Annotated in this window: 107 protein-coding genes and 1 pseudogene (2 of these 108 running past the window's edge); 56 read left to right on the top strand and 52 right to left on the bottom strand. The window is 65.4% G+C overall.

Annotation, left to right across the window (positions count from 1 at the left end):
* The 6 genes in view from QX126_RS12405 to QX126_RS12380 are tightly spaced (at most 39 nt apart) and all read left to right on the top strand, a layout consistent with a single transcriptional unit that may run on beyond the window.
* A protein-coding gene (locus tag QX126_RS12405) for a MoxR family ATPase (protein WP_315739539.1) crosses the window boundary here: on the top strand, positions 1–529 show its 3' portion. It extends 353 nt beyond the left edge of the window; 529 of the gene's 882 nt are visible here — the last part of the coding sequence; its start codon lies off the left edge, out of view; it ends in the stop codon at positions 527–529.
* On the top strand, positions 526–1,644 hold the full coding sequence (locus QX126_RS12400; RefSeq protein ID WP_315781182.1) for a VWA domain-containing protein: 1,119 nt from the start codon (positions 526–528) through the stop codon (positions 1,642–1,644). Before QX126_RS12405 ends, QX126_RS12400 begins: the two co-directional genes overlap by 4 nt.
* Complete coding sequence (locus tag QX126_RS12395; RefSeq protein ID WP_315781180.1) at positions 1,641–2,528, top strand: amidohydrolase family protein; 888 nt, start codon at positions 1,641–1,643, stop codon at positions 2,526–2,528. Before QX126_RS12400 ends, QX126_RS12395 begins: the two co-directional genes overlap by 4 nt.
* A gap of 39 nt (positions 2,529–2,567) precedes the next feature.
* Positions 2,568–3,416 (top strand): MBL fold metallo-hydrolase, encoded by an 849-nt coding sequence (locus tag QX126_RS12390; RefSeq protein ID WP_315781179.1) that lies wholly within the window; start codon positions 2,568–2,570, stop codon positions 3,414–3,416.
* An 18-nt stretch (positions 3,417–3,434) separates the two neighbouring features.
* On the top strand, positions 3,435–5,033 hold the full coding sequence (locus QX126_RS12385) for an isochorismatase family protein (protein ID WP_315781177.1): 1,599 nt from the start codon (positions 3,435–3,437) through the stop codon (positions 5,031–5,033).
* A 3-nt stretch (positions 5,034–5,036) separates the two neighbouring features.
* Positions 5,037–5,663 (top strand): NAD(P)H-dependent oxidoreductase, encoded by a 627-nt coding sequence (locus QX126_RS12380; protein ID WP_315776966.1) that lies wholly within the window; start codon positions 5,037–5,039, stop codon positions 5,661–5,663.
* A gap of 114 nt (positions 5,664–5,777) precedes the next feature.
* On the opposite strand, the gene QX126_RS12375 is transcribed toward QX126_RS12380, so the two are convergent.
* Genes QX126_RS12375 through QX126_RS12345 form a run of 7 tightly spaced genes read right to left on the bottom strand, consistent with a single transcriptional unit; the run spans position 5,778 to position 14,693 of the window.
* Positions 5,778–6,776 (bottom strand): FAD:protein FMN transferase, encoded by a 999-nt coding sequence (locus QX126_RS12375; protein WP_315781175.1) that lies wholly within the window; start codon positions 6,774–6,776, stop codon positions 5,778–5,780.
* On the bottom strand, positions 6,773–7,330 hold the full coding sequence (locus QX126_RS12370; RefSeq protein ID WP_315781173.1) for a nitrous oxide reductase accessory protein NosL: 558 nt from the start codon (positions 7,328–7,330) through the stop codon (positions 6,773–6,775). Before QX126_RS12370 ends, QX126_RS12375 begins: the two co-directional genes overlap by 4 nt.
* Positions 7,327–8,157, bottom strand: a complete 831-nt coding sequence (locus tag QX126_RS12365; protein WP_315781171.1) for an ABC transporter permease — start codon at positions 8,155–8,157, stop codon at positions 7,327–7,329. The genes QX126_RS12370 and QX126_RS12365 overlap by 4 nt, the downstream gene beginning before the upstream one ends.
* Positions 8,154–9,074 (bottom strand): ABC transporter ATP-binding protein, encoded by a 921-nt coding sequence (locus QX126_RS12360; RefSeq protein ID WP_315739549.1) that lies wholly within the window; start codon positions 9,072–9,074, stop codon positions 8,154–8,156. Before QX126_RS12360 ends, QX126_RS12365 begins: the two co-directional genes overlap by 4 nt.
* On the bottom strand, positions 9,071–10,459 hold the full coding sequence (locus QX126_RS12355) for a nitrous oxide reductase family maturation protein NosD (protein WP_315739551.1): 1,389 nt from the start codon (positions 10,457–10,459) through the stop codon (positions 9,071–9,073). The genes QX126_RS12360 and QX126_RS12355 overlap by 4 nt, the downstream gene beginning before the upstream one ends.
* A gap of 3 nt (positions 10,460–10,462) precedes the next feature.
* Positions 10,463–12,388: a TAT-dependent nitrous-oxide reductase gene (gene nosZ, locus QX126_RS12350; protein WP_315781169.1), complete on the bottom strand. Its 1,926-nt coding sequence runs from the start codon at positions 12,386–12,388 to the stop codon at positions 10,463–10,465.
* Between the two features lie 10 nt (positions 12,389–12,398).
* The gene (locus tag QX126_RS12345) at positions 12,399–14,693 is read right to left on the bottom strand and encodes a 4Fe-4S binding protein (RefSeq protein ID WP_409999096.1); all 2,295 of its coding nucleotides are present in this window, start codon (positions 14,691–14,693) and stop codon (positions 12,399–12,401) included.
* 209 nt (positions 14,694–14,902) lie between these two features.
* Between QX126_RS12345 and QX126_RS12340 the strand changes: the two genes are divergently transcribed.
* Positions 14,903–15,772 carry a ferritin family protein gene (locus QX126_RS12340; RefSeq protein WP_315781166.1) on the top strand — a complete coding sequence of 290 codons (870 nt, stop codon included), beginning with the start codon at positions 14,903–14,905 and terminating at the stop codon, positions 15,770–15,772.
* 73 nt (positions 15,773–15,845) lie between these two features.
* On the opposite strand, the gene QX126_RS12335 is transcribed toward QX126_RS12340, so the two are convergent.
* The 4 genes from QX126_RS12335 to gspD form a co-directional block, all read right to left on the bottom strand.
* On the bottom strand, positions 15,846–16,964 hold the full coding sequence (locus QX126_RS12335) for a hypothetical protein (RefSeq protein WP_315781165.1): 1,119 nt from the start codon (positions 16,962–16,964) through the stop codon (positions 15,846–15,848).
* Positions 16,965–17,194: 230 nt separating this feature from the next.
* Positions 17,195–19,072, bottom strand: a complete 1,878-nt coding sequence (locus QX126_RS12330) for an alkaline phosphatase family protein (RefSeq protein WP_315781164.1) — start codon at positions 19,070–19,072, stop codon at positions 17,195–17,197.
* 268 nt (positions 19,073–19,340) lie between these two features.
* Positions 19,341–19,889, bottom strand: coding sequence for a tetratricopeptide repeat protein (locus QX126_RS12325; RefSeq protein ID WP_315781162.1), 549 nt, complete (start codon positions 19,887–19,889; stop codon positions 19,341–19,343).
* Entirely contained in the window at positions 19,861–22,164 is a 2,304-nt protein-coding gene (gspD, locus tag QX126_RS12320; protein ID WP_315739559.1) for a type II secretion system secretin GspD, read from the bottom strand. Before gspD ends, QX126_RS12325 begins: the two co-directional genes overlap by 29 nt.
* Positions 22,165–22,417: 253 nt before the next feature.
* On the opposite strand from gspD, the gene QX126_RS12315 reads away from it, so the two are divergent.
* From QX126_RS12315 to QX126_RS12270, 10 genes are read left to right on the top strand one after another with little or no spacing between them, the layout of a single operon-like run.
* A complete protein-coding gene (locus QX126_RS12315) occupies positions 22,418–24,073 on the top strand; it encodes a GspE/PulE family protein (protein ID WP_315776955.1) in 1,656 nt (551 codons plus the stop codon).
* A gap of 8 nt (positions 24,074–24,081) precedes the next feature.
* Positions 24,082–25,293 carry a type II secretion system F family protein gene (locus QX126_RS12310; RefSeq protein WP_315781160.1) on the top strand — a complete coding sequence of 404 codons (1,212 nt, stop codon included), beginning with the start codon at positions 24,082–24,084 and terminating at the stop codon, positions 25,291–25,293.
* A gap of 20 nt (positions 25,294–25,313) precedes the next feature.
* Positions 25,314–25,790: a type II secretion system major pseudopilin GspG gene (gene gspG, locus QX126_RS12305; protein ID WP_315781158.1), complete on the top strand. Its 477-nt coding sequence runs from the start codon at positions 25,314–25,316 to the stop codon at positions 25,788–25,790.
* The gene (locus QX126_RS12300; RefSeq protein ID WP_315717469.1) at positions 25,783–26,247 is read left to right on the top strand and encodes a prepilin-type N-terminal cleavage/methylation domain-containing protein; all 465 of its coding nucleotides are present in this window, start codon (positions 25,783–25,785) and stop codon (positions 26,245–26,247) included. Before gspG ends, QX126_RS12300 begins: the two co-directional genes overlap by 8 nt.
* Positions 26,240–26,638, top strand: a complete 399-nt coding sequence (locus QX126_RS12295; RefSeq protein ID WP_315776952.1) for a type II secretion system protein — start codon at positions 26,240–26,242, stop codon at positions 26,636–26,638. Before QX126_RS12300 ends, QX126_RS12295 begins: the two co-directional genes overlap by 8 nt.
* A complete protein-coding gene (locus QX126_RS12290; protein ID WP_315781156.1) occupies positions 26,638–27,357 on the top strand; it encodes a type II secretion system protein in 720 nt (239 codons plus the stop codon). Before QX126_RS12295 ends, QX126_RS12290 begins: the two co-directional genes overlap by 1 nt.
* Complete coding sequence (locus QX126_RS12285) at positions 27,357–28,301, top strand: type II secretion system protein GspK (RefSeq protein ID WP_315781154.1); 945 nt, start codon at positions 27,357–27,359, stop codon at positions 28,299–28,301. The genes QX126_RS12290 and QX126_RS12285 overlap by 1 nt, the downstream gene beginning before the upstream one ends.
* Positions 28,298–29,374 carry a PilN domain-containing protein gene (locus tag QX126_RS12280; protein ID WP_315781152.1) on the top strand — a complete coding sequence of 359 codons (1,077 nt, stop codon included), beginning with the start codon at positions 28,298–28,300 and terminating at the stop codon, positions 29,372–29,374. Before QX126_RS12285 ends, QX126_RS12280 begins: the two co-directional genes overlap by 4 nt.
* A complete protein-coding gene (gspM, locus tag QX126_RS12275; RefSeq protein WP_315781150.1) occupies positions 29,371–29,934 on the top strand; it encodes a type II secretion system protein GspM in 564 nt (187 codons plus the stop codon). Before QX126_RS12280 ends, gspM begins: the two co-directional genes overlap by 4 nt.
* Entirely contained in the window at positions 29,934–30,557 is a 624-nt protein-coding gene (locus QX126_RS12270; RefSeq protein ID WP_315781148.1) for a hypothetical protein, read from the top strand. Before gspM ends, QX126_RS12270 begins: the two co-directional genes overlap by 1 nt.
* Positions 30,558–30,576: 19 nt before the next feature.
* Here QX126_RS12270 and QX126_RS12265 read toward each other — a convergent pair whose 3' ends face one another.
* From QX126_RS12265 to QX126_RS12245, 5 genes are read right to left on the bottom strand one after another with little or no spacing between them, the layout of a single operon-like run.
* Positions 30,577–31,068 (bottom strand): prepilin peptidase, encoded by a 492-nt coding sequence (locus tag QX126_RS12265; RefSeq protein ID WP_315781146.1) that lies wholly within the window; start codon positions 31,066–31,068, stop codon positions 30,577–30,579.
* A 46-nt stretch (positions 31,069–31,114) separates the two neighbouring features.
* Positions 31,115–31,735, bottom strand: coding sequence for a HupE/UreJ family protein (locus QX126_RS12260; protein ID WP_315781144.1), 621 nt, complete (start codon positions 31,733–31,735; stop codon positions 31,115–31,117).
* The gene (locus QX126_RS12255; RefSeq protein ID WP_315781142.1) at positions 31,732–32,343 is read right to left on the bottom strand and encodes a HupE/UreJ family protein; all 612 of its coding nucleotides are present in this window, start codon (positions 32,341–32,343) and stop codon (positions 31,732–31,734) included. Before QX126_RS12255 ends, QX126_RS12260 begins: the two co-directional genes overlap by 4 nt.
* A 17-nt stretch (positions 32,344–32,360) precedes the next feature.
* Positions 32,361–33,341: a HupE/UreJ family protein gene (locus QX126_RS12250; RefSeq protein ID WP_315781140.1), complete on the bottom strand. Its 981-nt coding sequence runs from the start codon at positions 33,339–33,341 to the stop codon at positions 32,361–32,363.
* Positions 33,338–34,222 carry a peptidylprolyl isomerase gene (locus QX126_RS12245; RefSeq protein ID WP_315781267.1) on the bottom strand — a complete coding sequence of 295 codons (885 nt, stop codon included), beginning with the start codon at positions 34,220–34,222 and terminating at the stop codon, positions 33,338–33,340. The genes QX126_RS12250 and QX126_RS12245 overlap by 4 nt, the downstream gene beginning before the upstream one ends.
* 281 nt (positions 34,223–34,503) lie before the next feature.
* Here QX126_RS12245 and QX126_RS12240 point away from each other — a divergent pair, with 281 nt between their 5' ends.
* The 3 genes from QX126_RS12240 to QX126_RS12230 all read left to right on the top strand — a co-directional run bounded on the left by QX126_RS12240 (position 34,504) and on the right by QX126_RS12230 (position 37,693).
* The gene (locus QX126_RS12240; RefSeq protein WP_315781139.1) at positions 34,504–36,528 is read left to right on the top strand and encodes a hypothetical protein; all 2,025 of its coding nucleotides are present in this window, start codon (positions 34,504–34,506) and stop codon (positions 36,526–36,528) included.
* A gap of 118 nt (positions 36,529–36,646) precedes the next feature.
* A complete protein-coding gene (locus QX126_RS12235) occupies positions 36,647–36,976 on the top strand; it encodes a hypothetical protein (RefSeq protein ID WP_315739579.1) in 330 nt (109 codons plus the stop codon).
* 93 nt (positions 36,977–37,069) lie between these two features.
* The gene (locus tag QX126_RS12230; RefSeq protein WP_315739580.1) at positions 37,070–37,693 is read left to right on the top strand and encodes a 2OG-Fe(II) oxygenase family protein; all 624 of its coding nucleotides are present in this window, start codon (positions 37,070–37,072) and stop codon (positions 37,691–37,693) included.
* Between the two features lie 4 nt (positions 37,694–37,697).
* Here QX126_RS12230 and QX126_RS12225 read toward each other — a convergent pair whose 3' ends face one another.
* On the bottom strand, positions 37,698–40,115 hold the full coding sequence (locus QX126_RS12225) for a spermidine synthase (RefSeq protein WP_315781138.1): 2,418 nt from the start codon (positions 40,113–40,115) through the stop codon (positions 37,698–37,700).
* Between the two features lie 559 nt (positions 40,116–40,674).
* Here QX126_RS12225 and QX126_RS12220 point away from each other — a divergent pair.
* Positions 40,675–41,055: pseudogene (locus QX126_RS12220) on the top strand (Ku protein); the annotation flags it as partial.
* A 129-nt stretch (positions 41,056–41,184) separates the two neighbouring features.
* Here QX126_RS12220 and QX126_RS12215 read toward each other — a convergent pair.
* On the bottom strand, positions 41,185–41,883 hold the full coding sequence (locus tag QX126_RS12215) for a helix-turn-helix domain-containing protein (protein WP_315739582.1): 699 nt from the start codon (positions 41,881–41,883) through the stop codon (positions 41,185–41,187).
* Positions 41,884–42,080: 197 nt separating this feature from the next.
* Here QX126_RS12215 and QX126_RS12210 point away from each other — a divergent pair, with 197 nt between their 5' ends.
* The 11 genes from QX126_RS12210 (at position 42,081) to QX126_RS12160 (ending at position 55,836) form a co-directional block, all read left to right on the top strand.
* Positions 42,081–44,825, top strand: coding sequence for an MFS transporter (locus tag QX126_RS12210; RefSeq protein WP_315781137.1), 2,745 nt, complete (start codon positions 42,081–42,083; stop codon positions 44,823–44,825).
* Between the two features lie 11 nt (positions 44,826–44,836).
* Entirely contained in the window at positions 44,837–48,589 is a 3,753-nt protein-coding gene (locus tag QX126_RS12205) for a nitrate reductase subunit alpha (protein WP_315776937.1), read from the top strand.
* A complete protein-coding gene (gene narH, locus QX126_RS12200) occupies positions 48,586–50,106 on the top strand; it encodes a nitrate reductase subunit beta (RefSeq protein WP_315781135.1) in 1,521 nt (506 codons plus the stop codon). Before QX126_RS12205 ends, narH begins: the two co-directional genes overlap by 4 nt.
* Positions 50,106–50,816: a nitrate reductase molybdenum cofactor assembly chaperone gene (gene narJ / locus QX126_RS12195; protein ID WP_315781134.1), complete on the top strand. Its 711-nt coding sequence runs from the start codon at positions 50,106–50,108 to the stop codon at positions 50,814–50,816. Before narH ends, narJ begins: the two co-directional genes overlap by 1 nt.
* A gap of 11 nt (positions 50,817–50,827) precedes the next feature.
* Positions 50,828–51,550 carry a respiratory nitrate reductase subunit gamma gene (gene narI / locus QX126_RS12190; RefSeq protein ID WP_315714236.1) on the top strand — a complete coding sequence of 241 codons (723 nt, stop codon included), beginning with the start codon at positions 50,828–50,830 and terminating at the stop codon, positions 51,548–51,550.
* A 15-nt stretch (positions 51,551–51,565) separates the two neighbouring features.
* On the top strand, positions 51,566–52,378 hold the full coding sequence (locus QX126_RS12185) for a peptidylprolyl isomerase (RefSeq protein WP_315781133.1): 813 nt from the start codon (positions 51,566–51,568) through the stop codon (positions 52,376–52,378).
* A gap of 10 nt (positions 52,379–52,388) precedes the next feature.
* The gene (locus QX126_RS12180; RefSeq protein WP_315739592.1) at positions 52,389–52,682 is read left to right on the top strand and encodes a hypothetical protein; all 294 of its coding nucleotides are present in this window, start codon (positions 52,389–52,391) and stop codon (positions 52,680–52,682) included.
* Positions 52,683–52,727: 45 nt separating this feature from the next.
* Positions 52,728–53,333, top strand: a complete 606-nt coding sequence (locus QX126_RS12175) for a DUF2478 domain-containing protein (RefSeq protein ID WP_315781131.1) — start codon at positions 52,728–52,730, stop codon at positions 53,331–53,333.
* Positions 53,334–53,667: 334 nt separating this feature from the next.
* Positions 53,668–55,005, top strand: coding sequence for a hypothetical protein (locus QX126_RS12170; RefSeq protein WP_315781129.1), 1,338 nt, complete (start codon positions 53,668–53,670; stop codon positions 55,003–55,005).
* A 10-nt stretch (positions 55,006–55,015) separates the two neighbouring features.
* Positions 55,016–55,525, top strand: a complete 510-nt coding sequence (locus QX126_RS12165; protein WP_315781127.1) for a DUF2249 domain-containing protein — start codon at positions 55,016–55,018, stop codon at positions 55,523–55,525.
* Positions 55,522–55,836 carry a metal-sulfur cluster assembly factor gene (locus QX126_RS12160; RefSeq protein ID WP_315739596.1) on the top strand — a complete coding sequence of 105 codons (315 nt, stop codon included), beginning with the start codon at positions 55,522–55,524 and terminating at the stop codon, positions 55,834–55,836. Before QX126_RS12165 ends, QX126_RS12160 begins: the two co-directional genes overlap by 4 nt.
* Before the next feature lie 139 nt (positions 55,837–55,975).
* Here QX126_RS12160 and QX126_RS12155 read toward each other — a convergent pair whose 3' ends face one another.
* On the bottom strand, positions 55,976–56,608 hold the full coding sequence (locus QX126_RS12155) for a UbiX family flavin prenyltransferase (protein ID WP_315781126.1): 633 nt from the start codon (positions 56,606–56,608) through the stop codon (positions 55,976–55,978).
* Entirely contained in the window at positions 56,605–58,131 is a 1,527-nt protein-coding gene (locus QX126_RS12150) for a UbiD family decarboxylase (protein ID WP_315739598.1), read from the bottom strand. Before QX126_RS12150 ends, QX126_RS12155 begins: the two co-directional genes overlap by 4 nt.
* A gap of 101 nt (positions 58,132–58,232) precedes the next feature.
* On the opposite strand from QX126_RS12150, the gene QX126_RS12145 reads away from it, so the two are divergent.
* From QX126_RS12145 to QX126_RS12135, 3 genes are read left to right on the top strand one after another with little or no spacing between them, the layout of a single operon-like run.
* Positions 58,233–58,793, top strand: coding sequence for an SCP2 domain-containing protein (locus QX126_RS12145; protein ID WP_315781124.1), 561 nt, complete (start codon positions 58,233–58,235; stop codon positions 58,791–58,793).
* Positions 58,784–59,761, top strand: coding sequence for a peptidase U32 family protein (locus QX126_RS12140; RefSeq protein WP_315750151.1), 978 nt, complete (start codon positions 58,784–58,786; stop codon positions 59,759–59,761). Before QX126_RS12145 ends, QX126_RS12140 begins: the two co-directional genes overlap by 10 nt.
* A gap of 36 nt (positions 59,762–59,797) precedes the next feature.
* Positions 59,798–60,688, top strand: coding sequence for a U32 family peptidase (locus QX126_RS12135; protein ID WP_315781122.1), 891 nt, complete (start codon positions 59,798–59,800; stop codon positions 60,686–60,688).
* Between the two features lie 256 nt (positions 60,689–60,944).
* Here the strand turns inward: QX126_RS12135 and QX126_RS12130 are convergent, their stop codons facing one another.
* Positions 60,945–61,880: a LysR family transcriptional regulator gene (locus QX126_RS12130; protein ID WP_315772872.1), complete on the bottom strand. Its 936-nt coding sequence runs from the start codon at positions 61,878–61,880 to the stop codon at positions 60,945–60,947.
* 108 nt (positions 61,881–61,988) lie between these two features.
* On the opposite strand from QX126_RS12130, the gene QX126_RS12125 reads away from it, so the two are divergent.
* Positions 61,989–62,402 (top strand): hypothetical protein, encoded by a 414-nt coding sequence (locus QX126_RS12125; RefSeq protein WP_315781120.1) that lies wholly within the window; start codon positions 61,989–61,991, stop codon positions 62,400–62,402.
* 497 nt (positions 62,403–62,899) lie between these two features.
* Here QX126_RS12125 and QX126_RS12120 read toward each other — a convergent pair whose 3' ends face one another.
* The 3 genes from QX126_RS12120 to QX126_RS12110 all read right to left on the bottom strand — a co-directional run bounded on the left by QX126_RS12120 (position 62,900) and on the right by QX126_RS12110 (position 63,873).
* Positions 62,900–63,085, bottom strand: coding sequence for a tyrosine-type recombinase/integrase (locus QX126_RS12120; protein WP_315776922.1), 186 nt, complete (start codon positions 63,083–63,085; stop codon positions 62,900–62,902).
* Positions 63,082–63,222 carry a hypothetical protein gene (locus tag QX126_RS12115; protein WP_315781118.1) on the bottom strand — a complete coding sequence of 47 codons (141 nt, stop codon included), beginning with the start codon at positions 63,220–63,222 and terminating at the stop codon, positions 63,082–63,084. The genes QX126_RS12120 and QX126_RS12115 overlap by 4 nt, the downstream gene beginning before the upstream one ends.
* A gap of 144 nt (positions 63,223–63,366) precedes the next feature.
* Positions 63,367–63,873 carry a hypothetical protein gene (locus QX126_RS12110; protein ID WP_315781116.1) on the bottom strand — a complete coding sequence of 169 codons (507 nt, stop codon included), beginning with the start codon at positions 63,871–63,873 and terminating at the stop codon, positions 63,367–63,369.
* Positions 63,874–63,984: 111 nt separating this feature from the next.
* Here QX126_RS12110 and dusA point away from each other — a divergent pair, with 111 nt between their 5' ends.
* Positions 63,985–64,983: a tRNA dihydrouridine(20/20a) synthase DusA gene (dusA, locus tag QX126_RS12105; protein ID WP_315781115.1), complete on the top strand. Its 999-nt coding sequence runs from the start codon at positions 63,985–63,987 to the stop codon at positions 64,981–64,983.
* Positions 64,984–65,070: 87 nt separating this feature from the next.
* On the opposite strand, the gene QX126_RS12100 is transcribed toward dusA, so the two are convergent.
* The 6 genes from QX126_RS12100 to QX126_RS12075 form a co-directional block, all read right to left on the bottom strand.
* Positions 65,071–65,607: a TIGR02281 family clan AA aspartic protease gene (locus QX126_RS12100; RefSeq protein WP_315739607.1), complete on the bottom strand. Its 537-nt coding sequence runs from the start codon at positions 65,605–65,607 to the stop codon at positions 65,071–65,073.
* Positions 65,608–65,635: 28 nt separating this feature from the next.
* Entirely contained in the window at positions 65,636–65,833 is a 198-nt protein-coding gene (locus QX126_RS12095; protein ID WP_315776917.1) for a DUF1289 domain-containing protein, read from the bottom strand.
* Between the two features lie 47 nt (positions 65,834–65,880).
* Positions 65,881–67,476: a HAMP domain-containing sensor histidine kinase gene (locus tag QX126_RS12090; protein WP_315739609.1), complete on the bottom strand. Its 1,596-nt coding sequence runs from the start codon at positions 67,474–67,476 to the stop codon at positions 65,881–65,883.
* 136 nt (positions 67,477–67,612) lie between these two features.
* The gene (locus tag QX126_RS12085) at positions 67,613–69,043 is read right to left on the bottom strand and encodes a PepSY domain-containing protein (RefSeq protein WP_315781113.1); all 1,431 of its coding nucleotides are present in this window, start codon (positions 69,041–69,043) and stop codon (positions 67,613–67,615) included.
* Positions 69,044–69,050: 7 nt separating this feature from the next.
* Positions 69,051–71,450: a TonB-dependent receptor gene (locus tag QX126_RS12080; protein WP_315781111.1), complete on the bottom strand. Its 2,400-nt coding sequence runs from the start codon at positions 71,448–71,450 to the stop codon at positions 69,051–69,053.
* 349 nt (positions 71,451–71,799) lie between these two features.
* Positions 71,800–72,669 (bottom strand): NAD(P)-dependent oxidoreductase, encoded by an 870-nt coding sequence (locus tag QX126_RS12075; RefSeq protein ID WP_315739612.1) that lies wholly within the window; start codon positions 72,667–72,669, stop codon positions 71,800–71,802.
* A gap of 261 nt (positions 72,670–72,930) precedes the next feature.
* On the opposite strand from QX126_RS12075, the gene QX126_RS12070 reads away from it, so the two are divergent.
* The 4 genes from QX126_RS12070 (at position 72,931) to QX126_RS12055 (ending at position 77,182) form a co-directional block, all read left to right on the top strand.
* Positions 72,931–73,377, top strand: coding sequence for a VOC family protein (locus QX126_RS12070; RefSeq protein WP_315739613.1), 447 nt, complete (start codon positions 72,931–72,933; stop codon positions 73,375–73,377).
* Positions 73,378–73,509: 132 nt separating this feature from the next.
* Positions 73,510–74,640 (top strand): Mrp/NBP35 family ATP-binding protein, encoded by a 1,131-nt coding sequence (locus QX126_RS12065; protein ID WP_315781109.1) that lies wholly within the window; start codon positions 73,510–73,512, stop codon positions 74,638–74,640.
* 134 nt (positions 74,641–74,774) lie between these two features.
* On the top strand, positions 74,775–75,911 hold the full coding sequence (locus tag QX126_RS12060) for a TRAP transporter substrate-binding protein (RefSeq protein WP_409997703.1): 1,137 nt from the start codon (positions 74,775–74,777) through the stop codon (positions 75,909–75,911).
* A 182-nt stretch (positions 75,912–76,093) separates the two neighbouring features.
* Positions 76,094–77,182, top strand: coding sequence for an ABC transporter substrate-binding protein (locus QX126_RS12055; protein WP_315781107.1), 1,089 nt, complete (start codon positions 76,094–76,096; stop codon positions 77,180–77,182).
* A gap of 200 nt (positions 77,183–77,382) precedes the next feature.
* Here QX126_RS12055 and QX126_RS12050 read toward each other — a convergent pair whose 3' ends face one another.
* Positions 77,383–78,984, bottom strand: coding sequence for a TRAP transporter large permease subunit (locus QX126_RS12050; RefSeq protein ID WP_315717636.1), 1,602 nt, complete (start codon positions 78,982–78,984; stop codon positions 77,383–77,385).
* A complete protein-coding gene (locus QX126_RS12045) occupies positions 78,981–79,520 on the bottom strand; it encodes a TRAP transporter small permease subunit (RefSeq protein WP_315739620.1) in 540 nt (179 codons plus the stop codon). The genes QX126_RS12050 and QX126_RS12045 overlap by 4 nt, the downstream gene beginning before the upstream one ends.
* A 534-nt stretch (positions 79,521–80,054) precedes the next feature.
* Between QX126_RS12045 and QX126_RS12040 the strand changes: the two genes are divergently transcribed.
* Positions 80,055–80,294 (top strand): hypothetical protein, encoded by a 240-nt coding sequence (locus QX126_RS12040; RefSeq protein WP_315739621.1) that lies wholly within the window; start codon positions 80,055–80,057, stop codon positions 80,292–80,294.
* Positions 80,295–80,432: 138 nt separating this feature from the next.
* Here QX126_RS12040 and QX126_RS12035 read toward each other — a convergent pair whose 3' ends face one another.
* The 10 genes from QX126_RS12035 to QX126_RS11990 form a co-directional block, all read right to left on the bottom strand.
* On the bottom strand, positions 80,433–81,323 hold the full coding sequence (locus QX126_RS12035) for a cation diffusion facilitator family transporter (RefSeq protein WP_315739622.1): 891 nt from the start codon (positions 81,321–81,323) through the stop codon (positions 80,433–80,435).
* A 233-nt stretch (positions 81,324–81,556) separates the two neighbouring features.
* Positions 81,557–81,829 (bottom strand): hypothetical protein, encoded by a 273-nt coding sequence (locus QX126_RS12030; protein ID WP_315717640.1) that lies wholly within the window; start codon positions 81,827–81,829, stop codon positions 81,557–81,559.
* Between the two features lie 335 nt (positions 81,830–82,164).
* Positions 82,165–84,426 (bottom strand): DUF2235 domain-containing protein, encoded by a 2,262-nt coding sequence (locus QX126_RS12025; RefSeq protein WP_315781105.1) that lies wholly within the window; start codon positions 84,424–84,426, stop codon positions 82,165–82,167.
* 155 nt (positions 84,427–84,581) lie between these two features.
* Positions 84,582–84,971 carry a nuclear transport factor 2 family protein gene (locus QX126_RS12020; protein ID WP_315781103.1) on the bottom strand — a complete coding sequence of 130 codons (390 nt, stop codon included), beginning with the start codon at positions 84,969–84,971 and terminating at the stop codon, positions 84,582–84,584.
* Positions 84,972–85,224: 253 nt separating this feature from the next.
* The gene (locus QX126_RS12015) at positions 85,225–85,905 is read right to left on the bottom strand and encodes a spermidine synthase (protein WP_315781100.1); all 681 of its coding nucleotides are present in this window, start codon (positions 85,903–85,905) and stop codon (positions 85,225–85,227) included.
* Positions 85,906–86,042: 137 nt separating this feature from the next.
* Positions 86,043–86,864, bottom strand: a complete 822-nt coding sequence (locus tag QX126_RS12010; RefSeq protein ID WP_315781098.1) for a DUF2182 domain-containing protein — start codon at positions 86,862–86,864, stop codon at positions 86,043–86,045.
* Positions 86,865–86,900: 36 nt separating this feature from the next.
* Entirely contained in the window at positions 86,901–87,533 is a 633-nt protein-coding gene (locus QX126_RS12005) for a DUF1326 domain-containing protein (protein ID WP_315781096.1), read from the bottom strand.
* A gap of 150 nt (positions 87,534–87,683) precedes the next feature.
* The gene (gene moaA, locus QX126_RS12000) at positions 87,684–88,715 is read right to left on the bottom strand and encodes a GTP 3',8-cyclase MoaA (protein ID WP_315758957.1); all 1,032 of its coding nucleotides are present in this window, start codon (positions 88,713–88,715) and stop codon (positions 87,684–87,686) included.
* A gap of 184 nt (positions 88,716–88,899) precedes the next feature.
* A complete protein-coding gene (locus tag QX126_RS11995) occupies positions 88,900–89,292 on the bottom strand; it encodes a hypothetical protein (RefSeq protein ID WP_315776906.1) in 393 nt (130 codons plus the stop codon).
* Positions 89,293–89,558: 266 nt separating this feature from the next.
* Complete coding sequence (locus QX126_RS11990; RefSeq protein ID WP_315781092.1) at positions 89,559–90,245, bottom strand: HAD family hydrolase; 687 nt, start codon at positions 90,243–90,245, stop codon at positions 89,559–89,561.
* A gap of 174 nt (positions 90,246–90,419) precedes the next feature.
* Between QX126_RS11990 and rpiA the strand changes: the two genes are divergently transcribed.
* The 4 genes from rpiA to QX126_RS11970 all read left to right on the top strand — a co-directional run bounded on the left by rpiA (position 90,420) and on the right by QX126_RS11970 (position 94,005).
* Positions 90,420–91,112: a ribose-5-phosphate isomerase RpiA gene (gene rpiA, locus QX126_RS11985; protein WP_315739723.1), complete on the top strand. Its 693-nt coding sequence runs from the start codon at positions 90,420–90,422 to the stop codon at positions 91,110–91,112.
* A gap of 48 nt (positions 91,113–91,160) precedes the next feature.
* A complete protein-coding gene (locus QX126_RS11980; RefSeq protein ID WP_315739635.1) occupies positions 91,161–91,682 on the top strand; it encodes a DUF2059 domain-containing protein in 522 nt (173 codons plus the stop codon).
* Positions 91,683–91,715: 33 nt separating this feature from the next.
* On the top strand, positions 91,716–93,101 hold the full coding sequence (gene gor / locus QX126_RS11975) for a glutathione-disulfide reductase (RefSeq protein WP_315776905.1): 1,386 nt from the start codon (positions 91,716–91,718) through the stop codon (positions 93,099–93,101).
* 145 nt (positions 93,102–93,246) lie between these two features.
* Complete coding sequence (locus QX126_RS11970) at positions 93,247–94,005, top strand: DUF4336 domain-containing protein (protein ID WP_315781090.1); 759 nt, start codon at positions 93,247–93,249, stop codon at positions 94,003–94,005.
* 198 nt (positions 94,006–94,203) lie between these two features.
* Here the strand turns inward: QX126_RS11970 and QX126_RS11965 are convergent, their stop codons facing one another.
* The 5 genes from QX126_RS11965 to QX126_RS11945 form a co-directional block, all read right to left on the bottom strand.
* On the bottom strand, positions 94,204–94,839 hold the full coding sequence (locus QX126_RS11965; protein WP_315739638.1) for a LysE family translocator: 636 nt from the start codon (positions 94,837–94,839) through the stop codon (positions 94,204–94,206).
* A gap of 173 nt (positions 94,840–95,012) precedes the next feature.
* Entirely contained in the window at positions 95,013–95,234 is a 222-nt protein-coding gene (locus tag QX126_RS11960) for a hypothetical protein (protein ID WP_315739639.1), read from the bottom strand.
* A 36-nt stretch (positions 95,235–95,270) separates the two neighbouring features.
* Complete coding sequence (locus QX126_RS11955) at positions 95,271–95,681, bottom strand: SRPBCC domain-containing protein (RefSeq protein WP_315781088.1); 411 nt, start codon at positions 95,679–95,681, stop codon at positions 95,271–95,273.
* Positions 95,678–96,001, bottom strand: a complete 324-nt coding sequence (locus QX126_RS11950; RefSeq protein ID WP_315739643.1) for a metalloregulator ArsR/SmtB family transcription factor — start codon at positions 95,999–96,001, stop codon at positions 95,678–95,680. The genes QX126_RS11955 and QX126_RS11950 overlap by 4 nt, the downstream gene beginning before the upstream one ends.
* A 140-nt stretch (positions 96,002–96,141) precedes the next feature.
* The gene (locus QX126_RS11945; protein WP_315776902.1) at positions 96,142–97,854 is read right to left on the bottom strand and encodes a jacalin-like lectin; all 1,713 of its coding nucleotides are present in this window, start codon (positions 97,852–97,854) and stop codon (positions 96,142–96,144) included.
* Between the two features lie 194 nt (positions 97,855–98,048).
* On the opposite strand from QX126_RS11945, the gene QX126_RS11940 reads away from it, so the two are divergent.
* Positions 98,049–98,189 carry a hypothetical protein gene (locus QX126_RS11940; protein ID WP_315739645.1) on the top strand — a complete coding sequence of 47 codons (141 nt, stop codon included), beginning with the start codon at positions 98,049–98,051 and terminating at the stop codon, positions 98,187–98,189.
* 45 nt (positions 98,190–98,234) lie between these two features.
* On the opposite strand, the gene QX126_RS11935 is transcribed toward QX126_RS11940, so the two are convergent.
* Together QX126_RS11935 and QX126_RS11930 are read right to left on the bottom strand one after the other, a co-directional pair.
* On the bottom strand, positions 98,235–98,969 hold the full coding sequence (locus QX126_RS11935; protein WP_315776901.1) for a metallophosphoesterase family protein: 735 nt from the start codon (positions 98,967–98,969) through the stop codon (positions 98,235–98,237).
* A gap of 702 nt (positions 98,970–99,671) precedes the next feature.
* Complete coding sequence (locus tag QX126_RS11930; RefSeq protein ID WP_316227494.1) at positions 99,672–100,544, bottom strand: alpha/beta fold hydrolase; 873 nt, start codon at positions 100,542–100,544, stop codon at positions 99,672–99,674.
* 170 nt (positions 100,545–100,714) lie between these two features.
* Here QX126_RS11930 and QX126_RS11925 point away from each other — a divergent pair, with 170 nt between their 5' ends.
* From QX126_RS11925 to QX126_RS11915, 3 genes are read left to right on the top strand one after another with little or no spacing between them, the layout of a single operon-like run.
* Entirely contained in the window at positions 100,715–102,103 is a 1,389-nt protein-coding gene (locus QX126_RS11925; protein ID WP_315776899.1) for a class II 3-deoxy-7-phosphoheptulonate synthase, read from the top strand.
* Entirely contained in the window at positions 102,103–102,456 is a 354-nt protein-coding gene (locus QX126_RS11920) for a diacylglycerol kinase (RefSeq protein WP_315714514.1), read from the top strand. The genes QX126_RS11925 and QX126_RS11920 overlap by 1 nt, the downstream gene beginning before the upstream one ends.
* Positions 102,457–102,468: 12 nt before the next feature.
* Positions 102,469–103,857 carry a nitrilase-related carbon-nitrogen hydrolase gene (locus QX126_RS11915; protein ID WP_315781086.1) on the top strand — a complete coding sequence of 463 codons (1,389 nt, stop codon included), beginning with the start codon at positions 102,469–102,471 and terminating at the stop codon, positions 103,855–103,857.
* A 22-nt stretch (positions 103,858–103,879) separates the two neighbouring features.
* Here QX126_RS11915 and QX126_RS11910 read toward each other — a convergent pair whose 3' ends face one another.
* Positions 103,880–105,031: a DUF2865 domain-containing protein gene (locus QX126_RS11910; RefSeq protein ID WP_315776896.1), complete on the bottom strand. Its 1,152-nt coding sequence runs from the start codon at positions 105,029–105,031 to the stop codon at positions 103,880–103,882.
* Between the two features lie 153 nt (positions 105,032–105,184).
* Positions 105,185–105,493, bottom strand: coding sequence for a hypothetical protein (locus tag QX126_RS11905; RefSeq protein ID WP_315739652.1), 309 nt, complete (start codon positions 105,491–105,493; stop codon positions 105,185–105,187).
* Positions 105,494–105,522: 29 nt separating this feature from the next.
* Between QX126_RS11905 and QX126_RS11900 the strand changes: the two genes are divergently transcribed.
* From QX126_RS11900 to QX126_RS11880, 5 genes are all read left to right on the top strand, one after another.
* A complete protein-coding gene (locus tag QX126_RS11900) occupies positions 105,523–105,810 on the top strand; it encodes a hypothetical protein (protein WP_315758940.1) in 288 nt (95 codons plus the stop codon).
* A 72-nt stretch (positions 105,811–105,882) separates the two neighbouring features.
* On the top strand, positions 105,883–107,292 hold the full coding sequence (gene cysS, locus QX126_RS11895) for a cysteine--tRNA ligase (protein WP_315781084.1): 1,410 nt from the start codon (positions 105,883–105,885) through the stop codon (positions 107,290–107,292).
* Positions 107,293–107,405: 113 nt separating this feature from the next.
* The gene (locus QX126_RS11890) at positions 107,406–107,909 is read left to right on the top strand and encodes a GNAT family N-acetyltransferase (RefSeq protein ID WP_315781082.1); all 504 of its coding nucleotides are present in this window, start codon (positions 107,406–107,408) and stop codon (positions 107,907–107,909) included.
* Positions 107,906–109,519 (top strand): citramalate synthase, encoded by a 1,614-nt coding sequence (gene cimA, locus QX126_RS11885; RefSeq protein WP_315781080.1) that lies wholly within the window; start codon positions 107,906–107,908, stop codon positions 109,517–109,519. Before QX126_RS11890 ends, cimA begins: the two co-directional genes overlap by 4 nt.
* Before the next feature lie 120 nt (positions 109,520–109,639).
* Positions 109,640–110,017 carry a VOC family protein gene (locus tag QX126_RS11880; RefSeq protein ID WP_315739658.1) on the top strand — a complete coding sequence of 126 codons (378 nt, stop codon included), beginning with the start codon at positions 109,640–109,642 and terminating at the stop codon, positions 110,015–110,017.
* A 3-nt stretch (positions 110,018–110,020) separates the two neighbouring features.
* Here the strand turns inward: QX126_RS11880 and QX126_RS11875 are convergent, their stop codons facing one another.
* Complete coding sequence (locus QX126_RS11875; RefSeq protein WP_315739659.1) at positions 110,021–110,623, bottom strand: TIGR00730 family Rossman fold protein; 603 nt, start codon at positions 110,621–110,623, stop codon at positions 110,021–110,023.
* Positions 110,624–110,865: 242 nt separating this feature from the next.
* On the opposite strand from QX126_RS11875, the gene QX126_RS11870 reads away from it, so the two are divergent.
* A protein-coding gene (locus QX126_RS11870) for an ABC transporter ATP-binding protein/permease (protein ID WP_315781078.1) crosses the window boundary here: on the top strand, positions 110,866–112,560 show its 5' portion. The gene runs 276 nt beyond the window's last position; 1,695 of the gene's 1,971 nt are visible here — the first part of the coding sequence; the start codon lies at positions 110,866–110,868; its stop codon lies off the right edge, out of view.

Genomic DNA, 112,560 nt, shown 5'->3' with positions numbered 1-112,560 from the left:
GCTGGCCTGCCTGCGCGCGCCCGACTCGACGGTGCTGCTGATCGACGAGATCGATCGCGCCGACCAGGAGTTCGAGGCCTTCCTGCTCGAATTCCTCTCCGACTTCCAGATCTCGATTCCAGAGCGTGGCACGATCCGTGCCGCCGAGCGGCCGATCGTGGTGCTGACCTCGAACCGCACCCGTGAGTTGCATGAAGCGCTGCGCCGCCGCTGCGTCTATCATTGGATCGACTATCCCGATGCGGAGCGCGAGGCACGGATCGTGATGATGCGCGCGTCCAGCGTGGCCGAGGCGACCGCGCGCGCCGTCGTGGCGGCGGTGGCGAAGCTCAGGCGTGAGCCCTTGAGCAAGGCGCCCGGCATTGCCGAGGCGGTCGACTGGGCCGAGGCCGCGACGCTTCTGAACCAGACCGGCGCGCGCTGGCCCGACGCCTTCCGGCGCTCGATCGGCGTAGCGCTGAAGGACGAGGAGGATCTGTCCTTCATCGCGCCTCGGCTCGATGCCCTGCTCGCGGAGGCGATGACATGAGCGAGGCGCGCCTGCCGCAGGCTGCCGAGATCTTCGTCACTTTCGCTGCGCTGTTGCGGCGGAACGGCTTTGCGGTCGCGCCGGAGCAGACCACGGCATTCCTCGCTGCAATCGAACTGCTGGGGCCGAGGAGCCTCGACGACATCCGCCGTGCCGGCGCGGCGACCCTGGCGCCACCGCCCGAGCGGCTCGCGACCTACAATTTGCTGTTCGACATCCATTTCGGTGTGACCGAACGGACGGCTCTCAGCGAGACCGATCAGCCGGACGATGTCGTCCGGTTGCAGGAGGAGGGCGACGGCGGCGTCGATCCCGACAGCGCCCAGGAGCAGAACGAATCCGGGCTCGCCGCCACGCGCGCCGAGGCCGTGGTGGCCCGTCGTCTGGCGGCGACAACCGACGGCAATGCCTTGCAGCGCCTGGCGCGTCAGGCGCGTGCGAAGCTACCGAAGCGGCGAGGCCATCGGCGCATGCGCGCGCGGCGCGGCAGCTTCGTCGACCTGCGCCGAACCTTGCGTGAAAGCGTGCGGCGCGATGGCGAGGTGCTGTCGCTGCGGCGCTTGAGGCGCCGGCCGCGGCTGCGCCGGCTGCTGCTGTTGATCGACGTCTCCGGCTCGATGAAGGCGCGGACCGAGGACAACATGCGGCTCGCTCATGTGTTGGTCCAGGCGGTGCCGCAGGCCGAGGTGTTCACCTTGGGCACGCGGCTGACGCGGGTCACGCGGCCGTTGCGGCTGAAGCGGCGCGAGCAGGCGCTGCTGGCGGCTTCGCATCTCGTCAGCGACTGGGACGGCGGCACGCGCATCGGCGAGGCGCTGCAGGCCTTCCTCGGCGTGCCGCGATTCTCGATCTATGCGCGGGGCGCGGCGGTTCTGGTGATCTCGGACGGGCTGGAGCGGGGTGACCATCAAGTGCTCCGCGAAGCCGTGTGGAAACTGTCGCTGCGCGCCTGGCGCCTGAGCTGGCTGACGCCGCTGGCGACTGGGCCGGGCTTCAGGCCGCAGACGGAAGCGCTGCAGGCCATTGCGCCACTTGTCGATGACATGGTGCCGGGCGACTCGGACGAAGCCATCGTCGCGCATGTGTTGTCGCTGGCGCAGAGGAGGGCGGCATGACCGGCTATGTCGATGCGCATCATCACATCTGGCGCCAGGCCGACCTGCCCTGGCTGGTCGGCCCGATGCAGCCGCGGATCTTCGGGCCCTATGAGCCGATCCGGCGCGACTACCCGATCGAGGAATATCTCGGGGACATCGCCGGCAGCGGCGTGACGCAATCGGTCTACGTCCAGACGAACTGGACCAAGGACGGCTTCGAGGAGGAGGCCGCGTGGGTGCAGCGCACCGCCGATCAGCACGGCTATCCGCATGCCATCGTCGCCTATGCCGATCTCGCCGTTGATGACGCGCGACCGCAATTCGATCGGCTCGCGCGCTATCCGCTGGTGCGCGGCGTTCGCATGCAGCTGCACTGGCATGAGAATCCGTTGTACCGGTTCGCGGAGTCGCCCGATCTCTGCAGTCAACGGAATGTCCGCGCCAACATGGCGCGGCTGGCCGACTACGGCTGGTCGTTCGACCTGCAGGTGTTTGCCGGGCAAATGGCCGGCGCCGCGGCGCTGGCCGAGAGCTGTCCGGCCGTCACCTTCGTCCTCCAGCACGCCGGCATGCTGGAGGACCGGTCGCCGGCGGGACGCGAGCAATGGCGCGCCGGCATGCATAAGCTTGCGGCCTGCCGCAATGTCGTCAGCAAGCTCTCGGGCCTCGGCACCTTCATCCGCCGCAACGATCCCGCTGATGTCGCCGATGTCGTACGCGAGACCTTCGCTATCTTCGGCCCCGAGCGCTGCCTGTTCGGCTCGAACTTTCCGATCGAGAAGCTCTGGACCGACTATCGCACACTGGTGGCAGCCTATGAGGCTGCCATCCACGGCCTCGACAAGGGTGCACGTGCGCAGGTCATGGGAGAGACGGCGCGCCGCGTCTATCGGCTGGGATGATACCGCCTGCAACGACAACAAAAGCAACAGGGAACGCTCATGGCGCTGGAAATCAAGATTCTCGACTATGGTGATATCGAGCTCGAATCGAGCTTCCTCGTGCTGGGCCGCGACTGCGGCCGCACCCGCCGGGTGCTGACGCTCGGCTTCCTGATCCTGGGCGGACCGTATCCGGTCGTGGTCGATACCGGCTACCGCTCCAACCAGATCATGGAGACGCTGGGCATGCGCGGGCTGCAGTACCATGAGAACATGATCGAGAACCAGCTGGCGCGGCACGGCGTGCGCATGGGCGACGTCCGTTATGTCTGCCACACCCATCTGCACATCGATCATGCGGGAAAGGACGATCTGTTCCCGATGAACACGACGGTCGTGCTCAACCGCCGCGAGCTTGAATATTCGGTGTCCGGGCTGATGCACCCGCAATATCCGGCGCCGGACATCAAGCACCTGATCGACCGGCTGCACACCAAGAGCGCGCTGCGCTTCCTCGATCTCGAGCTGACCGGACCTGTCGAGCTGATGCCGGGGGTCTATTGCGATGCCGCCAATGCCCACACCGAAGGCTCGATGAACATCCACGTCCACACCGCCGACGGCATCGCCACCATCTGCGGCGACGTGATCTACGACTTCAACGACCAGATCGTGACCCCGTTCAACGAGATCCAGGACGCGGAGCCGCGCACGACCGGCAATCACGGCACCTCGAAGCGCGCCGAGAAGGCGGCGATCAAGAAGCTGCTGTCGAGCTCCCGCTATCTGTTGCCGGTGCATGATCGCCCGGCCAAGATCGAGGGCGGCGTGGTGACAGGGCGGTTGCACGATCAGGTGCCGGGTCCCATCGTGCAGTCGCTGCCGCAGCGGCACTGGTTTCCGGCGTAGTCGGCGCGAGGATCGGCCATGACCCATGTGACCTTGCGCCCTGAATTCGAGAGCCTGATCGACCCCTACGCACCGGTGTCCCAGGTCGCGACCGGCTTCGACTTCACGGAAGGGCCGATCTGGCACCCGATCGAGCATTTCCTGCTGTTCTCCGATATGCCGGCCGACGTCCGCCGCCGCTGGGACGCGAAGCGCGGCGTGGTCGAGATGCGTCGGCCGTCGAACAAGTGCAACGGCATGACCTATGATGCCGACCTCAATTTGATCGTCTGCGAGCACGCGACGTCGTCGCTGGTGCGCGAGCGGCCCGATGGCCGCCGCGAGATCCTGGCCTCGCATGTCGACAACCAGGAGCTCAACAGTCCGAACGACGTGTGCGTCCATTCCAGCGGCGCAATCTACTTCTCCGATCCCTGGTATGGCCGCATGCCGGTCTACGGCGTCGAGCGGCCGCGCCAGCTCGGCTTCCAGGGCGTGTACCGTGTGCCGCCGGGCGGCGGTCCGCCGCGGCTGCTGGTCGATCGTTATCTGTTCGATCAGCCGAACGGGCTGTGCTTCTCGCCGGACGAGGCGCTGCTCTATGTCAACGACACCGTGCAGGCGTTGATCCGCGTGTTCGACGTGGGTAGCGACGGGGCGCTGTCGAACGGGCGCGTGTTTGCTAGCGGCATCCGCTCCGAGCTGGAGCCCGGCGTGCCCGACGGCATGAAATGCGATCAGCGCGGCAATGTCTGGGTGACCGCGCCGGGCGGCGTCTGGGTCTATGCGCGCACCGGCGAGTTGCTCGGCAAGGTGCGCGTCCCGGAACTGGTCGCCAATCTCGCCTGGGGCGGCGCCGATTTTCGCACGCTCTATCTCACCGCGACGCATTCGGTCTACGCGATCGCGACCAAGGTCGGCCCGCGCCACGAGCCCTATATGAGGGCCCAGACGCGGGGGGCTGCGGCGGGCTCGTCCCCATCCAGCGCGACGTCCGCAGGCGCGCCATCGGCGCCGCTGCTGGCGTCGGGCGACATGCAGCTCGATCCGCGCCGCTGCGCCATGATCATCCAGGATCTGCAGAACGACGTCATCACGGACGGCGGCGCGTTTGCCGATTCCGGGGCTCCCGGTCACGCCAGGCAGCAGCGCGTCGTCGACAACGTCCGCCGGCTTGCCGAGGTCGCCCGCGCACGCGGCGTCGTCATCGTCCACGTCTGGTTCGTCGTCGAGCCCGGTGCCCCCGGCGTGACCTTGAACGCGCCGCTGTTCGAGGGGCTGGTCGACAGCAAGGCGATGGTGCGCGGCAGCTGGGGGGCTGCGCCGGTCGCTGGGCTGGAGCCGCGGAGCGGGGACTTCGTCGTCGAGAAGATGCGGATGAGCGCCTGGGAGGGCACGCGGCTCGAGACCATTCTCAAGGCCACCGGGCGTGACGTGATCATCAATACGGGGGCCTGGACCAACATGTCGGTCGAGCACACCGCGCGCACAGGGGCCGACAAAGGCTACTTCATGGTGGTGCCGGAGGATTGCTGCTCGACGATGAACGCGGACTGGCACAATGCGTCGATCAACTTCGCCATGCAGAACGTTGCTGTCGTGACCACGGCCGACGCAGTGATCAGGGCGCTGGGGTGAGACATGCCCAAGCTGCTGCATCTCGTCGCCTCGCCGCGGGCAGACTCCGAATCCAGCGCCGGCGCGCACGCCTTCCTCGACCGTTTCAGGCAGGCGCGGCCGGGCTGGGACGTCGACGAGATGAATCTGTGGCGCGAGAAGCTGCCGGAGTTCGAGGGCGAGATTTTGCAGGCGAAGTATGCCCGCATGGGCGGACGCGCCTTCACCGATGGCCAGCGGGAGGCGTTCGCGGTGGCCGAGCGCATGGCGGTGCGGCTCGATCTGGCCGAGCGCGTCGTGATCTCGACGCCGATGTGGAATTTCGGCATTCCCTACAAGCTCAAGCACTGGCTGGATATCATCAATCAGCCGGGCCTCACCTTTCGCTTCGATCCGTCGCGCGGCTACCTGCCACTTCTGAAGGATCGTCCAACGCTGGTGATCCTCGCCAGCGGCGGCGACTTCACCAGCGGCGTCAGCCGGGGGCGCACCGATCTCGCGACGCCCTATTTGCGCGAGGCGCTGCGCTTCATGGGGCTTCGCGATCTGCACTTCGTGGCGATCGGGCCGACCAGCGGGCCGGCCGCGCACACCGGCGTGGCGCGTGAGCGGGCGCACAGGCGGCTCGTGGAGATGGCTGCACGGTTTTGATACGACATGAAGAGGCGGGCCCGCTGCGCGCATCGCGTCCGAGCTGCCGGTGGTTTCGTCCCTCGACTGGCGTCCTGTGATCGTGCTCTCGACTGATCCAGCCGCAGAAAGAATTCAACCGATAAGGTCGACTGCGGCTCCCGCCGCGTCGATCAGGTGGACACGGTCGACCTCGGTGCGCGGCAGCAGCGCACGGATCTCAGGCTCCGACATCAGACTAAACGCGGTCGAAAGCGCGTCGGCCGCCGTGGCATTGCCGGCGACCGTGGTCACGCTGCGATAGCGCTGCGCGCAGCCGCCGCTGTGCGGATCGAACAGATGATTGAAGCGGCCGTGCGGATCGAAGCGGAGGCCATAGGCGCCTGACGTCGATACGGCCCGATCGATGATCGGTAGCATCGCGGCGATCCGATCGGGAACGTCGGGGTCGGCGATCGCGATCTCCCAGGGCCGGGCGTCCGGCCGCGCGCCGATGGCGCGGGCTTCGCCCATGTCGACCAGGCTCTGCTGCACGCCTTCGCTGCGCAGCAGGTCGACGATCCGATCCGTGACATAGCCCTGCGCGATGCCATTCAGGGTGAGCGCCGTGCCGCGCGGCATGACGATGCGATCGCGGCTGACGCTGAGCCGCTGATGGCCGACCCGCGCCAGCACCTCTTGTACGGCCGCCTGCGGTGGGCCGTCGGGATTCGCATCGGGGCGCGAAAAATGATCGGCATAGAGCGTCCACAGCGGCTGCACGGTCGGGTCGAAGCGGCCGTCGGTCAACGCGGCGTAGCGCTGCGAGAGCGTGAGGATGTCGACCAGCTCCGGCGCCGGTGCGACCAACACGCCGGTGCGGTTCAATGTGACCAGCGCCGAGTCCTCAAGATAAAGGCTGAACAGGCGCTCGAGTCGCCGTGCTTCGCTGATCGAGACCGTGATCACCCGCTCGGCCTCGCGCCGGTCATGGTGATGAAGCTTGATCGTGGCAACGGCGCCGAGCAACGTGCCGCGCCATTCGACGAGGCCAGCGGTGCTGCCGGCCGCCTGCCTGCCGCAGGGTGCGATCGCAAGGCCCGCCAGTGCGGCGCTGATGCGGATGAAGCGCCGACGCGAGAGCTGATTTGTCATCGTCGCACCTCAGTCGTGTCCTTGTGGCCCGGCTCGTTCGTGCCGGCGTTGTCGTCGGGGGAGCTCAGCACATAGTCGCGCGGCACCTCGGTGAAGCCGACGATGCGACCGCCGTGCTCGGCCGCGAAGCGCTCGGCGGCGCTCCGATCCGAGAACGGTACAGCCTCGTCGCTGCCCATGCCGCTTCTGAGTCGGCTGCCGATCACGAACACCGCCTTGCGGGCTTCGACCCAATTGTCGGCACCCGGATTGTCCCAGCTCGCGGCCTTGCCCATGTCGGAGACGTAGATCGCCTGGATGTCCTTGGGCTCGTCGGGCAGCATCGTGAAGGCGATGGCGTCGCGGGCCGAGGAGAACCACACCGGCTCGATCAGGCTGGCGGCGAAGATCTGTCCCTTGGGACCGGAATGCTCGAGCAGGTTCATGCCGCAATAATGCCCGATCGCCTCCGCCGTCAGCTTGATCGGCGGCGGCGGCGCGGCGGCCTGCTTGTCGTTGCAGGCGCCGAGAGCAAAGGCGGCGATGAGCGCGCAGGCGAAAGCGAGGCGTTTCATAGCTCCCTCCGTGAGAAGGCCAGCGCGGCGCCGGCGAGCGGTACCAACGTCCACAGCACCAGCGCCGCGAGCAGCGCCTGCACCGACAGCGTGCTGCTGCCGGCGAGCCCGGCCATGCCGGAGAACAGGCTGACATTGGCGAAGCCGGTCAGGTTGAAAAGCCGGTAGGCATCGGTCGGATTGAGCAGCAGCAGCGCGCTGAGCACGCCGCCGGAGACGTTGTGGCCCTGGTCGATCACCAGAAGGCCGAGCAACGCCATGTCGTAGATCAGGACGAGCACGAGCCACAGGCCGATGCTGACACCCGCTGCGGTGCCGCGGTCGCGCACGACGGCGCTGACGAGATAGCCGATTGCGACGAACACCGCGCCAAGCAGAACGGAGGAGCCGATCATCGCCGCGAAGGCCGCGAGCCCGTCGCTGTCGAAGTGGCTGCCGGCGATCAGCAGCGCTACGGCAGCGGCGCCATAGCCGAGGCAGGTCGCGAAGGCGAGCACCGCGAGATGACCGAGGAACTTGCCGAGCAGCACCTGCCAGCGCGCTACGGGATAGCTGAGCAGCAGCAGCATGGTGCCGCGCTCCATGTCGCCGACGATGGCATCGTGCGAGATCAGAAGCGCGATCAGCGGGATCAGGAAGATGGTCAGGCTCGACAGGCTGACGATGACCACATCGAGCGCTCGCGCGCCGACGGTACCGGTTGGTGCGCTGCCGAGGAAGGTCAGCGACAGCGCGAGTCCGGCCAGCAGCAGGGTCGAGGCCAGCACCCAGCGATTGCGGATCGCCTGCTGGATCTCCTTGGCGGCGATGGTGATCACGCTGGTCATTGCGGGTGCTCCGCGTGGCGCAGGAAATGCGCGTAGAGCTCGTCGAGACTGGGTGGAATGAGCTCGAGATCCTGGACGGCGGTGGCGTCGGCCGTCGCCAGACGCAGCAGCTCGATCTTCTCGTCCGGCGCTGCGTCGATCTCGACGATGTGGCCGTTCACCCGGCGATAGGACGCGGCCGGCGGGAGCCAGGCCGGCGGGCCCGACGGCGGCAGGGAGGCGACCTTGACTCGAATCCGGGTCGGCAATCGCGCGAGGCGGCGCAGCTCGTCGAGTGTGCCGTCGGCGACCTTCAGGCCGCGGTTCATAATGATGACGCGGCCGGCGCGTTCCTCCAACTCGGTCAGCGCATGCGACGACAGCAGCACCGTCGTGCCCTCGGCGGCGAGCCGCTCGATCACCTCGTAGAAGGTCTGGCGGAGCTCCGGATCGAGACCGCTGGTCGGTTCGTCGAGCAGCAGCACGCGCGGGCGGCCGATCAGCGCCTGTGCCAGCCCAAGGCGCTGGCGCATGCCCTTGGAGTAGGTGTTGACGCGGCGCTTTGCGGCATCGCCTAGTCCGACGACGTCGAGCAGCTCGAGGGCCTGTCCGACCGGCTCGCGCTTGAGCCGTGCGTAGAAGGTCTGGGTCTCGCGGCCGGTAAGGGCGGCATCGAAGGCGACGTTCTCCGGCAGGTAGCCGAGGCGGCGCCGCGAGGAGAACTCGCCGGCGGCTGGATTTTCACCGAGTACGGCGATGGTGCCGCGGGTGGGGCGGATCAGCCCGAGCATCATCTTCATCAGCGTCGTCTTGCCGGCGCCGTTGTGGCCGATCAGCGCCACCATCTCGCCGGCGGCGAGATCGAACGAGACGCCCCTCACGGCTTCGACCTTGCCGTAGTGCTTGATCACGTCGGCGACATGGATCGTCGCGGTCATCGAGGCCCGCTTTCTGCAGCGGCGCGGCGCGCCGGCGGCGATATCAGGGGATGGCTGTCGACGACTCCGCCGGGCAGGATCGCGGGAAACTGCGCCTGCGCCCAGCGGATCACCTGCACGGCTGGGCTGTTGATCAGGACCTTGGCGGCCGGCGCGGTCCACAATACGCGGTCGATCAGATCATTCGGCCGATAGGCGGTGTCGGCGATGCCGTCGCCGTTGAGGTCGAAGCCCGGGTTGTCGCTCCAATAATTGCCGCGGCCGTTTTTCGACCAGTCGAGATGGCGGGTGCCGACATACTTGATCTGGCTGGCATTGTTGACGAAGGCATTGCCCCTGATGTCGTTGCCCTCGGAGCCGGCGGTGAAGTGAACGCCGATCTCGCACCCTTCGAACCAGTTGTCGGTGATATGGTTGTTGTTGGTGTTGTAGATGAACACGCATTTCTCGGGACCGGGACGGGCGCCGGCGGTCGGCGTGGCCGTGCTCGCATCGGCCTGCGGCACGCCTTCGTCGGTGCCCCGGTTCTCCGCGGTGGCCCAGCGGTCTGCCGGCTGGAGCCCGCCGATCACGCTGTTGCCGGAGATCTGCGAGCCATTGGCCGCGTTGAACAGCAAGCCGCGGTCGCGGTCGTGATCCGAGACGTTATCCCTCACGACGAGCGCCTTGGAGAACATCATCGCATAGCCGATGATGTTGCGGGTCGAGACGTTGCCGGAGATTTCGCTGTCGTTGGTGTACATGAAGTGCACCGCGAAGCGCAGGTCGCTGAAGCGATTGCGGCTGAAGACGTTGTTGCGGCTGGTGATGGCGAACACGCCATCGCGGCCGTACCGGAATTGGTTGTCGATCACCTTGGCGCCCGGCGCGTTCCAGACGGAGACGCCGTTGCCGGTCACGCCGCCACGCGTCGCGCGTAGGCCGATGATGCTGTTGTGACGGACCATGGCGTTGGCCGATCCGTGCAGATAGACGCCGAACAGATTGCCTTCGATGCGGTTGTTCTCGATCAGTGCGTCGTGCGCGGCCTGCTCGACGAAGATGCCGGAATCCATCTGCTCCAGCGCACGGCCGGATCCGTCGATGGCGAGGCCGCGAATGACGGTGCCCGGCGCCGCCACGGTGATAACGCTGCCCTCGCCGCCACCGCTGATCACGGCGCCTGGAGCCCCAGCCAGCGTCAAGCGGTGGCTGATCCGTAGCGGTCCGCGATAGGTGCCGGTGGCGAGCGCGATCTCGTCGCCGTCGGCGGCGCGGTCGAGCAGGGCCTGCAGGTCGGTGGTTTCAGCTCCGACCTGCAGAGTCGCCGCCTGGGCGCGGAAGGGCAGGCCGGCGACGACGAGCGTCGCCAGCCCCAGAGTCTTGATATGGCGCATGCGCCGCATCGCTCACGCGTTCCGCGGCGAGACCAGCATGCGTCCGCGCATTTCCATGTGCATGGCGTGGCAGAACCATGTGCAGAAATACCAGTACACGCCGGGCTTGTCCGCGATGAACGTCACGGACGAGGTCTGCTGCGGATCGATCTCCATGTTGACGCCGTAGTTGACGATGCAGAAGCCGTGCACCAGGTCCTCGACGTCGTCGATGTTGGTGACATAGACGGTCACCTCGTCGCCCTGCTTGACCTCGAACTTCTCGAGCGCGTAGGCAGGCGCGCTGGACCACATGTAGACGCGCACCTTGTTGCCGTCGCGGATCACCTTGGCGTCGCTCTCCAGTGTGACGCCGTCGGCCGCGGCCTGCTTGCGGGCGTCGGCGAAGAACGGGTCGTCGCGCTTCCAGATCGAGGTCACGCGCCCCTCGAGCTTGGAGCGATGCACGATCACGGCGTCGTGCGGCTCGGCGAAGCTCGGGCCGTCGTGCACCAGCTCCATCTTGTCGCCGGAGATGTCGATCAGCTGGTCGTTCTCCGGCTTGAGCGGGCCGACATTCAGGAAACGGTCCTTGGAGAACTTGTTCAGCGACAGCAGCCATTTGCCGTCGGCTTCCTTGGTCTCGCCCATCGAGGCGTGGTTGTGGCCCGGCTGATAGTGGACGTCGAGCTTCTGGATGATCGGGTTGACCTTCTCGCCCTTGAAGGCGCGCTTGGCGAGATCGAGGCTCCATTTACAGACCTGGCTGTCGAGGAACAGCGTGGTGTAGGCATTGCCCCGGCCGTCGAAGGCGGTGTGCAGCGGCCCGAGGCCGAGCTCCGGCTCGGCCACGACGACATCGCGCGGCTTGATCTTGTCGTCGAACAGGTTGTCGATCAGGCGGACGTCGATCACCGTGACCGTCGGCGCCAGCTTGCCGTTGGCGATGACATGGATGCCGTCGGGGGCCGTGTTGAGGCCGTGCGGGCTGTTCGAGACCGGAACGTAGCGGGTGTAGGGTGATCCCTTGCGGCCATCGATGACGGGAACGCCGTTCATCTCCTTGAAGTCTCCCTTCTTGACGGCCTCCTCGATGCGCTTGATGTTGAAGATCGTCACCCAGTCCTGCTCGCTCGCGGTCATCTCGGCGAGCGTCACGCCCTTCTCGGAATTGTAGCAGGTCGCGAAGGCATATTTGCCCTGGTAGTCGCAATCGGTGTTGTCGAGATTGCCGTCGACGATCACCTGCCAGGCAACCGTCATGGTGTCGCCGTCGACGGCCGAGAACATCGACCAGTATTTCGACTTGTCGTCGAGCACCTTGCCGTCGTTCGGCAGTGGCACCTCATATTCGCCGTTGCAGAACAGGTAGCCGGTGCGCGGGAATTTCTGCGGACGCATGCCGTGGATCGTGTACTGGTTCGGCAGCTCGATGATCTTGTCGCACTTCATGACGTCGGTGCGAATGCGGGCTAGGCGGGTATTGGCCTTGTCGTTGATGAAGACGTAGCGTCCGTCATAGGTGCCGTTGGTGAACGACATGTGTGGATGGTGGCAGTCGCCGTTCATCCAGATGCCGAGCCGATCCTTGAGCCGCTCGCGCGTCTCGGGCAGCAGCCCCTCGGTCATGATCTTGCGGCTCTCGTTGGTCTGGCCCCAGCCGGTGGCGCTGCACCGGTTGAAGACGGGGATACGCATCAGCTCGCGCATCGACGGCATGCCGACGATGCGAAGCTCGCCGGTCTGACCGCTGGAGAAGAAGACGTAGTATTCGTCGAGCTGACCCGGCGCGACCTCGGCCTTGCCCCCGCTCTGTCCAGCTCGCGCCTGCGCCGCGGCCGGTGTCGTCTCGATGCTCTTGCCGAGGCCGATGCTGCCGGCCACGCCGGCCGCGCCCAGTGCGGCGGTGCCGACGATCTGCCGGCGGCTGAGTTTCGTCTGGTCGTCGTCGTGCGCCATCGTCGTCTCCTTATGATGGATGGGTGAGATCGTTGGATTGGGCCGGCGCCGTCGTCGGCCGGCCGGCGTGGGTGATCACGGTCTTCGGACCGGATTTGGCGGCGCGCATCGACGGCGATGACATCGCCTCGAACTTCTCGCGCTTGAGCCGGACTTGGATCATGTGCGGACAGCGCTGGTCGTCGTAGTAGAGCTCCTGGCAATGCATGCAGTAGATGCACTCATTGACGTTGATGTGTCCCTCGGGATGGATCGACTGCACCGGGCATTCCTTGGCGCAGCGCTGGCAGGGCGAGCCGCACTCCTTCCAGCGGCGCAGCCATTCGAAGGTGCGGATGCGACCGGGAATCGCGAGCGCGGCGCCCAGCGGGCAGAGATAGCGGCAGAAGAAGCGTTCGATGAACAGGCCGATGCCGAGCAGGGCCGCGGCATACAGCACGAACGGCCAGCTGCGCGAGAATTTCAGGATGATCGCAGTCTTGAACGGCTCGACCTCCGCGACCTGCTCGGCGAGCGCGACCGAATACAGCGACAGCCCAAACAGACCGAGGAAGATGATGTATTTGATCGGCCACAGCCGCTCGTGCAGCCCCCAGGGCACCGTGATCTGCGGCACCTTGAGCCATTTTGCCACTGTGTTGGTCAGCTCCTGCAGCGCGCCGAACGGACAGAGCCAGCCGCAGAACGGCCCGCGGCCCCAGAACAGCAGTCCAGCCGCCGTTGCCGCCCACAGGATGAAGATCAAGGGCGCTGCGAGGAAGAACTCCCAATGGAAGCCGGTCAGCAGCGCGTTGATGAAGGTGACGACGTTGACGACAGAGAGCTGGGCGTTGGCGTACCAGCCGAGCCAGACCAGCACGAACAGGAGATAGGCGCGGCGGACCCACGTGTAGAGCCGGGGACGGCGCACCAGAACGTTCTGGAAGAAGAAGATCCCGGTGAGCACGGCCAGCGCGAGCGCGGTGATGCCGATGGAGACCGTCTGCGAGCGCCAGATGCGCATCCATAACGGCTCTTCGGTGTCGTCGGTGACTGGTTGCGCGGTGGACGGGGCGGGCTGTGCGGCCGTCGCCGGCGTCGCAGCGGCGCGCGTCTCGTGCTTCAGATAAACGTCTGGAACGGCGTAGTCGACATCGAAAGTCAGGAACGCCTTGTCGTGGCTGCCGGTGCTTCGTTGCACCAGGAGCTGGAGCTGCCATGGCTCGGTCGGGTCGAGCGTGAATTCGGGCGGCGTGACGAACAGTCCGATCTCGCGCAGGGCGGGCGCGCCGGCGGCGGCCAGCGCACCGAGTCGCATGTGGTTCTTGTCGCGGAACCGTGTGCTTCCGCCCTCCTGCAGCACCTCGATACGGTCGAAGATGCCGCCTCGGACATAAGCGGAGCCCTTGAACGAGTAGACGCCGTCGCCGGCGACGACGATTGCCTGCTGTCCGGGCTGCAATCGCTGCTTGAGTCGCTGATAGCCCTCGTCGCCGAGCAGGCTGCGGCCGATGGTGGGCACGCTGGCCATGGCCACATAGAGATCGATGAAGGTGTCGCCGGCATCGCCGGGCTCGGGATTTTGCGCGGCCGCCGCATTGCCCGACTTGGCGAATGCGTCGTTGACGTCGCCGATGCTGAGATGCAGGCGCCGCACCGAGCCGTCGCCGAGCAGGCTGCCCCAGTCACGGATCTCGCTCTTGTCGGGATCGACCGTCCTGGTCACGCCCGGCTGTGCTGCGGCGGCGCTCGCCGCAGCGCCGGCACCAATGCGGCCGCTGCGGATCAGGCGCGTGGCGGCGCGCACGATGCTGTCGTGCATCACCAGCACGGTGACCGTGGCACCCGAGACGATGTCGGCCTGCGGCGCATGTTCTGCGCCGTGCGAGATCGGCGTCATGTCCTTGCCGAGCAGGCCATTGAGTGCGGCAACGATGCGTGGCTCGGGAATGCCGATCAGCACGATCGGCTCCTTGTGATCGACCAGCTTCAGCCCGGTGATGACGCCCTTGGGATCGATGCCGACGAGGATGTGGATCGGCTTGCCCGAATAGCCGACGGAATTGGCGAAATCGGAGTTGAGATAGACGTAACCCTTGAGCTGATCGCCGCGATACACCGGCATGATCGGCGGCTCGCCTTGCGGCACGCCGAAACGATCCGCATCGGGGAAGAGCTCACCCGGCGTGATCTTCGAGAGGTAGGTTGCGAGATCGCCGGCAGCATGTGCTGCGCGCGGGGCCGCGATCGTGCAGAGCCCGATGAGGATTGCTACCAAGATAGCAGGCATGCGCCACCGTTTGGTGGCGACATCACTCGCAACCATGATCACCTCAAGCGGAACGGCCGGCCCACGAAGGGCCGTATTCCAGTCAGGACTGTTTCGGGGAAGGAAAGGATCGTCGCCATTGACAATCCCGGAGCAAATAGAGTCGGGCTAAATTGACTCCTTATCGTGCCGGTTGTCTAGTGGGTCGCAATCCGACGGACGTTGCGCTGGATCAAACAGGCCAGGACAATCAGGCAGACTATCATATGTTGTTGTCACGCACGCTTTCGCTCAAGTCGGAACCGGCCGGGAACCTGCATTCGATTGACGAGCTGTTCGCGCTCGCCAATGCGATGGAGCAGGAGGCGGCCGATCGCTACGACGAGCTGTCCGGAGAGATGCAGCGTCAAGGCCGGCTCGATCTGGCCGACGTCTTCGCGAGGTTGGCCGCGGCCGAGCGCGAGCATGTCGACAGTGTCGCGCAATGGTCGCAAGCGCGAACGGGGCGTGCCCCCGATGCGTCGCTGGTGCGCTGGCAGCCGCCGGAGACCTTTGAGCCCGGCGCGGCGCGCGAAATCCAGGACTCACGGCTGATGACGCCGTACCGCGCGCTGTCGATGGCGGTGCGCAACGAGGAGCGGGGCTTCGCGTTCTGGTCCTATGTCGCGGCATTTGCCGATGATCCCGAGGTCAAGAAGGCGTCCGAGGCCATGGCGCGAGAGGAACTCGGTCACGTCGCGACGCTGCGCAAGGAGCGGCGCCGTGCCTATCATCTTGAGGCCGACGCCAGGCGCGCGGCGACGGTGGCGTCGGACACGGGCACGATCGACGCCGGCCGGCTGGAACGCCGCCTCGCGGAACTGCTCGGCGCGATGGCTGCGCGCGCCGCTGGTCGCCCGGCGGATCGCGTGCGCGAGCTTGCGTATGAAGCCGCGGCAATGGCATCGGAGGTTGCGGACCTGCTGCGCCTGCCGGCGGCGCTCGCGCAAGCCGATGCAGCCTTGCTGGCGGAGGCGCTCGCGGACGCGTATCTGGAGCATGCGGAGCGAGCGACCGAACCGGACCGGCTCGATCTGATGCAGCGGCTGGCGTCGCAGGCGATCGCGCGGCTGGCCTGGCTGCGGTCGCTCGGTTGAGTCCAACTTCAGAGCTGCTTGGCGAAGGACGAGGGTCGCCCAGCCAGGCTGGACGACCCGATCATGATGAGGCTCAGTTGCGGGCCGGCGCCGGCACGGCGGTGCGGTTCGCCGGCACCGTGACGGGCTGGAAGGAAAACACGTCGCGGCTGCGCGGATCGACGGTCACCTTGACCCAGCGCACGTCGTTGTTGCCGTTGCCCTGATTGTCGCCGAACGTTTCGACACGAACGAAGTTCTCCAGCCGCTGGCCGGCACTGTTGAGGAACGGCTGGTCGATCCGGAAGTAATGGGAATCGCCGTGGACGTAGGCGACCGGCTTGCGGAACGCCTCGACTTCGGTGCGCAACGCGGTCAGAAAGCTGATGAAGCCGTCCGGCTGCCCGTCCGTCTCGGCGAGCGTCTTGGGATCGCGGAGCGGCGCGCGCGTGGGATCGGCCTGGTCCCAGCCCGGGTTGCCCTGGGTGATGAACATCACCGCAGCGGAATGGCGCTTCCTGGCCTCTGCGAAGGTCTGCTGCATCCAGAGAATCACGGCTGCATTGCGCGCGTTGTATTCGTCCGGATCTGGATTGGTGTCGCAGAGATTGTTGCAGGAGCCCTGGATGTTCAGCGTCGCATAGGTCACGCGGCCAACGGTCCAGCGGCGATTCTCGACGCAGCCGACCTTGGTGCCGTTGGCGCTGAGACACAGCGGATCGGTCTGCACCTCCTGGCGCAGCTTGCGTTGGCCGAGCGAGAACGGCGTCGAGAAGAACACCTTGCGCTCGTAGTCGAGCCGGTCGCGCGAGTTGAAGCCGCCATTCGAGGGGCGATCGCAATCGACCCAGTCGTTGTCCCCGGGCGTGAACATGGCCGGCGCCTCGAGGCTGTTGAAGAAGGCGAGCGCCTGGGCATAGAGGCCGGCGTCGCAGGCGGAATTGGAGCCCTGCTTCAGGTCGCCGTCATGCGCGGTGAATTTCAACCGGTGGGCGTTCATGTCCGCGATCAGGTTCGGGACGCCGACGGTGGCCTGCAGCGTGGAATAGGGTAGGTCGCCCCACAGACCGATGGCGTAGCTGTCGTCATCGTCGTCGAAGCCGTGATCGTGCGCGAGGCTTGGCGCGGCAGCGGCGAACGCGAGCAACAACATCGTGACAGACAATGTGAGCAGTTCGTGAAAGGCAGATTTGAATGATGATCGAAGTGACATTCTACAAGATCCCCCAAGACCTCGGTTGCATCGCGCCGCTTCATTCAAGCGGCGGCGGGACGATGCGGAGGGTCGATAACGGGGGCGTGACGATCGGCTGACAATCCGCTGACGGCGTCACGATGTTGCAATTCGGTGCACCATCAATGTCGTCCGCCGCGGACAATGCACAGAAGGCCCGCCGCAACGTGTGCGGCGGGCTGTTCTTGACAGCGGCAGACTCCCGTCGATCAGCGGTCGTCGCCGTGTCCGTGCTCACCGTGGTCGTGATGATGCCAGCCGCCGTCGTGATCGTGATCGCCATCGTTATCGCCGAAGGCGAACAGGTTCATCAGGTCGCCGATCGCCGGACGGTTCTTCGGCACGTAGCGGTTGTCGTCCCGATCATGAATCGGGTTGGGCAGCCGGTCGCGGCTGACGGCGGAGATCGTGGGCAGCCGCCAGTTGCGCTCGATGAATTTCAGCAGCGAGACGTGATCGTAATAGGTGTGGTCGACATGACCCTTCTTGGCCAGCGGCGAGACCAGGATGAAGGGAATGCGGGTGCCGTCGCCGAGGAAGTCCACCGGCTGGACATAGCCGGAGTCATAGTAGCCGCCGCCCTCGTCCGTCGTGATGAAGATCGCGGTCTTGGCCCAGAGCTGCGGGTTGGCCTTGACGCGATTGATCAGGGCCTCGAGGAATTTTTCGTAGAGGTCGGTGGTCGAATCGGCGGGATGCCCTGCGAGCGCCTCGAACGGACGCACGAACGACACGGCGGGCAGCGTGTTGTTCTGCACGTCCTTCACGAAGGCGCCGTAGTTCTGCAGCTTGGCTTCCTCCGTCGGAGTCTTCATGATCTTGTTGAAGCCGGTGAGCGGGTCGCAGATGCCGCAATAGGAGTGGAACAGCAGCGGCACGCCGTCGACGCTCTTGGCGAAGGTGGTGGCGTCGTCGCCGCGATCGGCGCTGTAGTACTTCCAGGACACGCCCTTTGCCGTCATCACGTCAGCGATGGTCGGCGCACTCTGCGGCGGCAGCACGAACTTGTCGGAGCCGAGCGCATTCGGCTTCGCGCTGGTCTGGTTCCAGAACATGCTGTAATTGTTGACGAGATAATAATGGTTCGACGCGCAATTGTTGCTGGTGACGCCGTTCTTGAACAGCTGCTCGTTGATGGCGGCGACGCCGGGCGCTGACGGATCGGAGCAGTTGACGTAGGAGCCGCCGCTGTAGCCGTCCTGCTTGTAGTAGTTGTTGGTGCTGGCAACCGGATCCGGATTTTCGATCTGGTTGGCATAGGGCACGGCCGGGGCGCCGTTCAGCGTCTCGGGGTTGGTGAAAAACGCGGCGTGGCCGGTCACGAGGGCCTGGAAGTTGGCGCCGGTGCCGCCCATGATGGCCTGATGATAATTGTCGCTGATCGCATATTCGTCGGCGAGCTGCTTGAAGAACGGCGCGTCACCGGGCTGGGCCTTGCCGGCGGCATCGGTGAACGGGTTCATGTTGTAGAAGCCCATCGAGATGGCGCCTTCCATCGGGTTGAACCCGCCGGCCGGATAGGGCTGTCCGTTCGAGCCGGTGCCGATGGTCTGCTCGACCCACACGAACTTGTCGTGCTTGCCGCCGTCGATGTCCTGCCACATCTGGAAGAAGCGGTGCACCGGATCGCCGGTATAGGCGGCGTAGGAGACGTATTTCGAAATCTGATACGGGCCATTGGGAAGATTGGCCGGGAAGCGGGTGTCGAGGACGTTCTGCGGCAGGCCGATTCCATATGTGGTGTAGGGCTGCGGCAGCGTTGCGTAGGCGCCAGTGGACGCGGTCTCGGCACTGTAGCGAGCCTCGTCGCGACCGATCCGCTGTTCCGCCTTCTTGAAATGCCGCCCCGGCGTGCCGTCCTCGTTGACGATGCCCTTGCTGAGCAGATTGTCGATGGCCTGACCAGCCTTCGGCTTGTAGGTGCCGAACAGATTGTCGAAGGTGTGGTTCTCACCGACGATGATGATGACGTGCTCGATCGGGGTGCTGGTCGCCGCGCCGGCGAAGGCTGGTGCGACGCTGGTCGCGGTGAAGACGGCGGTGGTCGCAAGGGCGAGCGCCTTGGACCGCGTGACTGTTCTGGTCATGACATCTCCGGACGGAGTGGGGTGGTGGCGCGCGCTTACGAATGGCTGCTCGCCTGCGGCAATTTATCGCGGCAACAAATTGCAACGTGGTGTCGGTCTTGCTTCGGTTTTGTGAAATGCGCGCGAGACGCGCATTTGCGCAGATGCAGGAGACGCACGGCGCAGCATCGTGCAGGCCCGGCATCACATGCCGGCGGGCCTTCGCTCATCGCCGCAGGAAGCCGGCTCGCTCTGAACTCTGAAGAAGATCGCCGATCGGCGATGCCGGTCAGAGCTGGCCCGGGATCCAGTCCAGCGCGAGGGCCTGGCCTTGGGCGATCTGGCTGGCCGACATCTTCGAGGCCACGGCGTTGCGAAGCCGCAGGAAGTAGCTGCGCTGGGTCGACTTGGCATGTCCGGCAGCAAGGTTCAGCCATTTGTAGGCGAGCACGACGTCCTGTGGAACGCCATGACCCTTGTCGTACATCAGGCCGAGCATCGCTTGGCCGAACGGATTGCCGGCTGCGGCGGCCTGGCAATAGAGATCGCTGGCGACCTCGTAGGCCTGCGGGGTTCCAAAGCCGTTTTCATACATGAAGCCGAGCATCGCCTGAGCGCGTGGATCGCCGCGCAGGGCAGGCGGGGTCAGCACGCGCACGGCGCGGACGAAGTCGCCGCGCGCATAGGCGATGCGTGCGGTGCCGACCGAATCGGCGCGAACGGGCGAGGCCAGTGCTCCCAGCAGCAGGATGGCTGCGGAGCAGGCGATGGCGAGGCGCCCCATCGTCGGCCGGATCACTTGGCTGGGGTCAACGGGTGGTGCGGACACGCAAATCATCCGTGATGCTCGCTCCGACTGATCCGCGGAGCTTGGAACGGAGTTCTTCTGCGACCTGATGCGCATCGCTGCCGTCGCGAATGATCTGCGGCCGGATGAAGATGATGAGCTCGGTGCGCGTGCCCTTCTTGCCCTGATGCGAGAACGCGTCGCCAAGAACTGGAATCTCGTCGAAGCCCGGAATGCCGTTGCGATTGCCGGTCTGCTGCTCGCTGATCAGGCCCGCCAGCAGCACGGTCTGGCCGTTGGCGACGGAGATGGCGCTCTTGACCTTGCGTTGCGACACCGTCGGCGTGAGACTCGCGGCGGTCTGGGCCGCGACGTTGCTGATCTCCTGCTCGACCTCGAGCCGCACATTGCCGTTGGCGGCGATCCGCGGCACGACGCGCAGGATGATGCCGGTGTTGCGATAGTCGATGGTGTTGACCACCGTGTTGCTCGACGACAGTACGGTCGCGCTGCCGGTCGATACCGGCACGACGTCGCCGACCTGCAGGGTGGCGGTCTGGTTGTTGATCACGACCAGCGAGGGATTGGAGAGCACCTTGACGCTGGTGACAGTATGGAGTGCGTCGAGGATCATGTTGGGCGAGGCTTCGTGTCCGATCAGGAAGTTGAAGCCGGGCAGAGCGCGGTTGATCAAGGCCGTCGTCGCCGCGGATGTCGTGGCCGTGGCCACCGACGTGGTTTGCGTATTGGTGATCGATCCTTTGTCGGTCCCGAGGCCGAGCACCTTGCTCGAAAGATAGGCCTGCACGCCGTAGGACAGCTCGTTGGTGAGCGTCACTTCGGCAATCGTGGCGTCGATCCCGACCTGCAGCACCGGCTGGTCGAGCTGCTGCAGCGTGCTGGAGATGATGCGGTAGTTCTCGCGGTCGGCATAGATGAGCAGCGAGTTGTTCACCGTGTCCGGGGTGATCCGGACATTCGGCATGATGGCCTGGCCTCCGCCGGCACCACTGCTGCGTGGCTCCAGCCCGGTCGAGGACGGCGTACTGCTGGAGGACGACGTGCTCGAAGATGACATGCTCGAGAGACCACCGCCTTGGGACCGGCTCGCCGGATTGGCGCTCGAACTCGATGATCCCGCTGCATTGGTGTTGAAGGAGAGCCGATCGGCGACCGACGTCGTCGTGCCGTCGGACCCCGGCGCGGTCTGGCCGTCGGCGCCGTCGGTGGAGGACGAGCCGGCGCCGCCGAACATGTCGGTGAGCACCTTGGCGAGCTGGCGCGCGTCGCCGTAGCGGACGCGGTAGACGTGGACGCTGGTGCGCCCGGAGTCGGCCTGGTCGAGCCGGCGGATCCAGGTCGCCGCGCTCTGCAGCAGCGCCGGCTTGCGCGTTACGACCATGATCGCGTTCAGGCGATTGACGACCTGTAGCTTGACCAGGCTCTGGCTCAGCCCGTTCTCGCCGGAATCCATGATCTTCTCCAGCTCCGCCATCAACGGCTCCGGCGCCGAATTGCTGACCGGGAAGATGCCGACCGACTGGCCGCGCATCCAGTCGACGTCGAAGCTCATCACTGTTTCGATCGCGGAGCGTCGCTCGGCTCCTGTGCCCTGGATCAGCAGCAGGTTTCGGGTGGTGTCGGCGCGCACGCTGCCGGCCCGGGTCGCGAAGCTGTCCATCAGCTTGAGGATCGTCTGCGCGCCGACATATTGCAGCGGCACGACGGAGACGCCGTAGCCGGGCTCGGCGCGGCCGGCCTCGCCGTCGACGCGTCCGGCGCCGATGGCGTCGCCGAGCGGAGTCAGCTTGTAGCCGCCGCCTTCGCGGACCAGCACGACGCCCGACAGGCGCAGCGCGCTCTCCAGCACGAACAGGATGTCGGATTTCGGCACCGGCCGCGCCGACACCAGGCTGACGCTGCCCTGCACGCGGGGATCGATCGAGTAGCCCGCGCCGAGGATGTCGCCGATCACGACCTTCGCGACCACTGCGATCGGCGTGTTCTCGAAATTGAGGTCATAGCCCTTGCCATCGGCCGCCGGAAGCGGCCTGACCTCGGCGACCTCCTGAACCGTGGTCCCCTGATAGGTCCGCGCGCTCGCCCGCTCGACCTCGGGGCGTCCCTGGATCGATGCGACCGGTGCATTGTCGCGCGGCAGGATATCGAGCGAGCGCACCTTGTCGATGACGTCGACATCGGCCGGCGCGCTGGCCTGGGAATTGAGCGTTGCCATGTTGCAGGACGCGAGCAGCACCGCGATGGTCAGCAACCAGGCATGTCTGACAACCGCAGCGGACTGGCTTCGATTGCCGATACGAAACATGGACTTACCGATCTACTCGTGTTGACCGGCCGAACCAGGATCGCGCCTCGTTCGACCGCGCAGCCTGCATAGCGGTCCAATGTGACACTTATGTATCTTTGCCTGATGCCGCCCGCCTTTGCGCGACATGTGTGTCGGAAATGTCCGCGCCGTCCACATTCGTACAGCCGTCATGTTCGCGATCGATAACGTCGGTCGCCAGTTGCGCCGTGCCGAGACGTAGAGCCGGCACGGGCGCCACCCGGATCACGCCATGAGCGGTACACTGTCGACCCAATTCCATGCCTATCTTCGCGAGCGCCATCCCCTGGCGGCGGGCGAAGGCGGAGCCGCGGGCGAAACGCAGATCGCGCTCTGGGACAGGTTCGGCTTGACCGCCGACGTTTTCGCGGAGGAGGTTGCCGGCTTCACCGGACTGGAGCGCGTCGCGCTGCGCGAGCTGATGGCGGCACTGCCCGCGGTGAGTGAGTTCTCCGATCGCTTCCTGCGCGAAGTGCTCGGCTATCCATACAAAGACTCTGACGGCGCCGCCGTGTTCGCGATGGCCGACCCGACCGATCAGGCCGTGCGCCGGGCCGCCGAGCTGGTGCTCGGCCCGCAGACTCTTTTCAAGGTCGCCTCGCATGACGATATCGCCGTCGTCCTCGACCAACGACTTGGCGATTCCGACGAGGCCGAGATCTCGCCGGCGCAGGAGCTCCGCGACGACGACATCGAAAGCCTGCGCGATCTCGCGAGCGGCGCGCCGGTCGTCCGCGCGGTCAACGACCTGATCGAGAAGGCCGTCGAGATGCGCGCCAGCGACATCCACATCGAGCCGTTCTCGACCGGTCTCGTGGTCAGGCTGCGGGTCGACGGCCTGTTGCGTCCGATCGCGGCGCCTGCGGGCGTGCTGCCGCAGGCGGTGATCTCGCGCATCAAGATCGTCGCCGGTCTCAACATTGCCGAGCGGCGTCTGCCGCAGGACGGGGCCGCGCGCATTCGCGCCGGCCGAGCCGAGATCGACGTCCGTGTTGCGATCATGCCAACCCAGCACGGGGAATCGGCGGTGCTGCGCATCCTGCCGAAGGATCGCTCGCAGCTCGTGGCGAGCCGTCTCGGCCTCTCCACGCGCGATGACACCGCGCTCCGGCGCCTGATCACGCTGCCGCACGGCATGATCGTGATCACGGGGCCGACCGGCAGCGGCAAGACCACGACCCTGGCGACGATCCTGTCGATGCTCAACACGCCGGAGCGCAAGATCCTCACCGTCGAGGATCCGGTGGAATATGAGATCCCCGGCATCAATCAGTCGCAGATCAAGCCGGCGATCGGGCTGACATTCGCGAGCGCGCTGCGCTCCTTCGTGCGTCAGGATCCCGACGTCATCATGGTCGGCGAGGTCCGAGACAGCGAGACGGCACATGTCGCCGTCCATGCCGCGCTGACCGGCCATCTGGTGCTGACGACGCTGCACACGGAAACCGCCGCGGCGGCGGTGCCGCGCCTGCTCGACCTTGGCGTCGAAGGCTTCTTGTTGCGCTCGACCCTGCGCGCGGTGATCGCGCAGCGGCTGGTGCGCCAGCTCTGTGATCACTGCAAGACGCCGCAGCCGCTTGATGAGGAGACGTGCCGCCAGGATCCGCGCCTCGGTCATCTCGGCCTCGTGCCCGGCGACATCACCTGGCATCCGACGGGATGCGAGCGATGCGGTCAGAGCGGCTATCGCGGCCGTGTCGGCGTGTTCGAGCTGCTCGAGCTGACCAGCAGCCTGCGTGAGCTGATCGCTGATAGTGCCGACGGCCTCGCGATCGATCGGCTGGCGATCCGGGAAGGCATGACGACGATGCTCGACGACGGTGTCGCCAAGTGCCGCGCCGGCGTCACCTCGGCCTCCGAGTTGCTTCGTGTCCTCGTGGCGCGGTGAGGTGGATCGTGCCGAGCTACCGCTATCGCGCCCTGACGCAGTCCGGTGAAATCGTCGTCGGATCTCTCGACGCGCCGTCGCGCGGCGAGGTCGAGCGGCGCATCTCCTATCTGCAGCTGCTGCCGATCGAAACCGTCGAGGAGACGAAGGAGCGGACGGGCGGTGCGTCCGGGCTCTCGTTCGGCGCTCCGTCCGCGGCTGAAGTGACCACGTTCACGCGCGACCTGGCCCTGCTGCTCAAGGCCGGCGCGCGACTCGACGACGCGCTCGATCTGCTGTCGAGCGATTCCGACATCGGCCGCCTGCGTCCCGTGGTGGCGCGGCTGCGCGCGGCGATCATGGCCGGTGAAAGCTTCGCCGACGCGGCGGCTGCCCAGCCGCAGCTGTTCTCGCCGATGTATGTCGCGCTGATGCGCGTCGGCGAGGCGTCGGGAACGCTCGATCATGTGCTGACTGCGCTGGCCGGCGAACGCGAGCGTTCGGAGGCGACGCGCCGCAAATTGACCGACGCGATGCAATATCCGGCCTTCGTCTTCCTCGCGGCGATCGGCGTGATGCTGTTCTTCCTCGTGGCCGTGCTGCCGAACTTCTCCGCCGTGCTGCGCGACTTCGGTGGCCGTGCCGATACCGCGCTCGGCTTCTTCATGACGATGTCGGATCTGCTGCGCGCCAATGCAGCTGCGATCACGCTCGGCTGTGCGGCGCTGCTTGCGGCAGGCTGGTGGCTGTTGCGTCAGCCCGCGGTTCGCGCCGGCCTGACCAGCATGCTGGCGGTGACGCCCGGCATCGGCAGCCTCTTGCTGTTCTATCGGACCAGCCTGTTCTGTCGCAATCTCGGCCTGCTGCTCGGCTGCGGCGTCAATCTGAGCGCGGCACTGCGCATCCTCGTTGACGTGATGGCGGTGACGTCGTCGCGCGCGCCATGGTCGGCGGCGGCGGATCGCGTCCGTCACGGTGGCAAGCTGTCCCAGGCGCTGTCGGCCGACAACACGCTGCCGCCGATGGCGCTGCGCATGCTGCGGCTCGGCGAGGAGACCGGCCAACTGCCGACGCTGTCGACCCGGATCGCAGAGTTCTACGAAGCCAAGCTGCAACGGGGACTCGACCGTGTCGTCGGCATCGTCGGTCCCGCCGCCATTCTGCTCATCAGCGTGGTCGTCGGTGGCCTGATCGTCTCGATCATGACGGCCCTGCTTTCGGTGACGCAACTGGTCGGCTGACCGACATCAAGGAGAACGACATGAGATCGGATACGCAGATCGAGCCGGCCACGAGGGCCGGGCGCGAACACGAGCGCGGCTTCACGCTGGTCGAGATGCTGGTCGTGATCACGATCATCGGGCTGATCATGGGGCTGATCGGTCCGCGCGTTCTGAACTATCTCAGCGAATCCAAGACCAAGGCAGCGCGGATCCAGTTGCAGAGCTTTTCGGCGGCGCTCGACCTGTTCTATCTCGATGCCGGCCGCTACCCCTCGACCTCGGAAGGCCTCGGTGCGTTGGCGCAACGGCCGGCCGGACTGAGCACCTGGAACGGTCCTTATCTCAGAGGCGGGGCCGTCCCGAAAGATCCGTGGAACACGGCCTACGTCTACCGCGCACCGGGCGATCACGGCCCGTATGACATCCTGTCCTACGGCGCCGATGGCCAGGAGGGCGGCAGCGGGACGGCGGCGGACATCGTCCTGGGAACGCAGACGAGCGCGCGCAGTGAGTGACGACGGCCAGCGCGGCTTTACGCTGCTCGAGATGGTCTGCGTGCTCGCGATCGTCGCGCTGCTGGCGTCCGTCGCGCTGCCTTACCTGCCGCGGCAGACGTCGCGGCCGCGGCTGCAGGCCTATGCGCTGCAGGCCGCGACGCTCCTGAAGTCGGATCGTGCCTCGTCGATGCGGACCGGCACGCGCGTCGACACCGAGATCGACACGTCGCGCCGCCTGATCCGCTCCGGCAGCGGCGCGGCTGCGCTGAAGCTGCCCGACGATGTCGCGTTTCTGGCAACGTTGCCGCGCAGCTGCCAGCATCGGCCGGTGCTGGCGACGATCAGCTTCTTTCCTGACGGACTGTCCTGCGGAGGAGCGATCACATTGTCGCGCGCCGATCTGAGCCTGGAGATCAGGGTGAACTGGCTGACGGGGAGAATCGACATTGTCTCGCGCGCGCTCGCCAATGGTTGAGACCGCTGATCGCAGCGAAGCCGGCTTCACGCTGATCGAGGTGCTCGTCGCCCTCGCCATCGTCAGCGTGTCGATCATCGCCATCGGCGCCGTGGTGTCACGCAACGCGGCCAGTGTTCGCAAGCTCGAGCAGCATGTCACCCTCGTCACCGACATGAGGCTGGCGCTGGCCACATTGCTGGCCGATCGCGGCCGGCTGCAGCCGGGCAGCACCGATCAGCGCTCCGGCTCCGGTGCGGTGGTGCTGCAGATCAGGCCGCTCGGCGGTGATTGGAATGAACCGGCCGGACAGACCGGGTGGATTCCGGAGGCGGTGACCTTGCGCGTCAAGACCGGCTCGGGCGCCATGGCCGATGTGCAGACGGTCCGCCTCGCGCGAGGAGCGCGCTGATGATCGTCCGATCCGATCGGCCGCAACAGCAGGGCTTCGCGCTGATCGAGGCGCTCGGCGCGCTCGCGATTGCCGGCATCGTCTTATCGGCGCTGGCCGCAGTGACGTCGCAATGGCTGCCGGCGTGGAAGCGTGGCCTGGATCGCGTGCAGCGCGCGGAGATGGTGGCCGCTGCGCTGCGGCGGGTCGGCGATGATTTCGCCGCCGCGCAGTTTGTTTCGGCCAATCGCGAGCAGAAGGGACCGCTGTTCGTGGGCAACGAGGTCTCGGCGGTGTTCGTGCGCGCCGAGTTTGGTCCGAATGCGGGACATGGCCTCGATATCGTGCGCATCGGCGAGGAAGGGAGCAGGGGCGAGCGCGCTCTGCGGCGATCGCGTGCCGCGTTCGAGCCTGTGTCGGTCGGTCAGCCAGTGACCGAGCATTTCCGTTTCGGCGATCCCGTGGTGCTGTTGTCTGCGCCGTTCCGCATGTCGTTCGCCTATGCTGACAGGACGATGGCGTGGACGACGGAATGGCGCGATGCGACCAGGCTGCCGTCCGCCGTTCGCATGACGGTGTACGACGACAGCCGCGGCGGCGCCGCGGTTCTCGTCAGCGCTGTCCGTATTCAGGTCGATGCGCCGGGCGGCGGCTTTGCCGATACGGGAGCGGGCGGCACCGCGAACCAGCCGGCCGCGGCCGAGCCGCTGCAACCAAACAAGAGCGAGCCGATCGATTGATGCCGGCCCCTTCCGTCACCAGAGGTTCTGCCGACGGGCGCGGCGCGCAGGATGGCTTCATCCTCATTGCGGCGCTTTGGATGCTTGCGGCGCTGGCCGCCCTCGTCGTGGTCGTCTCGCAGCAACTGGGAAGCTCGGCGCGATTGCTGCGGCTCGAGGACGATGCGGTCGAGGCCGATGCGCTGATCTCGGCGGCCATCGAACTCTCGGCCTATCGTCTGCTGCTGTCCAAGGACGAGGAGCGGCCGAGACAGGGCGGTTTCCGGCTGGCGCTTGCAGGCAACGACATTGCGGTCTCGTTCGTCAACGAAGCGGCGCGGATCGATCTCAACACCGCGTTGGAGGACATGCTCGAAAATCTCTTCGTCACGTTGGGCGTCGACCGGGACGCTGCCAAGGATCATGCCGAGCGGGTGGTTGCGTGGCGCTCCAAGCCATCCGATCCAGCCAAGGCCCGGGCGGAGGAGGCGCGCTATGCGGCGGCCGGTCTCAAACGGGTGCCGCGCCTGGCGCCGTTCGCGTATGTCGGCGAGCTGTCGCTCGTCCTCGGCATTCCCGCATCGCTGGTCGATCGGGTGCTTCCGTTGGTGACCGTCTTCAACGGCTCTCCCGGCATCGATCCGACGATCGCGGCGCCGGAAGTCGTTGCCGCGTTGCCGGGAATGACGCCACTGATCTTGAAGGATTTCCTCAACGCGCGGGCGTCGCTGTCACAGGATGCCGATACGCTGGCCAAGACGCTGGGCCCCGCCGCGAAGGATGCGGCCAAGGGCAAGAGCAAGGCCTATCGGCTGCGCATCGTCGTCGGTCCGGCGGGCGGGCTTCGTCATGCGGCGACGGCGGTGATCGTTCCCGGTGAAGGCGAGGAGCCTTATCGGCTGCTGGCGCGGCAGGACGACGGGCCGCAACCGAGGGGAGCGCTTCAGGCGCGGAGAATGCCATGAAGCTGACCGAAGCGATCGAGCGCGGACTGACGGTGTGGACGGCGAGCGTCGCGACAGCGATCGAAGCCGTGGCCGATCGGCAGCTCAGACGTCCGCGGGTCCTGATCCGCTACGATCAGCCAGAAACCGTCGTCATGACGGTGCAGGCCGCGTCGAAGGCGAAACCGACGCTGGCGCCCGCAAGGGTGAATCCGGCCGCGGGCGCAGCGCATGTCGGGCTCTCGCCGGAGTGGCTGCGAACGCTGCGCGGCGCCGCGCTGGAGATTCATCTTGCCGCCGAGAGCGTCCTGATCCGCCCCCTCGACTATCCGAAGCAGGCCGAGCCGTTTCTCGACGGCATGATCCGGACCCAGATCGGCAGGCTGACGCCGTGGAATCTCGAACAGGTCCTCTACGGTTACAGCGCCCCGCGCACTGCCAACGACCGGATCGCACTGACGCTCGCGGCGACGCCGCGGGCTCTGGTCCAGCCCTTGCTCGCCTTGGCCGATCAGGTTGGCGCCGCCAAGCTCGTCATCACGACCGACGTCGGCTCAGGCTCACCCGATGCCGCCCCCATCCAGATCTTCAAGACGTCGCTGCGCTCGTCGTTCGTCGGCGGCTGCGATCTCGGGCGCGTGCTCAAGCTCGGCTGGCTGTCGGTGGCTGCGACCACGGCGATGCTGCTGATCACGACGACATTGATCGGCGGATATGTGGATGGTGAGCTCGATGACGCCCAGGCGCAGGTCGCGCGGCTTCGCGCCGCCTTGCGGCCCGCGATGGGCGCCACCGCTGCCGACGGGCTGCTCGCCAAGCGCAAGCAGACCAGCCCCGCCAGCGTCATCGTGCTCGATACGCTGTCGAAAATTCTGCCCGACGGGACGTATGTCGTCGAGATGCATATCGAGAATGATCGGCTGCAGATCTCCGGCCTGACCCAGGATGCGCCCGCGCTGATTGGGCTGATCGAGCAATCGCCGCAGTTCGGCCGCGCCACCTTCTACGCGCCGACGACGCGCGCCGCCGGGGAAGCGGGCGAGCGCTTCCATATCGAGGCGCGCATCAACGCCTATTTCGGAGACCGGGCATGAACTGGTCGACATCGCTGCGCCGAATCTTCGTGAACTCACCGGCCGCTTCTGCGATTCTCTATGCGGTGACCATCGTCGCGCTGCTCTGGCTTGGTGCTGGAGCGGTCGTCGATCTCGTCGCCAAGCGCGGCCAGCTCAACGACACCAACGCGCAGCTGGCGCAGTTTTCCGGACGCAAACGGCCGGGCGGCAGTTCGGCCGCGGGCAGCGCGACGGCTCCGGGCGGATCGATGTTCGTCGAAGGACGAACGGTCACCATCGCGGGCGCGGCGCTGGTGCAGCGCCTCACGGAGGCGATCAGCAAGGTCGGCGGCAGCGTGCTGTCGACCCAGGTCGAGCTGCCGGCGGCGCGCGCCACCACCAACCTGATCAGCGTCGTCGCCAGCTGCGAGCTCGAACAGCCGGCGCTGCAGCAGCTGCTCTATGACCTCGAAGCCGGACTGCCGTTTCTCTTCGTCGATCAACTGCACGTGCAGCAGCCGCTGGCGGCTGCTGCCGGCGGTGTGGGGCGGCTGACGGTGCTGGTCACCGTGTCGGGCCAATGGCAAGGAAAGATGTGATGCGATCGTTCGTCCGCTCAGGTCTCGTCACCGTTGCTACCGTGTGCATTCTTACAGCTTCGCTCGGCCGGGCGTGCGGCGAGACGGCGGATGGTCTCGAACCTGCTTCGCCCGTCCAGGCCGCGCCATTCGATTCCAACCGGCCGGCCGCTGCTGCCAGCGTGCAAGTCCCGGCTGGCACGAGCGCCAATCCGCTGTGGGAGGTTCCCATCAGCGCTCTCTCGGCGACGCGCGACCGTCCGATCTTCTCGGCCTCGCGCCGGCCGCCGCTGGTTGCCGCACCCGTCATGGTGATGCGCGCGCCGCCGCCTCCGCCGCCGAGAGAGCCGGAACGACCAAACCTGCAACTCGTGGGCACGGTCATCGGGGATGAGGAGAGCTTCGGCATCTTCATCGATGCCTCGTCGCAGGCATCGCTGCGCTTGCGGGTCGGCGCCTCGCATGAGGGATGGGTGCTGCAGTCACTGCGACCGCGCGAGGCCTCGCTGCTGAAGGCACCGGAGACCGTGACCCTGCAGATGCCGCAGCTCGGCACAGCCGCCAGTAGCGACGTGCAGGCGGGACCGATGACCCCGCCTGCGCCGCCGGGCGGACGCGAGCGGATGGCGCGGCGGGCGCGCTGAGTTCACCGGCTCACCGCAATCAAAAGGTCACGAGCAATTCGCTCCCGGTGGCCTGCAGGGCGAGCACGGCGAGCAGGCCGAGGACGAGGAACGGGCCGAACGGTAGCGCCGTCTGAGCTGTCAGCCGGCGGCCCGTGACGGAGAGCGCGAGCGCCGCGGCGAGTGCCGTCGTCGTGGCAATGAGCAGCAGGATCGGCAGACTCGGCAGGCCGCCCCAGAACGTTGCCGCCATGAGAAACTTGACGTCGCCGAGGCCCAGTCCCTGGCGGCCACGGGTCACCGCGTAGAGGTGGCGCAGCAGCAGCAGCGCCACACCGACGGCAACGGCTCCGGCGACATTCCAGAGCGCCTCGGGCAGATCGACGAGCGTCGCGGTTCTTAGAAGGCCGCTGGCGGCGACCAGCGCATTCATCCAGTCCGGCAGCAGGCCGCTGCGCAGATCCGTCCAGATCAGGCCGGCGCAGGTCAGGAGCAGCACGAGGATGGAGAGAATGTTGATGGCGTTCGTCACGCGATGTGGGGACCAGCGGTGTCGGATCGCCCGAGCATAGGCCTGCTCAGGCTGCGAGCGATAGTCCCGCCATCATCATGCCGATCGCGGCGACCCAGCCACCAACCGCGCGCACCGCGATCCCGCGCCAGCTCGACAGCGGCTCGGTGTCGGGACGCCTGAAGCTGAGCGCGAGCGCCATCACGAGGGTGATGGTGGCGTAGCCCGCACCGGCGAGCCCGGCGGCGTAGAGGAGGCGGTCGGTCTGCGGCCCGAGCTCGCCGGCATTGGCGGCACCGCGCATCACACCGAGCACGAATGCAACCACGCTCAGTAGTACCACAGGAATGCGCAAGGCCGTCGCCAGCAGCAGCCCGAGAATGAGAATGGTCGCGGCATCGACGAAGGGGGACACTGCCGTCACGCCCGAGCCGGCGGCGAGCGCAAGCCCCGCGCACAGGCCGACCGGAAACACCACGACCAGCCATCGTCCACTCGCAGCACCGAGCGAGCCGGCCAACAACGCGAGCGCGACCCAGACCACGACGTCCTGCAGGGTGAGCAGCGGATGCAGGGCACCGGCGTAGAAGTCGCCGAGCCGGGCCGATACGATGTGGGCATCGGCGATCTGCGCTTGTGTCAGCAGCAGCACCGATGCGAGCAGCGCAGTCCGGCGGAACGCGCTCATGCCGCGACTCCCAGGCTGGAGACCAGGAAGTAGCCGCCGAGCGCGGCGATGGCTGCCCCGACGCCCTGGATGATCCGCTCTCCGCCCGGCCAGCGCGCGAGCGCGCCGATGGTGATGCCGCAGGCGTGGAGCAGGCCGGTCGCGACCACGAAGCCGCAGCCATAGGCCAGCGGATTCGCCGCCGTCGGAAGCTCGACGCCATGCGCGTGGCCATGAAAGATGGCGAAGATCGCAACGATGACGGCCGCAATCGCGAACGGGACACGGATGCGCAGCGCGACCGCAAGCCCAAGGACCAGCGCCGAGAGCGCGATGATGAGCTCCGGGACGGGCAGCCCGATCTTGAGGATTCCCAGGACGGCACCGAACGCCATCACCAGCGGGAAGACGACCGGCAGGATCCAGATCGCAGCGCCGCCGAGCTGCGCGCCCCAGATGCCGACTGCAACCATCGCGACCAGGTGATCCAGCCCCGTCAAGGGATGCAGCAGGCCGCTGGCCAGCCCGCCGCCGACGCCCGTCTGCTCGTGGGCAAGGCTCGGATCCGCCGACAGCAGCGAGAGCAGCGCCGCACCCAACATGGTGTGCAGGAGTTTGCGCGCGATCATGTTCGTCCCATTCGTCATCATGCGGCCGCCAGAACCCGCACCAGACGGCCCAGGAACCAGAACATCGACACTGAGCCGATCGCATAGGCCGGCAGCTCGGCGCCCCATCGCGGCAGCGCCGCGCCGAGGCGGCGATGCGCCCAGATCAGCGCCAGCACCAGCAGCACGAACAGGATCTGTCCGATCTCGACGCCGACATTAAAGAAGAGCAGCGCCGCAGGCAGGATCCGCCGCTCGAGCCCGAGCCCGGCCAGCGCGCTGGCGAAGCCGATGCCGTGCACGAGACCGAAGCTGAAGGCGACGGCCCATGGATAGCGGGCGGTCAGCCCGGTCTCGCCGCGCTGCTGTTTGACGATCTCGACGCCGACGAACACGATGCTGAGCGCGATGCAGGCATTGAGCGGGCCCTCGGCAACGCCGATCCATCCGAACGCCGTTGCGGCGAGCGAGGCGCTGTGGCCGATCGTGAAGGCCGTGATCGTCTTGAGCAGGCGCCAGCCGCCCTGGACGATCCAGATCAGCCCGAGCACGAACAGCAGGTGATCGGCGCCGAGCAGGATGTGGTCGATGCCGAGATTGACATAGGTCTTCGCAAGCTCGAGCCAGGTCTCGAGCGTCGGCGCGTCGGTGCCGAGCACCGTCACGACCGGATTGGCCGCCGAGATCGTGTAGCTGCGCGTCTCTCCAGCCAGGGACGTCACACGGATGATGGCTGCCGACATGTCCTCGCCGAGATTGGCGATCGTCATCTGTCCGACGAGGCCCTTGTCGCCGCAATTGAGCTCCGGCAGGCGAAGGTAGCAATGCGGGGGCATCTTGAGATCGATGCGGTTGACGCCATCCTTCGGCAAGGTCGTCCATCGCCCGATATAGACGCCGGAGCGCATCTCGCGAAACTCGAGCACGGCAATCGTCGCCTGATGCGCAGCCGCCGGCCGCCCAGGCAGCAGCGCCGCGAGCGCGAGCACGATGGCGAGCAGGACGCGCGCGCCGGTCACGGCTCGTACCTGATCGTGTAGTTGGCCTTGAGCCGGCTCACCGCCTCCCAGGCCCGCTTCCGCGTCTCTTCGGTGTGCCAGATCTTGGCCGCCTCGGCGCGAATGTCCTCGAGTTTCGCCGGAGCGCCCGGCGTCCGGGCGTCGAGACGAACCACGTGCCACCCGTCCTTCGACTGCAGCAAGGTCCATTCCTGGAGGGGCGCCTTGAGCAGGCCGTCGCTGAAGCCGTCGCCGAAGCCGGCGGCCAGGCTCGGTACCGGTCGGTCGAGAACCGCGCGCGTCTGATCGTGCAGCTCCTCGGATTCGCGCTGCTCGCGAATGTCGTCCAGGTAGCGCCGCGCCGTCGCTTCGTCGCTGGGGGGCGTCATGAGGAAGCTGACACGCTCGGGCTCGTCGAACCGGGCATGATTGTCGGCGAACCAGGCGCGCAACTGCTCCTCGCTCGGCTGGGGCACGCGCACCTGATCGAAGATCAGATATTGCAGCTTGAACGCGACACGGTCGCGGATCATCTCGTCGCCGCGGTCGACGCCGAGCGTCTTGCCTTCGCGATAGAGGATTTCGCTGGCGACCCAGGCCTCGACCATCTTCTGCAGCTCGGCCTCGCTCGGGGTCCGCTGCTTGTCCTCGTCGAACGTGTCGATGAAGGACTGGCGCATTGCCTTGGTCACGGTGATGACCTTCTCGTCCTTCGCCGGTGGGTGGATGATGGCATCGGCCGCAAAGATCAGGCTACCGAGAACAAGGAAGTGCAGGAGTGGCTCCCTGCTGAGCCCGCGCAGGGCGGTCACGGATGATGATCGCGCAGGGGAAGAGCTGTTGCCATCTTGCTGATTGGAGCGTGCAGAGGCGCTCTCGAAGGTCTGCGCCGCATTCGACATGGCAGGGGCTGACATACGTTCTTTACAACTCGGACCGCGCTCGTTGCGCGGCGCGTATATGCAACGGCACACTTGCCGTTGTCACCGGGCAAACGTCAGTGTCACAAAAATTTCGCAACGACTGCGGACCGCGATGTTCGTGGGGAAGGCACCGGCAAAAATAAATCCTTCAACAAACTGTCTCCGAGTTTTGGTTTGTTCGCGCCGCGAATGACAACGGCGCATCGGTCGCGTTGTCATCTCGGTTTGGAGATCGATCGAATTCTTTAGGGGCGACGATAATGGTTCCATCTGCCAAGAAAATCCTGCTGACAGCGGCCTCGGTCTCGCTGGCTCTGTCGCAGAGCGCCGACGCTGGGGAGCGTTGGGGGGAAGCGAGCAAGAACAATCCGTATGTCGCCGGCGACATGCACAACCACAACACCTGCACCGACGGTTCGGTCGCAGCCGGCTATGCGATCGACCGCTCGGTCGGCAAGGGCACCGCGGCTGCTGGCGGCACCAATTTCGATCTCGACTGGTTCACGCTCGGCAACCACGGCGGTTCGGGCAATCGTGATTGCCGCTTCAGCGATGCGAGCGCCAACATCCCCGGCGACAACACGACGACGTATTGGAGCCAGACGCTCGGCAAGACCATCGACGGCATCACGATCACCAGCCTGAAGGGCACGCCGAACGGCACCGGCACCAACGCCAAGATGTGGCGCTGGCAGTCGATCAAGGAGATCGAGTACCCGACCATCGTCAATCGCACCGCGACCTACAACAAGGTGCTGGTCGAGGGCCTGGAGTGGATCCTGCCCGGCCACGAGCATGGCGACGTCGCCGTGATCGCCGGCCAGAACCCGCGCGGCTACGGCAATGCCGACAAGATGGCCGAGTTCGAATATCGCTTCGACCGCGGGGACACCGACGCGATCGGTCCGGTCGATGCCAGCAACAACCCGGTCTGGGCCGGCAAGGACAATGTCAACAATTCCGGCACGGCCGGCCACCAGAAGGCCGTTGCCGGCATCGCCTGGCTGCAGGCGAACCACCCGCTGCAATCCTATGTGGTGCCGACCCATACCGAGCGGCAGGGACCGTTCAACCCGAACGGCTCGGCCGGCTACAACATCGAGCACTTCCGTGACTTCAACAATGCCGGCCCGACGGTCGCGTTCGGCATCGAAGCCCCGGGTCACATGGCCGAGGGCGGCGTGAACGGCGGCTCGGGCTCCTATGGCTCAGGCGCAGTCGGGGGCGGCACCTACGGCATGCAGGGCGTCTACACCGCCAAGGTCGGCGGGCTGTGGGATGGTCTGCTCGGCGAAGGCCGCAACTTCTTCCTGTTCCAGAGCTCGGACTGGCACAGCCGCGGCGTCTATGGCGCGCGCGATCCCGGCACGACAGCGGACTTCATCCCCGGCGAGTACACCAGGCTCTACGTGCCGAACGAGCGGCGTTTCTCCCAGCAGTCCATCATCGACGGCATGCGTTCGGGCAACTCTTATTCGGTCAACGCCCACATCATCGACTCCGACATGGAGTTCCGTGCGAAGGGTGAGTGGGACGACGACTGGAAGACCATGGGCGAGACGCTGGTCGTGCGTCCCGGCGAGAAGGTCACGCTCGAGATGGAGATGACCGTTCCGGCCTCCAACAACAGCCCATACAGCTTCAACAATCCGCTGCTGCTGCCGGTCGGCATCAAGCAGCCGTTGAACAAGCCCTATCTCGACCACGTCGATCTGATTACCGGCGACATCACCGGTCCGATCGCGCCGGGCGCCCCGGGCTATGCGGTGGCCAATGCCAAGGGTGTCGATGGTGCGGCCATCGTCTACAACCCGTCGGCCAAGATCGCGAAGCAGATCCAGGCGACCAAGATGCGGAGCCGCAAGCTGCGCGACGGTTCGACCCGCCTCAGCTTCACGACCACCTTCATCGCCGGCCAGACACCGTTCTACATCCGCGCCCGCGGCACCAACATTCCGCCGGCCACGCCGAACGTGTCCGATAGCGCCGGCAATCCGCTGCTCGACGCCAACAACGCCACCGTCAGTTGCACGGATCCGGCATGTCCGTCGCACCTCGGCACGGTCGGCGGCGTGAAGAAGGTGACCAACGACGTGCAGGCTTGGTCGAACGTCTGGTTCTATGCGAACCCGATCTTCGTCCGTCCGTACGATGCGCCCAAGTTGCTGGTGGAGAAGAACAAGGAGCTGGCGCGAAAGCTGGCTCACGACCATCACCACTGGCACGACTGGGATCATTGGGGCCACTGGGGCCACTGGGGTCGCTGGGCCTTCAACCGCGACTGATTGATCGGCATCGATCCGGCGGGACGATACCGCCCCGTCGGATCCTGCTCGCTCCGAGCGCCGGTTTGCGAACCGGTGCTTCGTCTTTGAAACCTGTGCCCTGGGGTTCGCCGACGTGATGCCTCGCTTGTCCGCCGTTATTCTCGCCGTTCTTGCCCTCACGACCGTCGTCGCATCGGCGCATGACGAGGAGCCGACGCAGGAGGCCTGCGACGCCGCGGTGGCCGAGGCACGTGCGCAGGCGGCGACCTTGCCGGCGGACGACGTCTCGCGCTATTTCGCCGAGCGGGACATTCAGCAGGCGCTGGTCGAGGCCGGCAATGGCGAGTTCGATGATTGTGTCGAGAAGGCCGAGCGGGCCGTGCTGGAAGTGCGCGACCGGCCCCACAGCCTGAAGCCCGGCGAGCGGCTCAACATTCTTCGGGCCGACGAAATGCCGACGCGCTGACGAGCGCGCGCCGCGTCTCCACTCTCGTCATCCGGCTGTCATGCAAGTCGGCAATTTGTCGGTCCTGTTGCGGCGCGTGCAAGGCCTTGAGACATGGACCAGATCGAAGCTCTTTTCCCGATACCGTTGTTGCGTTCGCCCGGGCTCTTGAGCGCCGAGCTCAAGGACGCGGCGGTGGCAGCCATCCGCAATTCGAAGATCGAGAACAATCTGCGGTCCGGACAGCTGTTCCACACCGAGGTCGCCGATCCTCGCGCCAACAATCTGTTTCAGACCATCGCCGAACTCGCCGTGCCCAAGCTGGTCGATTTCGGCGAGCTGCTGTTCGGCGAGAAGCTGCGCTGGACGGTCAAGGAGATGTGGACGAACATGCTGGAGACCGGCGGCAACCAGACCCTGCACGCCCACGCCAACAGCTTCATCTCGGGCATCTTCTATCTGACGCCGTCGCATCCCGGCAGCCGGACCGTGTTCGTGCGGCCGCCCGGTGGCAGCGATTTCTCGTTCCGCCATCACACGCGCAGCGCCGCAGTCGGCCCGTTCAATGCCGGCAAATACGTGCTGCCCGAGGCGGAGCCGGGCGATCTCGTGCTGTTCCCGAGCTATCTCTATCACGAGGTGCCGCGCAATCAGGGCGATCAACGCATCACGATCGCCTTCAACGCGATTCCTGATCATCTGGACTGCTGGGGCTACCGCGTCAGCTTCTCGTCCTGACGAGCTACCGTTCGAACTCGCGCGACAGCAGATCGCGCGCGTCGCGTCGCGACGGCGCGGCGGCGTCGATCGCCCGAAGCAGGCGTTCAGCAGCCGCGCGATCCGATGCAAGCAGCGCTTTTGCCATGCTCATCAGCGGCGCATAGGCCGGCTCGAACTCGGCGCTGGCGCGAATGGAATCGAGGAGACCGGGTGCGGCGGCTGCGATGAGCGCCGGCCCGCGTGGTTCGCCGGTCAGCGCGGCGCCGGCCTGGATGAATCGGTTGCGGGCCCGCCAATAGGCGCCGAGCCGTTCCTCCCACATTCCGCGTTTCGAGTCTTCCAGCAAATCGACCGCGTCGGTCTTTGTCTGGCTGAGGACCGTCAGCAGCAATTGCCATGGGGCCGCCGAGAGAGCGTGGACATTGCTGCGCGCGTCGAACGTGACGAACGGGAAATCGTCGGTGTTGCGCGGTCCCGGCCCGGCGAAGCTCGCGAGCGCTTTCGCGCCGGCGACATACTGGCCCAGAAGATCGATCGGCTGATCGAAGCCGAGAGGTTGAATGACCGGGTGAAGCTTCCGGTCGGAGAACCGTGCGGCGACGAACTCGGGGTCGATCGGGCTCGGGGCGCCTGATCCGATCAGAGCCAGCATCGGCGTGCGCACGCTGTAATGGTTCAGCCAGGCGGACCCTTGTGGGAAGACTGCGAGAAAGCTTCTGACGATCGCGCGCAGTGACGGCGTATCGAGCTGATAGAGCGGCAGCCACTGGCAGAACACGCCCTCGGTCGCCAGTCGCCGCTTGACGGCCGCGAAATGTTCGACCGTGTACAGCGCGCCGCTGCCATCGAGCGCCGGGTGGAACAGGTCCGCCACGATCACGTCGTAGCGTCCGTCATCGGCGATGATGAAGCGCCGGGCATCGGCAACGGAGATCGGCGGCCTTTCCTTCTCGGCCGCGGGGTTGTCGAACCAGGGCAGCAGCGCGACGACCTCGGAGGACAGCTCGACCGCGCGCACGTCGAGGCCCGGCATCTGCGCCGCGCCGAGCACGGTCGCGCCGGTGCCTACACCGAGGAAGAGGGCGCTGCGCGGCGCTGGATGCAAGAGCAGCGGCAGCATGGCCTGGCGGAAATCGGATCGCACCGAACTGGTGCCGCCCATGCGGAAGTGGCCGTTCACCTCGAGATAGCGTGCTCCTGAGGCGTCGTCGACGACGCTCGCGGTCGCCATCGGTCCCTCGCGCACGGCCAGAAGCTTGCCGCCCGGCGGGACCTTGATGAGCAGGGGGGCGGGAAGCCACAACAGCGCGAGTGCAAGTAGAGCGGGCGCCGCCGCCCAGCGCAGCGCAGCGCGTTGGGGCTGCAGCAGCAGAAGATATCCGACGGCAACGAGGACCAATGCTCTCCAAGTGCCGAAAGCGGGAATCAGCAGCTGTGCCGCGGTCAGCGGCGCAACGGCTGCGCCGAGGCTGTTGATGCCGACGGCCCAGCCGACTGATCCCCTGACGTTGCGGACATCCTGCATGAGCTGGCCGAACAAGGCGCCCATCGCCATCGCGGGTAACAGGAACAGCGTCAGCGCGAGTCCGAGCTCGCCGGCGACACCGAGGCTCGCCGCGCTGTCAGCGACGCCGCCAAGCAAGGGCGTCATGAGCGCCGTGCCGAGGCAGACGAGCGCGGTGCTGCTGATCAAGGCGGTTTTGCCGAGCGCAACCCTCGGCCCGACGCGCTGCCAGATCATGCCGCCCATCGCGGTGCCCAGCAGGTAGGCTGCCAGCAGACAGGCGAAGCTATAGACCGTGTCCTGCATCATCTGCGCGGCCAGGCGCACGACCAGCACTTCGAACGCGATGCCGAGCAGGCCGGTGACGAACAGCGTTCCTGTCAGGCGGAGGTCGGCGACAGCAGGCTCGCGATCATCGCCCGCCCGAGGGTCGACTTGCACGGCTCCGCCGAGGCGGAGCGCTGCCAACGCGCAGGCTGCGTTGACGGCTGCCAGGCAAAGCAGCGTCGTCGACAATCCAAGCGCGGGGATCAGCACGAAGGTGGACAGCAGCGTGCCAGCGACGGCGCCGGCCGTGTTCGCGCCGTAGACGCCGGCGCTGACGGGCTGCGGGCCGCGCGCCGCGGACATCATGCGTTCCAGCGCGGTCAGCGTCCCGCCCATCGCAACCGTCGCCGGCAACAGCACCAGCGTCGGCAGCAGGAAGCTCGCGCTCCATAACAAGGCGGGGGAGGGCGCCGTGCCGAGCAGCGGCGCGAGGGCGTGCGCGCACGCGGGAAGCAGCCAGATCGCACACAGCCCCCACAGGCCGATGACCGTTTCGAGAACGGCATACACCCGGTGCGGATTGGCGGCGCGGCGGATCCTGCCATCGAGGAAGAAGGCGCCCACCGCCAGTCCGGCGAAAAATCCTGCGATGGCGCCGAGCACGGCCATCATTTCCGTGCCCAGGGCGAGGGCGAGCTGACGCGTCCAGACGATCTCATAGCCCAGCCCGGCGAGGCCGGATGCAGCAATCAGCAGCCTCAGCGCCCTCAGCCGAGCCGTGCTCCGGCAGGCGACGGGACCGACGCCGAGAGACCCGACGCCTTGCTTCTCCGCGATCAGATCATTGTCGCACGGGCCTGCATGGCCTGCTTCGGTCAAGATTCGGTACCCGCAATTCCTGCGATCGGTCTTCGGATGCAGCGCGCCGTGCGGGCGCAGCTCCGAGCACTGGATCAAGCTCGGCTGCCCCGGCCGCCAAGGTCGGGATCGTTTCCTTGTGTTCGCGTTACGTGACGGTGGTTTGACAGAAGCTGCGGGAGCAGCCGTTCGGCGCAGACGGTTGTATCGCATGAGGCCCGTCAGGGAACGATGACCAGACCCATCATCGGCACCACGGAGAAGCGCCAAAGCGTTGATTTAATTATTTTATCTGAGATATCAGCCATTTAGAAGCGTACCAAAGCCGCCCGTCGGAACCCGGCGCCGCCATTCGTCTTGAGTCCGGACCATTTCAACCGGAGTTCCGCGTACATGGCCCCCCGCCAATTGGAAAGGCTTCCTGCGCCTGTCGCTCGTTACGTGCCCGGTGGCCCTCTACCCGGCCACCTCCGAGTCCGAGAAGATCAGCTTCAATCAGCTGAACCGGACAACTGGCCACCGGATCGAGTACGTCAAGGTCGACGCCGATACGGGCGAAGAGGTCCCCCACGAAGACATCGTCAAGGGCTATGAGCTCGAGAAGGGCCAGTACATCGAGGTCTCGAAGGAGGAGCTCGAGGAGATCGCCCTGGAGTCCACGCGTACGATCGAGATCGACGAGTTCGTGGACAAGGCTCAGCGTCGCCCGCGATCACGGCTTTGCCGGCCGCACTTTCCAGGGCCGATCGGATTCGGGGCGTCTCAGCGTCTGTCACGCGGAGTGGGTGTGCGGCGGAGAAGAACTATATCGACGCTCCGTTTCCGTACTCTGCTGATTTGCCGTTCCCAACAGAGGGGCAGGACCGAACGCCAAAGAAGCCTACGAGCCGGGATCGTCGATCAGGGGCTTTGGCCGGGCAAACAGCTCCAACCGCTCCTTGTGGTCGATGACGATCTCTCGTCCGCGGACGCGAATCCCATGGCTCGTAAGTTGGGCAAGACTGCGTGACAGGTTTTCGCGCGTCGTGCCGATGTGGGAGGCCAGCGTGCCGCGGTCGAATGGGATGACGATATTCGCATGCCCCGGTTCGCGCTGGGCTTCGGCGAGGATCCAGTTGGCGAGACGCTCGATGCTCGACCGGGCCAGGGTGCCCTTCAGTTTCTTGACAGAAGCGCGATAGGCATACGCCAGCTCCTGAGCAACAATCCGTGCGAATGCGATGTCTTCGTCGAAGAGTGCCCTTACATCGCGGGCGGGGATCAGCAGCACCCGCGACTCCGTCAGCGTGCGGGCTGAATTGAGATACGCCTGATCGACCACGACTGCAGCAAGTATGAAGGTCGACACGGGACGAAGCAGTGAGATGCCCCACTCGGCCTCGTCCTGCTCGGTGTAGATTTCCACCAACCCGCCAATCAGCACATGCAGGAAGTCGGCCTGATCTCCCTCGCGAGCCAACCGCACCCCGGCCGGAAATTGCTGCAGCAGAGCCGCGCCGAGCAACCGCTTCAGGTTCTCCTCGCTGAGGTCCGCAAACAGCGGCAGCGTCTTCAACTGGGCGAGTTCGTCGGGGCGCAAGCGAAGCTCCAGGAGTCACTCACCCGCTATCGCGCCGAACCGTGACAAAAGTCAATTGCATACGTGCAGTCTGACAATCCGATCTGAGACATTTGGCAGATTGTGGCCGACCGGACCGTCCGGTTGATGCATCGCAAAACCTTTCCCTGGTGCCCCGAATAACTGCTGTGGCGTCGAAGCCATACGTCGAGGCCACCATGGACGCCGTAGATTTCAGCCCTGAGCACCGAACGCGAGCACTCTGGCTCTCAACAATCTCGTTCACGATCTGCTTTGCGGTGTGGACGATCTTCTCGATCATCGGCATCCGGATCAAGCAAGAGCTGGATCTGAACGAAACCGAGTTCGGTCTCCTGATCGGCACCCCGATCCTGAGCGGCTCGCTGATCCGGCTGATACTGGGCATCTGGACCGATCAGTATGGCGGGCGCCGCGTCTACACCGTCGTGATGCTCGCCGCGGCGGTCGCGACCTATCTCCTGACCTGGGCGCATACCTATCCGCAATTTCTCGTCGCCGCGCTCTTCGTCGGAATCGCCGGTGGTTCGTTCGCGGTCGGCGTCGCCTATGTGTCGCGGTTCTATCCGACGGCCAAGCAGGGCACTGCGCTTGGAATCTTCGGCGCCGGCAATGTGGGCGCCGCCGTCACCAAGTTCGTCGCGCCGTTCGTGCTGGTCGCCTATGGCTGGCAGACCGTGGCCCAGATATGGGCGCTCGCGATCGGCGTCATGGCGATCGTCTTCTGGCTGTTCTCCGAGGAGGACCCGGTGGTCCGCTCGCGAAGGCAGCGCAAGCAGAAGGCCGGCAGCGCTTGGCTCGAGCTCGCGCCGCTTAAGAACATCCAGGTCTGGCGCTTTGCGCTGTATTACTTCTTCGTTTTCGGCGCCTTCGTCGCGCTGTCGCTGTGGCTGCCGCAATACCTGATCAAGGTCTACGGTGTCGGAATCCAGTCGGCCGGCATGATGGCCGCCATGTTCTCGTTTCCGGCCAGCGTGTTTCGCGCCTACGGCGGACACTTGTCCGATCGCTTCGGTGCCCGTCGCGTGATGTACTGGACATTTCTGGTCGGTGTCGCCGCGACCTTCCTGTTGTCCTACCCGCCGACGGACTACGTCGTGACGACCGTCAACGGAAAGGTCGGCTTTCATCTGGAGATGGGGCTCGTCCCGTTCGTCGTCATCGTCTTCGTGCTCGGCTTCTTCATGGCGCTCGGCAAGGCCGCCGTCTACAAGCACATCCCCGTCTACTATCCGAACAATGTCGGAGCCGTCGGCGGCCTGGTCGGCATGATCGGCGGGCTCGGCGGATTCGTGCTCCCGATCGCGTTCGGCGCGCTGGTCGATCTCACCGGTCTGCGAACCAGCTGCTTCATGCTGCTCTTCCTGCTCGTCGGGGGCGCGCTGGTCTGGATGCATCTCTCGATCCGGCAGATGGAGCGCGGCGTTGCCGGCGAGGCGCTGAAGAGGCTGCCGGAGCTGCCGGAAATGGAGGAGATCCACCGGCCCGAGCACATCGGAGCCCTGTCCGGCGCGGTTCTCACCGACTGGCGGCCTGAGGACGACACGTTCTGGAGGGAGCAGGGCCGAGCCATCGCGCGACGCAATCTCTGGATCTCCATTCCGGCGCTGCTGTTATCCTTCGCGGTCTGGCAGGTCTGGTCTGTCGTGGTTGCGAAGCTGCCTTCGGTCGGCTTCAAGTTCACGACCGATGAGCTGTTCTGGCTGGCTTCGCTGCCTGGGATCTCCGGTGCAGTTCTGCGCATCTTCTACTCCTTCATGGTGCCGATCTTCGGCGGCCGGCTGTGGACCACGCTGGCCACGTGGTCGCTGCTGATACCCGCGATCGGAATCGGCTATGCGGTGCAGAATCCCGCAACGCCCTATCCGGTGTTCCTGATATTGGCTCTGCTGTGCGGCTTTGGCGGCGGCAATTTCGCCTCGTCGATGGCCAACATCTCCTTCTTCTTCCCCCGCGCCGAGAAGGGCAACGCGCTCGCGCTCAATGCCGGCCTCGGCAATCTCGGCGTCAGCGTGGTCCAGTTCGTGGTGCCGATCGTCATCACGGTCGGCGTGTTCGGCTGGTTCGGCGGAGATCCGGCGATGGCGACGAGCGGGTCGCAGCCGATGCCGATCTGGCTTCAGAACGCCGGCTTCGTCTGGGTGCCGTTCATCGTCGCCAGTGCTTTCGCCGCCTGGTTCGGGATGAACGACATCGCCTCCGCGAAAGCGTCCTTCGCTGATCAGGCCGTCATCTTCCAGCGGCGGCACAACTGGATCATGTGCTGGCTCTACACCGGCACGTTCGGCTCGTTCATCGGCTATTCCGCGGGCTTCCCGCTGCTGGCGAAGACCCAGTTCCCGGCCGTCGACGCGTTGCAGTTCGCATTCCTCGGGCCGCTGGTGGGTGCCTTGTCGCGGTCCGCGACGGGCTGGATGGCCGACAAATGGGGCGGCGGGCGCGTGACCGTCGGGGTGTTCCTGCTGATGATGGCCGGCGTGCTCGGGGTGCTCTACTTCCTCGGCATCAAGGATCAGCCCGGTGCATTCTGGGGCTTCTTCGCGATGTTCCTGCTGCTGTTCTTCGCGACCGGCGTCGGCAATGCATCGACCTTCCAGATGATCCCCAACATCATGCGCCAGGAAATGACCCGGCTCATGCCGACCGCGGACGCGGAGACTCGGCTGCGCCAGGCCGAGAAGGAATCCGCCGCCATCACCGGCTTCACCTCCGCGATTGCCGCCTTCGGCGCATTCTTCATTCCCAAATCCTACGGCACCTCGATCGACCTCACCGGCGGCGTGCAGGCCGCCCTATGGGGCTTCTTCGGCTTCTACGTCACCTGCGTGCTGATCACCTGGGCCGTCTACACCCGCAAGGGCGGCGTCCTGCACGACGTCGAACGGCGCCGGGCGATCGCGGCCGCTGCCCAACCCGCTGAATGAGGACGTAAACGATGAGCCATTTTCTCGATAGGCTGACCTTCTTCACCCGGGCCAAGGAGGAGTTCGCAGGCGGACACGGCGTGACGACGACCGAGGACCGTTCCTGGGAGGAGGGCTATCGCAAGCGCTGGCAGCACGACAAGATCGTGCGCTCGACGCATGGTGTGAACTGCACCGGCTCCTGCTCGTGGAAGGTCTACGTCAAGGGCGGCATCGTCACCTGGGAGACCCAGCAGACCGACTACCCCCGGACGCGCCCTGATCTTCCCAATCATGAGCCGCGCGGCTGCGCCCGCGGCGCGAGCTACAGCTGGTACCTCTATTCCGGAAACCGGGTGAAATATCCGCTGGTGCGCTCGCGGCTGCTCAGGCTGTGGCGCGAGGCGCGAGCGCGGATGACGCCGGTCGCAGCCTGGAGGTCGATCGTCGAGAATCCGGGCAAGCGCTCGGACTATGTGCAGAAGCGCGGACTGGGCGGCTTCGTGCGGGCGAGTTGGGCCGAGGTCAATGAGCTGATCGCGGCAGCCAATGCCTATACGGTCAGAGCCCATGGTCCGGACCGCGTGTTCGGATTCTCGCCGATCCCGGCGATGTCCATGGTGAGCTACGCGGCCGGCGCGCGCTATCTGTCGCTGCTCGGCGGCGTCTGCATGTCGTTCTACGATTGGTATTGCGACCTGCCGCCGGCCTCGCCACAGACCTGGGGCGAGCAGACCGACGTACCTGAAAGCGCGGACTGGTACAATTCAGGCTTCCTGATGCTGTGGGGCTCCAACGTGCCACAGACGCGTACGCCGGATGCGCATTTCTATACTGAGGTTCGTTACAAGGGGGCCAAGAGCGTCGTTGTCTGCCCGGATTATTCCGAGGCCGCGAAATTCGCCGATCTCTGGTTGTCGCCGAAGCAGGGCACCGACGCGGCGCTCGCGATGGCGATGGGTCACGTGATCCTCAAGGAGTTTCACATCGACCGGCAGACGCCATACTTCAACGACTATGTGCGCCAGTATACGGATATGCCATTTCTGGTACGGCTGGTGAGATCCGAGGGACGGCTCGTTCCTGAGCGGTTCGTGCGCGCCTCGGATTTCGCCACATCGCTCGACGAGGCCAACAATCCCGAATGGAAGACCGTCGCCTATGATGAGATCAGCGGGGCCATTGTCGTGCCCAAGGGATCGGTCGGCTTCCGCTGGGGCGAAAAAGGCAAGTGGAGCCTGGAAGAGAAGAGCTCGGCGAACAACGACACCCGGCTGCGGCTGTCTCTGGCCGGCATCGAGGACGACATCGCGCCGGTGGGATTCCCCTATTTCGGCAACCGTCAGCACGATCACTTCAGCGGCACCAATCATCCGGATGTGCTGACCCGCAACGTGCCGGTGAAGCGACTTCGTCTTGCCGATGGCGAGGCGGTCGTGGCCACTGTGTTCGATTTGTTCGCCGCCAATTATGGCGTCGATCGCGGCTTCGGCGGCGACCATCTCGGCAGGAGCTACGACGATCTGGAGCCGTACACTCCGGCGTGGGCCGAGGCGATCTGTGGCGTGCCGCGGGGCCAGATCATCGCGGTTGCGCGCGAGTTTGCCTCGAATGCGTCTAAGACCCGGGGGCGCTCGATGGTCATCGTCGGGGCCGGTCTGAACCACTGGTACCACATGGACATGAACTATCGCGGCATCATCAATATGCTGGTGATGTGCGGCTGTGTCGGCCAGTCCGGCGGTGGCTGGTCGCATTATGTGGGTCAGGAAAAGCTGCGGCCGCAGTCGGGCTGGACGCCGCTCGCCTTTGCGCTCGATTGGGGGCGCCCGCCGAGGCAGATGAATTCGACTTCGGCGTTTTACGCTCACACCGACCAATGGCGCTACGAGACGGTCAATGTCAGCGAGATTCTCTCACCGACCGCACCGGCCGGTTCTTGGGACGGAGCGCTGATCGACTACAATGTCCGCGCGGAGCGCATGGGATGGCTGCCGTCCGCGCCGCAACTGCAGGCCAATCCGATCGAGGTATCGAAGCGCTCCGCCGCCGCCGGCCTGGAGCCGAAGGACTACGTCGCGAAGGCCTTGAAGTCGGGCGAGCTGAAGCTCTCCTGCGAGGATCCCGATCATCCGAAGAACTGGCCCCGCAACCTGTTCGTCTGGCGCTCCAACCTGCTCGGCGCCTCAGGCAAGGGCCACGAATATTTCCTCAAGCATCTGCTCGGCACCAAGCATGGCGTGATCGGCAAGGATCTTGGCGACCAGGGCCACAATAGACCGGTCGAGGTCACTTGGCACGAAGAGGCCCCGGAAGGAAAGCTCGATCTGCTGGTCACGCTCGACTTCCGGATGTCGACCACATGCATGTATTCGGACGTCGTGCTGCCGACGGCCACTTGGTACGAGAAGAACGACCTCAATACGTCCGACATGCATCCCTTCATCCATCCGCTCTCGGCGGCGATCGATCCGGTGTGGGAATCGCGCAGCGATTGGGACATCTACAAGGGGATCGCGGAGGCCTTCTCCAGGGTCGCGCCCGAAGTGCTCGGGGTCGAGAAGGACGTCGTGCTGACCCCGATCATGCATGACAGTCCGGGCGAAATCGCGCAGGCGTTCGACGTCAAGGACTGGAAGCAGGGCGAGATCGATCCGATCCCCGGCAAGACCATGCCGGCGGTCACCGTGGTCGAACGTGACTATCCGAATCTCTACAAGCGCTTCACCTCGCTTGGACCGTTGATGAACAAGCTCGGCAATGGCGGCAAGGGGATGGCCTGGAACACCGACCATGAGGTCGAGCTCCTGAAGCGTCTCAACGGCGTCGTCGCTGACGACGGGCCGACCCAGGGGCTGGCTCGCATCGACAGTGCGGTCGACGCTTGCGAGGTGATCCTCAGCCTGGCGCCGGAAACCAATGGCGAGGTCGCAGTCAAGGCGTGGTCGTCCCTGGAGCAATTCACCGGCCGCGACCATGCTCATCTCGCCATTCCGAAGGAGGATGAGAAGATCCGGTTCCGCGACGTCGTCGCGCAGCCGCGCAAGATCATCTCGTCGCCGATCTGGTCGGGGCTCGAGTCGGAGAAGGTCTGCTACAACGCCGGCTACACCAATGTCCACGAGCTGATCCCGTGGCGGACGCTGACCGGCAGGCAGCAGCTCTATCAGGATCACCTATGGATGAGGGCCTTCGGCGAGGGCTTCTGCGTCTATCGGCCGCCGATCGATACCAAGACCGTCAAGCCGGTGATCGATCGCAAGCCGAATGGCAATGCGTCCGTCATCCTGAACTTCATTACGCCCCATCAGAAGTGGGGCATCCACTCCACCTATACCGACAATCTCCTGATGCTGACCCTGTCGCGCGGCGGTCCCATCGTGTGGATCAGCGAGATCGACGCAAAGGCTGCCGGTATCGCCGACAATGACTGGATCGAGGCCTACAACACCAATGGCGCGCTGGTTGCGCGCGCCGTGGTCTCGCAGCGGGTCAAGCAGGGCATGTGCATGATGTATCATGCTCAGGAAAAGATCGTGAACGTGCCGGGCTCCGAGCAGACGGGGCTGCGCGGCGGCATCCACAATTCGGTCACGCGTGTCGTTCCGAAGCCGACGCACATGATCGGGGGCTACGCTCAGCAGGCCTATGGCTTCAACTACTACGGCACGGTCGGCGCCAACCGCGACGAGTTCGTCATCGTCCGGAAGATGTCGAAGATTGATTGGCTGGACCAGCCGACTGCTGACCGGTCGGCCACGACTCCCTCGGAGGCTGCAGAATGAAGATCCGTGCTCAGATCGCAATGGTGCTCAATCTCGACAAGTGCATCGGCTGCCACACGTGCAGCGTGACCTGCAAGAACGTCTGGACCAGCCGCGAGGGGATGGAATACGCGTGGTTCAACAACGTCGAGACCAAACCAGGCGTTGGCTATCCCAAGGATTGGGAGAACCAGTCCCGCTGGAAGGGAGGCTGGTCGCGCAATCGCGACGGGTCGATCCAGCCGCGGATAGGCGGCAAGTGGCGGGTTCTGGCGAATATCTTCGCCAATCCCGACCTCCCCGAGATCGATGACTACTACGAGCCGTTCACCTTCGACTATCAGCACCTGCAAAGTGCGCCCGAGGCATCTGCGATGCCGACGGCACGGCCGCGCTCGCTGGTGTCTGGAGAGCGGATGGAAAAGATCGAGTGGGGACCGAACTGGGAAGAGATTCTGGGCGGCGAATTCGCCAAGCGCTCTCAGGACGTCAATTTCGACGGCGTGCAGAAGGAGATCTACGGCCAGTTCGAGAACACCTTCATGATGTATCTGCCGCGGCTGTGCGAGCATTGCCTCAATCCGGCATGCGTCGCATCCTGCCCGTCCGGCGCGATCTACAAGCGCGAGGAGGACGGCATCGTCCTCATCGATCAGGACAAGTGCCGCGGCTGGAGAATGTGCGTCTCCGGCTGTCCATACAAGAAGATCTATTATAACTGGTCCTCGGGAAAATCGGAGAAGTGCATCTTCTGCTATCCTCGGATCGAGGCGGGGCAGCCGACCGTGTGCTCCGAGACCTGCGTCGGGCGCATTCGCTATCTCGGTGTCGTGCTGTATGACGCGGACCGCATCGCAGAGGCCGCGGCCAAGCCCGACGAGAGCGATCTCTACCAGGCCCAGCTCGACATCTTTCTCGATCCGAGCGATCCGAACGTGCTTGCGGAAGCCGAGCGCCAGGGCATCCCTCATGCATGGCTGGAGGCGGCGATACGGTCGCCGATCTGGAAGATGGCGATGGAATGGAAGGTCGCCTTCCCCTTGCACCCGGAGTATCGGACCCTGCCGATGGTCTGGTATGTGCCGCCGCTGTCGCCGATCACGTCGGCGGCCTCGTCTGGCAAAATCGGGCACGATGGCGAGATGCCCGACGTCAAATCCTTGCGCATTCCGATGCGGTACCTCGCCAATCTGCTGACTGCGGGCGACGAGAAGCCGGTGACGCTGGCGCTCGAGCGAATGCTGGCCATGCGTGCCTATATGCGGGCCAAGACCATCGATGGCGTGGTCGACGAGGCGATCGCGAGGCGCGTCGGCCTGAGCGGCCCGCAGATCGACGACATGTACCACATCATGGCGATCGCCAACTACGAGGACCGCTTCGTGATCCCGACCGCGCACCGCGAGCTCGGTGCCGACGCGTTTGATATCCGCGGCTCCTGCGGCTTCTCGTTCGGCAACGGCTGCTCCGGGGGCGAAAGCGAAGTCAACCTGTTCGGATCGCCGCGTAAGGCCAAGAACCCGATGGAGGTCGCCTGATGAAGACGTTCAAGGTGCTGTCGGCATTGCTGAACTATCCGAGCGGGGAAATGATCACGGCTGTCCCGGAGCTCGCGCGGGTGCTCGACCAGGAAGGCCTCGTCCAGCCTGGCATTCGCCGGGAGCTCGATGTGCTGCTGCAGGAGATCGCCACGGGCGACGTCTACGACCTGCAGGAGCGCTACGGCCTGCTGTTCGATCGCAGCAAGACCCTGGCGCTGCATCTGTTCGAGCACGTCCATGGCGAAGGCCGCGACCGCGGCCAGGCCATGGTCGACCTGCGGGCCATGTATGACCGTGCGAACCTCGTCATCGCCGGCAACGAGCTGCCGGATTATCTGCCGCTGTTCCTCGAATTTCTCGCCACCCGGGAGCTTGCGGACGCGCGCGAGTTGCTCGGCCAGACCAGTCACATCATCGCCGCGCTCGCGGAACGATTGGGGCGTCGGCAGTCGAGCTATAGGGCGGTGTTCGATGCGCTGCTCCAGATCGCCGCGGAGCAGCCCCGCGTGGAGATCGTCGATGAGCTGCTGAAGGCGGCGGACGTGGATCCGATGGACCTGCACGCGCTCGACGCGGCCTGGGAGGATGAAGAGGTCAGGTTCGGCCCGGGAGGGGGCGACCAGGCAGCCTGTGGGCACGACAATCTGATCGCAAAACTGCGCCACGCCAAACGTGCGGTCAACGCGCCGCCGTCACAGTTGCAATGAGGGGATTGGCCATGCAAACGCTCAATGCCATCGTCTTCGGCTGGTATCCCTATCTCTGTCTGACAGTCTTTCTGGTCGGCAGTCTGATTCGATTCGACCGCGAGCAATACACGTGGCGCTCAGGCTCAAGTCAGCTGCTTCGGCGGCGCCAATTGATCTGGGGCTCGAACCTTTTCCATGTTGGGATCCTCTTCATTTTTGCGGGTCATTTCGTCGGGCTGCTGACGCCGATCTGGGTGTTTGACATGCTCGGCGTGTCCCACGGCTTCAAGCAGATGCTCGCGATCGTCGCCGGTGGCGGCGCCGGACTGATGTGCCTGGTCGGTATTTCGCTCCTCGCGCATCGCAGGCTTTTCGATCCCAGGATTCGCGCGACGTCGTCTTTTGCTGACACGGGTATCCTTCTGGTGCTGTTCGTCCAGCTGCTGCTTGGCTTGGCGACCATCCCCGTGTCGCTCGGTCATCTCGATGGTCATGAGATGGTCAAGTTCATGGCCTGGGCGCAGGGCATTCTCACGTTGCAGCCCGGAATCGCCGCCAACATTGTCGACGTCCATCCGATCTTCAAGGCGCATCTGGTCCTGGGAATGACCATCTTCCTGCTCTTCCCCTTCACCCGCCTGGTCCACATCTGGAGTGCGCCGGTGTGGTATCTCGGCCGCCGCGGCTATCAGGTGGTGCGCAGCCGCGACGGACGCCGTCATCTTGTGCAACCAATTCAGCCTGCGGAGTAGCCGATGGACTGTTCATTGGGCGCGGCGCTTCCAAAGCCGAAGCTGGTCAGTGTGAACGGGGTCGTGATCGAACGCGACGTCATTGCCCGGGAAGTTCAGAACCATCCGTCGGACAAGCCGATCCTCGCCTGGCAAGCGGCGGCGCGCGCGCTTGCGGTACGCGAATTGCTGCGACAGGAGGTCAGGCGGCTCGGCATAACGGCCGCTCCTCTGCGCGATGCCGAAGGTCGCCGCGAAACCGAGGAAGAGGCGGCGATGCGGGCGCTGATCGCGCGTGAGGTTCTGATACACGAGCCGGACGAATCGACGTGCCGTCGCTTCTACGATCAGAACAGGCAGCGGTTCCTGGTCGGAGAACTCTACGAAGCGTCTCACATCCTGCTGATCGCGCCGAGCAGCGATTCGCTGGCTCGGTCGGCTGCGCGAGACGAGGGGCGGACGATCGTGGAGGCCGTGCAGAGAAGCCCGGAGCTGTTCGAGACCATCGCGCGCGATCGCTCCGATTGCAGGGTCTCGGCGGAGAATGGTGGCAGGCTCGGGCAGCTGTCGCGTGGGCAGACGACCGCAGAGTTCGACGCCGCGCTGGCCCGGATGTCGGTTGGAGAGGTCGGTCTGATTGAGACACGCTTTGGTATCCATGTCGTGCGCCTCGACCGACGGGCCCTTGGACAAGTCCTGCCGTTCGACATGGCAAGGGCGCGCATTTCGCAATATCTCACCGAGCGTGTGCGGCATCAGGCGCTCGCGCAATATGTAGCCAATCTGGCAGGCCGCGCCGAGATCGTTGGCGTGACGTTGCCGGCGCCGCAATCGGTACTGCCGCAGTAGGGGGGCGATCATGCTGCTCGGGGATCTCATTCACGATCTCAGTGACGACGCGAAGTCGAGTGCGGTGTTGCAGGGGTGCGGCGACCTCACGCTCCTGGTGCGCATCAGCTCTGTCGCGGATCGCCTCGGCGAGGAAGTCGGTGAGTATGCGTCGGCTGCTGTCCGGCGCTTTGCAAATCTCGCAGAGAACGAGGATTGGCTCGGGTTGATGAGCGCTATCGACCGCGCCGCCGACCCCGCGATCGTCTGTCTGACCTCCATGATCAAGTGGTCGCTGCAGAGGGATGAAATCGATCACTCCTAGAACGGATCCACCGCAGGCTATCCGTGCTGGAGGGGCGGGCTAAAAATGTCGAAGCGTCAAATTGATGTTGGGATTCGCATGCACGATGAGACGGTAGAGAAAGTCGGCGTTGCGGCCGCGCCGCTCGTGGCGCTCGTATACGACGACGGGAAATATCCCTACGAGACGTTCGATCACCTCGTGGATCGCTCGCGTCGAGCGCGATTGAAGGTCGCCGGCGCACTGCAGCGAAGGCTGTTCCTCGACGAAAATCGCAGGTGCGACGTCCTGCTTGAGGAGCTCGACACGGCAAATCAAACCCCGATCTTCGAGGATCGTGGATCGGGAGCGACAGGTTGCCGGCTGGATGAATCGGCGCTGGCAGAGGTGACAGTTCGAGTCCTCGCCAGCCTGGATGCGCGTCCAAACATCCTGGTGTTGAACAAATTTGGCAAGGCAGAGTGCGGGGGAGGCGGAACGCTTGATCTGATTGCCCGCGCGTTGGACCTTGCGATACCGACGATTGTCGGCGTGCCGCGCAGCAATATCGATGCCTGGAGAGGTTTCGCCGGAGATATGGGGGTTGAGCTCGAAGCCCGCGGAGACGTGGAGCGGTGGCTGGAAAGTGTTCGGCAGGATCGAACTATAGACTCAGCCAGCCAGCTGCGCTGATTGCGATTGCGAGCAATCGAGGGGGCGGGGGACACAGAACTGCCAAGCCAGACCCCCGAAGATGTCTGCCGGCTGACATGGATGTTCCTCGACGGGACAGGGAGTCCGTGGGTCGAGCTGGAGTGGTCATCACGACGCTGATGACGCAGAATGTTGCGCTCCGACAAAGAATGGCCGGTCGGGCCAGTTTAGCATCTTTCCGATCGCCGGGGATCGTATGGCGCAAGCTCAACGTTCGCGTCCCCTTGGCTGCGTTCCTCCGGGCGACGGCAACTGCCGAATGGCGCATCGTCGTCGCGAGTGCTGCGTCCGCGATCAAGAACTGGAGCCGCTCATGATTGGGGCGAAAATCTCGCGCTGGACGATGAGCTATTTCGCGGCAGCGCTGGGGTGGCTGCTCGTTGCCTTGGCAATGCTGGTCGGCGGACTCGGTTACCCCGCCGCAGAGCTCGGCGCTCCCGATACGCTTGTCGTTGTGCATGCGGTCTGTATCGGTTGGCTCAGTCTCTCGGTATGCGGCGCCTTGTTCCAGTTCGTTCCCGTTCTCGTCGCAAGGCCGCTCCCCTTCGACAAATGGGCCTTGCCGGCCTTGTTCCTCATCAACGTCGGTCTGGTCTGCTTGATATTGGGTTTCCTCTCACTGGCCGGACGAATTGCTCCAGCCGTTTGGCTTCTGCCGGCCGGCAGCGTGGTGCTCGGCGCGGGTCTGGCGATGGTCGCGCTCGATCTGGGCCTGACTCTCGTCAGCCAGCCGAAGGGATCTGCTCTCTTTGTCATCGTCGGACTTGGCGCGTTATGCGCAACTGTCGCGCTCGGCGCCGCGTTCGCGTTTGCTCTCGCCGGATCGGCGGGCGCCTTCGGCGACGCGCTCCTGGCCGCGGCGATTCCGATCCATGCGATTGCCGGGCTGGGAGGCTGGCTGACCCTGACCGCCATGGGGGTGAGCTATCGCCTGCTGGCCATGTTCATGCTCTCGGCGGACCTCGGCGAGCGACAGAGCACATCCGCGCTGAAATTCGGTGCGCTCGCGCTATCGGTAGCAGTCGTGGGCGGATTGTTCGCAATTGGCCTCGGGGCCGAGCTCGGAGCCGTGCTCATCCTCGCCGCCGTTCTTGGGGTGATCTCGCTTGCGCTCTATGGATGGGACATCGCGACGATCTATCGCTCCCGCAAACGGCGCCAGCTCGAGCTGAACATGCGGATGGCAACCGTGTCTTTCGCCAATCTGGCGGCGACGGTGACGCTCGGCACCGTCATCATCGTCACCGGAAAGGTCGGCGTTCATGTCGGCGCGTTCGCGTTCTTGGCCGTGTTCGGCTGGCTGTCTGGTCTCATATTCGCGAAGCTCTACAAGATTGTCGCCTTTCTGACCTGGCTCGAAACCTACGGTCCCGTGATGGGGCGCGCCCCGACGCCACGGGTTCAGGACCTGGCGGTGGAACGTCGGTCCGAGAAGTGGTTCATCATCTATTTTCTAGGCGTATGGGCGGCGACCATCATGTTGATGATGGGCGAGGGCCAGGCGTTTCGCGGCGCCGCGGCGGTCATGGCCGTGGGCAGTCTTGGAATCATACACGAGCTTGTGCGAGTCCGACGTCTTTCCGATGTTGCGGGCTCCCGGAGGCTTCCGGCCGGAGCCATCGCGCCAAGCCTGTTGTTCGCCAGAAACTAGGAGGAGAGCCATGACCGCGTACATTGACGTCGACGTCCGACCGATTCTCAGGGCCGGAGGCGAACCGTTCTCCATCATCATGGACGCGGTCGACCGGCTGGCGCCAGGCCAGGGTGTCCGGCTGATCGCGAGCTTCAGGCCGGTTCCGCTGCTCTCCGTCATGGCAGGAAAGGGCTTCGCCCACACCGATCGACCGCTCGACGGTGGCGACTGGGAAGTGCTGTTTTCGCCGCTGGCTGCCGAGGACGCCGGTCAGGAAGACGCTGGTGCCGGCCTCGCATTCGAGCAATGGCCAGATCCCGTAGTCACCCTCGACAACCGAGAGCTCGACCCACCCGAGCCGATGGTGCGCATCCTCGCGGCCGCGGAGGAGCTGGGCCCTGGAGAGACCTTGTCGGCACTTCTGGGCCGCGAGCCGGTCTTCCTGTTCCCTGAACTTGAGAAGCGTGGCTTTCGCTGGCTCGGCGGGTTTACGCCGGATGGATCGACCTACGAACTGTCGGTGAGGGCTCCGCTATGAGCCGCGACGTCATCGACCGCATCCGCGACGCAATGCGCGTGGTCATCGATCCGGAGCTGGGGGAAAACGTGGTCGATCTCGGCTTCATCTATGAGATTACGGCGACGGATGGTGTCGTGCATGTCACGATGACGGCCACAACGCCCGGGTGCCCCGCAACAGGTTTTCTCAAGGAAGGGGTCGCAAGCAGCATTGCGGAGATTGCGGACGTCGAAGCCGTGGACGTGACGATGACATTCGATCCGCCTTGGACCCCATCCAGAATTGATCCGGCCGTTCGTGCTGCGCTGGGTTTCGACAACGTCAATTGACCGAACGAAAGCGAAAAGCTGGCAGCGGCTCGGCCGGAGAGGCGGCGTCGTTACGCCCGCTCGTCGAAGAACACGTCAACCGTCGTGGACGCCTTCGGCCCATCGCCCGAGTGCGTCTGTCGTGTTCTGTCTTCAAATCCTATCGTCTGTCTTGCTTCGCCATCTCAACAAGATTGCCTGCTTCGGTCGTCCGGTCCGGAAGCCACTCCCGCGCGTTGGCGTGGAGCCCGGGGACGCCGAGCAGGTTGATCGCGCGACAGGCGATCTGCTCGATGACGTCATCGAGCGACTGGGGCTTCAGGTAGAACGCCGGCATTGGCGGCGCGATGATCGCGCCGATCTCGGTGGCCTGCGTCATCGCTCGGAGATGACCGAGATGCAGCGGGCTCTCCCGCACCAGGAGTATCAGCCGGCGGCGCTCCTTGAGTTGAACGTCGGCGGCGCGGACCAGCAGGTTGTCGAACTGGCCCCAGGCGATCGCCGAGAGGGTGCGGATCGAGCAGGGCGCCACGATCATGCCGGCTGCAGAAAACGAGCCGCTGGCGATGCTCGCGCCGATGTCGGCGACATCATGAGCATGCGCCGCCAGATCGCGCAGCCGCGCCAGGCCGCCCTGGCCGAGCTCCTCGTGCAAGGTGCGCACGGCAGCGTCAGACACCACGAGATGGACCGCGCATTGCGGCTGCTCCGCGAGCCGTTCGACGATGCGCGCACCGATCGCGGCGCCCGAGGCGCCGCTGATGCCGACGATGACGTGATGCCGCCCGTTCATGCCGAGGCCGTTCGGTCGGCTATGGCATCGCCGAGGCCGAGGCTCGGCCACATCGCGTCGATGCGCGCGGCTACAGCGGGGTCCATCGCCAGCACCTCGCCCCAGGCGCGTTCGGTCTCGACCCCGAGCTTGGTTGTGGCGTCGATGCCGAGCTTCCCGCCGAGGCCGGATTTTGGCGAGGCGAAGTCGAGGTAGTCGATCGGCGTGTTGGCAAGCGGCAGCAGGTCGCGCGAGGAGTCGCAGCGCGTTGCGACGGCCCACATCACCGCGCGCCAGTCGCGGACGTCGATGTCGTGGTCGACCACGATGAGGAGCTTGGTGTAGCTGAACTGCGGCAGCATCGACCACAGGCCGAGCATGATGCGGCGGGCCTGGCCCGGATAGCGCTTCTCGATCGCTACTACGGCGATCCTGTAGGAGCAGGCCTCCGGCGGCAGATAGCAGTCGACGACCTCCGGGAATTGTCGTCGGATCAAGGGGACGAACAGCGTGTTCAGCGCCTCGCCAATTCGAGACGGCTCGTCCGGCGCGCGTCCCGTGAACGTCGACAGATAGAGCGGGCTGCGACGCGTGGTGATCGCGGTGACCTGAAGCACCGGAAAGCTCTCGACGGCATTGTAGTAGCCGGTGTGATCGCCATAGGGCCCCTCCGGCGCGGTCTCCGTGGCCGACACGATGCCCTCGATCACGATCTCGGCGGCCGCCGGCACCGTCAGGGGCACGGTGAGGCATTCGACCAGCTCGGGACGGTCGCCGCGCAGGATGCCGGCGAAGCGCAGCTCGGAGATGGTCTCGGGCAATGGCAACACGGCGCTGAGGATGGTGGCGGGATCGGCCCCGATCACGATCGCAATCGGCATGTCGCGCCCCTGCGCCTGCCACTGCTGGTGGTGGCGGGCGCCGCCGCGATGGGCGAGCCAGCGCATGATGGCGCGATCGCGGCCGAGCACCTGCATGCGGTAGACGCCGACATTTTCCTGCTCGCCGGCGGACGCGTCCGGCGGCACGGTGATGACGAGCGGCCACGTCAACAGCGGCGCCGGCTCGCCCGGCCAGCAGATCTGGGCCGGCAAGGTGGTCAGGTCGATGTCATCGCCCATCGTGACACATTCATGCACCGGCGCGGCTGATCGCAGCCTCGGCCGGGTCGACAGCGCTGCGCGTGCCAGCGGCAGCTTCTGCAGCGCTTCCCTGATGTCGCGCGGCGGCTGCGGGGCGCGCAACTCCGCCATCATCTCGCCGAGCTCCGCCAATCGTTCCGGCTGCACGCCCATGCCCCAGGCCACCCGCTCCACGGTGCCGAACAGATTGGTGACGAGCGGCATTGCCGAGAGCGATCCGCATGCCTTGATCGGTCGTTCGAACAGCAGCACGGGCCCTTCGGCGGAGATGACGCGGCGATGGATCTCGGTGATCTCGTGGACGACCGAGACGCTGTCGCGAATGCGTCGCAGCTGTCCCCGCTCGTCGAGAAAGCGCAGGAAATCCGACAGCTCGCGGAAGCGAGGGACATCACGTCGCAACGATAGGCTCCGTTCAAAAAACGCCTCGTAGCTGGAACAATCAGTGTGATCTTTGTTCCGGGTCAAATACTTCCCCCGCCGATCCGGCCAGAGCTTGTGCCATGAGCTCTCTTCAGGACGCGTCTTCGACCTCACTGCCCCTGTTGCCGCCACTGCTCAGGCAGATGCTGCGTCCGTTGCCATTGCTGCCCCTGCAGATCGCGCTCGGCGCTTTCCTGCGTGGGCTTTTGCGCCGGCATCCGCATCTTCTCGACCGGCTCGGGTCGCATCGCGGAAAGCGCTTTGGCATCAAGCCGACCGATCTGCCGTTCGCTTTCGTGATTCAGGCGGGCCCACAGCAGCCGCAACTCGCGGCGGTGCGCGAGTTGCCCACCGGCCTCGATGCGTCCATCTCCGCGTCGATCGTGAGCCTGTTGGCGCTGGTCGAGGGCCGGCTCGACGGCGATGCGCTGATGTTTTCGCGTCAGCTCGTCATCGAAGGCGATATCGAGGCGGTGCTCGCGCTCCGCAATGCGATCGACGATGCCGGTCTGGATCTGGTCGGCGAGATCGCAGCGCTTTCGGGGCCGTTCGGCGTGCCCGCGCAACGCCTGCTCGCGGCCGCGCGTGACTCGCTGCTGAGATCAACGACGAACGAAAGCGGGATGCGACCATGGAGCTGATCTGTCCGGCAGGGACGCCGGCGGCGCTGAAGAGCGCGGTCGAAGCCGGTGCCGATGCCGTCTATTGCGGCTTCGCCGACGAGACCAATGCCCGCAACTTTCCCGGGCTGAATTTCAGCCGCGAGCAGATGCGCGAAGGAGTAACGTTCGCGCATCGGCGCGGCGCCAAGGTGCTGGTTGCGATCAACACCTTCCCGCGCGCCGGCGCCGTCGAGCTGTGGCGTCGCGCGGTCGACGATGCCGTCGAGGCCGGAGCCGACGCGCTGATCCTTGCCGATGTCGGGCTGATGCACTATGCCGCGCGGCGCCATCCCGAACAGCGACTGCATGTCTCGGTGCAGGCGGCGGCGGCGAATGTCGACGCGATTGCGTTCTATGTCGAGAATTTCGGCGCCCGCCGCGTGGTGCTGCCGCGCGTGCTGAGCGTGCCCGAGATCGCCGAGATCACCCGTGAGACGGCATGCGAGACCGAAGTGTTCGTGTTTGGCGGACTATGCGTTATGGCCGAGGGGCGTTGCTCGCTGTCCTCCTACGCCACCGGCAAGTCGCCGAACATGCAGGGGGTATGCTCGCCGGCCAGTCATGTCGTCTATCAGGAGACGATATTGGGCACGACCTCGCGGCTTGGCGCTTTCACAATCAACCGCTTCGGACGCAACGAACCTGCCGGCTATCCAACGCTGTGCAAGGGGCGTTTCTCGACCGCACAGGGCTCTGGCTACATCTTTGAGGATCCGGTCAGCCTCGATGCCACGACCCTGCTCGCAGGCTTGCGCGAAGCCGGCGTCACCGCGCTCAAGATCGAGGGCCGCCAGCGCGGCCGCGCCTATGTCGACGGGGTCGTGCGGCATTTCCGCAGCGTGCTGGCAGCGCTCGATGCCGGCCGGTCCGCCGACGCGTCCGACCTCACGGCGTTCACCGAAGGGCAGGCCACCACGCAGGGCGCCTACCGCAAGACCTGGCGCTAGGACGACATGACAATGGCGGAACAAAGCGCAGGCCGAATGCAGCTTACTCTGGGGCCCGTGCTCTACAATTGGCAGCCCGAGCGCTGGCGTGATTTTTACTTTCGCATGGCCGACGAGGCCCCGCTCGACCGCGTCGTGGTCGGCGAGGTCGTCTGCTCTAAGCGCGCACCGTTCTTCGAACCCCATTTGCCTGAAGTCATCGAGCGGCTTATGGCTGCCGGCAAGCAGGTGCTGCTGGGTTCGCTGGTCCTGGTGTCGTTGCGACGCGAGCGCCGGCAGACGGCAAGCCTCGCCGAGTTTGGCCACGGTCTGGTGGAGGTCAACGACCTCACCTGCCTCAAATCGATCGCCGGTAGGCCGCATGCGATCGGGCCATTCGTCAACATCTACAACGAGGCCAGCGCCGCGTTTCATGCCGCCCAGGGCGCTACCCGGATCTGCCTCCCGCCGGAGCTGCCACTGTCCTCGGTTGCCGCGATCGCCGGCGCCGTGCCGCAGGTGGAGATCGAAGTGTTCGCCTTCGGCCGTGTGCCGCTCGCGATCTCCGCGCGCTGCTATCACGCCCGCCTGCACAAGCTCGCCAAGGACAATTGCCGCTTCGTGTGCGAGCAGGATCCGGACGGCCTCGTCGTGACGACGCTGGACAATGAAGCGTTCCTCACCATGAATGGCGTGCAGACGTTGTCGCATGGTTGCTGCAACCTGCTCGGCGATCTCGATCGCCTGACGCAGAGCGGCGTGAGATCGCTGCGGCTGTCACCTCAGGCCTGCGACATGGTCGCGGTGTCCGAGCAATTCCAGGCGGTCCTGGCGGGCCGCGTGGAAGCTGAGGCAGCCAGGGACCGCTTGCGCGAGATCTATCCGGACGTTCCATTCGCCAACGGCTTCTTGCACGGCGCCCCCGGTGCCTCCTACGTCTCGGGGTAGGTACTGCCGTGTCCTTCTGTCGAGGTGAACTCAGATGTGCTCAGTCTGCATGTTGACCCATCTCAAATTGACTGACCACGGATGGACGACGTTGAGCGACGGCGCGCAGCCCGTTCGTGCCGGCATGCTGCAGATTGCTGACCGCGCCCAGGCGGAAGCCCAGGAAGCCGGGGAAATCGTGGTCTGTCCCCGATTTCCCCTCCAAACGGCTGGCGTCCTACGCGCCGACCGCAGAGCCCAGCTGACAGCTGATGCCTCATCCAGATTTGTCGCTGAACGCGGCGGGAAGCGTAGCGAGGAACGCCATGACGCGCTGCGTGCGCAGGGGCGGCCGGCGGTCCGAGGTGCGCAGCATCCATAGGGGCTCCGCTGGCGCGCGCCACGGCTCGAGCACTTCGACGAGCCGACCTGTGCGCAAGTCGTCGTGGACGAGCCATGCCGGGCCCCAGCCAATGCCGAACCCATTCGCGATCAAAGCGACCGAAGCGTGCGCGTCGTCGCAAATGTGCTTGGGCTTGGGCGCGACGCGAACGAGTTTTTTGCCGCGCGGGTCGGTGAAGCGCCAGGTCAGGATCTGCCCGCTCGCGGGATTGCGGAAGCCGACGTGGTCATGTTCGGACAGCTCGTATGGAGTCGCCGGCGCGCCGCGCGCGTTCAGATAGGCGGGCGAGGCGCAAGCGATCCAGGAGAACGTGCAAAGCCGCCGCGCCAGATGACCGGGCGCGCGATCGAGGGGTCCTGAGCGGATGGCGATGTCGACGCCTTCCGCTGCGAGATCAAGAATCTCGTTGCGAAATTTGATCTCGATCTCGATTTCCGGCCGCTCCCGCAGGAACGCAGGCAGTCGCGGCAGGATGCAGGCACGCGCGAACGAGGCGGGGGCGGTCACTCGCACCCGTCCGCCATCGTTACGCGCGGCTTCGCCGAGCGCGGATTGGACGCGATCGAGACTTTCGGCCAGCGCGCGTCCCGCCGCCATCAGCCGCTCGCCCTCTTCGGTCAGCGCCAGCGAATGGGTGGTGCGATGCAAAAGCCGTATTCCGCGAGCCTGTTCGAGGCGGGCGACCGCCTTGGACATCGCCGAGGTGGTTGTCCCCGCCCGCCGCGCGGCTTCGGCGAAGGAGCCCGCCTCGACGACGCGGACGAAGGCGAGGAGACGCGAGAGGTCGGGAGGCAAGGCTGTTGTGGACATTCAGTCCACATAGTCATGGCGACGGGGTCGCTACAAGAGGCCGTTCCGATGGGCCAAATGGGGAGCGTTAGCGCGCATGCTGCGCCGCTAGAAACCGAGAGAAGTCCCATGAACGCCATCGAAATCACGCTGCAAGCCCTCGACGACGCCGAGCGCGCGATTCCCCCCGGCCAGCCGGTCTACATGCTCAATCTGCTGCGCTACCGCGCGTATGCGCGTTACGAGGACGGCTTCGACGCCGCGCCCTGTTCGGGCCGCGAAGCCTTTAACGAACGCTATAGACCGGCCTTCCGGCGTCTCGCAGCCGGTAAGCCGCTGGTGCGGATGTTTTCCGGGCCGGTCCTGGCGAGCCTGGTCGGCCCGCAAGGCAAACGCTGGGACGAAGCGGCGATCAATGAATACGGCGATTTCGCCGCCTTCCGCTCGATCGTCGACACCGAGACCTACCAGCGCGAAGTCGCCCCGCATCGGCACGCGGCGCTCGAGGATTTCCGGTTGTTCGCGCTCGCCAAGGCGATGTGAACGCATTGAGGCGGCGGCCTTATGCATTCGCCTTAACCAAACGTGACGCTACGACGAGCCCGGGAATCCGTTTCACCGATCGCAAGAATTGGTGTCGCGGGCCCCGGGATTGGGACTTGTTCATTGGCATTTGGGCTGCCCGCCGACAAGAAAACAGGGCTTCCGAAATAGTGGGTCTAGCGATGTAGCGGACCCCCGACTCGAACCACCGATGCCTCAAGATGGTGGCTCCTACATGTTGGATCGCGGGCGCGCCAACCATGTTTTCAGGCATAGTGACTATCTCTGGTCCGTAGGCGAGGGGCGATTTTTGGGCCCGCTTCAATCAATCGGACAATCCAGAAAAGCTATGTCAGTTCAATCGCGCCTAGAGCTGCGTTTTGTCCGAACGCACCTTGAAAGTATTCAAATGCCGAAACCCTTCCAAGCTGAGTACGATGTTCGACCTTTCATCGCTCCAGATGAAGTTTTCACTTTCTTCTTGTTTTCGGCGCCTGTCAGGCAACCCGCACCGAACGGATGGAATGGAGAGTCTCTGGCTTTAGATGCGTGTAGCGACGCAGCATTTTCCAATCCTTGTGTCCGGTGACAAGTGCAACCTGTTCAATGGAAAATCCTGCCTCGAAAAGACGACTCGTGCCTTCGTGGCGCAGATCGTGGAAATGTAGGTCATCGATCTTCAATTGTTGGCACTGACGGCGAAATGCCGTTCCAACGGATCGTCCAGCAGGGGAATTCGCGGATCGTTGCCCTTCTTCTTTCGGGGATCTTTCCGATTGCGAATGAGGAGCATTCGGTTGCCGGCGTCGAAGTCGCGCATTCGACTCTTGCAATTTCATCTTGCCGCATAGCCGTTGCGATCGCGAATCGGATCACACGACCGACTGGGATCTGTTGCCGACTGTTTAATTCGAACGCTGAGATAATACGATCGAGTTCGTCTTGCGTGGGACGGCGGTTGCGCTCATCGCCCTTTTCCGACGAGCCCGAGACGTCGAAGAGCGATCCGGGCGTGGTCGAGTGGTTCGGTTGAAACAACGATGCCGTGTACTGCGGCGGCGTGAGACAGAATCGTTTTGATGTATCCAAGATCGATACCGACGGTCACCGGGCCGGCCCCCTCCATCGCGCGCTCTTTTCCAAATTTGATGAACCGCTCTCGATCAAGCTCTGGAAGACGAAGATGCCCAAGTCTTTCGTTCAGGAAGATGAGGCTCGCAGTTTTGGAGCGACCAATGTCCTTTCCCACCTCGGCCAAATCTTGACAATGAAGCGTGACGAGATCGCCGAAGAGTTGGACGTCGCGGGACTTTTGCGTCGTTGTCGGTTCTTGGCGATCGATCCGCCGCTCGATATCGATGGCCCATTCCTCGGCATCCTTTCGGCGGAGAAACGTCCCGTTGACATATTCCCCCTTTCGTCGGACTTGGGCTCTCCAAGAGCCGGATTTCAGTCTGGTGATAGTTGCCACGCGTGTGCGCTCCGTGTGCACTGAGGCGGCAAAAAGCCCAAAAAAACATCGCGCTGTGGCGTAGAATAGCGTGCATACGAGGCGACCTAACGAGTTGAATATGCTCGAAAAATGAAGCAATATCAATCACATAGACTTGCCGTGGCGCCCATGATGGATTGGACCGACCGGCACTGCCGCGTGTTCCATCGGCTGCTGTCGCGCCGGGCGTTGCTCTATACCGAGATGGTCACCACCGGCGCGGTGATTCATGGCGACCGCCAGCGGCTGCTCGGCTTCGATCGAAGCGAGCATCCGGTGGCGCTGCAGCTCGGCGGCTCCGATCCCGGCGATCTCGCGACGTCAGCCAAGATCGGCGAGGAGTTCGGCTACGATGAGATCAATCTCAACGTCGGCTGCCCGTCGGACCGGGTGAAGGACGGCCGCTTCGGGGCCTGTTTGATGGCCGAGCCTGCGCTCGTCGCCGCCTGCGTCGCCGCGATGAAGCGCGCCGTTCGCATTCCTGTCACGGTGAAGTGCCGCATCGGCATCGACGATCAGGATCCGGAAATCGCACTTGATGTGCTGGCGGATGCGGTCGTCGACAGCGGCGCAGACGCGCTGATCGTGCACGCGCGCAAGGCGTGGCTGGACGGCTTGTCGCCGAAGGAGAACCGTGACATCCCGCCGCTCGACTACGACAGGGTGTACCGGCTGAAGGCGGGGCTGCCGCACGTGCCGGTCATCATCAATGGCGGCATCGGCAGCATCGAGGCTGCGCAAGGTCATCTCGCGCATGTCGATGGCGTGATGCTCGGGCGAGCTGCCTATCAGGAGCCGTGGCGGCTGCTCGATGTCGATCCCATGCTGTTCGGTGAGGCCGCGCCGCATCTGTCGATGCAAGAGGCGCTGGCGGCGCTGGAGCCTTATATCGAACATCAGCTCGGGCAGGGCACGCGGCTGCACGCGATGACGCGGCATCTCGTCGGGGCCTATCATGCGGTGCCGGGGGCGCGCGCCTTCCGCCGCCATCTTGCCGAACGTGGAGTCAAGCCGGACGCCGGCATCGAGGTGCTGCGCGAGGCGGTGGCAATGGTCGAGGATCGTCCGGCGGTTGCGGCGCTCGCCTGAGCGGATCAGGCCGGCGGCAGCAACTCGGTGACGGTCTGTCGCGCGAGCGCATTCTCCTCCGGCAGGGCTGCAACGAGGCGCTGCCCCTCAGCTGCGGTCGGGAAAGCCGTGCAGCATCAGCCGGTCGGAGCGCACTTCCCAGCGCTCCAGCCGGTCGAGGAAGCTCATGCCGAGCAAATTGGTCTTCATCTGGCCGTGCGGCACTACCAAGGCCGGAACCGAGCGTTCCACCAGTTTGCCGATCGCAAGCCGGTCCAAGGTCAGGCGCGCCGCCTTGGTGTGACCGCCGGCGGTCTCGACGTCGACGTCGTAGGCGAGCAGTTCGAGCGGCAGGCCTGCGGCCTTGGCGGTCTCGTAGGTCAGAACTACCGATGTGGCGCCGGTGTCGACCACCATCGGCGCGGTGACGCCGTTGATCTTGGCGCGCAACGCGAACTCACCGCCTCTGGTGCGCTCGATCTCGACCGCGTTGGTCGGAGGGCTCGCCTTGGCTCTGAGCACGCGGCTGCGCAGAACCTCCGACACGGTGTCGCTTGCGAGCGCCGCCTGCTCGGGATCCTTGTAGACGATCACGGCGCCCGCGGTGAGCACCATGGTGACGAGAACGAGCGCGATCTTGTTCATGCCGCGCCTCCCGTCGGCACGGAGGCGCTCAGTCGCGCCGACGCGCCAGCGCGGGCAGGCCGGCGTCGTGCATGCGGGACGGCAGCCCGTCCATCAGCGCCAGCCGCTCGTCGCGCGACATGCGGCCCCAGCGGGCGATCTCCGGCAGCGTGCGTCCGCAACCGAAGCAGAGCTTCGTCTTCGGGTCGATCATGCAGACGGCGATGCAGGGCGTATCCTGGCTCATGGAGCGAGTTTGAAAGGTTCTGCCACTGTCGTGCAAGTGCAATCATCTCACAGTCCCGTTCCGGCATTCATGATCGGCTTGCGCACCCGGCGCTTCTCCTTAGCGGGGGCGATCGCATGCTCCGGCTGCAATGGCGGGGCCTCGTCCGACAGCGGAGCGAGCGCCGACATCACCCGCTCCGGCGGGAAGGTGACGATCACCTCGGTGCCGATGCGGACCTTCGATTTCAGCGTGAACGTGCCGCCATGCATCTCGATCAGGTTCTTGGCGATCGGCAGGCCGAGCCCGGCCCCCTGTTCGGCCGACTTGATCGAGTTGGAGCCCTGGCCGAACGAGGCGAGCACGATCGGAATCTCGTTCTCGGGGATGCCCGAGCCGGTGTCCTTGACGCTGAGATATTGCCCGCCCGAGGCCGTCCAGCCGGCCTTGAGCCAGATGTCGCCGCCCTGCGGCGTGAACTTGATGGCGTTGGAGAGCAGGTTGAGCACGACCTGGCGGATCGCGCGCTCGTCCGCCCACAGCCGCGGCATCTTCCGCTCGAACACCTCGTGAATGGTGATGCCGCGGCTCGTGGCGCGCAGCTTCAGGAGATGATGGCAGTCGGCGATCACGTGCACGAGCGCCACGGCTTCCTCGTTGAGCTCGTAGCGGCCGGCCTCGATGCGCGAGAGATCGAGGATCTCGTTGATCAGGTTGAGCAGGTGGACGCCGGAATTGTGGATGTCGGCCGAATATTCCTTGTAGACCGGCACCGCGTGCGTTCCGAAGATCTCGCTCTTCATCACCTCGGAAAAGCCGAGGATGGCGTTCAGCGGCGTTCGCAGCTCGTGACTCATCTGCGCGAGGAAGCGCGACTTGGCAACGTTGGCCGCTTCTGCCCGGTAGCGCGCCTCGTCGGAGATCGCCTTGGCCTGCTCGAGCTCGCCGATCAGGGCGTCCTTCTCGGCGCGTGCTTCGAGCGTGGCGAGCGTGGTCGAATGCAGCTGATGGGCGAGCAGCACGAAATAGCCTTCGGCTGCGACCGCGAATCCGGCCAGCAGGTAATTGTCGAACGTGCCCGACAGCACGAGGCTGAGGGTGATCGCGACCGTGACCGGTGCGGTGACCGCGACGGCTGCGACGGGCAGGTTGGCAGCGAGCATGCTGGAGACGGCGATCACCAGCAGCATCAGGAACATCATCAGCGTGCCTGACACCGCCGCGAGTGCGGGGTGGATCAGGATCGCCATCCAGCACACGCCGTAGAGCAGGTCGAGCAGCACGAAGCGCGTGCGCCAACGCCGCGTCGCCGCCATCGACGGCTGGTCGGCGAGAAAGTTCGAGCAGTTGCGGACGATCGCAGCGTGGATGCAAAGCACGCCGGCCGTCCAGGCGCCGGCCGCCAGCGTATGGAGCCAGGCGCTCAGCATCAGGCCGGTTGCGACCACCAGCAGCACGACGATGTAGGAGGCGGAGATGCGGGTCTGCGCGTATTGGCGCAGCAGCTCGCGATCGAAGGCCGGACGCGTTCCCGATGTCGACGTTAACCGGTCGCGCGCTTCGCGCACCCGCTGCTGCGCGGCCCGGCGCTGGCTTGCCGGTGCAAGCGCCGGCGGATCTGCCGGAAGCTCGACGACCTCAGGCTTTTCAGCGGGTTTACTCATCAAACAACACAAATCCTGCCCGCGAGGTACGGGCTGCTTTCTGCATTGTCTATAACTGGGCCCAAATCCTTAAGACGGATTATAGACAACGAAAAATTTGCGTTAACCGCGCGTTAAATTAACCATTGTGCGAGGCTCAGCGGAGCTTCATTCGCAGGCGCCGCCAGCCGATCACCACGCCGGTGATGCTGAAGACGAGGCCGATCGCGCAAAGGCCGACGACGAGAACCGTGCGCAGCGCCGCATGGGCGAGCAGGGCCGGAAAGTCGAGCGTGTGCAGCGCCTGATAGAGCCACCGATAGGCGCGTCGGGACGGATCGAGCTTCTCGAGCACCGCGCCGGAGGCGGCGTCGACATGATACCAGGTGTCGCCGCAGATCACGCGATGGACCGGCGCGCCCGGCACATCGGAGGCGAACGGATAGTCGTCGCCCGGCTCGACTTCGGTCGAGCGCGCGCAATCGTGGCCCAGGCGGGACGTTGCGGCATTGACGTCGGCCGGCTGCAGGAAGCGTCCGATGATCCTTGCCGAAGCGCCGTCCAGCACCGAAATCTGCTGCTGGCCCGGCGCTCGCCGGGTGCGCTGATGGAGGCGGCCGCCGAAGGCGAACCACTCGATCTCGCGAACCTCGCCATGCACCGCCGCGAGTGCAACCGCGGTCAGGCGGCTCCAATCGGGTGTGCCGACCAGGATGGCTTCCTCGGACGGCGTCAGATGGCCGGTCGCGAACAGCCTGCCATGGTCCATCGACAGCCAACCGCTGACCATCCAGGTCAGCACGAACTGCATGCAGAGCAGACCAGCCCAATGATGCCACAGGTGCCAGCCGCGGTAGCGCGAGCATAGCCGCGCCTCGCGAGGTCGCAGCCTCATCGGACCGAGCAGGGCGCCGGTCACGGCGGCGATGACGGCCGCGAGCGATAGCCACCACACGACGACGTTCCAGGCCGCCCAGTCCTTGCGCAGGACGGTTGGATAGATCCAATGGACAACGCTGCCGACGTAGTTCCAGGCGCGTTCGAAGCGTGTCGTGTCGAGCACGACCTCGCCGGTCTTCGACGACACGTATAGCTCGGTCCCGTCGGGATCGTGGAGCGCGATCCGGTGCAGCGGACGATGCACATCGAACCGGTTCGGCACCGTCCATTGATCGTAGCTGTCCAGCGCTGCGATGGCGGCGCGATCGGCCTCGAGCCCGCGTCGCTGGGCTGCTGCGCGTGCCACCGACAGTGCGAGACCGGGATCGTTCACGTCGGCTGCGGCCAGCGTGTCGGCATGAAAGGCCGCGCTGAGGCCGGCGGCCGAGATGACATAGACCGGACCATCCACGCGCTGAAACAGCCGGATGCGGGCGGGATGATCGATGCCACCAGCGGCGAGGGCCTCCGCGGGACTGCGCAGCGACACGGCGATGTCGAGCACCGGCAGCGCGGCGAAGCGATCGCTCTCGGTCTGCGCCGGGAATGGCACGTAGTGCATCACGATCCCGGTCGCGAACCACAGCACGAACAGCGGACCGAGCGGGATGCTCAACCAGCGGTGCATGAGGATCAGCGCCTGGATCATGCTGTCATCAGAACTTGAACGAGGCCTCGACCTCGTAGGTACGCGGCGCGCCGAGGAAGATCTGGTCGGGATAGAACGGATCGCTCCAGGCCGCGTAGCGCCTGTCGGTGACGTTGCGGATGCGCAAGGCGAGGCGCGTGCTGGTCGCGGTGGCGAACATCGGCACCTTCGGCAGATCGACGAAGGCGAACAGGTCGGCGGTGGTGTAGGCGTTTAGCTTCACCGTGTTGGCATCGGTGCTCCATCGATCGCCGACATGGCGCACCGAGAAGCCGAGCTCGACCGGCCACCAGCCGGGATTGAGGAAGCGGTAGGAGCCGCCACCATTGACGATGATGGCGGGAATGTTGGGCGGCGTGTTGCCCGAGAACGAGCCGCCGCCCGCGAGATCATAGTCGGCATAGCGGGCGCGGACATAGGCGACGTTGCCCCATAGCTTGCTCTCCGGCGTCGGCCGCACGGCGGCCGCGACCTCGATGCCCTGCGATTTCACCTTGCCGGCGAGGTTGAGCTGCTGGCCGGCCTGGGCGCTGTAGACGTTGTTGCGCGCGATGTCGAAGGCCGAGAAGGTCCACTCCGCGCGCCCGTTCCACAGCAGCTGCTTGACGCCGGTCTCGTAGCTGCGGGAGTCGGACAGCGCGAGGTTCTGCGTCGGACTCAAGATAAAGATGCTGTCGGCCGAGATGTCGGTGGCCGTCGCATATTGGCTGTAGAAGGTGGTGCCGGGTAGCGCCTCCCACGTGTAGCCGATGCGGCCGGTGACCGGCTGCCAGCTCTTCGAATAGGGGAAGCCACTTTTCACCGCGCCATTCCTGTCGACCGAGTTGCGGTCGAGCGAGAACGGATTGTAGCGCAGGCCGCCGACCAGGGCGAACGTATCGGTGAGCTTCAGCCGGTCCTCGAGGTTCAGGGCGACGCTGTCGATCGTGGCGGTCTGCAGCTGTGTCGTCAGAGTTCCAAAGACGCTCCTGTCGAACCCGACCAGCGGCACGGTGTCGTGAAAGAAATTCGCAGCGCCCGGCCGCGTGAAGTCGGTATGCGAGCTCTCGACCGAGGTGACCAAGCGGTTGGCGAGACCGAAGATGCTGCCGTTCCAGGTCATGTCGGTGGTGTTGCCGACCATGTTATGGTTGTGGTGGACGAAGAAGCGCTCGCGATCGACTCGGCCGGTGTCGGCGTTGAAGGCCGAGACCTCGTTGTTGTACCAGTCGCGGCTGGCATTGTAGTTGTAGATCTGGCTCCGCAGCCTGACGTCGTTGCTGAGGTTCCATTCGAACCCGCTGCGCACCCAGGATTCCTTGATCGTCTTGTGGCCGTCGACGACGTTGTAGTTGGTCGACAGCGTGCGGCCGTCTATCGTGACGGCGCCGAGATCGCTGCCGTTGTAGGCGGATATCTTGGTGCCCGACACGATGCCGCTGGTCGCGTTGGCGCCGCTGTAGGTGACCGGCACCAACGGCGTGCCTTCGTAGGGCTTGGCCTTGTAGTCCTTGAACTCGGCGGCAAAGAAGGTCTTGAAACTGTCGGACAGTCGGTAGTCGAGCTGGCCCGAGACATGGACGTTCTTGAACTCGGTGTCGTCGATGAAGCCGACCTCTTTCGTTCGGCTGATATCGAAGCGATAGTCCAGGCCCTCGATCGCGGTGCCGCCGCCGGAGCCAAAGCCGCTGCGGAACGTGCCGCGCTGGTCGAAGCCTATGAAAGCCTCGTTCTGGACCGGTCCGTTGTGCGGCGCCTTGGTCGCGAAGTTGATGGTGCCGCCGACCGCGCCCTGGCCGGAGATCAGCGAGGAGGGGCCTTTGAGAAACTCGACACGGTCGAGGTTGAAGGTCTCCATCGTCAGCGCGGTGAAGCCGGTCGGCCCGATGTTGATGCCATTGTAGAGGACGTTGACCTGGTTGCCCTGGAAGCCGCGCATGGCAAAGCCGACGTCGTTCGGGGCATCGCCGGCGCTGACGCCGGTGGCGCCTTTCACCGCATCGACGGTGGTGTGATAGCCCTGCTCGCGCAGCGTCGCTGCACCCACGACCTCGATCGATGCCGGCGCCTCGCGCGCGATCAGGCCCAGCCGGCCGCCGACCGCCGGAGCCGCATTGCCGTTGAGCGGCGTCGCCGCTGGGGAGGCGGACGCGTGGGGCGATGGCGCGGCTGCCGGCGATGGCGTCGCTGTGCCTCGGGGCATGGGGTGCACCGTCCCGCTGGCTGTTCTGACCGGTGACGGCGAACGGCCGGCAGCCTGTCGCTGGCGCGGCGCATCGACGGTGACGTTTGGCAGCAGCGTGTCGGCCGCCGGCCTCACGCCAGGATTTGCTGCCTGCTGCGCACGGGCCAGCGGAACAGCTGCGCAGAAGACCGCCGCAACGAGTCCCGCCAACGCAATCAAACCCTGGACGTCCCGCATGCTCATTCCGATTCCCCCACGCGGTCCGGCCATGCCGGTGTCCGCGCCCCCTCCAGCGCTCTTGTGACCGGGACGAGAGCTAACGCAGAACGCTAAATATGTAATGTTATAACATTACATATCTTCTCTTCTGGTCAAGCCTGTCTCTGTTCGGCAACACATGCGAACGATTGGCGATTGCAACGGGTATCAGCGAGTCGGAGGGTGCGCAATGGCGCCGGCTGATACGGGTCAGACAGGGCGCGCGAGGTCCCGGCCGACGGCGGTGACGAGCCAGTTGGTCGTCACGGGGCAGAAATAAACGTGCCGCCGCTCGAAGCGCGCGGCGGCACGTTCATCGGATCGCGATCGCGGATTACTTCTCCAGGCGGGCCAGCAGGCTCGACGTGTCCCAGCGCTTGCCGCCGAGCTTCTCGACCTCGGAATAGAACTGGTCGACCAGCGCGGTCACCGGCAGATGCGCGCCGTTGCGACGTGCCTCGCTGAGGCAGATCGACAGGTCCTTGCGCATCCATTCCACCGCAAAACCAAAGTCATACTTGCCATCGTTCATGGTCTTGTAGCGGTTCTCCATCTGCCAGGACTGGGCGGCGCCCTTGGAGATGGTCTCGATCACGGCGGGCACGTCCAAGCCCGACTTCTTCGCGAAATGGATGCCCTCGGACAGGCCCTGCACGAGGCCGGCGATGCAGATCTGGTTGACCATCTTAGTCAGCTGGCCGGAGCCCGCCGGTCCCAGCAGCTTGCACATCCGGGCATAGGCCGCGATTACCGGCTCGGCGCCCGCATAGGCGTCCGCGGTGCCGCCGCACATCACCGTCAGCACGCCGTTCTCCGCGCCGGCCTGGCCGCCGGACACCGGCGCGTCGATGAATTTGAAGCCGGCCTTGGTGGCTGCGGCATCGAGCTCACGTGCCACTTCAGCCGAGGCCGTGGTGTGGTCAACGAAGGTTGCGCCCTTGGTCATGCCGGCGAAAGCGCCGTCCGGGCCGATGGTCACCGCGCGCAGATCGTTGTCGTTGCCGACGCAGCACATCACGAAGTCCTGGCCCTCGGCGGCCTGCTTCGGCGTCGCGGCGGTCTTGCCGCCGAACTTGTCAGCCCATTCCTTCGCCTTGGCCGCGGTACGGTTGTAGACCGTGACCTCGTGACCGCCCTTCTTCACGAGATGTCCTGCCATGGGGAAACCCATGACGCCGAGACCGATGAAAGCGACTTTAGCCATATGAGCTACCTTGACCTTGGGGTTCTGCCGACAGCCTTGAGAGGGCCGGGCCATTCTTGACGGAAAACATCAGCGGCCGGCCGGGTTCCGGCGGCGGCGCTGGACGCCGCACCATAGCCGCTTGCGAAACAGGGGCAACGGCTTCGTGACGGATGCGAAAACGTCCGCCCGTGCTAAAGAGGCATCATCATGACGGCTTGCAAAGCCGTCATCCGGCAACGAAATCCAGTCAACCAACGAACCAGCCAGGGAGTATCTCGCATGGGCGTCAGCGTCGGCGTGCTCGATCATTTCAACATCCGGACCCGCAACCTCGCCGAGACCGTGCGCTTCTACGAGGACGTGCTTGGGCTCGAGAACGGCGCCCGGCCGAACTTCGCCTTTCCCGGCGCCTGGATGTACAGCGAGGGCCGCCCGGTGGTGCACCTGGTCGACATCTCGCCGACCTCGGAGGCACAGAAGCCGGACTCTGGCGTCGTCCACCATGTCGCCTTTGTCAGCCGCGGCTTTGCCGGCATGAAGGCGCGGCTCGTCGCCAAGGGCATGCCGTTCGACGCGCGGCAGGTGCCGGGTGGGGACCTGTGGCAGATCTTCGTGCGCGACCCCAACGGCGTAACGATCGAGCTCAATTACGAGGCGGCCAAGGAGCAGGCCGACGACGCGCCGGTGGAGACCGCCGGCGACATCGGAACCAAGGTGGCGTTTTGAGCCGGCCGGCCTTATGAAGCAGCGCAACGCAGGGCCGGGGCGGTCCCGTCGCGGACGACGGAAGATCATGTCCGGTCAACAGGATAGGGCGCGACGATGTGGCGCGTTCTGAACTTCTTCAGGAGACGCGCCGTGAGCGTGACGCAGCAGCAGGTTATCGAGGCACTCAAGCGGGTCCGCTCGCCGCGCGGCGTGGCGCTGCCGGACGCCGGCGTGCTCTCGCCGATCACGGCCAATGACGGCAAGGTGTTCTTCTCGATCAATGTCGAGGCCAGCGAGGCCCGCGCCTGGGAAGACACCCGCGCGAAAGCCGAAGCCGCCGTGCGCGCCATTCCCGGCGTGACCATGGCGATGATCGCGCTGACCGCCGAGCGCAAGGCGGGCGCTGCCGCCCCGCCGCCGCGGCAGAGCGGCGTGCAGCCGGTCGCGGCGCATCGTCCGCATCAGCACCAGCATCCGGCCGACTCGCCGATGTCCCGGCAGGCTCCGATCCCGGGTATCGCTGCCGTCATCGCGGTAGCCTCGGGCAAGGGCGGTGTCGGCAAGTCGACCACCGCGATCAATCTCGCGCTGGGCCTGCGCGATCTCGACCTCAAGGTCGGGCTGCTCGACGCCGACATCTACGGCCCCTCGGTGCCGCGACTGACCGGCCTGCAGGAAAAGCCCAAGCTCACCGACGACAAGAAGATGATTCCGCTGTCGCGGTTCGGCCTGTCGATCATGTCGATCGGCTTTCTCGTCGACGAGGACAGCCCGATGATCTGGCGCGGCCCGATGGTGATGTCGGCCATCAACCAGATGCTGCGCGACGTCGCCTGGGGTACGCTCGACGTGCTCGTCGTCGACATGCCGCCGGGCACCGGCGATGCCCAGCTGACTCTGGCGCAGAACGTGCCCCTGAAGGGCGCCGTGATCGTGTCGACGCCGCAGGACCTGTCGCTGATCGACGCCCGCCGCGGGCTTGCGATGTTCCGCAAGGTCAACGTGCCCGTGCTCGGCATCATCGAGAACATGAGCTACTTCCAGTGCCCGCAATGCGGCACCCGGTCCGACATCTTCGGTCATGGCGGCGCGCGCCACGAGGCCGAGCGGCTCGGCGTGCCGTTCCTCGGCGAGATCCCGTTGCACATGGACATCCGCTCGACGTCGGACGCCGGCAACCCGTTGGTCGAGAGCGAGCCGAACGGTCCGCACGCGGCGATCTACCGGAGCATCGCCGCGTCGGTGCGGGATCAGCTCAAGGACGCCATCGCCGCTGCTTGATGCACTGCAGCGAAGCGCGTGCGACTATTGGACCGTTTGTCATTCCAACGTCGCGTTTTCGCTTAACCGGTTCCGTGCTAAAGCCCGGCCCGGATCGCCTTCGACCGTGTGCGGCCAATCGCATCGGCGGATAAATGCTTTTTCAACGGGAAACGCCCCCAACAAGGAGATGCCCTAATATGAAGCGTCGTGATTTTCTGAAGGTTTCGGCCGCCGGTGCCGCGGCGACGGGGGCCATCGCCTCGCCGGCGATCGCGCAGTCGTCGCCCGAGATCAAGTGGCGGTTGACCTCGAGCTTCCCGAAGTCGCTCGACACGATCTATGGCGGCGCCACCGAGCTGGCCAAGTACGTCGCCGAAATGACCGACAACAAGTTCCAGATCCAGGTGTTCGCGGCCGGCGAAATCGTTCCCGGCCTGCAGGCGCTGGACGCGACCGCCAACGGCACCGTCGAGATGTGCCACACGGTGTCGTATTACTACGTCGGCAAGGACCCGACCTTCGCGATCTTCGCTTCGGTGCCGTTCGGCCTCAATGCCCGGCAGCAGAACTCCTGGCTGTATCAGGGCGGCGGCAACGAGCTCGCCAACGAGTTCTACAAGAAGTTCGGCGTGATCGGCTTTCCCTGCGGCAACACCGGCACCCAGATGGGCGGTTGGTTCCGCAAGGAGATCAAGACCGCCGCCGACCTCTCGGGCCTGAAATTCCGCATCGGCGGCATCGCCGGCCAGGTGCTGCAGAAGCTCGGCGTCGTGCCGCAGCAGCTCGCCGGTGGCGACATCTACCCGGCGCTGGAGAAGGGCACCATCGACGCGGCCGAGTGGGTCGGCCCCTATGACGACGAGAAGCTCGGCTTCCAGAAGGTGGCCAAGTACTACTACTATCCGGGTTGGTGGGAAGGCGGTCCGACCGTCCATGCCTACACCAACTTGGACAAGTGGAATTCGCTGCCCAAGAGCTACCAGGCGATCCTGACCAACGCGACCATGGCCGCGAACACTTGGATGGCGGCGCGCTACGACATGCAGAACCCGTCGGCGCTGAAGCGCCTGGTCGCCGGCGGCACCCAGTTGCGTCCTTTCACGAACGAGGTGCTCGAAGCCTGTCTCAAGGCGACCAACGAGCTTTGGGGCGAGATCTCGGCCAAGAATCCTGACTTCAAGAAGTCGATCGATGCCATGCAGGCCTACCGCTCGGACGAATATCTGTGGTGGCAGGTCGCTGAATACACCTACGACAGCTTCATGATCCGCTCGCGCACCCGCGGCTGATCTTCAGCATTTCGATCGGCGGATAGACATTGAGCCCGGCCTCGCAAGAGGCCGGGCTTTTGCGTTGCATTGCGACATCGTTTTGCAATGGCACTCCGACGCACTTTGATCCACACTGGAACTAAGCCTCGCAAGAAGGCTGCCCAGGAAACGAACACAATCACCCCAAGGGAGGAAAGAGCATGAAGCGGAGAGACTTCATCAAGGTCACCGGGCTCGGCGCTGCCGGCGCCGCCGCGATCGCATCGCCCGCGATCGCGCAATCGATGCCGGAGATCAAATGGCGCATGACCACGAGCTGGCCGAAATCGCTCGACACGCTGCATGGCGGCGCCGAGATCATGGCCAAGATGATTGGTGAGGCCACCGACAACAAATTCCAGATCCAGACCTTCGCCGCCGGCGAGATCGTGCCCGGCCTGCAGGTGCTCGACGCCGTGCAGAATGGCACCGTCGAGATGGGCCACACCGCGTCCTACTATTATTTCGGCAAGGACCCGACCTTCACCTTCGGCTCGTCGGTGCCGTTCGGCCCGAACATGCGCATCAACCAGGCCTGGTACCTGATGGGCGGGGGCAAGGAGATCCTCAACGAGTTCTACAAGAGCTACAACGTCACCTCGCTGCTGGCCGGCAACACCGGCTGCCAGATGGGTGGCTGGTTCCGCAAGGAGGTCAACTCCGTCGACGATCTCAACGGCATGAAATTCCGCATCGGCGGTTTTGCCGGGCGGGTGCTGCAGAAGCTCGGCGCGGTGCCGCAGCAGATCGCCGGCGGCGACATCTATCCGGCGCTTGAGAAGGGCACCATCGACGCCGCCGAATGGGTCGGTCCCTATGACGACGAGAAGCTCGGCCTCTACAAGGTCGCGCCGCACTACTACTTCCCCGGCTGGTGGGAGGGCGGGCCGATGCTGCTCGCCATGATCAACCTCGACAAGTGGAACGCGCTGCCCAAGCACTATCAGAAGCTGATCGAGCAGGCCGGCCACTACTCCAACAACTGGATGATGGCCAAGTACGATTCCGCCAACCCGCTGGCGCTGCGCAAGCTGATCGCCAGCGGCGCCAAGCTGCATCCGTTCCCGGCCCCGGTCATGGAAGCCTCGTTCAAGGCCGCCAAGGAGCTGCATGCCGAGGTCGCCGCCGGCAATCCAAACTTCAAGAAGGCGCTGGACTCGCTCACGGCCTATTCGGGTGCGGGCTATTCCTGGTTCCAGGTCGCCGAGGTCGGCTACGACAACTTCATGGCCCGGCGGTCGCAGAGCTGAGCGAGATTCCGTCGTTGCGAGCGCAGCGAGGCAATCCAGGGCTGCGCGCGTGCCCCTGGATTGCTTCGGCGCAAGGGCGCCTCGCAATGACGCGCTGATAGAGACGGTCCCAAACAGGTCCCAAACAAAAGAGGCGGCCCCAAACAAAAACCCCGGAAGCGGAGCTTCCGGGGTTTTCTTCATTCGGTCGGAGCCGCCGTCTACTGCTTCGGCGCGCCGAAATCCAGTGGCGGCAGATCGATCTGCGGCACCTCGATCTTGACCTTGTCGAGGTCGACCTGGACCGGCTTGTCGAGCAGGCCGGTCACCGTGACCGGGAACGCGATTACGAGCAGCACCATGATCGCCTGCAGGCCGATCCATGGCATCGCGCCCCAATAGATGTCGGAGCTCTTCACTTCCTTCGGCGCGACGCCGCGCAGGTAGAACAGCGCGAAGCCGAACGGCGGATGCAGGAACGAGGTCTGCATGTTCACGCACAGCATGACGCCGAACCAGATCAGGGCGGCCTCCGGGCCGACCACCGGCGCCAGGATCTTCTGCGCGATCGGTGCGATCATCGGCAGGATGATGAAGGCGATCTCGAAGAAGTCGAGGAAGAAGGCCAGGAAGAAGATGAAGATGTTGATGAAGATCAGGAAGCCCCAGACGCCGCCGGGCAGGGAGGTGAGCAGGTGCTCCAGCCATTCGCCGCCGGAGACGCCCTGGAACACCACCGAGAAGCAGGTCGAGCCGATCAGGATGAAAGTGACCATGCAGGTGATGCGCATGGTTGTCTCGTAGCCCTGCTTGATCAGGTCGCGCAGGTCGGGGAGGGCGACGGCGCGGATGCAGAGCCAGGCAACCGCGAGATAGGTGACCGCGAAAGAGAGCTTGAACGCGAGGTTCTCGGTGAACAGCATCGCGATGATGGTGCCGATGCCGGCGGCGACGACGCCGACGATCAGGATGCTGCGATCGCTCTTGGTGAACTCCTTGTGGTGGATCACCGCCAGCACGATCGCGCCGACCGCGCCCATGGCGCCGGCTTCCGTCGGCGTGGCCAGGCCCATCATCATGGTGCCGAGCACGACGAAGATCAGCACCGCCGAGGGAATGATGCCCATCAGGCACTTCTTCCACAGCGCCCAGCCGGTCAGCGTACGCGCCTCCTTCGGCACCGGCGGCAGGTGGCCCGGCTTGACCAGGCCGAGCACGAAGGTGTAGCCGGCGAACAGCACGACCTGGAAGATCGAGGGGCCCCAGGCGCCGAGATACATGTCGCCGACCGATTTGCCGAGCTGGTCGGCCAGAACGATCAGCACCAGCGACGGCGGCACCAGCTGGGTGATGGTGCCGGACGCCGCGAGCACGCCGGTGATGTAGCGCATGTTGTAGCCGTAGCGCATCATCACGGGCATCGAGATCATCGCCATCGCGATCACCTGTGCCGCCACCGTGCCGGTGATGGCGCCGAGGATGAAGCCGACGATGATGACGGAATAGCCGAGGCCGCCGCGGATCGGCCCGAATAGCTGGCCCATCGAATCCAGCATGTCCTCGGCGAGCCCGCATCTCTCCAGGATCGCACCCATGAAGGTGAAGAACGGGATCGCGAGCAGCAGGTCGTTGGCGAGCACGCTGCCGAAGATGCGGCCCGGAATCGCCTGCAGGAAGTTGAGGTCGAAGAACCCTAAGTCGATGGCGAGGAAGCCGAACGACAGGCCGACGGCGGCGAGCGTGAACGCCACCGGGAAGCCGATCAGCATCGCCAGGACCAGGCCGCCGAACATCAGCGGCGGCATCATCTCCAGCGTAATCATTGCGTCGGCCTCTCGTATTTGGCGTCGATCGTCACTTCACCGCGCAGCGCGGCGGCGCGCTTGATCACCTCGGAGAGGCCCTGCAGCGCCAGCATCACGAAGCCCGCGGGGATGGCGAACTTCACCGGCCAGCGAAGCAGGCCGCCGGCATTGGCCGACATCTCGTTGACCGAATAGGACTGCATGAAGAACGGCCAGGACAGGTAGGCCAGCAGCAGGCAGGTCGGGATCAGGAAGAACAGCGTGCCGATCAGATCGAGCCAGAGTTGGCCGCGCTCGGACAGATAGAGATAGAGCAGCTCCACCCGAACATGCTCGTTGCGCCGGAAGGTGTAGGAGGCGCCGAACATGACCAGCAGCGCGAACATGTACCACTGCAATTCCAGCCAGCCGTTCGACGAGTAGCTGAAGGCATAGCGGATCATGGCGTTGATCGCGCTGACCAGGCAGGCCAGCAGCACCATGATATTGCAGACGTAACCGATCTTTTCGTTGAGCTGATCGATGGCGTTACTGATTGCCAACAAGGGGCGCATCATTGTCTCCGCTGCGGGCGCTGTCAGACGAGCGCGCCTGAGCTCTCAGGAGGCACGGCTTCGCGATCACGCAGAACGTGCATGTCGTCATGACGGCGCGCTTGAAGCGAATCCAACGAAACGTCCTCCCCCTCGATGCCTTCAGCTCTTGTTCGGCGCTTGTATGAAGGGCGAGCGCCCATCGGCCGCGCTGGGCCTGAAAGCGGGGGCACCATTTCAGTGCGCCGTCCTGCCGTCAATCGGAAAATGGACACATTGACGCGCCGGCAACAGTCTGGCGGCGCTGGCTAAACCCGGGTTCGGGGGGCGGCGTCCGGCCTGCCGAAAGAGCGGGCAGTTCGCTGCCGGCCGTCCATCGCTCCGATGGGGGCGGCCGTGGAGGATGGTCGCGTGGGCTGTCTGGGGCGGAGCGCGGGATCAGAATGTGGTGTGGTGATCCGGCGAGGCGTCTGATCCCCGCCAAGGGAATGTTGGCGTGGGGCCACAAGCTGGATAAAAGCGTCGTCGTGGACGTTTGATGCAGGGACCAACCGGATGAGCAAGCCGAGCAAGACCGAAGCCGAACTGATCGCGATGGCGGTGGCCGAGCTGAAGGCTCATACCGAGTACGCTGAGGGCATTCTCATCGCGGTCGTGCGGGACGGAAATTCCTGGGAGTTTCGCGCCAGTGCCGATCAGGAGACGATCGGCAGGCCCGGCTATCCCGAATGCGTCGCCATGTTGGTCCAGATTGGAGACCATCTGTCGAAGCAGTACGCGCTCCAGGAGAAGTGAAATGGCTTCGTGACCGCTGGCGGCGGGCACTCCGACACCGTCGAACCCGCAGGCATCTGGGGATGCCAGGGGCCTGACCCGACGCGGCGAGCCTCTTCAAAAATCAAAAAAACCGGCCGCGCCGCCTGATGTGCGGCGCTACAGCACCACCACGCCGGAATGCTTGGCCTTGTTCTCTGGTTCGACGTGGATGGTGATCCAGCTGTGCTCGTCGTGCTCGCGCAAGGCGGCCTCGATCCGGTCGCAGATTTCGTGCGCCTGGTTGACCGACATCTCGCCGGGCACCACGAGGTGGAACTCGATGAAGGTCAGCTTGCCGGCATGGCGGGTCCGGACATCATGCGCCTCCAGCGCGCCGCCGGCATGCTGACTGATGATCAGGCGAATGCGCGCCAGCGTGGCGTCCGGGACCGCTTCATCCATCAGCCCGCTGGTGGATTCCTTCAGCACCTGCCATCCCGACCACAGGATGTTCACGGCGACCAGCACGGCCAGCGCCGGATCGAGGATCGGCAGCTGCAACATCACCGCGAGGCCGAGGCCGACCACGACGCCGCCCGAGGACACGACGTCCGTCAGCAGATGGCGTCCGTCGGCCACCAGCGCCGGCGACCGCAGCCGCTTTCCTCGCGTGATCAACAGCCAGCACCAGACCGCATTGATCGCGCTCGCCAGCCCATTCACGGCGAGCCCTTCGACGGGCGCCGAAAACGGCCGCGGATTGAAGAAATTCCCGTAAGCCTCATGGATGATGAGCAGCGCCGCCACGACGATCATGACGCCCTCGATCACCGCGCTGAAATACTCCACCTTGTGGTGGCCGAACGGATGGTTGGCGTCGGCGGGCTTGGCTGCGATGCGCACCGCGACGAGCGCGACGGCGGCGGTGACGACGTTGACGATGCTCTCGAGGGCGTCCGAGTACAGCGCGACCGAGCCGGTGATCCAATAGGCAAGATACTTCAGGCCGAGCACGATCGTTCCGACCACGAGGCTGCCGATGGCGAGCTTGAGCGATTGCGAGGCCATGATGTCCTGATCCGATCCCGCGCTGGGGTACTCAACGCTGCGGCGGAACGCAACCTCCGCTGCCGGCCGCTCGCTATCGGAAAAGCTGATATCCTCGGTTCATCGCCGTTGCGAATGCGCCGGGCGCGGCGTTGCCGCGAGCGCAATATGATCTGTGGAAAACAGAACGGCCGCGCCCACGGACATGGACGCGGCCTTGTCGCGGCAAGCGCCGATAGCAATGACGCCGCCGACTACTTCTCTTTGATGACCGTGGTGGTGCTGGTGGAGCTGCCGACCGTGCCTTCGTCCTCGCAGACCTTGGTCTGGCGGATGCGGTCCTCGGCTTCCACGCGGCTGGTGAACGCCATCGGTCCGATTTGCGTGACGACCTCGCGGTCGGCGGGGCGAGTGGTGGTGATGGTGCAGCGATGGCTCGGTCCCTGCACGATGTAGTATTCGTCCGCGAGCACTGGCGCGACCGATCCGATGATCACTGCGCCGGCAAGAAGAAGGGGTGCTTTCATTGTCGCCTCTCTTTCCAAGAACAGCCAAAAGGGGAGCGGGATTCGATGAGGAGTTTTCTGCCTCATCGTTCGATGCTCCGCCTTTGCAACTCGGCCGGCTGGTCGGGGTTCCGGTACGCCACGCGCAGCCTGTGTGATGCGATGCAGTGTCGGCAGCGATGGACGCGAGATCCCGTCAGGATCCAGCGACACGCGCGCACGCCCGCCGTGGCGCGCTTGCCAGTGTCCCAAGCGCGTCGCGCCGCGGTTGGCAGGCGAACATCGATCACGACCTCGTCCGTGCATCGACGGACGTCGCGATATCGACGAGCCGGCGCACTGGCGGCGGTAGCGATTCAGAGCAGCCTGACGGTCACCTTCGCCTTGCCGGTATTGTTCGGATAGAATGCATCGTACACCCAGGGCAGCCCGATCACGGCGTCGTTGACATAGAGGAACAGCTCACCGCCGCGCTCGGCCTTGAACCTCGCCTTGTAGGCCTGAGGCGTGGTGTTGGGGGCGGGAACGGGGTCGAGGAAATATTCGTCGACTCCCGTCTCGCCGACCCTGGCGATCAGCCGATACCAGGGCCGGAAGAGAACGCGGCGCAGCAGGATGCCTGCGTAGAACGTCCCGCGGGCGTAGCCCCGGACCGTCGAGGTGCGATAGCCGGCGGGCGTGACCGGATGCCCGGCGTCCTCCCACGGGTCGGTCATGGTGACGACGATCTCGTAGGAGAAGCCGGGACGGACTCTCAACCCGGTGGGAGCGCAAACCGCATCGGTCGAGAAATCCCTGGCATCCTGCGGAATGCCTTTGTCGACCGCGACGAGCTCGTGGGCAGGGGTGCCATGGCAGAAGGCGCCCATCGAGTCCGCGGCGTTGAACAGGACATGGCTGATCAGCGTGGCCGCGAGCCAGACGGTGCCGAGCGCGAGCAGCAACGGGCCGACATGCCGCTTGCCGTTCCTGATGGCGAACTGATAGGCGCGATTGGTCCGGAGGGCGTAGATGGCTTGATGCATCGGGCCGGACAGCATCGGGGGCGCTGCTCGTTCGCGCCAGATCACGCGCATCAGGTCGCTGATGCGGTCGCTGAGGAATGTCCCGGCCGCAGTCAGCGCGACGAGGATGATGATCCCGCCGGCGAACCATTCGGGATTGGCGGCATACCAGTCCGTCCACCAGTGCAGCGATGTCGGCAGGAACGATTCGACCAGCCGGACCGCCTCGGAGACCATCCTGATGCGCGAGTCGTATTCGTGCGTGCGATCGAGGTCGTGGAACAGCCAGAAGGCCGCGAGGTGGAGGGAGGCCGCCAGCGTCGCGAAATAAGCGAGACGTCTGAACCACACCAGATTCCACAGCTTTTCCTGGGCCGCGAACCGGGCGGCCGCTCCGGCCGGCGTTTCGAACGTGGTCGGCCCGAGAGGCGCCAGCGTGCCGTCGTAGCGGACGATGACGTAGTTGTCCGGCAAGCCGATGGGCGCATAGGCATTGCAGCCGCTGTCGATGCGGTCGAAGACGCTTTCGTGAATCTTCGGCATCGACACCTGGACGCCCGCCGCCGGGTCGTTGCACAGCTCCGACACCTTGCGCGGGCCGTATCGATAATAGGAGCCGAGCCCGGAGCGCGAGTTGTAGAGTCGGCCGTCCTTGTCCTGTGACGTGACGATCGACTTGATCGCATCCGGATCGGCCTCGGGCGCGGTCTTGAAGACCAAGCCGCGTTTGACGGCCTCGTCCACGAGCCAGGTCAGGGGGACGTAGGAGAGGGAATCGTCCGGATAGCCACCGCCGACATTGGCGTGCATGCCGACGAACCAGACCTGCACCAGTCTTTCGTCATCGATCGTTTTGGCATCCTGCGGCTTGGTCTCACCCGCCTCGGTCCAGAGCACCGGATGGAAGGTCGTCCTCTCGTCGTCGAGCGCGAGCGCGTGGCGCGCGCATGTCACCCGCGGGCTGAGCACGCGGTTGGGAAGCTCGAGCGGCCACACCCAGTTGGAGATGCCCCGCGTCATCTCGTCGATCGGTAGCCCATAGGCCGCGACGGTATCCCACAGCCCGATGAACTCGATCGCCGGGAGGCTTTTTCGCACGATGAGGTCGAGCGATTTGCGGCCCATGATGCGGTCGATCACCGGCACCAGCACATGATCGCGAAGCCAGCGGAGCGGCACCTCGATCCGCCAGATCGAATGGTATCCCTTGGCGCGATAGGCGCGATAGGCCTTCACGGCGCCGTCGTGCAGCTCAGCCTCGGTGTCGGCAACGATCAGCCCCTGATCGAGCATCAGCGCGGCGAGCACCCGGACGGTGAAGGCGCCGCGGCTGAAGCCGAACAAATAGCTCTTCGAGCCGTCCGCGTGGTCGTAGTTGCGGCAGACGAACTTATAGGCATCCAGGATGTTGCGCTTGAGGCCGAAGCCGAACGCGCCGCCGAGCAGGGCGAGCGGAACGAACGACGATGTGCCGACGCCGTCATCATACTTGGCCGCCTGGGCATTGCCCTGCAGGTCGAGCGCCTGGAATATGCGCCAGACGTTGGTTCGCCACACGCTCGAGGCGGCGTTGCCTGTCCCGTCGGACAGGATGATGATCTTGGGACTCGCCATGCAAAGGACCCCGCTCGACATTCAGAGCCGAGGAGCGGAAGCGTAAACCGCGCGGGGGAGAAATCAACCTGAGATGGTATGGCGCCTTCTGCTGCGTGGCGGGGGGCTCGGGTGCGCCGCTGGAGCGACGCGGCGGGCGGGTAAAAAATGCACTGTCACCGAAATGCTCCGACGTGCTCGACGAGATGCGCGCGCGAGGGCGCTGCGTCGAAGGGATCACTGAAATATTGCGTCTCGTGCGCCACTCCGCCGTCGCGGAACTCCATGATGCTCACCACGTAGGAGGGTGCGCCATCATAGGTCAGGACCAGTTCGGTCACCCAAAGATCGCCGCTGCCCAGGATCCGCCGCACTGAGAAGCGCTTGTGGTTGGGCTGCACGAAGCGGCTTTCCTGAATGTTGCGCCGGCCGTGGATCCGCTCGCCGGATTGCGGATAATCCAGCATGGCATCGTCGCGATAGATGGCGTGCTCGGCCTCAAAATCATTTGCGTCCGATGCATCCCAATGGTGCTGCAGGGCAGCGCGCGTGGCGCGGTCATCCATGGCAATCTCCCATTCAGCTGCGCGCTCTCGTTGCAGAGCTACAGGCTGCAGGCCGGAGAATGGAGCATCCTCGAGGCTTTCGCGCGTGGATGCGGGCATCCGCAGGCCTCGCAGCCGCTGACGCATCATAGGACGATGGCCGACGTGTCACCACTCCGATCCGAACGGGAGATGTGAGCGAGGTGACCCAGTCGCTGGAGAGAGTTCTCCGGGCCAGTAGCACCGCGCTGAGCTACGCGCGGCAACGACGCTGTCACGCTGGACGGGTGGCAATCCAGATCACGTGGCGGGCGCCGCCGCCACCGCGGCCGGTGGCGCGGATGTTGATCTCCTCGGCCGCGAAGCCGGCCTTGCGCAGGCGCGGGGCGAAACGGTCGTCGGGATGTGACGACCACACCGCCAGCACGCCGCCGGGACGCAAGGCGGCGAACGCGGTGCGCAAACCCGAGGGATCATAGAGCGCGTCGTTGGATTGCCGTGTCAGTCCCTGCGGGCCGTTGTCGACGTCGAGCAGGATCGCATCGTAGGCGCTGCGCCCTGCGGCGATCAGCTTCACGACGTCGGCCTCGCGGATGTCGACGCGCGGATCGGCAAGGCTGGCGCCGGACAATTCGGCCATCGGCCCGCGCGCCCAGGCGATCACTGCCGGCACCAGCTCGGCGACGGTGACGCGGGCCTGCGGACCCAGCACTTTCAGTGCCGCCCGCAACGTGAAGCCCATGCCGAGGCCCCCGATCAACAGCCGTGGAGCGGGCTCGGCCTTGATGCGGGCGCAGCTCAGGGTCGCCAGCGCCTCTTCGGATCCGTGCAGCCGGCTGTTCATCAGCTCGTTCGAACCGAGCTTGATCGAGAACTCCTTGCCACGCTGCATCAGCCGCAGCGGCTCACCGCCGCCGGGCACGTCTGCGGTGTCGATCAGCTTCCAGGGAATCACGGGCGTCTCGCGTCAATTCGGTTGCGGCATTCCAGGCGACAGAGTCGCCACGCTGGAGCCTGCTTACCATGTTGCCCGCATCCCGTGCCAAGGGGCAGTCGCCACTCTCGCGACGACCTGCATCGCGTCGTTGCGCGTCATTGCGGTGGGGACACCAGCATCCAGGCGCCCGCGGCACTGCAAGCAATGCCGGCCGCGCGCGCGATCCATCGTCCGACCGGAGTCAGTTTCTCAAACAGCACGAGCAGGGTCAGAATGGCAATCCACATCACGCTCATCACCCCGCCGACGAACAGCAGCGCCATCAGAGCCCAGCAGCAGCCGACGCAATAGCCGCCGTGTCGAAGGCCCAGCAGCAGGCAGCCCTGCAGGTCGCCGCGAAAGCCGCCGTGGCGCATCAGGAACATTAGCGGCGACTGGCATTGGGCAAGGCAGGCGCTCTTCAGCGGCATCCACTGATAAACGCCTGCCGCGATCAGCACGATGGCGCCGAGCAGATGGTTGTCGATCGCCATCCGCGAATCCAGCAGCGCAGTCCGCTCCACAACCCATTGCAGGCAGGTCGCCACCAGCGAAAAGCCGCTCCAGGCGAGCAGATAGCCGGCCGCAAACCAGCCGGTCGCAGCGAACGGCTGGCCCCGCGCGCGACCGTGTCGACCCACACGGGCGTACATCAGGACCATGGGCGCGGCCGAAGGCGCCATCATCCCGACCATCATCACCGCCCACATCAGGAACACATAGGCGAATTCGATCGCGTGCCAGGGCTCGCTGGCCGGCAACATGATTCCGATGCCGGCCGGGATCATGCGAAAGCCGGTCATGTCCATGCCGCCCATGTCCATGTCGTTGGCGAGCCAGAGCACATAGGCCCATGCCAGGGCGACCATGATCGCGATCGCGCCGCCCACGATCCAGCGATCACGCCGCAGCACGGCTTCCAGGGCGCTGCCCGTCATCTGCAAGGTGGGTTGGCGGCCTTGCCGCACGTCGCATCAGGCCTGGTTGGACCAACTGATCGACGCGTACAGGCCGTTCTTGCCGGAATTGTCCCAGCGCATGCCGTGATCGTTGTAGGTGTTGCCCGCAGCGCCGACGGCCAGCGCCATCCGGTCGGGGCTGACGGGATGGCCGATATTCACCCACATCTCACCGCTCGGATGCATGGTCGGCAGCGGATCGACGGACATGTGCAGAATGTCGGCGATGTCGGCGGACCGCGTCTTGCCGTCGATCCGGAAGGTGATGGCGGCCTTGCGCACGCCGAGATTGGTGCTGATCAGCGGCGTGAACGCTGCCATCGGGCCGCCGGCAGCCCCGGTGAAGATCGCGGCCATCGCCTCGGTCTGCGGGTCGTCGGCGCGCTGATCGATATAGGCGGCGATCGACCAGTCTCCCTCCGCCATCACGCCGGGCGCATGGAGCATCACCGCAGCGTTGAGGCCATCGAGCGCGACATCGCCATAGCGGCCGGTTTCGATGTGGAACAGCAATGGTACGTTGCAAAAGCCCTCGGTCGGTTGCGCGGTCAGGGGAGGGGCGGCCGACATGAGGCACGGACACAGCAGGCTGCAACTGCAATTCTCGAAATAGTCACCGGACAGGTGCCATGCGACTGGGTCTGCCATCGCTGTCTCCCGCTAGGCCGAACCGACAAATTGCTTTCGAATGCGCGATCTGCAGTTGAAAGCTACGCCGCACGGGGACGTGCCGCAAGCCTAGAAACGATGAGGTTCCGACTGCGATTGATCGCAGGGCCCGATGGTTATGGACGCCGATTACCCGCCCGTCACGCTCATGTGCCGGCTGACGCTCGGACGGTTGTGGCGGCGGTCGATGATGAAGTCATGGCCCTTCGGCTTCAGGCCGATGGCGCGGTCGATCGCGGCGCTGAGCTCCTCGTCGCTCGCCGACGCACGGAGCGGCTTGCGCAGGTCGGAGGCGTCCTCGTGGCCAAGGCAGGTGTGCAAGGTGCCGGTGCAGGTGACGCGCACGCGGTTGCAGCTCTCGCAGAAATTATGCGTCATCGGCGTGATGAAGCCGATTGTGCCGCCGGTCTCGGCGACGCGGACGTAGCGGGCAGGGCCCCCGGTGGTCTCGTCGAGATCGGTCATGGTGTAGGTCTGCGCCAGGCGTGCGCGCAGCAGCGACAGCGGCAGATACTGGTCGATGCGGCCTTCGCCGATCTCGCCCATCGGCATCACCTCGATCAAGGTCAGCGCCATGCCCTTGCCGTGCGCCCAGTCGATCAGCGAGGGGATCTCGTCCTCGTTCATGTTCTTCAGCGCGACCGCGTTGATCTTCACGGCGAGACCTGCGGCGCGCGCCGCCTCGATGCCGGCCAGCACGCGGTCGAGATCGCCCCAGCGGGTGATGGCGCGGAACTTGTCAGGATCGAGCGTGTCGAGCGAGACGTTGATGCGGCGGACGCCGCAATCGGCGAGCTCGGCGGCATATTTGGCGAGCTGCGTCGCGTTGGTCGTCATCGTCAGCTCGTTGAGCGCGCCGCTCTTCAGATGCCGCGACAGCGAGCGGACCAGGCCCATCACGTTGCGCCGAACCAGCGGCTCACCGCCGGTGAGCCGGAGCTTCTTGACGCCCTTATGGATGAACGCCGAGCACAGCCGGTCGAGCTCCTCAAGCGTCAGCAGGTCGGCCTTCGGCAGGAAGGTCATGTCCTCGGACATGCAGTAGAAGCAGCGCAGGTCGCAGCGGTCGGTCACCGAGACGCGCAGATAGCTGATGCGGCGACCGAACGGGTCGGTCATCGGGCGCGTCAGGGCGGTGTCACTCAACGTCTCTGCGGTCATGGAAAGCCTTGGCTGGTGGCGGCCCAGGTGGCGGCGATGCCACGCGGCGGCCGCGCAAGCGCGGCCGGTTGTCGGTCTCATGACAATCTAATCATGATCGGCGCGCCTCACAATCATCGACGTGGATCCGTCGATGCTGCAATGCAGCTTCGCCCTGGCAGGTGGCGCGCGGGACGATGGTCCGCTACTGGCGTCCCGGCGCGGGGGCGGGGAAGGCTGAACCGGTGGTTGCGGGCGCCGCCGGCGCGGCGGCCGATTTCTGCGGCTTCGGCTTCTTCGGCCGCATGTGCTTGACGGCCTTCGGCGGCGCGCCCGGCATCGGCTGCAGCTCGGCGACCACCGGGCTCGGATCCATCACGACGGGCGGCGAGCTGTTGAAATCCCCGGTGTTGCGGATCACCTGCACCGGGATGGTCGCGGGCTGGTACCTGTCCATCGTGAAGGTGACGCTGAAGCCGGCATCGGGCGCCGGCACCGAGACCGAGCACGGCGTCTTGCAGCCCGGTCCGAGCGAGGTCTTGGCGTCGGCGCCCGGCGGCACCGAGTCGAGCTGCACCGGCACCTCGGGCGCTGCCATCTTGAAGCTGTCCATGGAGAAGGATGAGCACCCGGCCAAGCCGGCTCCCGCAACCGCAATTGCGATGACACGCCGCATCATGATGTCCGCCCCACAACCCTGCGGCCATCGGCCGCAATCCCAGGGCGACCATAGGAGCGTCAGAACAGCGGCGCAACTGCGGTCAACCCTATTCTCAACAGAACGTTAATGCACCGCAAGGTGCGGATTCAGGTCGACAGGGCAGTGGGTTAGGGTGCGATGCGGCAGTGGAATCGCAAGTCCGCTCAGGCGATCCTGAGCGATGGGCTGAGGGCCGTGACGGCCGCCGGCAGCTCGCGCATGTGGTCGATCAGGTGGTCCGGATTGAGCTCCGCGATCGGTACGTCGGTATAGCCGAAGGTGCAGCCGATCACCGGCACGCCGGCGCGGCGGGCGGCGCCGACGTCGGTGCCGGCATCGCCGACCATGATCGCTGCCCCGATCTCACCGCCGGCCTGCGCGATGGTCTGGCGCAGGATCGCCGGATCCGGCTTGGCGACCCCGAACGTGTCGGCACCGCAGATCGCGGCGAAGCGGGAGGACAGGCCGAGCTGGTCGAGCAGCCGCTTCGACAGCCATTCCAGCTTGTTGGTGCACACCGCGAACTGGCAGCCGCGCCCGGCGAGGTCGTCCAGCGCCGACTCCAGACCCTCGAAGGGACGCGATTCGACCGCGATGTTGTCGGCGTAGAAATCGATGAAATCGGTGGTGAGGCGGCCGATGTCATCGGTGCTGGCCAGGCGACCCTCCGCCTCCAGCCCGCGCTCGATCAGCTTGCGGGCGCCGTGGCCGATCATCTTGCGGGCCGAGGCCAGCGGCACCGGCCGCAGACCTTCGCGCTGCAGGATGTGGTTGAGCGCGCTGATCAGATCCGGCGCCGTGTCGACCAGGGTGCCGTCGAGATCGAAGACGATGGTGCTGGAGATGGGCATCGGTATCCGCTAGCGGCCGGCTCATGTCCTTGCAAGAGGCCCGCAATGGCTTTTTGTCCGATTTCGTGGCCGGCGAGAGCTAGGCCCCGCGTCAAAACATCGCTAGATATGCGCCGGCTTTCGGCCCCCGTCCGTGGGGGTCTCGGGGTGCGAAGGGCGGGTTCCTTGGTCGACATGGATGCATTGAAGCGGCAGGCAGCGGCGCGTGCGCTGGAGGAGGTCGAGAGCGGCATGAAGCTCGGTCTCGGCACCGGCTCGACGGCCAAGCATTTCGTCGATCTGCTCGGGGAAAAGGTGCGCGCCGGCCTCAAGATCGTGGGCGTGCCGACCTCGGAGGCGACAAGGGCGCAGGCGCAAGCGTGCGGCGTGCCGCTGACCACGCTCGATGAGATCGACCGGCTCGACATCACCATCGACGGCGCCGACGAGATCAATCCGGCGCTCGACCTGATCAAGGGCGGCGGCGGCGCGCTGCTGCGCGAGAAGATCGTCGCCAGCGCCTCGGATCGCATGATCGTGATCGCCGACGACAGCAAATGGGTGGCGCAGCTCGGCCGCTACCCGCTGCCGGTCGAGGTGGTTCCGTTCGGCCTCGCCGCGACCCAGCGCGAGATGAGTGACGCCTTCGCCACGGCCGGCGTGTCCGGGCCGATGAGCCTGCGCAAGTCCGCAGACGGCCACGTTTTCGTCACCGATGGCGGCCACTGGATTATCGACGTCCGCCTTGGGGAGATCGTGGATCCCCCGCGTCTGGCGGGTCTTTTGAGCGCAATTCCGGGCGTGGTCGAGCACGGGCTGTTCATCGGCCTCGGCAGCACGGCGATCCTGGCAGGCGCACAGGGAATTCGCGTTATCCAGCGGCCCTGAGCGCGGCACGAGGCTGCGCTCAGGGCGGCAACTCACAGGAGACTTGGAATGAAGAGCGTGTTCAGAATCTTGCCGGCCGCCGGAATCGTGCTGGCCTTGGCCTCGGCAAGCCCGGTTGCGGCGCAGGGGCAGGCACCGGCGCTGAAGCCGGCCTCGCCCGCCTGCATGGCCGGCGCGCGCGAGATTCTGGGGATGAAGAACGCGGCTGCGATGTACGCCAATGCCGTCCCGGGCATCGTGCAGCAGACCAAGCAGGCGCTGCTGCAGTCCAATCTCAACTACCAGAAGGACCTCGACGAGGTCGCCGTCTCGGTCGCGCAGACCTATGCCGGCAAGGAGAAGGAGATCGGCGAGAAGATGGCGCAGATCTACTGCAACGAGTTCTCCGACCAGGAGATCGCCAACCTCGTCGCCTTCTACAAGTCAGCCATCGGCCAGAAGCTGCTTGCGGCGGAGCCGAAGGCGATCCAGATGAGCATGCAGGCGATGAACCTGTGGGCGGCGGAGTTTTCCGACACCGTCACCGCGCAGTTCCGCGCCGAGATGCGCAAGCGCAACAAGCCGATCTGAGGCTTGCGGCCGAAAGGCCAGGTCGGGGGAGAGATGGCTGAGTTCGACGTCGACCTGTTCGTGATCGGTGGCGGCTCGGGGGGCGTACGCGCCGCCCGTATCGCCGCCGGCTATGGCGCCCGCGTGATGGTCGCCGAAGAATACCGCATGGGCGGCACCTGCGTGATCCGCGGCTGCGTGCCCAAGAAGCTGTTCGTGATCGGCTCGCATGTCCGCCAGGAGATCGCCGATGCCGCCGGCTTCGGCTGGATGATCCCGACCGCGACCTTCGACTGGCCGACGCTGATCAGGAACAAGGACAAGGAGATCGCGCGGCTCGAGGCGGCCTACACCAGCAACGTCGAGAAGTCTGGCGCCAAGATCGTCAAGACCCGCGCCGTGCTCGAGGACGCCCACACCGTGCGGCTGACGACCGGCGAGACCGTCCGCGCCAAGTACATTCTCATCGCGACCGGCGGAGCGCCCAACCACGGCACGCCGATTCCCGGCATCGAGCACGTCATCTCCTCCAACGAGGCGTTTCATCTCGACGAGCTGCCGCGCCGGATCTTGATCCAGGGCGGCGGCTACATCGCGCTCGAATTCGCCTGCATCTTCGCCAATTTCGGCGCCGACGTGACCGTCGTCTATCGCGGCGACAACATCCTGCGCGGTTTCGACGAAGACGTTCGCCGCCACGTCCGCTCCGAGATGGAGAAGGAAGGCATCACCATCCTGACCGGCTGCACGGTGACGAGCGTCGACAAGCACGGCCAGGACTACACCACGCATCTGTCGAACGGCTCCAGCATCGCCTCCGACAAGGTGATGTTCGCGATCGGCCGCCATCCTGCCGTGGCCAATCTCGGCCTGGAGAAGGCCGGCGTCGCCATCAATCCAAGGAACGGCGGCATTGCGGTGGATGCGTTCTCGCAGAGCTCGGTGCCGAGCATCTACGCGATCGGCGACGTCACCCATCGCTTCAACCTGACGCCGGTCGCGATCCGCGAGGGCCACGCCTTCGCCGACACCGTGTTCGGCGGCAAGACCGTTCGCGTTGATCACGCGGACATTCCGACGGCCGTGTTCTGCCAGCCTGAAGTGGGCACCGTCGGTCTCACCGAGACGCAGGCGCGCGAGCTGTACGACCGCGTCGACATCTACAAGACGAACTTCCGCCCGATCAAGGCGACGATGTCCGGCCGCGACACCCGCGTGCTGATGAAGCTCGTCGTCGACGGCGCCAGCGATCGCGTGCTTGGCTGCCACATCGTCGGCGACATGGCCGCCGAAATCACCCAGGCCGTGGCGATTGCCATCAAGATGAAGGCGACCAAGGCCGATTTCGACGCCACTATCGCGTTGCATCCCTCCGCCGCCGAGGAGCTGGTGACGATGCGCACGGTGACCGAGCGCCACGTGCGGCAGGCGGCGGAGTAGGGCGCCAACTGCTTTTGGGGCTCGTGCGCGGCCGGCGCCCGTAGCGACTGCGGTGGGCCGGTGCTCACGGTCTGACGACGGTCCACACCGTGGCCGATCGGGCTTGCTGCCGTTGGAACCGCTCAGCGGTTGGAGAGCGACCAGCATGTCCCAAGATGATTGCCTTGCGACCTATCCGCCGCTGAACACCCTGAAGCTCGTTGCCGAGAACATCTGGATCGTCGACGGGCCCGTGATCCGCTTCGGCATTCCCGGGCTGAAATTTCCGTTTCCCACCCGCATGACCGTGGTGCGATGCGCCTCCGGAGATCTGTTCATCCACTCGCCCACGCCGTTGACGCCGGCACTGCGGGCCGAGATCGACCGGGAAGGCCGCGTCCGCGACATCATCGGTCCGAATCGCATCCACTATTGGTGGATCCCCGACTGGCAGGCGGCCTTTCCCGACGCGGCGATCTATCTGGCGCCGGGCATTCGCGCGAAGGCGAAGGGCCGCATCGAATTCGAGGGCAGGCCGCTGGATCGCAGCGGTGGCTATCCCTGGGATGATGAGATCGCGACCTTGCCCGTCGTCGGCAGCTATATGACGGAGGTCGTATTCTTCCATCGCCCTTCGCGCACGCTGATCCTGACCGATCTGATGGAGAATTTCGAGCCGGCCAAGATCGGTGCCGGCTTGGCGCGCTACCTGAGCTGGATCGGGGGTGTCGGTCCGCCGCATGGCGGCCTGCCGCGCGATCTCCGGCTGACATTTACCTGGCGGCACCGACGCGAGTTGCGGGCGGCCGTGGAGACCATGCTTGGGTGGCACCCCGAGCGGATCGTGATCGCCCATGGCGCCTGGCACCGGACGAACGGCACCGAGATCCTGCGCGAGGCATTCTGCTGGTTGCTGCGGCCTTGAACCGCCGGCAGGGCCTCACGAGACCGGCCTTCGTGATGCCGTGCGTTTCTCTCTCCGCGACGGACGTATAGGCTCGTGCGATTGAGGTTGGCGCCAGGCATCTCTCGGCCGCGGAGGAGCTGTGACGATGCGCACGGTGACCGAGCGCCACGTGCGGCAGGCGGCGGAGTAGGTGGACGACCGCGACGCGCGGCCGGGTCAGGGGCCGGCTCGCCGGTAAAGCGCAAGGGCGCCGGCAAGGCTCAGCAGCGCGCCGCCGCAGATGCGATCGAGCCAGAGGGCACCGGAGCGCTTGAGGAAACGCATCGCTTGCGAGCCCGCGCTCGCGTAGGCGAGCATGATCAGGACATCGAGCATCGCGAAGGTGAGGGCCAGCGTGAGATATTGCGGCAGCTGCGGCGCGGACGGCACCACGAACTGCGGCAGGAATGCCGAGAAGAACAGATAGCCCTTTGGATTGGTGATCGCGACGAGGAAGCTTTTCAGAAACAGCGCGTGCGGCTGTCGTGACCCGTCCTTGCCGTCTGCGGACGCCGCAAGGTCGATCGACCCGCTGGACCGCAGCAGCATGAGCCCGAGATAGGCGAGGTAGGCCACGCCGATCCACTTCACGACCGAGAACCAGAATTCGGAAGCGGCCAGCAGCGCGCCCAGGCCGACCGCGACGGCGCCGATGAGGATGAAGTCCGAAGCCACCGCGCCGGCGATGCCGGCCCAGGCGCGGCGTACACCGACACGCGAGCCGTTGGTGAGGGCCAGCAGCACCGTCGGACCGGGGGTCGCGATCCCGATGAAGGCGACGATGGCGAAGCTGAAGAGCGTAAGAGCGTTCACGTCAGAATAGCCTCGTTGGCGGAAGACGCGCCAGTAGGGGGCGGTTCGCCCGCGAACGCAAGACGTTCCTTGGAGGCGGTCAGCGATCGTCTTCGCTGACGCACGCTCGACCTGCCGGATCGCCAAGAGGCTTGACTCCCTCCCGGAAAACACCGCTGGGCGCGATTGCCCGTTCAGCGCTCCACCCGCGAGGCGGTCAACTTCGTCGCGACGTAGGGCAGCGCGAACAGATACAGCCCCGTGCCGAGCAGCACGATGAGCGGAATCAGCGCCAGCAGGCCGACCCACAGCGGGGCCTGCGTCTGCGTCATCGCGGCGATGTTGACGATGACGGCGACCGTGAAGGCGATCGATACCCAGCGATGGACCTGCCGGACGGTGTTGTTCCAGTTCAAGTGCTTCTCCCCTGATGACGTCGTGATGCGCACGCCTCAGCCGAGGCGCGCGACGCTCTGTTCGAGCGCATCGAAGAATTTCGGCCAGCCATAGCGTGCGCCCTGATAGGCGCGGGTCTGGTCGGCTGCGAAGCCGGTCTGCTCCATGCGCAGGTGCGTGCCCAAGGCGGTCGGCGTCAGCGTCCAGGTCACGACGCTGTCGAGGCCAGCCGCCGCCCAGGTGTAGGACAACGTCTTGTGCGGCTCGATGGTCACGACCTGGCAGTCGACGACGCCCCAGTCGGCCTTCAGCTTGAAGCGATGATCGATCGCCGGCGCGAAATCATTCGTCATCAGCCACTCTGCGATCAGATGCGGCTGCGTCAGCGCGCGCCAGAGTTTTTCGGGCGGATGCGCGAATTCGCGCTCGACGACGACGGTGCGGGTTTCTGGCGCAGGTGAGCTCATTGATCCATCCTGTTGAGCAGAGTGTCGAGTTCGTCGAACCGGCTCTCCCAGAACGCAGCCATCCGGCTGGTCCAGTCGAGCAGGGGCGCCAGCGCCTTCGGCTGCGCACGGTAATGCGTCTGGCGGCCTTCGTGACGCTCCCGCACGAGGCCCGCCTGCTTGAGCAGGCCGAGATGCTTCGACACCGCCGGCTGCGACACGCCGGCCTTGGCCGTCAGCGCCCCGACGGTCTGCTCGCCGTGGCGGCACAGGCCTTCGAAGATGGCCCGCCGCGTCGGATCGGCGAGGGACCGGAACAGGAGGTCGGGGGAGCGCGCCATTCAATCCATAACTCGTTGGTTATGGATATTCCCATAACCGTTCGGTTATGGATATGTCAAGCGCAGGCTTTGTCGGGGGGAGATTGATGATGTGATCCGGACGGCGTGGCCGCCCGGATCACTGCTCCTGCTCGATGCGATCAGGGCGTCAGCGTCCACAGCTGCGATCCCACCGCCGTGGCGGCGGTGGTCAGCAGCTGGTTGCCGACCGAGGTGCCGTTCTGGCTGACGACCTCGATGGCATAGCTGCGCAGCGCGATCGTGCCGGTCGCAGCATCATAGCGGAAGCGCTGGTTGTTGTTGCCGGTGCAGGTCCAGATGATCAGTTGTGCACCATCGCCATAGGTGCCGTTGTTGTCCAGGCAGTAGTGCGGATCCTGCATGCTGCGGATCATGCCGCTGGCGTCGTCGTAGCTCCAGGTCTGGTTGGCGGCGCCGGTGCAGTACCACTGGATCACGGCCGTGCCGTCGGCCATCGCGCCGCCATTGACGTCCATGCACAGCGCGGACGTGCGGTTGACGATGCGGACCGGCTGGCGCGATGGTGGCGCGGCGCTGGAGACCGGCGCGTAGACGACGCCGAGCTTGTCGATCCCGTCACCGGACCGGCCATGGAAGCCGGTGATCTGCCAGCCGCTCGGCGCGGCGTAGCTGGTGCAGGTCGCGGTGGTCGCGCCGCCCGCCAGCGTGCGGCCCGTGCTGGTGGTGAACGCAATCCGGAAGATGCGCGTATGGCCCTGGTACTGATCGCTGCACAGACCGACCGAGGTGAGATATTCGCCGCTGCCGAGCGTCAGGCTCTGCGCCGTGCCGCCGGTGCCGCCATGGCTGTAGACATAGCCGTTGGAGAGCGTCAGTTCGACCTGGTCGACCCGGCTTCCGGTGCGGATGGTCAGCTTGCTGACCGCGGGATCGGCGGGCAGCGCCGATGAATCATTGTAGCTCGTGCCATGCGGGCCGCCGAACTGATCGCTCAGCCTGCGGTTCGCGGCCGTCGAGAAGCTCCACTTCACCTCGATCGGGTGATGGTCGGAGAGCTGCGCGCCGCTCGAATCGAGCGCGTCCTGCCGGTCGACATAGGACGTGGCCTGCAGGTTGAGGACGCCGTTGTTGCGCCACAGCACCTTGTCGACGATCTCGCAATCCGGCCGTGCCGTCTGGGGATCGCCGCAGACCAATGCAGCGCCGATCGGAGGCACGCTGCCGCCGCGCATCGTCTCGATCCAGGCATCGCTGAAGCCGTGATGCAGGAATTCCCACATGTTCTGGCCGGCCCGCGTGTAGCGCGTGTTGGTGTCGCCCATCACCATGACGGCATTGCCGGCGGAATTCGCCTCGATGTAGCTCAGGATCTGCACCACGTCGGACTCGCTATAGGCGAGATCGGTGGAGGACGTGCCGGACTGGGCGTGCAGGTTGTAGAAGTCGAGATAGACGCCCTCGGCGAGGCGGGTGCGGACCAGGGAGAATCCCTTCGGCGTCAGCGCGTCGGAATCGGCCCGCTTGGTCCAGGTGACGCGATCGAGATCGTCGAACGCGTAGGTGCTGAGCGTGTTCATGCCGTCGCCGATTCCGGCCGTGCCCGAGGTCGGCGTGCGATACGGATGGTTGTCGCAGGTGTCATAGAGCGCGGCGTGCCAGAGAAAATCCTCCTGCACGTTGACGATGCCGAACTGGCGCAGGTAGCAGCTGATCACGCGCGAATGTGCGTCGCTGCCGCCGTTATAGGCGGTCGGCGTTTCCGCCACGTTGTAGGTCAGCGTGCTGAACGTTCCGTCGGCTGCGTGTAGCGCGCTGCCGAGCAGACTGGCGCATCCAAGCGCGATTGCGCCCGCCCATAGGCGAAGTGTCATTGGTCGAATCCCCTCGATGATGCCGGATAACGGGGCGCGCGATATCATCTGTCGCGTGTCGGCCTGATGACGGATCGATGCATGTTCTCTGCGCGGCGTGTCGGAACAGCGGGTGCAAGCTGGAGTTGCTGCGCTTCCGCACGGCCCTTTCGCCTGCGCTCTCCGATCGTCGGCGGCCATAGTGGCGGTTCGGGATGACGAGCGGAGAAAGGCCGACCAACCCCGCTTCTTCCGGCTCGCTGGGCGTCCTTGTCTTCCGTGAGATCAACGACGCGCTGTTCAGGAAGATCATCCTGAGCATTCTGCTGGCGTCAGGGCTGCTGCTGGCCGTCTGACGGGAGGGACGTCGTTGCTTGCTGAGCATTGCGGGTGATGGCCGATCACTCCACCCATCCCGTCGCGATGGCGTTGGCCCAGTCCGGCCGGCCGCCGCGTCGGGCAAGGGCGGCCATCGCTGTGCCGTCATAAGGCACGTAGCGAAACGTCAATGACCAGCATCCATCTCGGCGCTCTGCGATCGCATAGCAGGCGTCCGGCGTGCCAGTCTGCACGTGATAGCGCTTGGGCGTGGAGATCCGATAGCCCGGCAGCCCGACGCTGCCGGGATTGACGATCAGCCGGCCATCGCCGAGCCGGACGATGCGCGGAATGTGGCTGTGCTCGCACAAAATCAGCGAGGCATCGATGCCGGCGGCCCGCGCTTCGATGCTGGCAAGATTGCTTGGACGCGGTGTGTCGCCCTCCGTGATCCCTTCGAGCCAGAACGCCGCATCGTCGTCCGGGGCGGCGTGACACAGGAACACCTCATCGCGATACAGCAACGTCGCCGGCTGTGCCGCCAGCCACGCGACTTGCTCCTGCCGGAGCGCACGTACGTCCCCGCGGGACAAATCTCCGGCACGATGCCGATCGATCATATGCCGGTCCTGATCGCCCCTGACCGACGGGAAATCGCGTGCCATCAGCATCTCGGCCGTCTGTATCGGCGCGAGCGGGCCGCTGAGATGGTCGCCGAGATTGACGACGTCATCAATGCCAAGCGAAGCGATGTCGGCCAGCACGGCCGCCAGCGCGTCGCAATTTCCGTGGATGTCGGCGATGGCCGCAAACCGCATGAGAGCCTCCGTTCAGGGAACGGCGGGCAGGGCGTTGCCATGCAATGAACCGTTCGCTTTAGCTGCACTTTGAGACGCGCCCGCAAGCTGATGGTCAAATCGGCGCTTGGCACGATCAGTAGCACGCTGCGGATGAGGACGACAATCAGTGGGCCGAGGCCGGATGTCGCTACGCTCGCGGTTCTGTCGACGGCAAAAGCGGTCGTTCCGACGAAGATTCCTCTTTACGAATATCAGAAATCGTGCTCTATTGTGCGCATCCCGCCTCACTCGGAGGGGCGTTGCGCGCGATCGTCACGACACGCGGGGCGGGGAGCGATGGCCGCGAGTAAGCCGCAGCGTGTCTTCGGACACGCGGACGAACGGCTTGCGCGGACGTGAAGTCGCAGCGTGCTGACACCCCGATGCTGGTGTCCCACGCAAGGCGCGTAAGCGCGTTGCGTGCATGGTGGCCAACAAGCCCGGCGCACCAGGCAGACTGCGTATAAGCGTTAAGACTGTCGCGCGGGGAATGCCGGTTGATCGGCTGCACCTGTGGTACCTGCCGCCTGCACTTTCTTCCGCAGGCGGGCCATGGGTGAGGCCTTCACCCGGCATTCCCTGCGCCCTCCGACTTGATGAGGGTGAACGACATCAGCACAGCTCGGGCAGCACCTGCCGCGGGAGCGCTCGCTCGTGGGCCATGACGAACCGTTCGCTGCGTCAGCTTTCGAGCAGCCACTCTGCCGCGCTGCGCCACAGCGTGTCGCGATGCGCCGCGCGGAAGAAGCCCATATGGCCGATTGCGGACGCGCCGACGTCCTGCGGCGCGATGCTGAGCAGTTCCGGCGTGGTGCCCGTATAGCCGGCGCACAGCAGCTCGACCGCCGGCCGGGTCGCCCAGGGATCGTCGGCGAGGCACAGCGCCCGGACGGGACTCTTGAAGTTGGCGTAGTTGGCAAGCGGCAGCGATGCGTCATCGAACAGATAGCGCGGGCTCATGATCCAGCGCACCCATTGCAGGAAGACACCCTTCGGCAGGTCCTCGCCGACGCCACTCCAGCCCGGCGTGTAACCCAGCGCATGAGTCAGCGGGACGCCAACGCCGTTGAGCATCGTCGCCACGCGCCAGCGTTCGCCCGGGGCCATGAGCTTCCAATAGCCGGCCTGCGAGGCGATGAAGAGGGCGCGCGACACCTCGGTGTTGTTGGCGAGCAGGCCGAGCGTCTGGCCGCCGAAGGAGTGGCCGACATAGCGCAGCGGCAGCGCACCGTAGCGCGCACGCATCCAACCGACCGCGCCGGTGATGTCGAGTGCGGCCCAGTCGGTCATCGAGGCCGCAAAGCCCTTCAGGGAGAGGGGACGGCTGCCGCCGATCCCGCGATAGTCGTAGGTCAGAACCGCGCAACCCTGCTGGGCAAGATGAGCAGCGAAGCCGCGATAGATCCGGCGCGGGATCGCCGCCCCGGAATTGATCAGCACGGCATGCGCGGGTGTACCGCGCGGCGCGAACAGGGTGCCCGCGAGCTCAAAGCCGTCGATGGCCGCAATGGTCAGATCCTCACTCGAAACGCCATTGGATCCCGTCTCGCCCACGCCTCGTCCTCCCATCCCGCGCCGGACCGCAGCAAAGTCAAATTCGGCTTGCGGTGCAAGCCCTTGTGTCTGCGCCTTAAATTCCAAGTGGCGGCGCGGAGGCAGGCTGTGTATAAGGCGCGCGCCGCAGTAGGGGATGAACGCGCGGTATTCGCAAGGGAGTTGAAGCCATGACCGAGCGCTGGAGCCCGGAGAGCTGGCGTTCCAAGCCGGTGCAGCAGGTGCCTGACTATCCCGACCAGAAGGCGCTGGCCGAGGTCGAGGCGCAGCTTGCGACCTTCCCGCCGCTGGTGTTCGCCGGCGAGGCGCGCAACCTGAAGAAGGCGCTGGCGCGGGTTTCGGCCGGCCAGGCCTTCCTGCTGCAGGGCGGCGACTGCGCCGAGAGCTTCGCCGAGCACGGCGCCAACAACATCCGCGACTTCTTCCGCGTGCTGCTGCAGATGGCCGTGGTCATGACCTATGCCGGCGCGGTGCCGGTGGTGAAGGTCGGCCGCATCGCCGGCCAGTTCGCCAAGCCGCGCTCGTCGCCGACCGAGAAGATCAATGGCGTCGAGCTGCCGAGCTATCGCGGCGACATCGTCAACGACACCGCCTTCACGCCCGAGGCGCGCATTCCCGATCCGCGCCGCCAGCTCGACGCCTACCGGCAGTCGGCGGCGACCCTGAACCTGCTGCGCGCCTTCGCCACCGGCGGCTTCGCCAATCTCGGCAGCGTGCATCAATGGATGCTCGGCTTCGTCAAGGATAGCCCGCAGTCGCGCCGCTACAAGGAGCTCGCCGACCGCATCTCCGAGGCGCTCAACTTCATGCGCGCCTGCGGCCTCGACCTCGAGAGCCATCCGGAGCTGCGTGCCACCGACTTCTACACCAGCCACGAGGCGTTGCTGCTCGGCTATGAGCAGGCCTTCACCCGCGTCGATTCCACCACCGGCGACTGGTACGCGACCTCGGGCCATTTCATCTGGATCGGCGACCGCACCCGGCAGCTCGATCACGGCCATGTCGAGTATTTCCGCGGCATCAAGAACCCGATCGGCCTGAAATGCGGCCCGTCGCTGAAGCCGGACGAGCTGCTGAAGCTGATCGACATCCTCAATCCCGACAACGAGCCGGGCCGGCTGACCCTGATCAACCGCTTCGGCGCCGACAAGGTCGGCGATCATCTGCCGGGACTGATCCGCGCGGTGCAGCGGGAAGGGCGCAAGGTGGTGTGGTCGTGCGATCCGATGCACGGCAACACCATCACCTCGACCTCGGGCTACAAGACGCGGCCGTTCGATCGCATTGTATCCGAGGTGCGGGCGTTCTTCGCGGTGCATGCCGCGGAGGGCACCCATGCCGGCGGCATCCATCTCGAGATGACTGGCAAGGACGTCACCGAATGCATCGGCGGCGCGCGGGCGATCACCGATGAGGATCTCAACGACCGCTATCACACGGTGTGCGATCCCAGGCTGAACGCCGAGCAGTCGATCGACATGGCGTTCCTGATCGCCGAGTTGCTGAAGCAGCAGCGCGGCGGCAAGTCCGCACCGATGCCGGCCGTCGCGGGCTTCTGATGCTGCGTCTGTGGCGCGCGACGGTCAACTCGCGCAACGGCCTGGCCTTCGCGCTGCGCTCCGAGCAGGCGGTGCGCGAGGAGGTGGTTGCGTTCCTGCTGGCGCTGCCGCTGGCCTATGTCGTCGGCGCGACGCCGATGCGCAGCGTCGAGCTGGTCTGCGCGGTGGTGCTGGTGCTGGTGGTCGAGCTGCTCAACACCGCGATCGAGAAGCTCGCGGACCGGCTCACCACGGAGCATGATCTGCAGATCGGCCGGGTCAAGGACCTCGGCTCGGCCGCGGTCGGCGTCGCGCTGTTGATGTCCGGCAGCTTCTGGCTGTTCGCGATCGCCGAGCGGCTCGGGCTGCTTTGAATGAGTTGAGCGATGGCCGCTGACATCTTCAGGATCACGCTGGCCCAGCTCAACCCGACGGTCGGCGACATCGCCGGTAACGTCGCCAAGGCGCGCGAGGCGCGCGCGAAGGCTTCGGCCGACGGCGCCGATCTCGTGGTGCTGCCGGAGCTGTTCATTGCGGGCGATCCGCCGCAGGACCTCGTCCTGCAGCCGGCATTTCAGGCCGCGTGCCAGGCCGCGATCGAGGCTCTCGCGCGCGAGACCGCCGATGGCGGGCCGGCGGTGCTGATCGGTACGCCCTGGATCGAGGACGGCAAGCTCTACAACGCCTGCGCGCTGCTCGACGCCGGCCGTATCGCCGCGACGCGCTTCAAGGCCAACCTGCCCGATGGTGATCAGAAGCGCCTGTTCACGCGCGGCCCGGCTGCCGGCCCGCTCAGCGTGCGGGGCGTTCGCATCGGCGTCGCGATCGGCGAAGACATCTCGCTCGAAGAATCCTCGAACTACGAAAACGTCATCGAGACGCTGGCGGAAACCGGGGCGGAGCTCATCGTCGTGCCGAGCCGCTCATGCTACATGCGCGGCGGCGGCGACCGGCGCCTGTCGGCCGCCGTGGCGCGCGTCACCGAAAGCGATCTGCCGCTCGTCTGGCTCAATCAGGTCGGCGGACAGGATGACGAGGTGTGCGACGGCGCGTCCTTCGCGCTGAACGCCGATCTCTCGGTGGCGGCACAGCTCCCGGGCTTCGTCGCTGAAGTCACGACCTTGGCGTGGAGCAGGGGAGACGATGGCTGGCAGTGCCAGGGACCGGTCACCACGCTGATCGAGGGCGACGAGGCGGACTACGCGGCCCGCGTGCTCGGCCTGCGCGACCACGTCGAGAAGCATGGCTTCACCGGGATCGTGCTGGCTCTGACCGGAGGCATCGAATCCGCGCTGTCATTGGCGATGGCCGTCGATGCGCTGGGAGCTACGAGGGTTCGCGGTGTGGTGCTGTCCGGGCCCGACATGCCGCAGGAGGCGCGGGCTATTGCAATCGCGGCGCGGCTCGGTGTCGCCGCCGAGGTGTTGCCGATCGCGGCCGCAGTGGCCGGCTTCGAAACGGTTCTGTCCGGTCCGCTGGCGGGCGGGGCCCGTCACGATCTCCTGGCGCGCGTGCGCGGCACGCTGCTGCTGGCGTTGGCGAGCCTCTCCGGTGCGCTCGCCGTCGTGCCGCTCAAGAGGTCGGACCGATATGGCTGTGAGATCGGTGACGCGACCGGCGGTGTCACTCTATTCGACGACATGTCCCAGGCCGAGATCGTTCGTCTCGCAGCGCTTCGCAATCGTTGGAAGCCTGCGAACGCGCTGGGACCGTCGGGCGAAGTCATATCGCCCGATCTCGCTGGCCGCGCGTTCTCAGATGCGTTCGAAGGATGACCCGATGGTCCGGCGATTTCGCTCAGCGCGCCGGGATGAAGGTCGGTCCGACCGTGCGGATCTGCTTGTCGCCACCGGCGCCCGTGGTGTCCGCGGTCGCGGGCGCTGCGGCCTCGGCCGGCGCGGCACCCTTCCGGGCGGCGTTCGCAGGCGGCTTACCGGTCTGGCGCTGCTGCATCCGCTTGGCGCTCTCCTCGGTGACGATGATGTCGCCCTGCTGCTCGGCTGCGGCCTTGTCATCGATCGATTTCAGCGCGTCGGCCCAGGTCTGTCCCGCTGCCTTGCAGGAACAGCTCGGATTGAACTCGGTGCGATACTTGAAGGCGTTCGGCAGCGCGGTGTAGGGCTGGCCGTTGACCGAGACCGCCTGGTTCATGTCCTCGCCGGGATTGCGATAGGTGAACAGCGTCGCGTCGGCGGCGGGGCATTGCGCCTTGCAGGCGCGCTCGTCGTCGGCGAAGCGGCCGGGAACGGTGGCGAACGAGATCGGGAAATAGGCGCCGTCGCAGCTACGCACGCACACGGTCCGGTAGGTGCCCTGCGGCGCCGCGAGATCGGCGCTCGGCGGGGGCAGCGATGCGGCCGGATTGCTGTCGGCGCCGCCGCCGAACAGGCTGGTCAGGAAGTTGCCGCCGCCGCGATTGGCGTTGGCATATTGCTGGTACTGCGGGCCGCAATTGTTCTGGCCGAGCGCTGCCAGCACCGAGCGGCGCTGATTGTCGCGCTCACCGCCAAACCCGCCGCCGCGCAGCCGCTCCAGGCTGTTGGTGATCTGGTCGAGATTGGTGCGCATCTGCTGGATCTGGTTGTTGACCGGAGCGCATTCCGCGGAACGGCCATTGAACAGCGAGAAGAAGCCGGTGCTGTCGCAGCCCATGCGCTTGGCCTGCATGCTGACGCGGTCGAGCTCGCCTTGCTGCTTGGCGGCTGCATCCTGATAACGCCGGATCTGGTCCTCACGCGCGGGATCGCCGCCACCGCCGCGATCGATCGAGGCGAGCTGCGCTTCCAGGCGCGGGCAGATCGGATTGACGCCGGCCTGCGGCCCGGGCTGGCCCGGCGGCATCTGCGCATAGGACTCGGAGCTGGATTGCGCCAGGGCGTGCGAGCCGGTCAGGGTCAGTCCGAGCAACGCAGAGACGGCCAACAGGCGCGGAGACAGGGATGCGATCAAGATGCGGTATTCCGGTCCATGGGTGCAGCCGCGGGACTAGCTCAGAATTCGGAAAAATCGCGGCAGCGGCGGGCATCCCATAGCCGCTTTGTCGGGCATCGTCACGTCGTTTCCGGGGCGCCGGGGTGGCGGGAACAGCCGTTCCCGGCCGTCTCAGCGCTGGCAGGTGATCGCGACGAAGTCGCTGCAGCCGCCATGGGCGCAGTTTGCGCCAGCTTTCGGCACCGATCCGGTGATTTCATCGGGGTCGACGCGGCGATAGGAGGAGGCCTGTGCAAAATCCCGTGATTGGCAGTACGACCGCGCGGCCGAGGCGCCGCATCGGTCGCCCTTGGCGAGGCACTGGTCGACGCCGTAGCCGTCGGCTTCGTTGGCGATGATGAAGATGCGGCTCTCCGCCGTGGCGGTGGTCGCGGCGGCGAGGAGAACACAGCAGGCGAGCAGCGCCGAGGAGATTCGCATGGTGCACCGGTGGGTGTAGGAGACAACTCATGGTTAGGCCCAAAAGGTTAAAAATGATTAACCATGAGGCGGGGCGCGAGCATTTGGGCAGTGAAAACGGCCGTTTTGCGGCTCTTGACGGAGACAGCCTGCTGCAGCATGGTGAGTTTCATGAACGGTTTCCTCGCCATCTGCTGCATTTGCCGCGAGATTACGCGCTAGCGATTCGCTGGCTGAGGCCGTCTTTTCTCAACAGAGATGATCAGGACGCCCGGCCGGCAGGTCGGAAGCGTGATTCGTGCCGTGGCGGCCCGCTCGCGGGCGGTCGTGCGGCGTAGGACACCCGTTGCGCTTCGTCATGGACTGTCGGTCCGGCGGGGCGGTGAGCACAGGGCATTCGGGGACGGACCATGGACTTGCGTTTGTACGACACCGCGTCGCGGGAGAAGCGCTCCTTCGTGCCGCTCGATCCGAACAATGTCCGCATGTATGTCTGCGGACCGACGGTCTACGACTTCGCCCATATCGGCAATGCGCGGCCCGTGATCGTCTTCGACGTGCTGTTCCGGCTGCTGCGGCATCTCTATGGCAAGGATCACGTCACCTACGTCCGCAACATCACGGACGTCGACGACAAGATCAACGCGCGCGCTGCGCGCGACTTTCCCGGACTGCCGCTGAACGAGGCGATCCGCAAGGTCACGGAGGTGACGGCCAATCAGTTCCACAGCGACGCGGCTGCGCTCGGCAGTCTCCGACCCACCTTCGAGCCGCGGGCCACCGAGTTCGTGCTGCCGCGCCCTGATGGCAAGGCGGATATGGTGACCCTGATCAAGCAACTGATCGCGCGTGGCCACGCCTATGAGGCGGGCGGCGAGGTGTTGTTCGACACCCGGTCAATGCCGGACTATGGCGCGCTATCGGGCCGCAGGCTCGACGAGCAGCTCGCCGGCGCGCGCGTGGCCGTCGATGCGCACAAGAAGAATCCTGCCGACTTCGTGCTGTGGAAGCAATCGTCGGAGGACGAGCCGGGCTGGGACAGCCCGTGGGGCCGCGGCCGGCCGGGCTGGCACATCGAGTGCTCGGCGATGAGCGCCGCCTTTCTCGGTGAGGTCTTCGACATCCATGGCGGCGGACTCGATCTGATCTTCCCGCATCATGAGAACGAGATCGCGCAATCGCGCTGCGCGCACGGCACGTCCGTGATGGCGAACTACTGGCTGCACAATGAGTTCGTCCAGGTCGAGGGCGCGAAGATGTCGAAGAGTCTCGGCAACTTCGTCACCATCCGAGACCTGCTGGCGGACTGGCCCGGAGAGGTGTTGCGCCTCAACATGCTCAAGATGCATTATCGCTCGCCGGCGGATTGGACGGTCAAGGGCCTGGAGGAGAGTGCCAAGACACTCGACGACTGGTATCGCGTCGCGGCCGATGCGCCGGGCGAGCAGCCGGAGCCTGAGATCATCGCCGCCCTCGTCGACGACCTCAACACGCCGCTGATGATCGCAGAGCTGCACGCGTTGCGGAGCCGTGCGGCGTCCGGCGGCGAGATGGATCGCGCTGCCTTTGCAGGCTCGCTTCGTTTTGCGGGCTTCCTATCAGAAACCGTCGCGCAATGGGAGGCGCGAAAGCAGCAGGCCAAAGGCGTCGACGCCGCCAAGGTCGAAAGCCTGATCGCCGAGCGCACCGCGGCTCGCGCGCGCAAGGACTTCAAGGAATCCGATCGCCTCCGCGACGAGCTCGCGGCGATGGGTGTCGTGTTGAAGGATGGCAAGGGCGCCGACGGCAAGCCGGTCACGACCTGGGAGATCGCGCGATGAGCAAGCCCGACACGCCGTTTCCGCGGCACTGGCTGTACTACATCCTGCTCAAGCTGGTTCTGATCGCGGGCGCAGTGGCGCTGGTCACGAAACTCTACGGGATGTGGTGACGCATGGGACAGGCTCTCCCGAGGCCCGCGCTGCGGCCGTTTCTTCCCGCTGATGCGCCGGTTCTGGCCGCGATCTTCGTCGCCAGCATCCAGGAATTGACCGGTGACGATTACAGCGAGGAGCAGCAGGAGGCCTGGGCGTCCGCTGCTGAGGATGAGACGGGTTTCGGCAAGAGGTTGGCGTCCGAGCTCACCTTGATTGCGACCCTGCAGGGCTCGCCGGTCGGCTTCGCCGCGCTGAAGGGAAACGATCACATCGACATGCTCTATGTCCATCCGAACGCGGCGGGGCAGGGCGTCGGGGCCCTGCTATGCGACGCGCTGGAAAAGCTGGCGGGCGCGCGCGGCACGACCGGTCTGTCGGTCGACGCCAGCGACACGGCGGTCGAATTCTTCCGCAAGCGCGGCTACGTCGCGCAGCAGCGCAATAGCGTCTCCATCAATGGCGAGTGGCTCGCCAACACCACGATGAAGAAGACGCTCGGCTCCGGGGGAGCACAGGCATGAGCACGGCAGGCACAAGCAGGGAACGACTTTATCTGTTCGACACCACCCTGCGCGATGGCGCGCAGACCAACGGTGTCGATTTCACGCTGGCCGACAAGCAGGCCATCGCGCGCTTGCTCGACGATCTCGGCATCGACTATGTCGAGGGCGGCTATCCCGGCGCCAATCCGCTCGACACGGAGTTCTTCGCCGCCAAGCCCAAGCTCGGCCACGCCCGCTTCACCGCCTTCGGGATGACGCGCCGGGCGGGACGCTCGGTGTCCAACGATCCGGGCGTAGCAGCGTTGCTGGAGGCCAAGGCGGACGCGATCTGCTTCGTCGCGAAGTCATCCGCCTATCAGGTGCGCGTCGCGCTGGAGACCACCAACGAAGAGAATCTCGCCTCGATCCGCGACAGCGTGACGGCTGCAAAGGCTGCGGGGCGCGAGGTGATGCTCGACTGCGAGCATTTCTTCGACGGCTACAAGGAGAATGCGGAGTTCGCGCTGGCCTGCGCACGCGCGGCACATGAGGCCGGCGCGCGCTGGGTCGTGTTGTGCGACACCAATGGCGGCACCATGCCGCACGAGATCGAGGCGATCGTCGGCGAGGTCGTCAAGCACGTGCCGGGCGATCACCTCGGCATCCACGCCCACAACGACACCGAACAGGCGGTGGCGAATTCGCTTGCCGCGGTGCGCGCCGGCGTGCGCCAGATCCAGGGCACGCTGAACGGGCTCGGCGAGCGCTGCGGCAACGCCAATCTGTGCTCGCTGATCCCGACCTTGAAGCTGAAGACGGAGTTCTCGGATCGCTTCGAGATTGGCGTCTCCGACCAGCAACTCGCCGGGCTGATGAAGGTCTCGCGGACGCTCGACGACATGCTGAACCGCGCGCCGAACCGCCACGCGCCCTATGTGGGCGAGAGCGCCTTCGTGACCAAGACCGGCATTCATGCCTCGGCCGTGCTCAAGGATCCACAAACCTATGAGCACATTCTGCCCGAGAGCGTCGGCAATCGTCGCAAGGTGCTGGTATCGGACCAGGCGGGCCGTTCCAACGTGATCGCGGCGCTGGAGCGTGGTGGCATTCCCTTCACCAAGAGCGATCCGAAGCTGACGCGGCTGGTCGAGGAGCTGAAGGAGCGCGAGGCCGCGGGCTATGCCTACGAGTCCGCCAACGCGTCGTTCGAGCTGTTGGCGCGGCGCACGCTGGGCTCGGTGCCCGAGTACTTCCGGGTCGAGCAGTTCGACGTCAATGTCGAGCAGCGCTACAACGCGCTCGGCGAGCGCGTCACGGTGGCGCTGGCCGTGGTCAAGGTCGACGTCGCTGGCGAGCGGCTGATCTCGGCGGCCGAGGGCAACGGTCCGGTCAATGCGCTCGACGTCGCGCTGCGCAAGGATCTCGGCAAGTACCAGGGCTATATCGATGGTCTGAAGCTGATCGACTATCGCGTCCGCATCCTCAATGGCGGCACCGAGGCGGTCACGCGCGTGCTGATCGAGAGCGAGGACGAAAAGGGCGAGCGCTGGACCACGGTCGGCGTGTCGCCGAACATCATCGATGCCTCGTTCCAGGCGCTGATGGATTCGGTATTCTACAAGCTGGTGAAGTCAGGCGCGCCGGGGTGAGATGGTGTATCCGTCATTGCGAGCGAAGCGAAGCAATCCAGAGTCTTTCCGCGGATCGAGTCTGGATTGCTTCGTCGCTCTGCTCCTCGCAATGACGGAGGAGAGGGCAGGAGGTAACGCATGATCGACCACGTCTCCGTCGGCGTCAGCGATCTCGCCCGCAGCGCCCGCTTCTATGAGCTCGCGCTGGCGCCGCTCGGGATGACGCGCCTGGTCGCGCGCCCGGCGACCATCGGCTTCGGCAAGGCCTATCCGGAATTCTGGATCAATCTGCGTCCCGCGATGGCGCGGGTATCGTCCGACACCGGCTCGCATCTGTGCTTCCGCGCCAGGAGCACCGCCGAGGTCGATGCATTCCATGCGGCGGCGCTGGAGGCGGGCGGTGTTTCAGACGGCTTGCCCGGGCTGCGACCGCATGATCGCGTGCGCTACTACGCCGCCTTCGTGCTCGATCCCGACGGCAACCGGATCGAAGCCGTCACATTTCCCGCGGAGTAGGGATCAGAGCCGCTTGGCGATCTCCGGTGCCATTTCGGTCTCTTCCCTGGCGATGCCGGCGGCAGCCGCGCGCAGGCGCGGCAGGATGTCCTCGACGCGCTCGGCCTTCAAGAGCTCGATCGAGAAGCCGGGGCGGATGAACTCGGTCTCGCGCATATGGGCGAGCAGCGAGAACAGCGGCTCCCAGAAGCCGTCGATGTTGGCCATCAGCACCGGCTTGGCGTGGCGTCCGAGCTGTTTCCAGGTCAACTGCTCGACCAGCTCCTCGAGCGTGCCGATGCCGCCGGGCAGCGCCACGAACGCATCGGAATGCTCGAACATCAGCCGCTTGCGCTCGTGCATGTCGGGCGTGACGATGAGATCCTTCAGCGGCATCATGACTTCCTTCTTCACAAGGAAGTCCGGAATGATGCCGGTGACGTCGCCGCCATGGTCGAGCACCGCCTTGGCAACCGCGCCCATCATGCCGATGGAGCCGCCGCCATAGACGAGCCTGACGCCGTTCTCGGCGAGCGCCTTGCCGAGCGCTTTCGCTGATTCGATGAAGCTGGGATTGGTCCCGGGGCCGGAGCCGCAATAGACACAGACGGTGCGGATTTCAGTCATTGGACGGATGTGACACTGCAGTTGAAAGGCGTCAAGACGAGGGCGGAGGGCGTGGATTCGCGGGCTTTCACGGAATGATGCGGACTGGATGGATCCATTTGCCTGGGAATGGAGTATGCAAATACTGCGCCGCGGCAACGGAATCCGCCGACGCACGGGTGCATCCGGCGCCCGGACACTCTATATGACCAGCAACGCCGGCATCACAACATGCCGAGACACTCGCTGTTCCAGAACGTTAGATGCCGCCCGATTCCTCCTCCGAACCAGCCGCCAGCCAGCCATCGTCCCTCGAGCAGGGAACGCTGGCCGGCACGCTGCGCCATTTGTGGCCCTTCATCTGGCCGAGCGATCGCGCCGACCTGAAGATGCGCGTGCTATGGTCGGTGGTGCTGCTGATTGTGGCGAAGGTCGCGACGCTGGTCCTGCCCTTCACCTTCAAATGGGCGACCGACGCGCTGACCGGCGCCAACACCGCGCCGATTGCGCCCGCCAACTGGGCGTTCTGGCTGGTGGCCTCGCCGCTCGTCATGACGGCAAGCTACGGCGGGATGCGCGTCCTGATGGCGGTGCTGACGCAGTGGCGAGATGGTATTTTTGCCCGCGTCGCCATGCATGCGGTGCGCAAGCTCGCGACCATCACCTTCGTCCACATGCACGAATTGTCGCTGCGCTTTCACCTGGAGCGCAAGACCGGCGGCCTGACCCGCGTGCTCGAGCGCGGCCGCAACGCGATCGAGACCATCGTGCGCATGGTGATCCTGCAGCTGATCCCGACCATCGTCGAGGTCTCGCTGCTGACGGCGGTGCTGCTCTGGCAGTTCGATTGGCGCTACGTGCTGGTCACGCTCACCATGGTCGCAGCCTATCTCTATTACACCTACATCGCGACCGAATGGCGCATCGAGATCCGGCGCCGTATGAACGACTCGGACACCGACGCCAACACCAAGGCGATCGACTCGCTGCTCAACTACGAGACAGTGAAGTATTTCGGCGCCGAGGCACGCGAGGCCGAGCGCTATGACCGTTCCATGGAGCGCTACGAGCGCGCCAGCGTGAAGACCTATACCTCGCTCGCAGTGCTCAACGCCGGGCAGGCCGTGATTTTCACGATCGGGCTGACGGTGGCGATGCTGATGTGCGCCCAGGGCGTGCGCCAGGGTCGCAACACCGTCGGCGACTTCGTCATGATCAACAGTATGATGATCCAGCTCTACCAGCCGCTGAACTTCATGGGCATGGTCTACCGCGAGATCAAGCAGGCGATCATCGACATCGAGAAGATGTTCGGCGTGCTCACGCGCGATGCCGAGGTGAAGGATTCACCCGGGGCGACGCCTTTGGTGGTGACCTCCGGCCATGTCCGCTTCGAGGACGTCCGCTTCGCCTATGAGCCGGAGCGGCCGATCCTGCAGGGCCTGAGCTTCGAGGTGCCGGCCGGCAAGACGGTCGCGATCGTGGGTCCGTCAGGTGCCGGCAAGTCGACCATCTCGCGGCTGCTGTTTCGCCTCTACGACGTCTCCGGCGGCCGCATCCTGATCGACGGGCAGGACATCCGTGACGTCACCCAGGTGTCGCTGCGCGCCCAGATCGGCATGGTGCCGCAGGACACCGTGCTGTTCAACGACACCATCCGCTACAACATCCGCTACGGACGCTGGGATGCCGACGACGCCGCCGTCGAGGAGGCGGCCCGCCTCGCGCAGATCGACGGTCTGATCCGGATGGCGCCGAAGGGGTACGAGACGCAGGTGGGCGAGCGCGGCCTCAAGCTCTCCGGTGGGGAGAAGCAGCGCGTTGCGATTGCCCGCACCATCCTGAAGGGGCCACCGATCCTCGTGCTGGACGAGGCGACCTCGGCGCTGGACAGTCATACCGAGCACGAGATCCAGGAGGCGCTCGATGGCGTGTCGCGCAATCGCACCTCGCTCGTG

Origin of the sequence: Bradyrhizobium sp. SZCCHNPS1003, assembly GCF_032381555.1 — a bacterium.
GTDB lineage: Bacteria > Pseudomonadota > Alphaproteobacteria > Rhizobiales > Xanthobacteraceae > Bradyrhizobium.
Note: the sequence above shows the minus strand (reverse complement) of the source record. Positions and strands in the feature narration are given on the sequence as shown.

Excerpts from the sequence above, each read along its gene's own strand:
- QX126_RS12400 (WP_315781182.1), top strand. The coding sequence starts at position 526 with ATGAGCGAGGCGCGCCTGCCGCAGGCTGCCGAGATCTTCGTCACTTTC.
- QX126_RS12395 (WP_315781180.1), top strand. The coding sequence starts at position 1,641 with ATGACCGGCTATGTCGATGCGCATCATCACATCTGGCGCCAGGCCGAC.
- QX126_RS12390 (WP_315781179.1), top strand. The coding sequence starts at position 2,568 with ATGGCGCTGGAAATCAAGATTCTCGACTATGGTGATATCGAGCTCGAA.
- QX126_RS12385 (WP_315781177.1), top strand. The coding sequence starts at position 3,435 with ATGACCCATGTGACCTTGCGCCCTGAATTCGAGAGCCTGATCGACCCC.
- QX126_RS12380 (WP_315776966.1), top strand. The coding sequence starts at position 5,037 with ATGCCCAAGCTGCTGCATCTCGTCGCCTCGCCGCGGGCAGACTCCGAA.
- QX126_RS12375 (WP_315781175.1), bottom strand. The coding sequence starts at position 6,776 with ATGACAAATCAGCTCTCGCGTCGGCGCTTCATCCGCATCAGCGCCGCA.
- QX126_RS12370 (WP_315781173.1), bottom strand. The coding sequence starts at position 7,330 with ATGAAACGCCTCGCTTTCGCCTGCGCGCTCATCGCCGCCTTTGCTCTC.
- QX126_RS12365 (WP_315781171.1), bottom strand. The coding sequence starts at position 8,157 with ATGACCAGCGTGATCACCATCGCCGCCAAGGAGATCCAGCAGGCGATC.
- QX126_RS12360 (WP_315739549.1), bottom strand. The coding sequence starts at position 9,074 with ATGACCGCGACGATCCATGTCGCCGACGTGATCAAGCACTACGGCAAG.
- QX126_RS12355 (WP_315739551.1), bottom strand. The coding sequence starts at position 10,459 with ATGCGGCGCATGCGCCATATCAAGACTCTGGGGCTGGCGACGCTCGTC.
- nosZ (WP_315781169.1), bottom strand. The coding sequence starts at position 12,388 with ATGGCGCACGACGACGACCAGACGAAACTCAGCCGCCGGCAGATCGTC.
- QX126_RS12345 (WP_409999096.1), bottom strand. The coding sequence starts at position 14,693 with ATGGTTGCGAGTGATGTCGCCACCAAACGGTGGCGCATGCCTGCTATC.
- QX126_RS12340 (WP_315781166.1), top strand. The coding sequence starts at position 14,903 with ATGTTGTTGTCACGCACGCTTTCGCTCAAGTCGGAACCGGCCGGGAAC.
- QX126_RS12335 (WP_315781165.1), bottom strand. The coding sequence starts at position 16,964 with ATGTCACTTCGATCATCATTCAAATCTGCCTTTCACGAACTGCTCACA.
- QX126_RS12330 (WP_315781164.1), bottom strand. The coding sequence starts at position 19,072 with ATGACCAGAACAGTCACGCGGTCCAAGGCGCTCGCCCTTGCGACCACC.
- QX126_RS12325 (WP_315781162.1), bottom strand. The coding sequence starts at position 19,889 with ATGATTTGCGTGTCCGCACCACCCGTTGACCCCAGCCAAGTGATCCGG.
- gspD (WP_315739559.1), bottom strand. The coding sequence starts at position 22,164 with ATGTTTCGTATCGGCAATCGAAGCCAGTCCGCTGCGGTTGTCAGACAT.
- QX126_RS12315 (WP_315776955.1), top strand. The coding sequence starts at position 22,418 with ATGAGCGGTACACTGTCGACCCAATTCCATGCCTATCTTCGCGAGCGC.
- gspG (WP_315781158.1), top strand. The coding sequence starts at position 25,314 with ATGAGATCGGATACGCAGATCGAGCCGGCCACGAGGGCCGGGCGCGAA.
- QX126_RS12295 (WP_315776952.1), top strand. The coding sequence starts at position 26,240 with ATGGTTGAGACCGCTGATCGCAGCGAAGCCGGCTTCACGCTGATCGAG.
- QX126_RS12290 (WP_315781156.1), top strand. The coding sequence starts at position 26,638 with ATGATCGTCCGATCCGATCGGCCGCAACAGCAGGGCTTCGCGCTGATC.
- QX126_RS12285 (WP_315781154.1), top strand. The coding sequence starts at position 27,357 with ATGCCGGCCCCTTCCGTCACCAGAGGTTCTGCCGACGGGCGCGGCGCG.
- QX126_RS12280 (WP_315781152.1), top strand. The coding sequence starts at position 28,298 with ATGAAGCTGACCGAAGCGATCGAGCGCGGACTGACGGTGTGGACGGCG.
- gspM (WP_315781150.1), top strand. The coding sequence starts at position 29,371 with ATGAACTGGTCGACATCGCTGCGCCGAATCTTCGTGAACTCACCGGCC.
- QX126_RS12270 (WP_315781148.1), top strand. The coding sequence starts at position 29,934 with ATGCGATCGTTCGTCCGCTCAGGTCTCGTCACCGTTGCTACCGTGTGC.
- QX126_RS12260 (WP_315781144.1), bottom strand. The coding sequence starts at position 31,735 with ATGAGCGCGTTCCGCCGGACTGCGCTGCTCGCATCGGTGCTGCTGCTG.
- QX126_RS12255 (WP_315781142.1), bottom strand. The coding sequence starts at position 32,343 with ATGATCGCGCGCAAACTCCTGCACACCATGTTGGGTGCGGCGCTGCTC.
- QX126_RS12245 (WP_315781267.1), bottom strand. The coding sequence starts at position 34,222 with ATGTCGAATGCGGCGCAGACCTTCGAGAGCGCCTCTGCACGCTCCAAT.
- QX126_RS12240 (WP_315781139.1), top strand. The coding sequence starts at position 34,504 with ATGGTTCCATCTGCCAAGAAAATCCTGCTGACAGCGGCCTCGGTCTCG.
- QX126_RS12235 (WP_315739579.1), top strand. The coding sequence starts at position 36,647 with ATGCCTCGCTTGTCCGCCGTTATTCTCGCCGTTCTTGCCCTCACGACC.
- QX126_RS12230 (WP_315739580.1), top strand. The coding sequence starts at position 37,070 with ATGGACCAGATCGAAGCTCTTTTCCCGATACCGTTGTTGCGTTCGCCC.
- QX126_RS12225 (WP_315781138.1), bottom strand. The coding sequence starts at position 40,115 with ATGGCCGTGCTCGGCGCCATCGCAGGATTTTTCGCCGGACTGGCGGTG.
- QX126_RS12210 (WP_315781137.1), top strand. The coding sequence starts at position 42,081 with ATGGACGCCGTAGATTTCAGCCCTGAGCACCGAACGCGAGCACTCTGG.
- QX126_RS12205 (WP_315776937.1), top strand. The coding sequence starts at position 44,837 with ATGAGCCATTTTCTCGATAGGCTGACCTTCTTCACCCGGGCCAAGGAG.
- narH (WP_315781135.1), top strand. The coding sequence starts at position 48,586 with ATGAAGATCCGTGCTCAGATCGCAATGGTGCTCAATCTCGACAAGTGC.
- narJ (WP_315781134.1), top strand. The coding sequence starts at position 50,106 with ATGAAGACGTTCAAGGTGCTGTCGGCATTGCTGAACTATCCGAGCGGG.
- narI (WP_315714236.1), top strand. The coding sequence starts at position 50,828 with ATGCAAACGCTCAATGCCATCGTCTTCGGCTGGTATCCCTATCTCTGT.
- QX126_RS12180 (WP_315739592.1), top strand. The coding sequence starts at position 52,389 with ATGCTGCTCGGGGATCTCATTCACGATCTCAGTGACGACGCGAAGTCG.
- QX126_RS12175 (WP_315781131.1), top strand. The coding sequence starts at position 52,728 with ATGTCGAAGCGTCAAATTGATGTTGGGATTCGCATGCACGATGAGACG.
- QX126_RS12170 (WP_315781129.1), top strand. The coding sequence starts at position 53,668 with ATGATTGGGGCGAAAATCTCGCGCTGGACGATGAGCTATTTCGCGGCA.
- QX126_RS12165 (WP_315781127.1), top strand. The coding sequence starts at position 55,016 with ATGACCGCGTACATTGACGTCGACGTCCGACCGATTCTCAGGGCCGGA.
- QX126_RS12160 (WP_315739596.1), top strand. The coding sequence starts at position 55,522 with ATGAGCCGCGACGTCATCGACCGCATCCGCGACGCAATGCGCGTGGTC.
- QX126_RS12155 (WP_315781126.1), bottom strand. The coding sequence starts at position 56,608 with ATGAACGGGCGGCATCACGTCATCGTCGGCATCAGCGGCGCCTCGGGC.
- QX126_RS12145 (WP_315781124.1), top strand. The coding sequence starts at position 58,233 with ATGAGCTCTCTTCAGGACGCGTCTTCGACCTCACTGCCCCTGTTGCCG.
- QX126_RS12140 (WP_315750151.1), top strand. The coding sequence starts at position 58,784 with ATGGAGCTGATCTGTCCGGCAGGGACGCCGGCGGCGCTGAAGAGCGCG.
- QX126_RS12135 (WP_315781122.1), top strand. The coding sequence starts at position 59,798 with ATGCAGCTTACTCTGGGGCCCGTGCTCTACAATTGGCAGCCCGAGCGC.
- QX126_RS12130 (WP_315772872.1), bottom strand. The coding sequence starts at position 61,880 with ATGTCCACAACAGCCTTGCCTCCCGACCTCTCGCGTCTCCTCGCCTTC.
- QX126_RS12125 (WP_315781120.1), top strand. The coding sequence starts at position 61,989 with ATGAACGCCATCGAAATCACGCTGCAAGCCCTCGACGACGCCGAGCGC.
- QX126_RS12115 (WP_315781118.1), bottom strand. The coding sequence starts at position 63,222 with ATGCGCGACTTCGACGCCGGCAACCGAATGCTCCTCATTCGCAATCGG.
- dusA (WP_315781115.1), top strand. The coding sequence starts at position 63,985 with ATGAAGCAATATCAATCACATAGACTTGCCGTGGCGCCCATGATGGAT.
- QX126_RS12100 (WP_315739607.1), bottom strand. The coding sequence starts at position 65,607 with ATGAACAAGATCGCGCTCGTTCTCGTCACCATGGTGCTCACCGCGGGC.
- QX126_RS12095 (WP_315776917.1), bottom strand. The coding sequence starts at position 65,833 with ATGAGCCAGGATACGCCCTGCATCGCCGTCTGCATGATCGACCCGAAG.
- QX126_RS12090 (WP_315739609.1), bottom strand. The coding sequence starts at position 67,476 with ATGAGTAAACCCGCTGAAAAGCCTGAGGTCGTCGAGCTTCCGGCAGAT.
- QX126_RS12085 (WP_315781113.1), bottom strand. The coding sequence starts at position 69,043 with ATGATCCAGGCGCTGATCCTCATGCACCGCTGGTTGAGCATCCCGCTC.
- QX126_RS12080 (WP_315781111.1), bottom strand. The coding sequence starts at position 71,450 with ATGAGCATGCGGGACGTCCAGGGTTTGATTGCGTTGGCGGGACTCGTT.
- QX126_RS12075 (WP_315739612.1), bottom strand. The coding sequence starts at position 72,669 with ATGGCTAAAGTCGCTTTCATCGGTCTCGGCGTCATGGGTTTCCCCATG.
- QX126_RS12070 (WP_315739613.1), top strand. The coding sequence starts at position 72,931 with ATGGGCGTCAGCGTCGGCGTGCTCGATCATTTCAACATCCGGACCCGC.
- QX126_RS12060 (WP_409997703.1), top strand. The coding sequence starts at position 74,775 with ATGCTTTTTCAACGGGAAACGCCCCCAACAAGGAGATGCCCTAATATG.
- QX126_RS12055 (WP_315781107.1), top strand. The coding sequence starts at position 76,094 with ATGAAGCGGAGAGACTTCATCAAGGTCACCGGGCTCGGCGCTGCCGGC.
- QX126_RS12050 (WP_315717636.1), bottom strand. The coding sequence starts at position 78,984 with ATGATTACGCTGGAGATGATGCCGCCGCTGATGTTCGGCGGCCTGGTC.
- QX126_RS12045 (WP_315739620.1), bottom strand. The coding sequence starts at position 79,520 with ATGCGCCCCTTGTTGGCAATCAGTAACGCCATCGATCAGCTCAACGAA.
- QX126_RS12040 (WP_315739621.1), top strand. The coding sequence starts at position 80,055 with ATGAGCAAGCCGAGCAAGACCGAAGCCGAACTGATCGCGATGGCGGTG.
- QX126_RS12035 (WP_315739622.1), bottom strand. The coding sequence starts at position 81,323 with ATGGCCTCGCAATCGCTCAAGCTCGCCATCGGCAGCCTCGTGGTCGGA.
- QX126_RS12030 (WP_315717640.1), bottom strand. The coding sequence starts at position 81,829 with ATGAAAGCACCCCTTCTTCTTGCCGGCGCAGTGATCATCGGATCGGTC.
- QX126_RS12025 (WP_315781105.1), bottom strand. The coding sequence starts at position 84,426 with ATGGCGAGTCCCAAGATCATCATCCTGTCCGACGGGACAGGCAACGCC.
- QX126_RS12020 (WP_315781103.1), bottom strand. The coding sequence starts at position 84,971 with ATGGATGACCGCGCCACGCGCGCTGCCCTGCAGCACCATTGGGATGCA.
- QX126_RS12010 (WP_315781098.1), bottom strand. The coding sequence starts at position 86,864 with ATGACGGGCAGCGCCCTGGAAGCCGTGCTGCGGCGTGATCGCTGGATC.
- QX126_RS12005 (WP_315781096.1), bottom strand. The coding sequence starts at position 87,533 with ATGGCAGACCCAGTCGCATGGCACCTGTCCGGTGACTATTTCGAGAAT.
- moaA (WP_315758957.1), bottom strand. The coding sequence starts at position 88,715 with ATGACCGCAGAGACGTTGAGTGACACCGCCCTGACGCGCCCGATGACC.
- QX126_RS11995 (WP_315776906.1), bottom strand. The coding sequence starts at position 89,292 with ATGGCAGCGCCCGAGGTGCCGGTGCAGCTCGACTCGGTGCCGCCGGGC.
- QX126_RS11990 (WP_315781092.1), bottom strand. The coding sequence starts at position 90,245 with ATGCCCATCTCCAGCACCATCGTCTTCGATCTCGACGGCACCCTGGTC.
- rpiA (WP_315739723.1), top strand. The coding sequence starts at position 90,420 with ATGGATGCATTGAAGCGGCAGGCAGCGGCGCGTGCGCTGGAGGAGGTC.
- QX126_RS11980 (WP_315739635.1), top strand. The coding sequence starts at position 91,161 with ATGAAGAGCGTGTTCAGAATCTTGCCGGCCGCCGGAATCGTGCTGGCC.
- gor (WP_315776905.1), top strand. The coding sequence starts at position 91,716 with ATGGCTGAGTTCGACGTCGACCTGTTCGTGATCGGTGGCGGCTCGGGG.
- QX126_RS11970 (WP_315781090.1), top strand. The coding sequence starts at position 93,247 with ATGTCCCAAGATGATTGCCTTGCGACCTATCCGCCGCTGAACACCCTG.
- QX126_RS11955 (WP_315781088.1), bottom strand. The coding sequence starts at position 95,681 with ATGAGCTCACCTGCGCCAGAAACCCGCACCGTCGTCGTCGAGCGCGAA.
- QX126_RS11950 (WP_315739643.1), bottom strand. The coding sequence starts at position 96,001 with ATGGCGCGCTCCCCCGACCTCCTGTTCCGGTCCCTCGCCGATCCGACG.
- QX126_RS11945 (WP_315776902.1), bottom strand. The coding sequence starts at position 97,854 with ATGACACTTCGCCTATGGGCGGGCGCAATCGCGCTTGGATGCGCCAGT.
- QX126_RS11940 (WP_315739645.1), top strand. The coding sequence starts at position 98,049 with ATGACGAGCGGAGAAAGGCCGACCAACCCCGCTTCTTCCGGCTCGCTG.
- QX126_RS11935 (WP_315776901.1), bottom strand. The coding sequence starts at position 98,969 with ATGCGGTTTGCGGCCATCGCCGACATCCACGGAAATTGCGACGCGCTG.
- QX126_RS11925 (WP_315776899.1), top strand. The coding sequence starts at position 100,715 with ATGACCGAGCGCTGGAGCCCGGAGAGCTGGCGTTCCAAGCCGGTGCAG.
- QX126_RS11920 (WP_315714514.1), top strand. The coding sequence starts at position 102,103 with ATGCTGCGTCTGTGGCGCGCGACGGTCAACTCGCGCAACGGCCTGGCC.
- QX126_RS11915 (WP_315781086.1), top strand. The coding sequence starts at position 102,469 with ATGGCCGCTGACATCTTCAGGATCACGCTGGCCCAGCTCAACCCGACG.
- QX126_RS11905 (WP_315739652.1), bottom strand. The coding sequence starts at position 105,493 with ATGCGAATCTCCTCGGCGCTGCTCGCCTGCTGTGTTCTCCTCGCCGCC.
- QX126_RS11900 (WP_315758940.1), top strand. The coding sequence starts at position 105,523 with ATGGTTAGGCCCAAAAGGTTAAAAATGATTAACCATGAGGCGGGGCGC.
- cysS (WP_315781084.1), top strand. The coding sequence starts at position 105,883 with ATGGACTTGCGTTTGTACGACACCGCGTCGCGGGAGAAGCGCTCCTTC.
- QX126_RS11890 (WP_315781082.1), top strand. The coding sequence starts at position 107,406 with ATGGGACAGGCTCTCCCGAGGCCCGCGCTGCGGCCGTTTCTTCCCGCT.
- cimA (WP_315781080.1), top strand. The coding sequence starts at position 107,906 with ATGAGCACGGCAGGCACAAGCAGGGAACGACTTTATCTGTTCGACACC.
- QX126_RS11880 (WP_315739658.1), top strand. The coding sequence starts at position 109,640 with ATGATCGACCACGTCTCCGTCGGCGTCAGCGATCTCGCCCGCAGCGCC.
- QX126_RS11875 (WP_315739659.1), bottom strand. The coding sequence starts at position 110,623 with ATGACTGAAATCCGCACCGTCTGTGTCTATTGCGGCTCCGGCCCCGGG.